Origin of the sequence: Sphingorhabdus sp. (assembly GCF_046154385.1) — a bacterium.
In the GTDB taxonomy this organism is placed as follows: Bacteria; Pseudomonadota; Alphaproteobacteria; order Sphingomonadales; family Sphingomonadaceae; genus Sphingorhabdus_B.
The window spans coordinates 1-81,511 of the sequence record NZ_JBJXFW010000044.1; the positions used below are offsets into that span (position 1 = coordinate 1).

General features: G+C 56.1%; 79 protein-coding genes. 44 read left to right on the forward strand and 35 right to left on the reverse strand.

Annotated features, from left to right (window positions below):
* Positions 1-109 precede the first annotated feature (109 nt).
* From ACKVOS_RS08155 to ACKVOS_RS08165, 3 genes are read right to left on the reverse strand one after another with little or no spacing between them, the layout of a single operon-like run.
* Positions 110-535 carry an ion channel gene (locus ACKVOS_RS08155; RefSeq protein WP_409211516.1) on the reverse strand — a complete coding sequence of 142 codons (426 nt, stop codon included), beginning with the start codon at positions 533-535 and terminating at the stop codon, positions 110-112.
* A gap of 4 nt (positions 536-539) precedes the next feature.
* Positions 540-854, reverse strand: coding sequence for a TraR/DksA family transcriptional regulator (locus ACKVOS_RS08160; RefSeq protein WP_409211517.1), 315 nt, complete (start codon positions 852-854; stop codon positions 540-542).
* Positions 851-1,108, reverse strand: a complete 258-nt coding sequence (locus ACKVOS_RS08165; protein WP_409211518.1) for a YdcH family protein — start codon at positions 1,106-1,108, stop codon at positions 851-853. The genes ACKVOS_RS08160 and ACKVOS_RS08165 overlap by 4 nt, the downstream gene beginning before the upstream one ends.
* Before the next feature lie 155 nt (positions 1,109-1,263).
* On the opposite strand from ACKVOS_RS08165, the gene ACKVOS_RS08170 reads away from it, so the two are divergent.
* Positions 1,264-1,890, forward strand: a complete 627-nt coding sequence (locus ACKVOS_RS08170; protein ID WP_409211519.1) for a DJ-1/PfpI family protein — start codon at positions 1,264-1,266, stop codon at positions 1,888-1,890.
* Between the two features lie 26 nt (positions 1,891-1,916).
* On the opposite strand, the gene ACKVOS_RS08175 is transcribed toward ACKVOS_RS08170, so the two are convergent.
* Positions 1,917-3,917 (reverse strand): 3-hydroxyacyl-CoA dehydrogenase NAD-binding domain-containing protein, encoded by a 2,001-nt coding sequence (locus ACKVOS_RS08175; RefSeq protein WP_409211520.1) that lies wholly within the window; start codon positions 3,915-3,917, stop codon positions 1,917-1,919.
* Between the two features lie 166 nt (positions 3,918-4,083).
* Here ACKVOS_RS08175 and ACKVOS_RS08180 point away from each other — a divergent pair, with 166 nt between their 5' ends.
* Both ACKVOS_RS08180 and ACKVOS_RS08185 read left to right on the forward strand, forming a co-directional pair.
* A complete protein-coding gene (locus ACKVOS_RS08180; protein WP_409211521.1) occupies positions 4,084-4,725 on the forward strand; it encodes a PilZ domain-containing protein in 642 nt (213 codons plus the stop codon).
* Between the two features lie 132 nt (positions 4,726-4,857).
* On the forward strand, positions 4,858-5,508 hold the full coding sequence (locus ACKVOS_RS08185; RefSeq protein ID WP_409211522.1) for a response regulator: 651 nt from the start codon (positions 4,858-4,860) through the stop codon (positions 5,506-5,508).
* A gap of 70 nt (positions 5,509-5,578) precedes the next feature.
* Here the strand turns inward: ACKVOS_RS08185 and ACKVOS_RS08190 are convergent, their stop codons facing one another.
* Positions 5,579-8,092 (reverse strand): TonB-dependent receptor, encoded by a 2,514-nt coding sequence (locus tag ACKVOS_RS08190; RefSeq protein ID WP_409211523.1) that lies wholly within the window; start codon positions 8,090-8,092, stop codon positions 5,579-5,581.
* 88 nt (positions 8,093-8,180) lie between these two features.
* Here ACKVOS_RS08190 and ACKVOS_RS08195 point away from each other — a divergent pair, with 88 nt between their 5' ends.
* Genes ACKVOS_RS08195 through ACKVOS_RS08220 form a run of 6 tightly spaced genes read left to right on the forward strand, consistent with a single transcriptional unit; the run spans position 8,181 to position 15,585 of the window.
* Positions 8,181-8,855, forward strand: a complete 675-nt coding sequence (locus tag ACKVOS_RS08195; protein ID WP_409211524.1) for a GntR family transcriptional regulator — start codon at positions 8,181-8,183, stop codon at positions 8,853-8,855.
* A gap of 43 nt (positions 8,856-8,898) precedes the next feature.
* Positions 8,899-9,810, forward strand: a complete 912-nt coding sequence (locus tag ACKVOS_RS08200; RefSeq protein ID WP_409211525.1) for a hydroxymethylglutaryl-CoA lyase — start codon at positions 8,899-8,901, stop codon at positions 9,808-9,810.
* A gap of 11 nt (positions 9,811-9,821) precedes the next feature.
* A complete protein-coding gene (locus ACKVOS_RS08205) occupies positions 9,822-11,870 on the forward strand; it encodes a hydantoinase/oxoprolinase family protein (RefSeq protein WP_409211526.1) in 2,049 nt (682 codons plus the stop codon).
* A 13-nt stretch (positions 11,871-11,883) separates the two neighbouring features.
* The gene (locus ACKVOS_RS08210) at positions 11,884-13,758 is read left to right on the forward strand and encodes a hydantoinase B/oxoprolinase family protein (protein WP_409211527.1); all 1,875 of its coding nucleotides are present in this window, start codon (positions 11,884-11,886) and stop codon (positions 13,756-13,758) included.
* A 1-nt stretch (position 13,759) separates the two neighbouring features.
* The gene (locus ACKVOS_RS08215; RefSeq protein ID WP_409211528.1) at positions 13,760-14,950 is read left to right on the forward strand and encodes a CaiB/BaiF CoA transferase family protein; all 1,191 of its coding nucleotides are present in this window, start codon (positions 13,760-13,762) and stop codon (positions 14,948-14,950) included.
* Positions 14,950-15,585 carry an isochorismatase family protein gene (locus ACKVOS_RS08220; protein ID WP_409211529.1) on the forward strand — a complete coding sequence of 212 codons (636 nt, stop codon included), beginning with the start codon at positions 14,950-14,952 and terminating at the stop codon, positions 15,583-15,585. Before ACKVOS_RS08215 ends, ACKVOS_RS08220 begins: the two co-directional genes overlap by 1 nt.
* A 324-nt stretch (positions 15,586-15,909) precedes the next feature.
* On the opposite strand, the gene ACKVOS_RS08225 is transcribed toward ACKVOS_RS08220, so the two are convergent.
* Positions 15,910-16,680, reverse strand: coding sequence for an EAL domain-containing protein (locus tag ACKVOS_RS08225; RefSeq protein WP_409211530.1), 771 nt, complete (start codon positions 16,678-16,680; stop codon positions 15,910-15,912).
* Between the two features lie 545 nt (positions 16,681-17,225).
* Here ACKVOS_RS08225 and ACKVOS_RS08230 point away from each other — a divergent pair.
* From ACKVOS_RS08230 to gltB, 5 genes are all read left to right on the forward strand, one after another.
* Positions 17,226-18,152, forward strand: coding sequence for a complex I NDUFA9 subunit family protein (locus ACKVOS_RS08230; RefSeq protein ID WP_409211531.1), 927 nt, complete (start codon positions 17,226-17,228; stop codon positions 18,150-18,152).
* Positions 18,149-18,949: an undecaprenyl-diphosphate phosphatase gene (locus ACKVOS_RS08235; protein ID WP_409211532.1), complete on the forward strand. Its 801-nt coding sequence runs from the start codon at positions 18,149-18,151 to the stop codon at positions 18,947-18,949. Before ACKVOS_RS08230 ends, ACKVOS_RS08235 begins: the two co-directional genes overlap by 4 nt.
* A 160-nt stretch (positions 18,950-19,109) precedes the next feature.
* Positions 19,110-20,552: an NAD(P)-dependent oxidoreductase gene (locus tag ACKVOS_RS08240; RefSeq protein WP_409211533.1), complete on the forward strand. Its 1,443-nt coding sequence runs from the start codon at positions 19,110-19,112 to the stop codon at positions 20,550-20,552.
* A 17-nt stretch (positions 20,553-20,569) separates the two neighbouring features.
* On the forward strand, positions 20,570-21,574 hold the full coding sequence (locus tag ACKVOS_RS08245; protein WP_409211534.1) for a hypothetical protein: 1,005 nt from the start codon (positions 20,570-20,572) through the stop codon (positions 21,572-21,574).
* A 12-nt stretch (positions 21,575-21,586) separates the two neighbouring features.
* Positions 21,587-26,113 (forward strand): glutamate synthase large subunit, encoded by a 4,527-nt coding sequence (gene gltB / locus ACKVOS_RS08250; protein ID WP_409211535.1) that lies wholly within the window; start codon positions 21,587-21,589, stop codon positions 26,111-26,113.
* A 28-nt stretch (positions 26,114-26,141) separates the two neighbouring features.
* Here the strand turns inward: gltB and ACKVOS_RS08255 are convergent, their stop codons facing one another.
* A complete protein-coding gene (locus ACKVOS_RS08255) occupies positions 26,142-26,684 on the reverse strand; it encodes a DUF2306 domain-containing protein (RefSeq protein ID WP_409211536.1) in 543 nt (180 codons plus the stop codon).
* A gap of 39 nt (positions 26,685-26,723) precedes the next feature.
* Between ACKVOS_RS08255 and ACKVOS_RS08260 the strand changes: the two genes are divergently transcribed.
* The gene (locus ACKVOS_RS08260; RefSeq protein WP_409211537.1) at positions 26,724-28,481 is read left to right on the forward strand and encodes a DUF885 domain-containing protein; all 1,758 of its coding nucleotides are present in this window, start codon (positions 26,724-26,726) and stop codon (positions 28,479-28,481) included.
* Between the two features lie 45 nt (positions 28,482-28,526).
* Here the strand turns inward: ACKVOS_RS08260 and ACKVOS_RS08265 are convergent, their stop codons facing one another.
* The 9 genes from ACKVOS_RS08265 to ACKVOS_RS08305 all read right to left on the reverse strand — a co-directional run bounded on the left by ACKVOS_RS08265 (position 28,527) and on the right by ACKVOS_RS08305 (position 35,595).
* The gene (locus tag ACKVOS_RS08265) at positions 28,527-29,186 is read right to left on the reverse strand and encodes a hypothetical protein (RefSeq protein WP_409211538.1); all 660 of its coding nucleotides are present in this window, start codon (positions 29,184-29,186) and stop codon (positions 28,527-28,529) included.
* A complete protein-coding gene (locus ACKVOS_RS08270) occupies positions 29,183-29,731 on the reverse strand; it encodes a demethoxyubiquinone hydroxylase family protein (protein WP_409211539.1) in 549 nt (182 codons plus the stop codon). The genes ACKVOS_RS08265 and ACKVOS_RS08270 overlap by 4 nt, the downstream gene beginning before the upstream one ends.
* A complete protein-coding gene (locus ACKVOS_RS08275) occupies positions 29,710-30,189 on the reverse strand; it encodes a disulfide bond formation protein B (protein ID WP_409211540.1) in 480 nt (159 codons plus the stop codon). The genes ACKVOS_RS08270 and ACKVOS_RS08275 overlap by 22 nt, the downstream gene beginning before the upstream one ends.
* A gap of 3 nt (positions 30,190-30,192) precedes the next feature.
* Positions 30,193-31,569: a S41 family peptidase gene (locus ACKVOS_RS08280; RefSeq protein WP_409211541.1), complete on the reverse strand. Its 1,377-nt coding sequence runs from the start codon at positions 31,567-31,569 to the stop codon at positions 30,193-30,195.
* Between the two features lie 111 nt (positions 31,570-31,680).
* Positions 31,681-32,847, reverse strand: coding sequence for a murein hydrolase activator EnvC family protein (locus ACKVOS_RS08285; protein WP_409211542.1), 1,167 nt, complete (start codon positions 32,845-32,847; stop codon positions 31,681-31,683).
* A 4-nt stretch (positions 32,848-32,851) separates the two neighbouring features.
* A complete protein-coding gene (locus ACKVOS_RS08290; RefSeq protein WP_409211586.1) occupies positions 32,852-33,274 on the reverse strand; it encodes a 23S rRNA (pseudouridine(1915)-N(3))-methyltransferase RlmH in 423 nt (140 codons plus the stop codon).
* Positions 33,275-33,298: 24 nt separating this feature from the next.
* On the reverse strand, positions 33,299-33,643 hold the full coding sequence (gene rsfS / locus ACKVOS_RS08295; RefSeq protein ID WP_409211587.1) for a ribosome silencing factor: 345 nt from the start codon (positions 33,641-33,643) through the stop codon (positions 33,299-33,301).
* A gap of 60 nt (positions 33,644-33,703) precedes the next feature.
* Positions 33,704-34,333, reverse strand: a complete 630-nt coding sequence (locus ACKVOS_RS08300) for a nicotinate-nucleotide adenylyltransferase (RefSeq protein ID WP_409211543.1) — start codon at positions 34,331-34,333, stop codon at positions 33,704-33,706.
* Positions 34,330-35,595, reverse strand: a complete 1,266-nt coding sequence (locus ACKVOS_RS08305; RefSeq protein ID WP_409211544.1) for a glutamate-5-semialdehyde dehydrogenase — start codon at positions 35,593-35,595, stop codon at positions 34,330-34,332. Before ACKVOS_RS08305 ends, ACKVOS_RS08300 begins: the two co-directional genes overlap by 4 nt.
* A gap of 287 nt (positions 35,596-35,882) precedes the next feature.
* Between ACKVOS_RS08305 and ACKVOS_RS08310 the strand changes: the two genes are divergently transcribed.
* Positions 35,883-37,052 carry a peptidoglycan DD-metalloendopeptidase family protein gene (locus ACKVOS_RS08310; RefSeq protein ID WP_409211545.1) on the forward strand — a complete coding sequence of 390 codons (1,170 nt, stop codon included), beginning with the start codon at positions 35,883-35,885 and terminating at the stop codon, positions 37,050-37,052.
* 4 nt (positions 37,053-37,056) lie between these two features.
* The gene (locus ACKVOS_RS08315) at positions 37,057-37,473 is read left to right on the forward strand and encodes a polymer-forming cytoskeletal protein (protein WP_409211546.1); all 417 of its coding nucleotides are present in this window, start codon (positions 37,057-37,059) and stop codon (positions 37,471-37,473) included.
* 169 nt (positions 37,474-37,642) lie between these two features.
* Here ACKVOS_RS08315 and ACKVOS_RS08320 read toward each other — a convergent pair whose 3' ends face one another.
* The 6 genes from ACKVOS_RS08320 to tldD form a co-directional block, all read right to left on the reverse strand.
* A complete protein-coding gene (locus tag ACKVOS_RS08320; protein ID WP_409211547.1) occupies positions 37,643-39,106 on the reverse strand; it encodes an ammonium transporter in 1,464 nt (487 codons plus the stop codon).
* A gap of 31 nt (positions 39,107-39,137) precedes the next feature.
* The gene (locus ACKVOS_RS08325) at positions 39,138-39,476 is read right to left on the reverse strand and encodes a P-II family nitrogen regulator (RefSeq protein WP_143776951.1); all 339 of its coding nucleotides are present in this window, start codon (positions 39,474-39,476) and stop codon (positions 39,138-39,140) included.
* Positions 39,477-39,646: 170 nt separating this feature from the next.
* Positions 39,647-40,351 carry an endonuclease/exonuclease/phosphatase family protein gene (locus ACKVOS_RS08330; RefSeq protein WP_158901964.1) on the reverse strand — a complete coding sequence of 235 codons (705 nt, stop codon included), beginning with the start codon at positions 40,349-40,351 and terminating at the stop codon, positions 39,647-39,649.
* Entirely contained in the window at positions 40,348-40,560 is a 213-nt protein-coding gene (locus tag ACKVOS_RS08335) for a DUF2007 domain-containing protein (RefSeq protein WP_409211548.1), read from the reverse strand. The genes ACKVOS_RS08330 and ACKVOS_RS08335 overlap by 4 nt, the downstream gene beginning before the upstream one ends.
* A gap of 8 nt (positions 40,561-40,568) precedes the next feature.
* Positions 40,569-41,129 carry a pyridoxamine 5'-phosphate oxidase family protein gene (locus tag ACKVOS_RS08340; RefSeq protein WP_409211549.1) on the reverse strand — a complete coding sequence of 187 codons (561 nt, stop codon included), beginning with the start codon at positions 41,127-41,129 and terminating at the stop codon, positions 40,569-40,571.
* A 37-nt stretch (positions 41,130-41,166) separates the two neighbouring features.
* Entirely contained in the window at positions 41,167-42,594 is a 1,428-nt protein-coding gene (tldD, locus tag ACKVOS_RS08345) for a metalloprotease TldD (protein ID WP_409211550.1), read from the reverse strand.
* Positions 42,595-42,709: 115 nt separating this feature from the next.
* On the opposite strand from tldD, the gene tgt reads away from it, so the two are divergent.
* The 14 genes from tgt (at position 42,710) to ACKVOS_RS08415 (ending at position 54,863) form a co-directional block, all read left to right on the forward strand.
* A complete protein-coding gene (gene tgt, locus ACKVOS_RS08350) occupies positions 42,710-43,837 on the forward strand; it encodes a tRNA guanosine(34) transglycosylase Tgt (protein WP_409211551.1) in 1,128 nt (375 codons plus the stop codon).
* Positions 43,834-46,518 (forward strand): bifunctional [glutamine synthetase] adenylyltransferase/[glutamine synthetase]-adenylyl-L-tyrosine phosphorylase, encoded by a 2,685-nt coding sequence (locus tag ACKVOS_RS08355; RefSeq protein ID WP_409211552.1) that lies wholly within the window; start codon positions 43,834-43,836, stop codon positions 46,516-46,518. Before tgt ends, ACKVOS_RS08355 begins: the two co-directional genes overlap by 4 nt.
* Before the next feature lie 12 nt (positions 46,519-46,530).
* Positions 46,531-46,992, forward strand: coding sequence for a peroxiredoxin (locus tag ACKVOS_RS08360; RefSeq protein ID WP_409211553.1), 462 nt, complete (start codon positions 46,531-46,533; stop codon positions 46,990-46,992).
* On the forward strand, positions 46,989-47,789 hold the full coding sequence (locus ACKVOS_RS08365) for a ferritin-like domain-containing protein (RefSeq protein ID WP_409211554.1): 801 nt from the start codon (positions 46,989-46,991) through the stop codon (positions 47,787-47,789). Before ACKVOS_RS08360 ends, ACKVOS_RS08365 begins: the two co-directional genes overlap by 4 nt.
* Before the next feature lie 121 nt (positions 47,790-47,910).
* Positions 47,911-48,630, forward strand: coding sequence for a M23 family metallopeptidase (locus tag ACKVOS_RS08370; RefSeq protein ID WP_409211555.1), 720 nt, complete (start codon positions 47,911-47,913; stop codon positions 48,628-48,630).
* A 100-nt stretch (positions 48,631-48,730) separates the two neighbouring features.
* The gene (locus ACKVOS_RS08375) at positions 48,731-49,075 is read left to right on the forward strand and encodes a HesB/IscA family protein (protein WP_160354011.1); all 345 of its coding nucleotides are present in this window, start codon (positions 48,731-48,733) and stop codon (positions 49,073-49,075) included.
* Positions 49,076-49,165: 90 nt separating this feature from the next.
* Positions 49,166-49,939 carry an exodeoxyribonuclease III gene (xth, locus tag ACKVOS_RS08380; protein WP_409211556.1) on the forward strand — a complete coding sequence of 258 codons (774 nt, stop codon included), beginning with the start codon at positions 49,166-49,168 and terminating at the stop codon, positions 49,937-49,939.
* 89 nt (positions 49,940-50,028) lie between these two features.
* A complete protein-coding gene (locus tag ACKVOS_RS08385) occupies positions 50,029-50,568 on the forward strand; it encodes a GbsR/MarR family transcriptional regulator (protein WP_409211557.1) in 540 nt (179 codons plus the stop codon).
* Between the two features lie 105 nt (positions 50,569-50,673).
* Positions 50,674-51,102 carry a hypothetical protein gene (locus ACKVOS_RS08390; protein ID WP_409211558.1) on the forward strand — a complete coding sequence of 143 codons (429 nt, stop codon included), beginning with the start codon at positions 50,674-50,676 and terminating at the stop codon, positions 51,100-51,102.
* Between the two features lie 42 nt (positions 51,103-51,144).
* The gene (gene guaA / locus ACKVOS_RS08395; protein WP_409211559.1) at positions 51,145-52,740 is read left to right on the forward strand and encodes a glutamine-hydrolyzing GMP synthase; all 1,596 of its coding nucleotides are present in this window, start codon (positions 51,145-51,147) and stop codon (positions 52,738-52,740) included.
* 7 nt (positions 52,741-52,747) lie between these two features.
* Positions 52,748-53,233, forward strand: coding sequence for a GFA family protein (locus ACKVOS_RS08400; RefSeq protein WP_409211560.1), 486 nt, complete (start codon positions 52,748-52,750; stop codon positions 53,231-53,233).
* Positions 53,233-53,448, forward strand: a complete 216-nt coding sequence (locus ACKVOS_RS08405) for a DUF2805 domain-containing protein (RefSeq protein ID WP_409211561.1) — start codon at positions 53,233-53,235, stop codon at positions 53,446-53,448. Before ACKVOS_RS08400 ends, ACKVOS_RS08405 begins: the two co-directional genes overlap by 1 nt.
* A complete protein-coding gene (locus ACKVOS_RS08410; RefSeq protein WP_409211562.1) occupies positions 53,445-53,792 on the forward strand; it encodes an arsenate reductase in 348 nt (115 codons plus the stop codon). The genes ACKVOS_RS08405 and ACKVOS_RS08410 overlap by 4 nt, the downstream gene beginning before the upstream one ends.
* Positions 53,793-53,795: 3 nt before the next feature.
* The gene (locus tag ACKVOS_RS08415; RefSeq protein ID WP_409211563.1) at positions 53,796-54,863 is read left to right on the forward strand and encodes a glycerophosphodiester phosphodiesterase; all 1,068 of its coding nucleotides are present in this window, start codon (positions 53,796-53,798) and stop codon (positions 54,861-54,863) included.
* A gap of 22 nt (positions 54,864-54,885) precedes the next feature.
* On the opposite strand, the gene ACKVOS_RS08420 is transcribed toward ACKVOS_RS08415, so the two are convergent.
* The 3 genes from ACKVOS_RS08420 to ACKVOS_RS08430 all read right to left on the reverse strand — a co-directional run bounded on the left by ACKVOS_RS08420 (position 54,886) and on the right by ACKVOS_RS08430 (position 56,851).
* Entirely contained in the window at positions 54,886-56,100 is a 1,215-nt protein-coding gene (locus tag ACKVOS_RS08420; RefSeq protein ID WP_409211564.1) for a TCR/Tet family MFS transporter, read from the reverse strand.
* Between the two features lie 104 nt (positions 56,101-56,204).
* Complete coding sequence (locus ACKVOS_RS08425; RefSeq protein ID WP_409211565.1) at positions 56,205-56,426, reverse strand: helix-turn-helix transcriptional regulator; 222 nt, start codon at positions 56,424-56,426, stop codon at positions 56,205-56,207.
* Between the two features lie 2 nt (positions 56,427-56,428).
* Positions 56,429-56,851 (reverse strand): hypothetical protein, encoded by a 423-nt coding sequence (locus ACKVOS_RS08430; RefSeq protein WP_409211566.1) that lies wholly within the window; start codon positions 56,849-56,851, stop codon positions 56,429-56,431.
* 125 nt (positions 56,852-56,976) lie between these two features.
* On the opposite strand from ACKVOS_RS08430, the gene panB reads away from it, so the two are divergent.
* The 5 genes from panB to ACKVOS_RS08455 all read left to right on the forward strand — a co-directional run bounded on the left by panB (position 56,977) and on the right by ACKVOS_RS08455 (position 61,974).
* Positions 56,977-57,843 carry a 3-methyl-2-oxobutanoate hydroxymethyltransferase gene (panB, locus tag ACKVOS_RS08435; RefSeq protein WP_409211567.1) on the forward strand — a complete coding sequence of 289 codons (867 nt, stop codon included), beginning with the start codon at positions 56,977-56,979 and terminating at the stop codon, positions 57,841-57,843.
* Between the two features lie 78 nt (positions 57,844-57,921).
* Positions 57,922-58,671: a tetratricopeptide repeat protein gene (locus tag ACKVOS_RS08440; protein ID WP_409211568.1), complete on the forward strand. Its 750-nt coding sequence runs from the start codon at positions 57,922-57,924 to the stop codon at positions 58,669-58,671.
* A gap of 4 nt (positions 58,672-58,675) precedes the next feature.
* Complete coding sequence (locus tag ACKVOS_RS08445) at positions 58,676-60,016, forward strand: PQQ-binding-like beta-propeller repeat protein (protein ID WP_409211569.1); 1,341 nt, start codon at positions 58,676-58,678, stop codon at positions 60,014-60,016.
* Between the two features lie 23 nt (positions 60,017-60,039).
* Positions 60,040-61,443, forward strand: coding sequence for a ribosome biogenesis GTPase Der (gene der, locus ACKVOS_RS08450; protein ID WP_409211570.1), 1,404 nt, complete (start codon positions 60,040-60,042; stop codon positions 61,441-61,443).
* Positions 61,444-61,542: 99 nt separating this feature from the next.
* Positions 61,543-61,974: an Hpt domain-containing protein gene (locus tag ACKVOS_RS08455; protein WP_373476845.1), complete on the forward strand. Its 432-nt coding sequence runs from the start codon at positions 61,543-61,545 to the stop codon at positions 61,972-61,974.
* 40 nt (positions 61,975-62,014) lie between these two features.
* On the opposite strand, the gene bfr is transcribed toward ACKVOS_RS08455, so the two are convergent.
* The 3 genes from bfr to ACKVOS_RS08470 all read right to left on the reverse strand — a co-directional run bounded on the left by bfr (position 62,015) and on the right by ACKVOS_RS08470 (position 64,049).
* Positions 62,015-62,494: a bacterioferritin gene (gene bfr / locus ACKVOS_RS08460; RefSeq protein ID WP_409211571.1), complete on the reverse strand. Its 480-nt coding sequence runs from the start codon at positions 62,492-62,494 to the stop codon at positions 62,015-62,017.
* Positions 62,495-62,594: 100 nt separating this feature from the next.
* Positions 62,595-62,765 (reverse strand): bacterioferritin-associated ferredoxin, encoded by a 171-nt coding sequence (locus tag ACKVOS_RS08465; RefSeq protein WP_143776982.1) that lies wholly within the window; start codon positions 62,763-62,765, stop codon positions 62,595-62,597.
* 54 nt (positions 62,766-62,819) lie between these two features.
* Positions 62,820-64,049, reverse strand: coding sequence for a DUF418 domain-containing protein (locus tag ACKVOS_RS08470; protein WP_409211572.1), 1,230 nt, complete (start codon positions 64,047-64,049; stop codon positions 62,820-62,822).
* A 125-nt stretch (positions 64,050-64,174) separates the two neighbouring features.
* On the opposite strand from ACKVOS_RS08470, the gene ACKVOS_RS08475 reads away from it, so the two are divergent.
* On the forward strand, positions 64,175-64,951 hold the full coding sequence (locus ACKVOS_RS08475; RefSeq protein WP_409211573.1) for a Coq4 family protein: 777 nt from the start codon (positions 64,175-64,177) through the stop codon (positions 64,949-64,951).
* On the opposite strand, the gene ACKVOS_RS08480 is transcribed toward ACKVOS_RS08475, so the two are convergent.
* Positions 64,948-65,622 (reverse strand): nitroreductase family protein, encoded by a 675-nt coding sequence (locus tag ACKVOS_RS08480; protein WP_409211574.1) that lies wholly within the window; start codon positions 65,620-65,622, stop codon positions 64,948-64,950. The two genes, ACKVOS_RS08475 and ACKVOS_RS08480, sit on opposite strands and share 4 nt — an antisense overlap.
* A 168-nt stretch (positions 65,623-65,790) precedes the next feature.
* Between ACKVOS_RS08480 and ACKVOS_RS08485 the strand changes: the two genes are divergently transcribed.
* A complete protein-coding gene (locus ACKVOS_RS08485) occupies positions 65,791-67,362 on the forward strand; it encodes a hypothetical protein (RefSeq protein WP_409211575.1) in 1,572 nt (523 codons plus the stop codon).
* On the opposite strand, the gene ACKVOS_RS08490 is transcribed toward ACKVOS_RS08485, so the two are convergent.
* The 6 genes from ACKVOS_RS08490 to ACKVOS_RS08515 all read right to left on the reverse strand — a co-directional run bounded on the left by ACKVOS_RS08490 (position 67,359) and on the right by ACKVOS_RS08515 (position 74,714).
* Positions 67,359-67,769, reverse strand: coding sequence for a hypothetical protein (locus ACKVOS_RS08490; protein ID WP_409211576.1), 411 nt, complete (start codon positions 67,767-67,769; stop codon positions 67,359-67,361). The genes ACKVOS_RS08485 and ACKVOS_RS08490 overlap by 4 nt on opposite strands.
* A gap of 25 nt (positions 67,770-67,794) precedes the next feature.
* Positions 67,795-70,026, reverse strand: coding sequence for a phosphoribosylformylglycinamidine synthase subunit PurL (purL, locus tag ACKVOS_RS08495; RefSeq protein ID WP_409211577.1), 2,232 nt, complete (start codon positions 70,024-70,026; stop codon positions 67,795-67,797).
* A 52-nt stretch (positions 70,027-70,078) separates the two neighbouring features.
* Positions 70,079-70,717, reverse strand: coding sequence for a hypothetical protein (locus tag ACKVOS_RS08500; protein WP_409211578.1), 639 nt, complete (start codon positions 70,715-70,717; stop codon positions 70,079-70,081).
* Between the two features lie 685 nt (positions 70,718-71,402).
* The gene (locus ACKVOS_RS08505) at positions 71,403-72,197 is read right to left on the reverse strand and encodes an SDR family NAD(P)-dependent oxidoreductase (RefSeq protein ID WP_373476835.1); all 795 of its coding nucleotides are present in this window, start codon (positions 72,195-72,197) and stop codon (positions 71,403-71,405) included.
* Positions 72,198-72,309: 112 nt separating this feature from the next.
* A complete protein-coding gene (locus ACKVOS_RS08510; protein ID WP_409211579.1) occupies positions 72,310-73,446 on the reverse strand; it encodes an acyl-CoA dehydrogenase family protein in 1,137 nt (378 codons plus the stop codon).
* 107 nt (positions 73,447-73,553) lie between these two features.
* On the reverse strand, positions 73,554-74,714 hold the full coding sequence (locus tag ACKVOS_RS08515; protein ID WP_409211588.1) for an acyl-CoA dehydrogenase family protein: 1,161 nt from the start codon (positions 74,712-74,714) through the stop codon (positions 73,554-73,556).
* Between the two features lie 197 nt (positions 74,715-74,911).
* Here ACKVOS_RS08515 and ACKVOS_RS08520 point away from each other — a divergent pair, with 197 nt between their 5' ends.
* From ACKVOS_RS08520 to ACKVOS_RS08545, 6 genes are read left to right on the forward strand one after another with little or no spacing between them, the layout of a single operon-like run.
* Positions 74,912-76,327, forward strand: a complete 1,416-nt coding sequence (locus ACKVOS_RS08520; RefSeq protein WP_409211580.1) for an MFS transporter — start codon at positions 74,912-74,914, stop codon at positions 76,325-76,327.
* A 35-nt stretch (positions 76,328-76,362) separates the two neighbouring features.
* Positions 76,363-77,646, forward strand: a complete 1,284-nt coding sequence (locus tag ACKVOS_RS08525) for an acyl-CoA dehydrogenase family protein (RefSeq protein ID WP_409211581.1) — start codon at positions 76,363-76,365, stop codon at positions 77,644-77,646.
* Positions 77,643-78,731, forward strand: a complete 1,089-nt coding sequence (locus ACKVOS_RS08530) for a Zn-dependent alcohol dehydrogenase (protein WP_409211582.1) — start codon at positions 77,643-77,645, stop codon at positions 78,729-78,731. The genes ACKVOS_RS08525 and ACKVOS_RS08530 overlap by 4 nt, the downstream gene beginning before the upstream one ends.
* The gene (locus ACKVOS_RS08535; RefSeq protein WP_409211583.1) at positions 78,728-79,807 is read left to right on the forward strand and encodes a phosphotransferase family protein; all 1,080 of its coding nucleotides are present in this window, start codon (positions 78,728-78,730) and stop codon (positions 79,805-79,807) included. The genes ACKVOS_RS08530 and ACKVOS_RS08535 overlap by 4 nt, the downstream gene beginning before the upstream one ends.
* 26 nt (positions 79,808-79,833) lie before the next feature.
* Positions 79,834-80,616: an SDR family oxidoreductase gene (locus ACKVOS_RS08540; protein WP_409211584.1), complete on the forward strand. Its 783-nt coding sequence runs from the start codon at positions 79,834-79,836 to the stop codon at positions 80,614-80,616.
* The gene (locus ACKVOS_RS08545; protein WP_409211585.1) at positions 80,616-81,410 is read left to right on the forward strand and encodes an SDR family NAD(P)-dependent oxidoreductase; all 795 of its coding nucleotides are present in this window, start codon (positions 80,616-80,618) and stop codon (positions 81,408-81,410) included. Before ACKVOS_RS08540 ends, ACKVOS_RS08545 begins: the two co-directional genes overlap by 1 nt.
* Positions 81,411-81,511: the final 101 nt, after the last annotated feature.

Sequence of the window (81,511 nt, forward strand, 5' to 3'; positions counted from 1 at the left end):
GAAAATTCCCGATATTTTCCCGTTAAATCGGGAAATTTCACTGATACGGGTCCGCTCAGGACTGCACCGCGCACCAGACAGTCGTTTTGATCCGAAAAGTCTGAGCCGATCAAGTTCGCCCCAGCCGCGCGACAATGGTCACGAAGAATGCAGTGGACCATCCCAGCAACAGCAGTCCGTTGATGCCCTCAATAGCGGCGACCAAACGCCAATCGGGATTTATGTAGCGGTCATCAAAGCCGATGCCGGCATAGCTGATGGTGGAAAAATAGACGGCGGTTTCAATATCGGTAACCGCGCCGATTGCTTCGAAGAGAAAGGCATAGAGCCAGATTTCTATACCATGAAGCGTGAACAGCCCGATGACCAAGGCAAGCGTAAAAAGCATAGCGCGCGCGGACATCGCGGCCAAGTGATGCGCCCGCTCCACCTGAATTTCGTTACGCAAACTTCGTCCCAATAACGCCAGCCCCACACCATGAATGACCACGGTAAGCAGCACACTGAATGTCGAGACAAAAAGTTGAACGAACATCTATCTACATGCAATCGGCGCACAAGGTAGCAGTGGGAATCGATTCCAGCCGCGCCGCCGAAATGGGTTCGCCGCAGGACAGGCATTTGCCATATTGGCCCTGATCCAGACGACCAAGCGCAGCGCGGGTCGCCGCCATTTCCTGCATGATCAGTTCATCTTCTGCAGCAAGCGATTCATCATCTTCCATTTCGATGGCTTGCTCTTCTGAATCAGCGCTCACCGGTTCGGTCAACTGGGCTTCTATTCGCCCTCCACGCAATTCGAGGTCCGCCAGAAGGGCAGCAAGTCTAGAGCGAACTTCCGCATCCTTGGTCATAACGGCACCTCGTTTGTCTTCAGCGCCAGTTGAACGGCGTCCAGCAGCGAAAGCCGTTCTTTTTTCAACTCTTCGGTCCTGTCTTCTGAGGCGGCTTCGACACCGCTGTCGATCCGGTGGATTTCACGGTTGAGCACATGATAGCGCTCAGCCAGCGCGGCAAAGCGCTTGTCCTGCGTCTTTAATGCATGGATTTGTGCTGCGGCATCCGGGAATTCGTCGTGTAGCTCATGTGGCGTATGGGACATCATCATTCTCCTTGGTGAAGGGGCATATGATGAAAATGGCTGAAGGCAGTTTAAGTTGCATTGCGCTAGATCAAGAACCGATGGCCCGTCATGGTGCCGTCGTTATAAACATGATATGACCCGTCCCGGGTGGCGCAGTTTTGCCAATGCGGGGGGCAGGCATGATGCAAAAACGGGTGTTGATATTATTGGCCAGCGGCTTTGAAGTGATGGAGGCCGGATGTTTCACCGAAGTCTTTGGTTGGGCATCACTTTACAGCCCCATATCCTTTGAACAACTCTCCGTCGGCTTATGCAGTCCGGTGAAGACCACATTCGGCTTTGACGTGCTTCCCGAAAAGCTGTTGTCTCACATCACATTAGAAGATTTTGACGCCCTGGTCATTCCGGGTGGATTTGGCGATGCGGGCTTTTATGATGAAGCGCTTTCAGAGCCTTTTTTGGAAGTGGTGCGAAATTTCGACAGACGCGCCGCACCAATCGCCGCAGTGTGCGTCAGCGCCCTCTGCCTTGCCGCGGCTGGCGTGTTGAAGGGACGCAAAGCAACGATTTACCATCAAGCCGGTGGAACCCGAAAGGCGCAACTGGAAAGCTATGATGTCCGGTTTGTTGACGAACCTATAGTGATCGACGGTCACATAATGACATCCACCGGACCCGGGACCGGAATCGAACTCGCGCTCACATTGCTCGAGACTTTAACGACCCCCGAATTTGCAACGGAAATACGACACCGCATGCGGATCCCCCTCCCCGACGCGAAATGGTATCGCGAAGCGCAGGTTTAACGGGGACAGTTACCCCGCCAAACCGGTCATGCCTTGGCTTTCAAACTGGCGGCCACGGGTACGCCGTGGCGCTCCAGGGCTTCGACGATTTTGCCTGCGCCTTCCAGATCGCCCCAGAACATCGGACCGCCGCGATAGATGGGCCAGCCATAGCCGTATATCCACACCACATCGATGTCGGATGCCCGCTGTGCCTTGCCTTCTTCAAGGATATGATATCCTTCATTGACCATCGGATATAAAGTGCGCTCGACAATTTCCTGATCGGATATGTCGCGTTTGGGAAGGTTTGAGGTCGCCCGGAATTCTTCGATAATGGCCAAAGCTTCGGCGCTGGGGGTGCCGACGCGTTTTTCGTCATAATCATAAAAGCCCTTGCCGTTTTTCTGGCCAAAACGTCCGGCGGCACACAGACCGTCGCGGATGCTTTCGATCCGGGCCGGATCGCGGTGCCAGCCAATGTCCAAGCCGGCCAGATCGCTCATCTGGAACGGGCCCATAGGCATACCGAAATCGGTATGCACCTTGTCAATCTGGGCCGGAGTTGCGCCTTCGAGCAAAAGCTGCATTGCCGGTTGCTGCCGTTTGGAGAGCATACGGTTGCCGATAAATCCGTCACACACACCGGCAACGACGGCGACCTTGCCGATTTTCTTGCCAGTCGCCATTGCGGTTGCCAATACATCAGGCGCGGTCTTATCACCGCGCACCACTTCGAGCAGCTTCATCACATTGGCGGGGGAGAAAAAGTGCATCCCCACCACATCTTGCGGACGGCGTGTCGCAGCGGCGATTTCATCGACATTCAGATAGGACGTATTGGACGCCAATATCGCGCCGGACTTGCAAATCTTGTCGAGCTTGCCGAACACCTCTTTCTTGACGTCCATATTTTCATACACCGCCTCAATCACCAGATCGCAATCGGCCAACGCGTCGAGTCTGAGTGACGGGGTCAGCAGCGCCATCATTCCTTCGACCTGTTCTGTCGTAAAACGCCCTTTGGCGGCGCTGGCTTCGTAATTTTTGCGGATGACGGCAACGCCGCGGTCCAGATTTTCCTGCACCATTTCGACGATCGTGACCGGTATGCCCTTGGCGAGAAAGTTCATCGAAATCCCGCCACCCATGGTGCCAGCGCCGATCACGCCGACGGCGTTAACGGGGCGCAGCGGCAAATCCTTGGGCAAGCCGTCAATTTTGGCCGCCTGACGTTCGGCAAAAAACATGTGCCGCTGCGCCGCGGATTGGGACCCGCCCATCAATTTTAGGAATTCGGTCCGTTCGAATTTCAAGCCGTCTTCAAACGGCAATCGTGTGGCAGCTTCGACACAGGCAAGATTTGCATAAGGTGCGTCAAAGCCTTTCCATTTGCGGGCGTTTACGGTTTTCAGATTTTCAATCGCGTCGACATCGCCTTGCACCGGCAAATCACGCGTGGCCCTTGGGCCGACGGCAATCAATTCGCGCGCATAGATGATCGCATCTTCGGCAAGAGTGGCTTCGCCCGCCAGCCGGTCGACAAGTCCCATTGCCAACGCCTTGGTCGCGGCAACCGGCTCACCCAGTGAACACATGGTTGCGGCGGCTTCGATGCCAACGATTCGGGGCAATCTTTGCGTTCCGCCAGCACCGGGCAGCAGACCAAGCTTTACTTCGGGAACGCCCAGCTTGGCAGAAGGTACCGCGATCCGGTAATGACATACCATAGCGGTTTCCAGCCCGCCGCCGAGCGCAGTGCCATGAATGGCGCCGACGACCGGCTTTGCTGCCATTTCGATCATATTCAAAACGGCGTTAAAGTCGGGTCCCTGGGCTGGCTTGCCAAATTCCGTAATGTCCGCGCCTGCAATAAAGGTTGAACCTTCGCACCGCAGGACGATTGCCTTGATAGACGGGTCGGCAAGCCCCTTTTCCATCCCATCCTGTATCCCTTGACGTACATGCCAGGACAACGCGTTAACCGGCGGGTTGTTGACCAGAACGACAAGAATATCGTCGATGACCTGAGTCGAAACAGATGACATGGAAAGCTCCTAAAAAGTGCGGGTCGGTAATGGCCAGACGTTGGTATATTTGCGTCCGGTTGGCAAGGGCGCGCCGCAGGATGATATTGCAACTGCAACTTCATCTGCCGTGTTAACCTTGTTCATCATGCACAACGTTAGATTTTTCAAGCCATAAGGCCCAAATATGGAACCGAAACCGGCCCTGATTTCTGAAACGTCGCCTTATCAGGTAACCGATATCGATGCGGCGAATGATGCTGACCGGCGTGAACACAACCGAAACATCAAAGTAATGCGGGTTGCACGGTTAAAAGACGTCAAATTGCACGCAGAGTGCCTCGGGATGGTCCGTGATGTGTCGTCTGGTGGCATGAAGATTGATGCCGATTTTCCGTTGGAAATCGGGCAGACTATTTCGGTTGCGCTGTTGGACGATCAGGAATTGAATGGCGGTGTCGTTTGGATCGATGGCAAAACAGTCGGTGTCAAGTTTGACCAACCCATTGCTGTCGAACAGATATTGGCCAGGCCATCGATAAAGACAGATGGCCGCCGCGCCCGCTTGCCTCGCTTCAAAGTCAACAAAACGGTGCAGCTTGCGTACAATGACAAGCCGGTCGAAGCCAAATTGATGGACCTGTCGCAACGCGGCGCAAAGCTGTGCAGCGATAGCAAGTTGAAAATGCACAGCAATCTGTTGGTCAGGCTAAGTCCGACCCAGGCCGTGCGCGCCTCGGTAAAATGGCAGACGACCAATATGCTGGGTGTCGAATTTCACCGTCTTTTGTCTGTCGAGGAACTGAGCGTCTGGCTTAAAGAAGGCTGACTATTTTGCCGAGGGCCGACTAAATGCAGCCTGTCCTTGACAGCGCCACTTAGGGTGAAGCATTAAGGCGCAAATTGGGGAGGGATGCGCGGATCGCAATATTGATCGGCCGTCCAGTTTTGAGAGCGGACGATGCAGAATATCTTATTGATCGTCGATCATGGCTTTTATCTGTTGGGGCTCACCCAATTTCTCGGATCGATGAGAGATTTCGAGGTTGAAACCGCATCGACGGCGGACGAGGCGACTGATAAAATCGAAGCTGCAACACCCGGTCTTGTTTTGCTCGATCCCAAAATGGATGGTGATCGCGGTGCGGAATTGTTAAAATTTCTTCGTCTGCATTTCCCTGAAATCCCGGTGATTTTATTCGTCACACAGGTCGACCCCGAACAGTCGATCGAAGCGATGCAGATCGGTGTCAAAGGCATCGTTTTGAAAGACGGCGATCCAGATATCATGGTGAACGCCATGAGTTCTGTTGTGTCAGGCGGTTACTGGTTTGAATCCAACATTACCCAGCCTGCCTTGCAATATTCCTTGGACAGACCCAAAAGGCTGACGCGGTCAGACGAGTTACTTACCAAAAGAGAACATGAAATCGTGGATTTAGTGTGCCTTGGCCTACGTAACCGTCAGATTGCCGACCAATGCAGCCTTACAGAAGGCACCGTCAAAATTCATCTCAACAGCATATTCCGCAAATTGAATGTCGCGTCCCGCGCCGAGTTGATTGTAAACCGCGAAGGAATGCGCGCCAAAAAAGCGACCTTCGCGATCTAAACTTAAACTCTTGTGCTTCGCCAGACTGGATAAGGCGAAGCACAGAAGTGATGTCTAAATGAGATCAGGCCTAGAATTTATAGCCGGCCTCAACCCCAATCAAACGCCGCGCGCCGGGGGATATGAAAGATCCGCCAAATTCAATCGCCGGGATGGCTTCGTTGATATATTTGCGATCCAGCATATTGTCGGCAAAGGCCGTCAGGTTCCAGTTTTCACCTTCAAGGCCGAACCGCAAGTTCAACACGCCGAACGCATTACGCTTTGCGACGCTATAGTTGGCATTTCCGACAAAGCCCGGAAGCGCCAAAGCCGATATCGGTAAAAGCTGACTGAAAATGGTGGCGCGGGTTTGATCCTGCACCGTATGGAACCAGGTCGGCCCTGTAATGCGGTAATCGGCGCGCATCACAAGATCGAGGCTGTCATTCAGCGGCGTATCAATCTGACTTCCCAGATTGATCGTATAGTCAGCGGTATAAGGCGACTTGTTTCCGACGGTGTAAGGACGCGATGCATTGGCTTTGATTTCGCTGTCAGTCACATTGACCGATCCGAACATTTTCCAACCATTTACGATCTTTACAGACGTATTGAATTCCACGCCCTTCACGTCGACTTTATCTATGTTCGAAACGACCCGCAGCAGACCGAAAGATCCTACGAAGAATTCGAAAAACTGCATATCCGTGATACGGGTATAATAGCCTGCAAGATCAAAGGTTACGCGATTGTCGAAAAGCGATCCCTTGATACCGGCTTCAAACGCGCTCGACCGTTCCTTGCGAAACAGGTCGTTAATCGTCACGCCTGCCCCGATTTCCGGGATGTTGAAGTTCGCATTTACCAGTGCCGACGAACCGGTGTTGTTAAAGCCACCCGATTTGAAACCAATGCCCCAGTTGGCATAGATATTGGTCGAATTATTGGGGGTGAAGCTTAACGTCACTTTGGGTTGCAATTGCTTAAAGCTGGCCGACTTGTCAGCAATACCGCCGGTTGCAGGAAGGCCTGGATTGATTTTCGCACCCGTGATCGGATCGAAAACATTGGGCACAAGATTTGAAGTACTGCGGTCCTCGACATCATAACGCAACGCCACACCAGCCTTGAATTGATCCGACACGGCATAGTCGGCCGAACCGAATGCGGCATAAACATCGGTCTTGAATGTGTCCGAAAACAGCTGCGATGTCGGGTTGCTGGTGCCCGGCGCGTTGTAAAGCCTGCGGCTCACGCCTTGGCCGAGATCTGCCCCTAAGCTGACGCCCACTGAACGGTCGATATGCAGACCATATACCCCCAATTGCCAATCGAGCGGTCCATCACCATTGGACGCCAGACGAATTTCACCGCTGAAATCCTTCTGGTTCCGAATTTGTAGCTGCGTACCGTCGCACGTCGTCGGGCTATAAGCACCGAAAGTAGAACCGGTCGCTGGCGCAAAAATGAACGGTACGGGCACTGCACCTATTGCACCAGGTGCATTGATGGGAAATCCGGTAAGTGCGGCCGTGGTGGCAAAACACTGGTTTTGCACTGCCAAATTGGTTGCGTTAGCCGGCGCGCCCAATGCAGGCGAAATATACCGCGCAAAATCAGCCGACGTGCCGTCAGCGGTCAAACTTTGGTCGACATCCGAAAAGAGCGCCCAAGCTGTCAACTTGGTCGATCCAAAATCATGTTCGAGCTTGGCAGAAACATCGATCGTCCGTTGATCGTTGGTCGGGCGGATGTTGCCATAATAGCCCAGTTCATGGTCGTCGACATCTTCAAAGAAGGCACCGCCAAAAGCTTCGATATGGAACACCGAATTGAAGTTGATCGAAGCACCCGACAGTTTTGAATAGCGCGCCTTTACGTCAATGTTCGTCGCATCACCGATATCGGCCACAAAACGTGCATCGATTGAGTAAACTTCCTGATCGTCCACCACTTTACGATCCAGGAACGTATTGCGGTAAAAACCATCGGTCGTCCGGTAGTTACCCGAAAGCACAAGGCCGGCATTATCGCCAATCGGCGCTGATATATAAGCGGAGCCTTCGATGGTTTGTTCATTGGCGTAGCTGAATTTCACCGCACCTTCGAGCGTATCGCCCGGTTTGACCGTCGAGATCACAATGGCACCAGCGGCGGCATTGCGTCCGTAAATAGCGCCTTGCGGACCTTTCAGAATTTCAATCTGGCGCAGCGTTCCCTGCGTCTGGTTCAATTGCGCGGTGTTGGTTTTTAAAATGCCGTCGACAACGAGTGCGACGGAGCTTTCCGCGTCGCGCGCGCCGTTGATACCGCGAATGTTGATCTGCGTATCACCGGCCTCTGCTGTCCCTGTAACAATGGTGACGCCGGGTGTCAGTTGCGCAAAACCCTGTGCGTTGTCTGCACCTGTCTTGGCGAGTGAATCCGCGTCGATAACTGATACAGAGGCCGGGACATCAACGAGCCGCTCATTCTGCCTGCGGGCGGTGACGATGATTTCTTCGGACTCGGCACCGTCTTCAGCATCTTGCGCGAACGCCATGCTGGGCAACATTGCGGCGGCCGCAATGGACGTGAGGAGTGCACTTTTGGTGATACGCATGTAACAAAACTCCCTAGTTTTCGCTTTTATTGCTTTACCGGCAGCTTATTGTATACAAATACCATTCGTCAAGAGGAGCATTGCACCTATGTCCCGGGCCTCGGATCGCGCCTATAATCACATCCGCAACATGATCCTGTCGGGAGAATTGTCGCCGGGCGAGCAGATCCGTGAGGAGGCTTTGGCCGAGCTTTGCGGCGTTTCGCGCACCCCAGTGCGCGACGCCTTGCGGCGGTTGGAGGCCGAGCTTTTCATCCGCCGGAACGAATCGCAGCGCAGCTTTGTCGCCGACTGGTCGCTGGATGACCTCGAAGAAGCATTCCAGTTGCGCGCCATGCTGGAGGCTTATGCCGCACGCCGCGCAGCAAAGCGGATTTCCTGGGATCAACTTGCCCGCCTACAATCCCATAATGATGCGATTCGCCAAGCAATCACGGCGTCCACGCCCGACATACCCAAATTTCTTGACCATAACCGGCAATTCCACGCCATCGTCCTGGAGGCGGCGGGGTCCGAGCGCTTGGTAGGGATGCTGGCGCAAGTGATTGAGCAACCAGTCGTTCTGCGCACCGCGCGGCAATATGACATGGAAAATCTGAAGCGGTCGCATCATGAGCATGACGAACTGCTGATCGCCTTTGACAATCGCGACGGAGAATGGGCGGCCGCCGTCATGACAGGCCATATCCGCCGCGCCTTTCACGCCTATGCCGCCGCGCATTCCGGCGACACGGAAATCCAGCGGACCGACGAAGCTGCATAATCCTGTTTGATTTTGTATACAATTATGGCATCATTTAATTGTGATGAGCATTCCCGATCGTATAGAATTTGTCGAAGTCGGGCCACGCGATGGCCTGCAGAATGAAAAGCTGCTTGTGTCCACACAGGACAAGCTGGCGCTGATCAGCCGTGCACTAGACGCCGGTGCGCGGCGGATCGAAGTGACGAGTTTCGTCAACCCGACCCGCGTCCCGCAAATGGCCGATGCCGAGTCGGTCTGCGCGGGATTGCCGGTGCGGGACGATACGACCTTTATCGGCCTGGTCATGAATATGCGCGGCGCGGAACGTGCGCTGGCCACAGGCCGTATCGACCAGCTGGGGGCCGTCGCCGTGGCAACGGATCGTTTCGCCATGGCCAACCAAGGCCAGACCAGCGACGAATCGGTTCAGGCGGCCAAAAGCATTATCGCCCTTGCAAATGCCGAAGGCCGCACCGCCCAATGCACGATCGCAGCTTCGTTCGGCTGCCCTTTTGAAGGTGAAGTCGCGCAGGACCGTGTTGTTGAAATGGCGGCTGCGCTTGCCGAGGCAGGGCCGGTCGAGATTGCCCTTGCCGATACGATCGGCGTCGGCAACCCCGCCCATGTGGCAGCGTTGATCGCGCGTGTGCGGGACGCCATCGCGCCCCTGCCAGTCCGCGTCCATTTCCACAACACCCGCAACACCGGTCTTGCCAATGTCTGGGCCGCGGTAACTTCAGGCGCGAGCATCATCGACGCCTCGGTCGGGGGGTTGGGCGGATGCCCCTTCGCCCCGGGTGCGGCCGGAAATGTTCCGAGCGAAGACGTCGTCTATATGCTGGAACGTGCGGGCATTGATACCAGCATGGATCTGGATCGTTTGATCGAAACCAGTCGCTGGCTTTCGGACATAATGGGAAGAAAACTGCCCGGAATGGTGGCGCAATCGCCTGCCTTTCCTGTGGCAGCTTAAGGGAGAAGAATATGGGTTATCGTTTGGGAGTTGACGTAGGCGGGACATTTACGGACCTGTTGCTGTTCAATTCCGACACCGGAGCCTTTTGGCGCCACAAGACCCCTTCGACGCCGCACGACAGCAGCGAAGGCATTTTGAATGGCGTTACCGCAATCTGTGGACAGGCCGGGGTAGCGACCGCCGAGATTGACTATTTCCTTCACGGAACAACGGTCGCCACCAATGCGGTGCTGGAAGGCAAAGGCGCGCGCGTCGGCCTGATCGTGACCGAAGGCTATCGCGATATCATGCAAATCGCCCGATCCTATGTCCCCGGCGGCCTCGCCGCGTGGATCATCTGGCCCAAGCCCACACCGCTTGCCGCGCTGGAAGATACGGTGACCGTGGGTGGACGCATGAATGCGCAAGGCGAAGAAGTGCGGCCATTGGACGAGGCAGGTGCCCGCGCTGCGCTGACCCAGTTGAAGGACAAGGGCGTCGAAGCCATCACGGTCAGTTTCATGAATGCCTACACCAATGGTGCGCACGAGGCGCGCGTAGGTGAATTGGCGCGCGAGATTTTTCCCGACGCACCCATATCCTTGAGCCACGAAGTACTACCCGAAATGCAAGAATATGAGCGGACATTGACCACGGTCGCCAATGCTGCCGTCCGGCCGGTGGTCAGCAAATATGTCTCCAACCTGCGCGACAAGCTTGCGGTGTCGGGCTTTTCCGGAAAGCTGTCCTTGCTGCGGTCCGATGGCGGCCTGATGTCTGCGCAAAAGGCGCAGGGGCATCCGGTCAACATATTGATGTCCGGTCCTGCAGGCGGCGTGACCGGCGCGCTGTGGGTTGGCAAAAATGCCGGCATCAAGAATATCCTGACACTCGACGTCGGCGGCACCTCCACCGATGTGGCGTTGATCGAAAATCTGGAACCGCGCCGCGTGCGCACCACCGAAGTCGGCCATCTTGCGGTTCGCGCGTCTTCGCTGGATGTGAAAACCGTCGGCGCGGGTGGCGGGTCGATTGCCTATGTCCCCGAACTGACCGGTGCCCTGCGCGTCGGTCCGCAATCGGCCGGAGCGGTCCCGGGACCTGTCGCCTATGGCAAGGGCGGCGAAGCACCGACGGTAACCGATGCCAATGTCGTGCTGGGCTATCTTCCTGAAAATCTACTCGGTGGCAGCTTCAAGCTTGATCGAGAAGGCGCGAAAAAGGCGGTGCAGACCATCGCCGATGCATTGGGCATTGACCTGATGGCGGCGGCGCGCGGCATCATCGATATCGTGAACGAAAATATGTTCGGCGCACTGCGGATGATTTCGGTGCAGCAGGGCTATGACCCGCGGCATTTTGCGCTGATGGGCTTTGGCGGCGCAGGCCCCCTGCACGTCAATGCCGTGGCCCGCTTGATGGGAAGCTGGCCCGCAGTCTCGCCGGTCTCTCCCGGGGTGCTGTGCGCCTTGGGCGATGCCACGACGCGGATGCGGACCGAGACGGCACGTTCTTTCTCCCGCCTTGCGACGACGACCGATGCGGCGGAGCTGATCGCGATATTGAAGGAAATGTCCGACCAGACACGCGCCGAGTTGCGTTCCGATGGCATATCCGAGGCGGATATCACCAGCGAGTTTGAAATCGACGTGCGCTATTCCGGACAAGCCTTTGAAGTGCCCCTGACGATCACCCCTGAAATATTGGAGCGCGACGGCATCGACGGAATTCTGCGCCGCTTCGACGAGGAGCATCTGCGGCTGTTCACGTTCAACATGGATACCCCGCACGAGATCGTGAACCTGCGGGCGGTTGCCCTTGGTCAAGCGCTCGACCTGCCTGCGGCCGAATTGCCGAAAGGCGATGGCAATCCGGCCGCCGCCAAGATGCGCGACCATGTCCTGTGGATGGACGGCAAGGAACAGGCGGCAATCATCTATGACCGGGCGAAGCTGAAACAGGGGGATGTCATCCCGGGACCAGCCATCGTTATCGAGATGGACTCGACCACACTCATCGAAACCGGCTGCGTCGCGACTGTCGACAAGGTCGGTAACATCTTGATCAATCTGGCTTGAGGAGAATCAGCCCATGCCCGCCACTATCATCCAGACAAACCACACCCCCTTCGAAAAGAAGGTCATTGATCCGGTCACTCTCGACATCATCGAAAACGCGCTGCGCAACGCCCGCATCGAAATGGATGCCACGCTTGTCCGCACCGCCATGTCGCCCGGCATTCGCGAACAGGGCGATGCCTTCCCCCTGATCGCGGACCATACCGGCAAGATGATCGTCGGCCAGTTCGGCAGCTTCATCGGCGGCTTCCTCGACAATTGGGAAGGCACGCTGGAGGATGGGGACATGATCTTCCTGTCCGACCCCTATTCCTGCGCCGGTGCCGTCAGCCATAGCAATGACTGGCTCGTCCTGTTGCCTGTGTTCAAGGACGGACGGCTGATCGCCTACACCTCCATGTTCGGGCACCAGTCGGATATCGGCGGCAAGGTCGTCGGCTCGATGCCCATCAATGCGCGCTCCATTTTCGAAGAAGGCGTCCGTATTCCGCCGGTGAAAATCTGGAAGAAGGGCGAATATAATGAAGACCTGATGAAACTGGTCATGCACCAGACGCGCAAGCCGGATTGGTGTCAGGCTGACCTCAACGCCCTGATCGCCTCCTGCCGCGTGGCCGCACGCCGCGTGATCGAAATGGCAGCGCGCTTTGGTGACGATGTCTATATTTCGGCCACGCAGGAACTGCTTGCCCGCAACCACCGCGCGATGAAATCCCTGATCGCGATGGCCATCGGCGAAGAGCCGGTGAGCTTTGAAGACTATATTTGCGACGATGGCATGGGGTCCGGCCCCTATAAGATCAAATGCACCATGTGGCGCGAGGGCGAAAAGGTCGTTCTCGATTTTGCAGGAACCGACCCGCAAAGCCAGGCGTCAATCAACTTCTATCTGAACGAGAATATGTTCAAGATGTTCTTCGGCATCTACATGATCATGGTCTTCGACCCGCAGATATTGTTCAACGACGGCTTCTATGATCTGATCGATGTGCGCATTCCGGACGGCTCCCTGCTCAAGCCGAAATTCCCGGCAGCACTGTCGGGGCGCACCCATGCGCTGGGCCGTATCTTCGACATATTGGGCGGTCTGTTGGGACAGAAAACACCCGAATTCCTGAACGCCGCAGGCTTTTCATCGTCGCCGCATCTTTTCTATTCGGGCAATGACAAAAAAGGTGACTGGTTCCAGCTGTTCCAGATCGGCTTTGGCGGCATTCCCGGCCGGCCGATGGGCGATGGACCGGATGGCCACTCGCTGTGGCCCGGCTTTACCAATGTGCCGAATGAATTTCTGGAGCGCTATTTCCCGCTTCTTATCGAACGCTACGAAACCGAACCCGACAGCGGCGGCGCAGGCCTTCACCGCGGCGGTAACGGCATCCACATGACCTATCGCTTCCTCGCGAGCGGCACCATCTCGATCCATGATGACCGCTGGTTCGTACCCCCATGGGGCGTGAATGGCGGCGAGCCCGGCAAACGCGCGCGCAAGGTCCTGGAAAAGGCCGACGGCACGGCCAAGATCATCGGCAACAAGGTCGAGGATGTCCATGTCGACGAAGGCGACCAACTGCACTTCATCACCTGGGGTGGTGGCGGCTGGGGCGATCCGCTGGACCGTGACCCGGCACTGGTCGGCAAGGAAATCACGCAAGGACTGGTCACCGTCGAAGGTGCCAAGGCCTATGGTGTGGTCGCCGGACCGGACGGCGCGGTTGACCAAACCGCAACCGAAGCGCTGCGCACAAAATTGCGTGCGGAACGGCCTGCCCTGGAGCTGTTCAACTATGGCCCGGCGGTCGAACAATTGCGCGCCGACTGCGTCGCCGAAACCGGATTGCCTGCCCCCATTCAACCGAAATGGGCAGTTTTGGAGGCAGCGGAGTAACGTGGAAAACACCGGCGCACTCAAGGATATCCGCGTTATCGAATTGGGCCAGCTGATCGCCGGCCCCTTCTGCGGACAATTGCTCGGCGACATGGGGGCGGAGGTCATCAAGGTCGAGCCGCCCGGTCAGGGCGACCCGATGCGCAATTGGGGACGCGGCGACGACAAGCTGTGGTGGGAGGTGGTAGCCCGCAACAAAAAGGCCGTGTCCGCAAATTTGCGCATCGCGCAAGGTCAGGAACTGGTCCGCAAACTGGTCGCGACCGCCGATATCCTGATCGAGAATTTCAAGCCCGGCACCATCGAAAAATGGGGCTTGGGCCCCGATGTCCTGCAGGCGATCAACCCGCGACTGATCATCGTGCGCGTGTCCGGCTATGGCCAGACAGGCCCCTATTCGGCGCGTGCCGGATTTGGCGGAATTGGCGAAGCGATGGGCGGATGGCGCTATATTGTGGGCGATCCCGACCGCGCGCCCAGCCGCATGGGCATTTCGATCGGCGACACGCTGGCCGCGACCTATGGCTGCATGGGCGCGCTTGCCGCGCTGCATGCCCGGGAGACTACCGGCAAAGGGCAGATTGTCGACAGCTCGCTTTATGAATCCGTGCTGCAGGTCATGGAAAGCGTTGTGCCGGAATATCACTGGTCGGGCTATATTCGCGAACGTTCCGGATCATTCCTGCCCGGCATCGCACCGTCCAATGTGTATCAATGCACCGATGGCGAATATCTGATCGGGGCCAATCAGGACGCAGTGTGGGCGCGGCTCGCCGAAGCAATGGGTCAGCCGGAACTTGCGAGCGACCCGCGTTATGTCGACCATGTTTCACGCGGAAAAAACCAGATCGAACTCGACAATCGCATCAACGAATGGACCAAAACGCAGACCGTTGAAAGTCTGGAAGCGTTGATGATCGCTCATTCGATACCCGCGGGCAAGATGTACAGGGGCCCCGAAATGTTGGCTGACCCGCATTTTGCAGCGCGAAATTCAATTATCGATGTCGAAACCGAACGCTGGGGCACATTGAAAATGCAAAATGCATTTCCGAAATTGTCCGCGACGCCAAGCCATGTGCGTAGCCCGGCGCCTTCTGAAGTGGGTCAACATAACATGGAAATTTATCGGGACTTGCTTGCAATGGGGGACGCCGAACTGGCGTCACTGAAAGCTGCGGGCGTTATCTAATGGAAGATGTTGCGGCCAATTACGCGGCAGCTTTCGACGGGCATTTGCCTTTCGGCAACCGCCCAGCCTTGTTGATCGTTGATTTCGTTATGGCATATCTGGATCCGTCCTCGCCCTTATATGCCGGAGTGGAAAGCGCGCTGGTGAGCAATGAACGTCTGCTGAAATTGGCGCATGAGCTCAAGGTTCCGGTGTGGTTTACCAATGTGGTTTATGATGCCTGCGGATCAAATGGCGGTTTGTTTTACAAAAAGATCCCGGCGCTCAAGGTTTTTAATGAAGGTTCGCCCATGGGTGAATTTCCGCCTTCGCTGCAACCGGCGGCGACCGATATGGTGATCAGCAAACAATATGCGTCAGCCTTTTTTGGAACCGGCCTTGCAGATATGTTGAAAGAAAGATCTATCGACACAGTTGTAATCACCGGCCTGTCAACGTCCGGCTGCGTTCGTGCAACCGCCCTTGATGCCTTGCAGCACGGCTTTGCGCCATTTGTCGTAAGGGAAGCCACCGGCGACCGCCACGATGCTCCTCATGAGGCGAGTCTGTTTGATTTACAGGCCAAATATGCCGAGGTGGTCAGCGAAGAAATGGCCGTAGAGTTGTTTAAATCTGCCATGCGTAATCGCACGTAAACCTTGGTTTTGCACCACCAACCGGAGTGAATTGTCAAGTTTTCAACCCAATATTTGGCGGCAAAAAAATGGAGGAATGACGCCAAAGTGGCGAACATTCCTCCTTAAAAGGCGATACCATTTTCGGGAAGGATGCGTACCACCCGAAAGCTTTTTGCCGAAAGAAATCCTGACGGCAAATTATCCGGCCCCGCTGTCATGACAAAGGAAGGCATTGCCAATTTAGGGGAGACAGAACTCTCAATCCAATTTCGCAAATTGCTCTGCTTCAAATTCCGGCCTGAAAAACGGAATGCAGCATCCGGCGCTCCAAAACCCACTTACCTAACTCACCAGTCGCAGCTCCGGGCGGCGTGCCTGTTTTTGCCAGTGCTCTAACGGGGCGGGTTCACCGTAAAAATAGCCTTGGTAAAAATCCACGAGCGACTTGGGGAAAGCCAGAATATCTTCGGCCGTTTCCACGCCTTCGACCACGAGTGCAGCGCCATAAGTGCGCGCAAGTACGGCCTTGTCGATCAGATCTGCGTCCGGAATTTTTCCACTGGTCATGCGGAGTTTGACAACCGCAGGGATCAGGACCGACAAATAGAGCGCGGTTGAATTCCCCTCCCCAAAATCGTCCACCACCATCTGAACACCCATTCCATCCAAGGCGGCGGCAAATTCCGCCGCAAAGAGCATATTGGAGATCGAATGTGTTTCTGTAACTTCGACATAGAGTCGCGGGCATATCTGCGGAGCGCCCATCAACATTTGGACAATTTTGTCGCATGCTTCTTTATTGCTGAGCGTTGCGCCAGAAATATTTACGCCGATGTTGAAATTTTCGCACGCCGCAAGTGCCGCAATAGCAGCTTCGAAACTGCGAATATCCAGAGCGAGGATTTCCCCCGTAACCTCAAACCATGCGATAATAGTCTGCGTGTTACGTAACCTGCCCATGGTGTTACGGAATCGGGATAGCTGCTCGTGATACAAAATTTCTTTTGTACGTTTGCAAATGACGGGCTGGTAAACAAAGTCGACATTTTCGATTTTAACGTCGCTTGCAACAGGGGGACTCTTTCGTCCACTTATTCCACTATAGTAAGACATAGAGGCCCATTCCTAGATATGTGTCAGCACAATAATGTATTCATCTTTTAGGCTGCGTTCAGAATCCTGGATCTCGACCATCGATGGAGGGGGAAAGCTAACAAGCTAAAGCTTTCCCCCTCGTCGGGTGACAATGGATCAATGGCGCCGGCTCAGTTGCGACCCGAGCTTGAGCTAGCGCCTCCATCATCTATGCCGACAGCTGGAGACCCTAAAGAGGGACCTGCCGACATATTCGATCTCATATTCTATTTCTGTAACGGTCAATTTTCAAAATGAACGTCACAACCTGAATGCGGGTATAGATAGCATCACTATGATTGTCAATATTGTTCTTCGAAGGTGAACTGAATTATAATATGGCCCTGTTATTCCTTCCTTAAATAACAATGACAGTGAGCACCCTGTCACTCGATATCGAGCGAGCTACCGGCAAAAAATATAGTTTTGATTTTCGACAGCGCTGATTCGCATATGATCCTTGAAAGCGCTGGACCGCTGGTGCAAAGCGCTGTCATCGGATCGCGCTTCGTCACGGAGTATCTATGAAAGACAAATTGGTTACCATTTTCGGGGGCAGCGGTTTTCTGGGCCGTTATGTCGCACAAGAAGTGCTCGCACGCGGCGCTCGAATCCGTGTGGCGTGTCGCACCCCTTCCCATGCAATTTATATCAAGCCACTCGGCAATCTGGGGCAGGTCCAACTGATCTCGGCTGACATAAGGAAGCCCGCGAGCGTGAACCGCGCCCTTGAAGGCGCAGACGCCGTAATCAATCTGGTCGGAAGCTTCGCAGACATGGACGCAGTCCAAAATGTTGGCGCAGGTACAATCGCGCGGGCCGCTGCCGGACATGGCATCAAAACGCTCGTCCACATATCGGCTATTGGCGCAGATCCGGCGAGTGCGGCACAATATGGGCAAAGCAAGGCCGCTGGGGAGATCGCGGTTCACGCCGCCTTGCCGTCCGCTGTCATTTTACGGCCATCGATTATTTTCGGACGTGAAGATCAGTTTATCAACCGGTTCGCCGGGCTGATCCGGATGCTACCGGTCGTTCCGGTCATTGGGGCATCCACAAAATTTCAGCCGGTTTATGTAGGTGACGTCGCCAAAGCCATTGCCGCAGCTTTGTCCAATCAGAATGGCGAATTGTACGAATTGGGCGGGTCGCAAATTTTCTCCATGCTGGAATTGAACACATGGATTGCACACGCAATAGGCCGTGACCCATTGTTTTTGGAGATACCCGATTTTGCCGCAGAAGCCCTCGCACGAGGGACGGGCTGGTTGCCGGGCGCCCCTATTACGATGGATCAATTTCGAATGCTGGGCACCGATAATATCGTCACCGGCTTGGATGGCCTAGCCGCTTATGGCATTGTTCCCACACCCATGGATATCGTGGCACATGACTGGTTGAGCATCTATCGCAAGCATGGCCGGTTCGGAAAGTCGGACGCGACGGCATGACAGACTGGTTGGTTGCGATCATCCTCGGCATCGTCGAGGGTTTGACCGAGTTCCTGCCCGTGTCATCGACCGGCCATCTTATTCTGGCGACTGAACTGCTGGGTTACGACGCAGGACGCTGGGCAATTTTCAACATCGCCATCCAACCCGGAGCTATCCTGGCCATTGTCGTATTGTACTGGCGCACATTTATGGATGTCCTGAAAGGGTTGTTCACGCTGGAATCAGGCGCGGTGGCGTTTGTCCGGAACCTGCTTCTTGCTTTTTTTCCAGCCGTTGTTCTGGGGCTGGCCTTCGGCGATATTATCGAGGTGATGCTGGAAAATGCGGTGATAGTTGCATGGGCGCTCATCATTGGCGGCTTTGCCATTCTGATCGTTGAAAAATACGCAAAGCCCCAGGAGAGCGGCGGCGTTGCCGCGCTATCGGTAAAGCAATCCGCGATGATCGGGCTGGTTCAATGCCTTGCCATGATCCCCGGGGTCAGCCGTTCCGGTGCGACCATATTAGGCGCTATGTCCTTGGGAATCGACCGCAAAACAGCTGCGGAATTTAGCTTTTTTCTCGCGCTACCTACATTGAGCGGAGCAACCCTTTTGCAATTGTTCAAACATCGCGATCAAGTGAGCATGGACGATATGGGGCTTATCGGCATCGGTTTCTTTGTTTCCTTCATTGTTGCCTGGGTTGTGATCAAGGCATTTTTGGCTGTTGTAACCAGATATGGTTTTGGACCGTTTGCATGGTACCGAATCGTGGCCGGAACGGCAGCCTTGATATGGCTGGCACAGAGATAGGGCCGAAACGGAGTTATTTTATTGTAATATAATTGCTAGGACTTGAAACTAGCAAAAAGAAACGGAAGTTTAAGTCAGTCTTACTGTCCTATTTAGGTGGTTTTGGCGTGACATGTGCCATTTGCCAGTCTATGCGCAACGCTATGTAAAGGAGCGCGTCGTGGCAAAAGATCCCATGCTGAAATTCGTATCGATGGCACAGGCTTACCCTGAAAAACGCGCGCCGGAAATGCGCGCCGAGGATTTTGCCGAGATTGCGAAGCGCTATGCGCCTGATGACGCCGCAGATCAGGCATCGCGCTGTTCGCAATGTGGCGTGCCTTATTGCTCGGTCCATTGCCCGTTGCACAACCACATCCCCGACTGGCTCCGCCTGACCGCCGAAGGGCGTTTGCGCGAGGCTTATGAACTGTCCAACCTGACCAGCACGATGCCCGAAATCTGCGGCCGCATCTGCCCGCAGGACCGGCTGTGCGAAGGCAATTGCGTCATCGAATTTTCGGGCCATGATGCCGTCACCATCGGCTCGGTCGAAAAATATATCACCGATACCGCATGGGAACAGGGTTGGGTCGAACCCATTGAAGTCGGCGCGCCACGCGGACAATCGGTCGGCATCATCGGCGGTGGTCCCGGCGGGCTGACGTCGGCGGAATATCTGCGGGTCGCGGGCTACGATGTTCATGTCTATGACCGGTATGACCGTATGGGTGGATTGCTGACCTATGGCATCCCCGGCTTCAAGCTGGAAAAGGATGTCGTAATGCGCCGCATCAAGCGACTGGAAGACAGCGGCATCATCTTCCATGCCAATTTCGAAGTGGGGCGTGATGCCTCACTTGATGATCTGCGGGCGAAGCACGATGCCGTCCTGATCGCAACCGGCGTCTACAAGGCACGCGACATCAAAGCACCGGGTATCGGCCTTGACGGCATTGTCCCTGCCCTTGACTATCTAACCGCCTCCAACCGCAAAGGTTTTGGCGACATCGTCGAAGCGTTTGACAGCGGCGCGCTGAATGCCGAGGGCAAAGATGTTGTTGTCATCGGCGGCGGTGACACCGCCATGGACTGCGTGCGTACTGCCGTCCGGCAGGGCGCAAAGTCGGTCAAATGCCTCTATCGCCGCGACCGCGAAAATATGCCGGGGTCGCAGCGCGAAGTCGCGAACGCCGAAGAGGAGGGCGTCGAATTTGTCTGGCTGTCGGGGCCCAAGGGCTTTGACGGCACCGACAAGGTCGAGCGGGTCCATGTCTCCAAGATGCGGCTGGGCGCACCTGACGCATCGGGCCGCCGCGCGCCGGAAAATGATCCGGCCGGCGACTTCACGGTGAATGCCGATCTGGTCATCACCGCCCTCGGTTTTGAAGCCGAAGACCTGCCCGTCCTGTTCGGCGCGCAGGATCTGAACGTCACTCGCTGGGGCACCATCCGTGTCGATCACACGACCCAGATGACCAATCTGGACGGCGTCTTCGCCATTGGCGATATCGTCCGGGGCGCAAGCCTCGTCGTATGGGCCATCCGCGACGGACGCGACGTTACGCAGCATATCCACAACTGGTTGCAGGCCAAGGCAAAAGCGGCAAAAGTCGCGGCCTGACCTTTGGGAGAACTACTATGCTGAAATCCGCATTACTGGCCCTTTCGCTGACCGCATCCTCTTTTGCGCTGACTGTTTCCGCCTCTGCCGAAACGCCTGCCGCAACGACCGCGCCTGCACCGGTGGACCCGGTGCGCCTGAAACTGGCGGAGCAAACGGTAGCTAAGCTGATCCCGCCCGGCACCTACCAGAAGATCATGAAGGACATGATGGACACAATGGCGGGCGGCATCGTCGACCAGATGATGGGGATGGATGCAGCCACCATGGCGGGGATGGCTGGCGAAGATGTAGGCAGCGAAGCGGCGGCCGCGGTCAAGGGCAAGACAATGGCCGAAATCCTCGCCGAGGCAGATCCGAATTTCAAGGAGCGCATGGACATCACGATGAAGGTGATGTTCACCGAGATGGGCGACCTTATGAGCGCCATTGAACCAACCGTCCGCGAGGCCTTGGCCAAAATCTATGCGCGCAAATATAGCGCCAAGGAATTGGCCGACATGAACAGCTTTTTCGCAACGCCCAGCGGCGCGGCCTTTGCGGGCAATTTCATGGCGACCTTTACCGACAAGGAAATGATGGATGCCTCGTTCGGCATGATGCCAAAGATCATGGAAGCCATGCCCGCGATCATGAAAAAGGTGCAAGCGGCAACCGCGCATCTTCCGCCGCCGCCCAAGCCGGAAGATGAATTGTTGGACGAAGCAGCAGCAGACGCAGCAACGGAGATCGAGGCGTCAAAACCTTTTGCCGCCGAGACTGGAGAAGAGCCGTGGTATATCGAAGATAACTGGACGTCTGCGAACAGGATAAAAGTAAGAAAGCTCTCTGATACTTACATCAAAGCGAGCGAAAAGTCTGAAGCCGTTGCTGTAAAATATGATGAAGCTCAGAGCGTGGCTATCGACGAGGCACGCCAGCGCTTCCTCGCGCAGGGGTGGAAGCCTGAACCGGCACCCGAGCCCATAGCCGCCGAAGACATCCCCGACAACGCCGTCCCGCCACCCGCAGCGCCCAAATAACGGACCCCACGCATGACACACCATTTCCCCACCCCCGAACATGAGCGCCTCGCACGCGAGGGCATGTATCATCCCGAATCCGAAGGTGATGCCTGCGGCGTCGGCTTGGTCGCGGCGACTGATGGCAAGCCGTCGCGGCGCGTCGTTGCGGCGGGGATCGAGGCGCTGAAGGCGGTGTGGCATCGCGGTGCGGTAGACGCGGATGGGAAGACGGGCGACGGCGCGGGTCTGCATATCGACCTTCCGGTGCGTTTTTTCGATGACGCGATTTCGGACAGCGGCCACCGGCCGATGCCCAACCGCTTGGCCGTCGGCATGGTCTTCCTGCCACGTACCGATTTGAGTGCGCAGGAAAATTGCCGCACCATTGTCGAGGCGGAAATCATCGATGCCGGTTACACCATCTACGGCTGGCGGCAGGTACCTGTCGACGTGTCGGTCATCGGCACCAAAGCACAGGCGACGCGTCCGGAAATCGAGCAGATCATGATCGCTGGACCAATGCCCGACGAATTGGACGCGACCGAGTTCGAGAAAAATCTCTACCTCATCCGCCGCCGGATCGAGAAGAAGATCATCGCCGCGCAGATCCGCGATTTCTACATCTGCTCGCTGTCGTGCCGGTCGATTGTCTACAAGGGTCTGTTCCTTGCCGAAAGCCTGTCGGTCTTTTACCCCGACCTTCAGGACGACCGCTTTGAAAGCCGGGTCGCGATTTTCCACCAGCGTTATTCGACCAACACCTTCCCCCAATGGTGGCTGGCACAGCCGTTCCGTGGCCTTGCGCATAATGGCGAAATCAACACCATTCGCGGCAACCAGAACTGGATGAAGAGCCACGAGATCAAGATGGCCTCCATCGCTTTTGGCGCGCAGTCCGACGATATCAAGCCGGTGATCCCCGCAGGCTCATCGGACACCGCTGCGCTGGATGCCGTGTTCGAAACGCTCGTCCGCTCGGGCAAGGAAGCGCCGACCGCCAAGCTGATGCTGATCCCCGAAGCGTGGCAGTCCAATCCCAATATCCCCGCCACCCACCGCGCGATGTATGAATATATGGCCTCCGTTATGGAGCCATGGGATGGCCCTGCTGCTCTTGCCATGACCGACGGGCATTGGGCCGTCGCCGGCGTCGACCGCAATGCCCTGCGTCCGCTGCGCTATAGCCGGACGTCAGACAATTTGCTCGTCATCGGTTCGGAAACCGGAATGGTCGTGCTGCCGGAATCGACCATATTGGAAAAGGGCCGCCTCGGTCCGGGCCAAATGATTGCCGTCAATCTGGACGAGGGCAAACTCTACCGCGACGGGGAGCTCAAGGACCGGATCTCTGCCGAGCAGGATTATGGCGCGCTCGTCAAAGGGTTCCGCCGGATCGCCGATTTGCCCGAAGCGTCGGGCGACGCGCTGCCCACATGGAGCCGCGCCGAATTGACCAAGCGCCAGATTGCCGCAGGCATGACGCTTGAGGATGTGGAAATGATCCTCGCGCCGATGATCGAGGATGGCAAGGAAGCCATCGGGTCGATGGGCGACGACACCCCGCTCGCCGTGATCAGCGACAAGCCGCGCCTGATCAGTCAATTCTTCCGCCAGAATTTCAGCCAGGTCACCAACCCGCCGATCGACTCCTTGCGCGAACGGCATGTGATGAGCCTGAAGACACGCTTTTCAAACCTTGCCAATATTTTGGACGAAAAGAGCCAGAATGCCGACGTTCTGGTGCTGGAAAGCCCCGTGCTGACCGCGGCCGAATGGCACCGGTTGAAGGCCGCCTTTGGCCCCGTCGCCGCCGAGATTGACTGCACCTATGATATCGCCGCCGGACAGGAAGGTTTGCGCGCGGCCATTTCCCGCATTCGCGAAGAGGCCGTCGAAGCCGTCCGCATGGGCAAGTCGGAGCTGTTCCTGACTGATGAGAATATCGGCCCCGACCGCGTCGCCATTGCCATGATTCTGGCGGCGGCTGCCGTCCACACGCATCTCGTCCGCAATGGCCTGCGCAGCTATTCGTCGATCAATGTCCGTTCCGCCGAATGTCTGGATACGCATTATTTCGCCGTGCTCGTTGGCGTCGGCGCCACCACGGTCAATGCCTATCTGTCCGAAGCTGCCATTGCGGACCGACATGCCCGCGGGCTTCTGGGCGATATCAGCTTGGAAACAGCGGTGGGTAACTACCGCACGGCGGTCAATGAAGGCTTGCTCAAGATCATGTCCAAAATGGGCATCGCGGTGATCTCCAGCTATCGTGGCGGCTATAACTTCGAAGCGGTTGGTCTCAGCCGCGCACTCGTCAACGACTTCTTCCCCGGCATGCCAAACAAGATTTCGGGCGAAGGCTACCACTCGCTCTACGTCAACGCACGCGACCGTCATGCCGATGCCTTCGACAGCGCGGTTGCGCGACTTCCGGTCGGTGGCTTCTACAAGCAACGCAATGGTGGCGAAGAACATGCCTATTCGGCGGGCCTGATGCATTTGTTGCAAAGCGCCGTCGCCAACGACAGCTATTCGACCTACACCCAATTTGCGCAGGGCGTGAAGGAATTGCCGCCCATTTACTTGCGCGACTTGCTCGAATTCAACTTCGCCAAAGAGCCTGTGGCGATTGACGAGGTCGAAGCGATCACGGAGATCCGCAAGCGTTTTGTGACGCCGGGCATGTCCTTGGGCGCCCTTTCGCCCGAAGCGCATGAGACGCTGGCCATCGCCATGAACCGGATCGGCGCAAAAGCGGTATCCGGCGAAGGTGGCGAGGACAGCAAACGCTTCAAGCCTTATGAAAATGGCGACAATGCCAACAGCGTCATCAAGCAGATCGCGTCGGGCCGCTTTGGCGTTACCGCCGAATATCTTGGCGCATGCGAAGAAATCGAAATCAAGGTCGCCCAGGGTGCAAAGCCCGGCGAAGGCGGGCAGTTGCCCGGTTTCAAGGTGACCGAGATGATCGCACGGCTGCGGCACTCGACCCCCGGCGTCATGCTGATCTCGCCGCCGCCGCATCATGACATCTACTCGATCGAAGATCTGGCCCAGCTGATCTACGACCTGAAGCAGATCAATCCGCGTGCACGCGTCTGCGTCAAGCTGGTGAGTGCGGCGGGCATCGGCACGATTGCGGCGGGCGTCGCCAAGGCACATGCCGATGTCATTCTGGTTTCCGGCAATGTCGGCGGCACAGGTGCATCGCCACAGACCAGCATCAAATATGCCGGCACGCCATGGGAAATGGGCCTGTCCGAAGCCAATCAGGTGCTGACCCTCAACGGTCTGCGCCACCGCATCAAGTTGCGTACCGACGGCGGCCTCAAGACCGGCCGCGACATTGTGATCGCCGCCATATTGGGCGCCGAAGAATTTGGCATCGGAACGCTCAGTCTCGTTGCCATGGGCTGCATCATGGTGCGGCAATGCCATTCGAACACCTGCCCTGTCGGTGTCTGCGTGCAGGATGAAGAGCTGCGCAAGAAATTCACCGGCACACCGGAAAAGGTCATCAACCTGATGACCTTCATTGCCGAGGAAGTGCGCGAAATCCTCGCCAAGCTCGGCTTCCGCAGCCTTGACGAAGTGATCGGTCGCACCGAATTGCTGCGGCAGGTAAGCCGGGGTGCAGAGCATCTCGACGATCTCGACCTCAACCCGATTCTGGCGAAGGTCGACGCGCCTGACAGTGCACGCCGTTTCTCCATTCCGACATTCCGCAATGAAGTGCCGGACAGCCTTGATGCCCAGATGATCCGGGATGCAAAGCCCGTATTTGAACGGCGGGAAAAGATGCAGCTGACCTATAATGTCCGCAACACGCATCGTGCCGTCGGAACGCGTTTCTCGTCCGAAATTACGCGCCTCTATGGCATGAAGGATCTGGCCGAGGACCATGTCCATGTCCGCCTGCGCGGTTCGGCAGGACAATCACTCGGTGCATTTCTGTGCCAGGGCATCACGCTCGAAGTTTTCGGCGATGCCAATGACTATGTCGGCAAGGGCCTTTCCGGCGGGACGATCATCGTGCGTCCGACGGTCAGCAGTCCTCTCGACAGCCAGCATAACAGCATTATCGGCAACACCGTCCTCTACGGCGCGACCTCGGGCAAATTATTTGCCGCAGGACAGGCGGGCGAACGTTTCGCCGTCCGCAATTCCGGCGCCCATGTCGTGGTGGAAGGCTGCGGCTCAAACGGGCTGGAATATATGACGGGAGGTATTGCCGTCATATTGGGTGCAGTCGGCAGCAATTTCGGGGCCGGGATGACGGGCGGCATGGCTTTTGTTCTGGACTTGGATGACACGTTTAAGAGCAGCGCCAACTCCGACAGCATCGTCTGGCAAAGGGTAGAGAGCGCATATTGGGAAGACCAGCTCAAATCACTCATCTTGGCACATGCTCGGACAACCGACAGCGCGTGGTCGCATTCCATTATCGAAGATTGGGACCGTAGGCGGGGCGAATTTTGGCAGATATGTCCGAAGGAAATGCTCTCACGCTTGGCGCATCCGCTATCGGATAATGAAGCATTGGAAGCCGCCGAGTGAGAGTAAAGCGACGGACTGAACCCCGGTTCTAGTTGAACAGCCAACTGCCAAGCAAACGATTGAACGGAAACGTAAAGAATCCCGCCACCAAAAGCGCGCCTACCACAAAACCACGCGCCTGCCCACGATGGCGTCGAACATCGCGCCGGCGGGCCGACAATATGAGAACCGGTACTCCGATAAGTGTGACCACCGACAGAATATGGATAAGACTCAATCCACCCTTGTTAATGAGCCGCACGTCAAAGCTAATCAGCGCCGTGGTGAACATACAGATAGCCCAAATCCATCCAAGCAGCCGGTGTTTGCTATCTCCGCGTTTTCGTAGAAGGATGAATGGCGTGATCGCCAACGCTATGGCCAAAGTGCCAAGATGAACCCATAGTTGCAAAGATAAAATGGCCCATTGCGCCCGCCCTTTGAACACCGCGATAGTTGCCGCACATAGCAAAATGAAGGCAAGTACAGCCGCAACTTTTTCGAGCGTATCAGGAGCCAGGGATTTGTCATAACGTGTCCCACGCTTGCCGAAATAATCCTGAAACGCGTTGGCCAAATTCAATCCCTTCATTATGTCTTGACTCGATAATATGTGAAAGGGGAGTGGAAGATGCGCAAGCTATTTTTGGTCGTGCCTGCAGCCGCGTTTGCATGGGCCGGACCCGCATCCGCGGATGCAAATCTCGATCTCAAAAATCTTGTCGATGCCTATTGGTCGGATGTTTTGAAAGAAGCACCGATTTTTGCAAGCTCACTGGGCGTTGATAGCCACGCAACGGAAGTTGGTGACTATAGTTTGGCGGCACTGGACAGGAGGGCGGCGGCGGCAGCCGCTTTTCTGGAAAAACTGAAGTCTATTCCGATGGAAAAGCTCGACGCACCGGGCAAGGTCGAGGCTGGTATTTTGGCCCGCAGTTTGAACAGCACGATCGAAGGAAATCGCTTTGGTCAGCGCGTTATAAATTTCACCACATATTCCAGCTGGCACCAGAATTTCGCCGGCATGGCGAACAACCTGCCCTTCCGCACCAAGGCCGACTATGAAAGCTACAATGCGCGGCTGGCGCAATATGCGGCGTTGAACGACCAGAATATCGACGTCGCCAATGTCGCAATTCGCGGGAAATATACGCAGCCCTGCGAAACGTTGGAGGGTTTTGAGGCGACGGTGACCGGCCTGATCGTAGCCGACCCGAAAAAGGCACGCCACTTTGGTCCCTATACCCGCGCCAAGCCCGAAAGCCTGACGACCGCCGAGTTCGATGCGTTGGCGGTAGAAGCGGCGAAAACAATCGAGACTGTCGTCTACCCCGCCTTGCGCAAGCAGCTCGACTGGTATGTGAAAAGCTACAAACCAGCCTGCGCGAAAGCCCCCGGCGTGTCGGCCCAGCCGGGCGGTGCGGCCTATTATAATTTCCGGATCCGCGAGGAAACGACCACCAATCTGACTGCCGATCAGATCCACGATATCGGCCTTTCGGAGGTGAGCCGCATCAAGAGAGAGATGGTCGAGGTTGCGAAAAAGGCGGGCTATGAAAGCCGCGAGACCTTTATCCAGCATCTGCGGACCGACCCGCAATATTATGCCAAGACGCCCGAAGAGTTGATGGAAAAGACCGCGCGGGTCGCCAAGTTTATTGACGGAAAAATGCCTACCCTTTTCGGCAAGCTCCCGCGGCTGCCCTATGGCCTGCGCGAAATTCCGAAGGAAACGGCAGAGGGAACAACGACCGCCTATTATAACCCGGGATCGCCCGAAGTCGGCATTTCGGGCACCTATTATGTCAACACATCCAAACTGAACCAGCGGCCCTTTTGGGAAATACCGGCGCTCAGCATGCATGAGGCAGTTCCCGGCCACCATCACCAGATCGCGCTGCAACAGGAACTCCCGCTTTCAGACTTCCGCAAAAATGGCGCCTTCTTCACCGCCTTTGTCGAAGGATGGGGGCTTTATTCGGAGCGTCTTGGACTTGAGATCGGCCTCTACGACACGCCTGCCAAGGATATGGGCCGCCTGTCCTACGAAATGTGGCGCGCCTGCCGGCTTGTTGTCGACACCGGCATTCATGCCAAGGGGTGGACGAAGCGGCAGGCGATTGATTTCATGACCGAGGCTAGTGCGCTTTCGGCGGCAAATATCGAGGCCGAGGTCAACCGCTATATCAGCTGGCCGGGTCAGGCTTTGGCCTATAAGCTGGGTGAGCTAAAAATTCGCGAGCTGCGGACGATGGCGACCCGGGAGCTTGGGCCCAAATTCGACTTATCGGCTTTCCATGATCATGTGCTTAACCAGGGAGCCGTTCCGCTGGACATATTGGAAGCGCAGATCAAAGATTGGATCGAAGCTGAAAAGTCGAAAAATTGATGACGAAGTGCTTAGGGTCAGGACCCTAGGGTCCCGACCCCAGCCTTATTTAGGTTCCGGTAGAGATTGCGTTTCGGAACCGTTGCGCTCGGCGGCTTCCTTTGCGTCCATTTCCGCCTGTAATCGTGCTTCGCGTTCGGCACGACCTTTTTCAAATTCTTTGACTCGCTCTTCAACGGCGGCAGCCTCTGCATCGATGCCTGCCATCCGCTTGGTCCGCTCGGCAGCAATCAGACGCCCGAATGTAATGCCGGGATCTTGTGCCTTTTCCGCATAAGCACGGTCGATTTCTTTCAGGCCGCAGCCGGTAAATCCGCCGGCACCCGATGGGGAACAACTTAACGTCCCGCTGGCCCCGACATATTCATATGCTTGCACCCTATTCAACCATGCCTGATTTTGGGGGCTATTCGGATCGCTCCGCAACGATGGCGGAATCCGATAGCGATCCGCCTCATTCATACGCGCGCATACGACGATTTCATCCCCCGTGCTTTGCGGGCATTCGTCATCGCCATAGACAATCAACTGGTTGATTTTTTCATCGCTCGGCTGGGTCGCGCCGGTTTCCTGGGCGATCGATGCAGACGACATCAATATTGCGGTCGTCATCAAAAAAGTCTTGGCCATAAGGTTCACGATGAAATCTCCGGAAAATCTGGTCACGGTTTGGGACACCACCGCTGAACGGGCGATTAAGATCATAGCCGCTTCGAAACCGCGATTGCCGTCCTGCAACCCAAACGAATGATTGCGCTCATCACCGGATAGGCGGGGGCCCGTTCTGCGCCCTGCGCCAAAGCCGTTGCTTTATGTTCCAGTTCATCCGCCTGAAAATCCAGCACCATCTCCGACAATTCCGGGTCGCTATCACCCAGCTCTTCCAGTTGCTCGGCATAATGACGGTCGATTTCGGTTTCCACCGCAACTGTGCACGCCATGGCCGCTTCTGGCCCGATTGCCGCCGTAACCGCGCCCAAAGCAAAACCTGCGATATCCCATATCGGGTGAAGAACCGTGGGCCTGACGCCGCGCTCCGCCATCATCGCGTCAAAGGCGGACAAATGCCGTTCTTCTTGCTCCGCCATGTGGGCGATGCTGCGCGCGGCGGGTGTTCTATCTCCCATGACTGCAAGCTGTCCGGCATAAATCCGTTTGGCACCATATTCGCCCGCCTGATTTACGCGAATCATGCTGGCGATTGCCCGGGAATGCTGTTCTGCGGTCTTTAAGATGCTTTGCTGCGCCATATGGATATCAAGATGGCGATTGCACTGCCTGTCGACAAGAGGAAATTATATCCGGCAAGCGAAACGCCGAATAAAGTCCATGGCGCGGTGTCGCAACGGATCAAAGGCGCATTCATAATCGACTTTAACAATTCATCGCCACTTCCGGATATGGTCGCGGTGCAAGCCGTCAATCCTTCCCACCAGCCATATTCAACACCGGCGTGGAAGCCGCCGATCACGCCGCTCGACAAAATACCCAGCGCGGCCAGTGCAACCAGAGCCTTGCGGTACCCGGGGTTACTGACAAAAAAAGCGATCGCCGCCAACGCTGCGGCCTCAAAATGGGGGTAACGTTGCCACCAGCACATTTCACACGGGTATAAACCGCCAACATATTGCGACCAGTAAGCTCCCGACAGCAAAGCGGCCGGTAACAGAAATGCTAACCAATGCGCGAACCCGAATTTTCCGGTCATGGCTTAGTTCTGCGCCTTGCCCTTAATGGGTTTTTCGGCCAGTTTCATCGTTTTTGCACCCAATCGGTTGAGTGTTTCCATTGCGTAATGCAGTTGGAAATCAGCGATGCCCTTTGCTTTCAACTGTTCGGCAGTCATCGCGAACCGGGGGTCATCGCCGATGTCTTCTTCCAGCTCTTTTGCATCATCTTGCATTTCATTGATAAGATGGCGGCGCAAATCGGACTCGCGAATGGCTACACGTTTTTTGTAATCGGGGTCTGACAGCTGGGGCACTTGAATATCTGGCTTTATCCCGCCCTCCTGCACAGACCGGCCCGATGGCAAATGATACCGCGCAACGGTCAGGCGCAAACCTGTCTCACGGGTCAGGGGAAGGACATTTTGGACCGAACCTTTGCCAAAGCTGCGTTCACCCATCACCAGGCCACGATGATGATCCTGAAGCGCGCCGGCAACAATTTCCGACGCAGACGCAGAACCTGCATCAACCAACACGATTATGGGTGCACCACCTGTAACATCGCCTGGGACAGCGCGCTCAGCCCACCAGCGCTCAATATCCCGCTTGTCGCGTCCACGCTCAGATACAATTTCGCCGCTTGCCAAAAACGCATCGGAAACGGCAACCGCTTCGTCCAATATGCCGCCGGGATTGGATCTGAGATCGACAATATATCCCAATGGCTTGCCGCCCAGTGACTTTTTGATGCTGGAAACAGCCGCAACAACGTCGGCGCCAGTTTCTTCGGAAAAACCCGTTATTGTGATAAGGCCGATGCGGTCTTTCACTTCCCAACGGACCGGTTTCAGATCGATTATCGCTCTCGTTATGGTCACATCAAATGGGGCATCGCGGCCGGGGCGAACGATAGTCAGACGTATTGACGTGCCGGGTTCGCCGCGCATCGCTTCAACCGCTTCGTCGAGTGTTCCTCCGAAAATCAGCCTCCCGTCCAGATGCGTGATATAGTCACCTGATTTGATACCAGCCTTGTCGGCGGGGGTGTCTTTGGTGGGGGCAATCACTTTTACCGCTTCGTCTTCAAGTGTTACCGAGAGACCAAGGCCACCATATTCGCCATCAATCTGTGTCTGCAAATTGCTGAAATCCGACTTGTTGAGGAAACCGCTATGGGGGTCGAGGCTTGCCAACATTCCCTGAATGGCGCCTTCCATCAACTGCTTGTCATCGATCTTGTCAACATAGCTCGATTTGACCTTTTTGTAGACGGCCAAAAATTGTTCGAGCTCCCGGATTTGATCGGCCTGAATTTGAGCGGTGGATTTTTGCTCCGCGTTTTGCGCCAATAAGACCGAAGCCGGCACGGCGAAGGCCAATGCGAGTGCAAGTGAAGAGGGCAACAAGCGAATTTTCATCGGATAATCCAGTTCTTAAATCAGGATGATTCGTATATCGTGCATGAACCTATGGTGAAAGCGCGTTTACCACGAAAGGGGAATTAGACCCGACAAGCGTCGGACGACAAGTCAGCGCAGCATCGCTGCGATATCCATGACCCGGCCATTTTTCCGCAATTCAACCCCGATTTCGCCCGTTTCCTTGCTCGCAACACCCAGAACAGTACCTTGCCGAACCGACTGTCCTTTGGCCAATTGCAACGCGTCCATGTGCGTAATCAAGCTCGTCCACCCGTTGCCATGTTCGATAATCACGATCTTGCCGTAGCTGCGATATTGTCCGGCAAATGTAATATTACCGTCGGCAGGTGCGACTATTGGAGCAGAGTCAGCCACACGGATCCGCAAACCACGTTCTCGATAGCCCGTGGCGTTGAGTTCCATGAAACCCGACACCACGTTTCCGTTAGCCGGTATAATATAGGCAGTTTTGCGGGCCGGAACCATCTGCTTCGCGCCATTTCGCAAAAGTGGTCCGGCCAATGCAGCAAGTTCCTGTGCCCGGGCGCTGCCAATTCTTTGGATATCTATGCGGCCGACAATATCACGGGCGCGTTCGCCCTGCGCGATGGAACGTTCAAATTCGATAGCGGCATCGGCGGACAGATCAGACGCTTTACCCCGCGCATTACCCTCAAGCCGAGCCAGCGCCGTTCGGCGACTTTTGAGACGAATGCGGGCATCGTCAAGCGTTTTCAATGCCAAAAGCTCCTGTGAACGCAGTTCATTTTGTGCCGCAATTTGCCGCCGGAGCGCGTTCGTTTTTTGTACAATTTGGGGTTGCACCGTCGCCATAACGGCGCGCAAATGTACATAGTCTTCGCGATGGCCGGGCTGCGCCATCATCAATGCGGTGGGTCGACCGGTCATTTGCTGCAACGCTGCGTTCAAGCGCAATATTGGTTCGCTTTCCTGCCCCAATCGTGATCTTTGCGTCCGCTGCCGACGACTTATTATGTTTATGCGGGCATTAGCCGCTTCAATCTGAGCTTCCGCGCTGGCGATTTCAGCAGACAAAACAGCCCTTTGCACCACAAGCCGGTCAGCAGCGTTTTCGGAGTTATTGGCCTCTTGCCGCAATAGCTCGCTCCTTCTTTCGGCAAGCATCGCACGCTGTTTCGCAACTTTAAGCGCAGCTATTTGCGATGCCGCGTTCTGCGACGTCTGGGCCAAGAGCGTTGCTGTAAAGCCCAAAGGCGCGATAGCCAAAATCGCCAATGATAACCAGAAACGCAATCGACTACCCTTCCCGATGATAGGGGTGATTGGCAATAATCGACGTGGCACGGAACAATTGTTCAGCAAGCATGGCACGCGCCATCAAATGCGGCCATGTTGCTTTACCAAAAGCTATCAACCGATCCGCCGATGCACGTTCGGCATCACCGAAGCCATCCGCAGCACCAATCAAAAAGCGGGTCTCTCGTATGCCGTCGTCCTGCCATTTTTCCAGAAGGCGGGCCAGTTCGACCGAACCAAGCTGGTCGCCTTTTTCGTCAAGCAGGATAGTTTTGTACGGCGTATCAGGGGACGGAATTTCACCACCTCGATCAGGAAGTTCGCTATGCTTTACCGGCCAGCTGATCCGTTTAAGATACCGCTCTAATATTTCAAATTCTGGCGTCCGTCCAATCTTGCCACGGGCAATAATATGCAAACGCATTGCCATATTGGGGTGACGCCGGGGTCAGGCCGATGCAGTTTCAGGCGCGTCTCCGAATGCCCACATACGCTCCAGATTATAAAAGCTGCGGACTTCGGGCCGAAACAGGTGTACGATCACATCTTCAGCATCAATCAAAACCCAATCTGCCGACGGCAAGCCTTCGATCCGGGCGTGACGACCGGCCTGCTTGATCCGCTCGGTCAGCTTTTGCGCCATCGATGCAACTTGCCGCGAAGAACGGCCGGAAGCCACGACCATATGGTCGGCGATGTTGCTTTTACCTTCGAGTGGAATCGTCACAACGTCCTGCGCTTGATCGTCATCGAGCGATTTTAGAATGAGTTCATGGAGCTTTTCAGGGCTCAATACGGGTCCTTTGGCCTTTACGGCGGATGGGACGGAAGCGGAATTTATCAAGTGTGCTCCTTACAGAACAATTTTATGGGTAACGCCATCGCGGGCGCCAGTTCCTGAAAATCGTTGATACCAATGGGGGTCGGCACGGCGAATTGCGGTTGCCGAACGAGGATCTGGACGAAAGCGCAAAAAGACAAGCGCTGGCGTACTCCATCTTGTCCAGTGATGATGCTGGGACGGACGCCGGACAAACCGTCTGAACCAAGCCATCGCGGGACCCGCAACAGCGTTCGCATCATAGCCGGGTCTGGCGATAACTGCAATCGGCATCAATCGCGCGATTGCTCTCCATTGGCGCCAGTGATGAAATTGCAACAGATTATCCGCGCCCATGATCCAAATAAACCGTATTTTGGGGTAGCGCGCGACCATTTTACGCAAAGTATCAATTGTGTATATTGTGCCTAAATCCCGCTCAATCGCTGTCACCTTTATCCGGCTGCGGCGGGACATCTGCTTTGCAGATGCCATTCGGGCGGATAGCGGTGCCATATCCTTTTTGGACTTTAGCGGATTACCCGGCGAAACCAGCCAATAGCAAGCGTCGAGATGGAGTGTCCTGGTTGCAAGCAGACTGATCGCCCGATGCCCACCATGTGCCGGGTTGAACGACCCCCCCATCAGACCGACGGTTTTCAAGGGCGGGTTTGCCCCTGGCCAAGCACGAGCCATTTATAGGTCGTCAAACCTTCAAGCGCCACAGGACCACGGGCGTGCAGTCGGCCGGTGGCGATACCAATTTCCGCGCCCAACCCGAATTCACCACCGTCGGCATATTGGGTAGATGCGTTGTGCATGACGATAGCGCTGTCGACTTCTGCCAGAAAACGTTCGGCAATTTTTTCATCACCAGTGATAATAGCATCGGTATGGTGTGAACCGTGCCGCGCAATATGGCCCATGGCATCCTCAAGCCCGGCAACCATCCGCACCGAAATGACCGAATCGAGATATTCGGTATCCCAATCTTCTTCTTGAGCGGAAACGGTTCGGGAATCGAGTTCCATGACCATATCATCCGCGCGCACTTCGCACCCCGCGTCGATCAAGGCGGCGACCAGCTTGGCTGGTGCTGCGTAGTCCTGATCAATCAGCAAGGTCTCGGTCGCCCCACAAATGCCAGTTCGCCGCATCTTGGCATTGACGATAATTTCTTGGGCCATTTCGGGATCGGCTTGGCTATGGACATATGTGTGACACAGCCCATCCAAATGGGCCAGCACGGGAACCCGAGCCTCATCCTGGACCCGTGCGACCAAAGATTTCCCACCGCGCGGTATGATCATATCGATGGCACCTTGCGCGCGCAGCATAGCGCCGACAGCCATCCGGTCCTGCGTGGGAACCAATTGCACTGATTCTGAGGGCAGGCCAGCTTGAGTTACGCCGGTTACCATTGCGTGATGAATGGCCCGATTGCTGTGCACCGCTTCACTGCCGCCTCGCAAAATAACAGCATTGCCGGAACGCAGAGCGAGCGCTGCGGCATCGGCGGTGACATTGGGGCGACTTTCATAAATTATACCGATCACGCCGACCGGAATACGCACGCGACGCATCGTCAAACCGTTAGGTTGCGTCCGCGTATCAATAATTTGCCCGACCGGATCTTCAAGAATTGCGACCTGGTCCATCGCCTCGGCCATCGCCGCGATGCGTTTTTCATCCAATTTCAGGCGATCAAGCAGCGCATCGGAAAGATGCGATGCGACACCGGCCGCCATGTCCAAAGCGTTGGCCGCCAAAATTTTCGGCGTATCGATTCGCACGGCTGATGCAGCATATTTAAGCGCGGCCGATTTATGATCGTCGGTAGCACGCGCCAAAATATGTGCCGCTGAACGGGCCTTGGTCGTCATATCCGCGATCAAATTTTCGCAATCCACGTCAGTTTCAGTCATAGTAAAAGGCTCGTAAAGAAACCGCGGAAAAAGGGGAAGTACCCAGCTGAAATATGCGTGATTCCGCTAAAGCGAATCACAATACGATTAACGCACTGATTTTAATGACTATAAAAATTGGCACCAAATTTCTCCGATTTTTTTCGCATTTCTTTTTGGTGTCTTGATAACGATTTACACGGTTCACCTTGAGACTCGCCCGATTCGTCACGACTCCTACTTCTCCGATTCGCTTGCATCAGGCCTAGCTGCTAGCGGCAATGCACAAATAAAAAATGGGGTGGGTCGTGTCACTACAGACCAGAATAACTGGCTGGAAAAGCCAGATTGCTGGATGGTTTATTGACCGCGAGTTTTTCATGCGGGCCAATGGCCAAGTCCGGTTCTTAAAGATCAGCGCAGAGCTGCAACGACGGGTTGCGGGTTCGGTGGCTTTGGTGGTGGGCGTCTGGCTAATCATCACATTGGGTATGGCGGTCAATCAGATCAGCGTTTCAATTGATCGATTGGCGCTTGACCGAAAAGAAGCCAAAATAGAATCTGCCGAAGAACGTGTCGCCAACTATCGCGGTTCCATTGACGAAGTCACCCAAGATCTTGAACGGCGCCAGAAAATGCTCGAAAGCTTGAGCGACCAGTATCTCGAAGATTTGCCGGAAACATCGCGGCCCGCACCCCAAAACAGAACAGAAGACCAAACAGTCAAAAAGATTAGCGCTCTTGTGCCGGAAGCCGCAGGTCTGGCGCGTATCGAAGCACGACAAATACAATTTGCCGAAATGATGACAAAAGTGGCGCAGGCACGCACTCAAAAAGCTGAAGCCGCCATTCGCAAATTTGGCCTGAACCCAAATGTTTTGGCCCGTGAAGCGAGCGCATCACAAGGTGGCCCTTTCGAAGCATTTTTTGGCGATGCGACGCAAGAGGTGCGCGACCCGAGATTTACAAGACTTGCAGCTTCGCTTGGGCGCATGGATGCAATGGAACGCGCATTGGCCGCTATTCCAACCTCTATGCCTGCCGCTGTCATGCTGATGTCCAGTGGTTTTGGTTATCGCAGCGACCCCTTTACAGGTGCGGGCGCAATGCACAGCGGGCTTGATTTCAAAGGCCCGGTTGGCACACCGATTTTGGCCGCTGCAGATGGCAAAGTAACTTTTTCGGGATGGCAGGGCGGCTATGGTAATTGCATAGAAATCACCCATGCTAATGGTTTGGTAACGCGTTATGCCCACTTATCGCGCGTGAATGTTTCACTGGGCCAGAAAGTTGAGCGCGGCTTTCAAATCGCACGGATGGGCAGCACCGGTCGTTCAACCGGAAGCCATCTGCATTTTGAAGTCCGGCTGAATAATCAGGCCATAAATCCACGGAAGTTTTTGGAGGCAAATCCCGATGTTCTCGAAGTCCAAACCGTCGCCGGAAGCCGCACTTCCGCAAGCTCAAAGGCACAATGAGAGCGTGCGTAATAGCTCAAGCCACACATTTTCAATTATCGCGTCCGACGTCGAAATTGTCGGGAACTTAAATGCACGCGTGGACTTGCATATTGATGGCAAGATTCAAGGCGATGTCACGTGCGGCAATTTGGTCCAGGGCGAAAGCAGTTTAATCGCCGGGAAAATTGTGGCCGAGTCCGCTCGTTTATCGGGACATGTCGAAGGCTCGATTGAAGCAACCGACCTGGTAATTGAGGCAAAAGCCAGAATAACTGGTGACGTAGTCTATACTAACCTGACCATTGCACCGGGTGGCCAGATCGAAGGCAAGTTCAAGCACAAATCGTCGGGTGGCGCTCCGAGTATCAGCCGGACAACAGTAGATATCGGTAAAGCTGCCGACCCGCTTATTCTTGGAAGTGCTTCCAAGGTAGCTTGAGTCCACGCTGGCCGCCGAGCCGTCTTTTCAATTCACGTTTAAGAATAACAAAAATGGCCCGAACCAAGCCTTGGTTCGGGCCTTTAGTTGGATGTTCGCGGGAGGAACATCTTGAGGAGGCGGAGCGTAAAAGGAGAGGAGAGAACGCCCCGCCGCCAAGCTTTGAAACTCAATAATTGTAGGCGCGTTCTCCATGGCTGGAGAGGTCGAGACCTTCGCGTTCCGCTTCTTCGGTCGGACGCAGGCCCAGCGTAAACTTGAGGCCGTAGAAGAGAACCGCCGAGACGAGGCCGGTCCACAGAACCGTAGTGCCAACAGCCCACAGTTGCGAGATCAGCTGGTCAACCATCACATATTCGCCGGGAACGGCCGGGAAGACGGTATAGTCAATCCAGCCCTGACCACCGAGTGCCGGATCGGCAACGATAGCGGTCCCGATGGCACCCACGATACCGCCAATGCCGTGCACGCCGAAGACGTCGAGCGTGTCGTCATATTTCAGCTTGTTCTTCACGACTGCCACGAAGAGGTAACAGACAGCCGATGCGACGAAGCCGAGAAGGATCGACGTCATAGGTGCTGCAAATCCGCTTGCCGGAGTAATCGCGACCAGACCTGCAACCGCACCTGTCACCGCGCCGAGCAGCGAAGGCTTGCCGTGGTGCAGTTGTTCAATGATGCACCAGGCGACAGCCGCTGCGGCGGTGGCGACAAAGGTGTTCATGAAGGCGAGGGCTGCGATACCGTTCGATTCAAGGTTCGAACCGGCGTTGAAACCGAACCAGCCCACCCAGAGAAGCGAAGCGCCGATCATGGTCATGGTCAGGCTGTGCGGAGGCGTAGCTTCTTTGCCAAAGCCCACGCGCTTGCCGATGATGAGGCAGCCGACCAGGCCAGCGATACCGGCGTTGATGTGGACAACGGTGCCGCCTGCGAAATCGAGCGCAGCTTTACCCCAGAGGAAACCTACATCCGTCGGTGCATCGACGAGGAAGTCGGGTCCAGCCCAGTACCACACCATGTGCGCGATCGGAAAATAGGCGAAGGTCAGCCACAACACCGTGAAGATCATCAGCGGTGTGAACTTGATGCGTTCGGCGAAGGCACCGACGATCAGCGCGGGCGTGATGCAGGCAAAGGTCATCTGGAAAATGACGAAGGCATATTCCGGAATATACACATTGTTGCTGAACGTCGCCGCGTAGGTCGTCGTGCTGACGCCTGCGAGAAACGCCTTGGAGAGGCCGCCGATGAACGGACCGCCGCTGGTGAAGGCAAGGCTATAGCCATAAGTTACCCAGACAAGCGCCGCGACCGAAACGATCATGAACACCTGCATCAGCAGGCTGAGCATATTCTTGGTGCGGACAAGGCCGCCGTAGAAGAGTGCAAGTGCTGGAATCGACATCAGCAGGACCAGCGCGGAGCTGATCAGCATCCATGTGGTGTCGCCCTTGTCGACCATCGTCGCCATCTGCTCGACTGTAGGAGCCTTGATGGGACCTTCGGCAACTGCGGCAGTCGCTGCCGCGGCACCATCGGCTACTGCTTCGGCAGCCTCCTGTGCAAAGGCGGGCAGAGCAGCGAACAATGTCGCCCCCGCCGCGCCTATGAATTTGAGTGTTTTGGACATTTTATGGTTCCCCTAGCTTGATAGTGTCGCGTCAGAGCGCGGTTTCGTTAGTGTCGCCGGTCCGGATGCGTAACGCACCGGCAAGCTCGAATTCGAAAATCTTGCCATCGCCAATTGCGCCGGTTTCGGCGGCATGCTGGATGGCTTCGATCACCGCAGGTGCCTGATCGGTTGCACAGGCAATCTCGATCTTCACCTTGGGTACCATGTTGGTTTCATATTCCGCGCCGCGGTAGATTTCGGTCTGGCCCTTTTGACGGCCAAAGCCTTTGACCTCGGTCACTGTCATGCCCGACACACCAAGCGCGGTCAGCGCTTCGCGGACCGGGTCAAGCTTGTGCGGCTTTATCACTGCTATAATATATTTCATGCACACCCCCGTTGGTTGTGCAGTGCAATATGCAAACGCCGTGCCAGAATCGCGGAGTCGCGGAATCGGTTGGTTTTGCGTCCCGACTCGCCCTGAATCAAATCGGGAACATGTTAACACTTGCTTAAATATTGAGCAGCAGCATTTGACTGCCTAAATATTGAGCAGTTCTATCCTATGTGCAGTGCCGCCCAAACGGGCAGATGGTCCGATGCCTGTTTGGAGAGCGGCGAGACATGGCAGTCCGCCTCTGTCACCTGAATATCGTGGCTCACCACGATCCGGTCCAGCCGCGCCACGGGGCGGGCCGTGTGGAAGCTTTTGGGGGTTTGAACCAGACGATGGTGATGAAAGGCCAGCTCGCTCAAGGCGCCGCTGTCCGACCATTGGTTGAAATCGCCCATCATGACCGTGGGCATCAGCCGGGGACAGGCATCAATCGCGGCCAGCAGTGCCCGTACCTGCTTGCGCCGCCAAAGCCCCGAAAGGTCGAGATGGACGCCAATGACGCGCAAGGAATGACCTGCAACCGACAGCTCCGCCATCACCGCTCCGCGAGGTTCGAGGGTCGGCATTTCGATGGGCTCCGCGCGACGCACTTCGATCCCCTTGCGGACCAATATGGCGTTGCCGTGCCAGCCGATGGCAGCCGGACGAAAGTGCAGGGGCACCGGCATCCACGATGTTTCCGCCTCCAGCATGGCCAAGGGAAGCGCGCTGACCCGCGCACCGAAACGGCGGTCCACCTCCTGCAAAGTAATGATGTCCGCGTCGATCTCGTTCAAAACGCTGATGATGCGCGCCGGATTGCGGCGTTGGTCCAACCCAACCGCCTTGCGTATATTATAGGTCGCCACCTTGATCGCATGGCTCATGCGCTGTCCGCCTCGCGCAGAATCATTTCGGCCTCGTCCCGTTCATCCTCGTGCACCATCAGGCGGACAGGAATGGCGAATGCGGCGCTGTCGGCAATATTCATTCCGGCATCGAACGTGACCGCGAGCAGCCCGTGGGATTCGAGAAGCGTGCGGGCGATTTCCGCCTCTATGCCGTTTGGATAACGGGCGATTTCGACAAGTGACATGCCTCGGGCTAGTTCGTTGGCCCAAAATAACGGTCTGTCGGTCGGGTCGGCAGTCCGTCAATACTCTTTGTGCGTCCTTTTGTCTTGGTAAGCCAAGCTTCTGGATCGGCTTGTGCATGATATTTGGTTAGCGTTTCGCGTTCACGATCCAGCGTCATGATCGGCACGCCCCATCCACAACTGCCTTGCACGCTTTCAACGTCGATCACAAAAATCTGCCGTGTTCCCGGGAGGAGTTCAAAATGCGCCGCCAGTGCATCCCATCCGTCATCTTGCGGAAGAACAGGTCGGCCCTGACCATAAATCCGCAAAATAAGGGCCGGGCGGTCGAAATCGCAAAACATAATCGTAATTCGCCCGTCGGCCTGTAAATGGGCATGAGTTTCATTTCCTGACCCGGCAAGATCAAGATACGCAACGCGTGTCGGCGACAGCACGCGGAATGCATCATAGCCCTTTGGCGACAGATTGATGCGGCCATTTGCTGCGGCTGTAGCGGTAAAAAAGATCGGTTGCCTGCCAATCATTTCGATCTGCTTGTCTGTCAGTGAGTCGGTAAAATCAGCCATGCCGTAATCCTTTTTGAGGTGCGTTAAAACAGATCCTTTACCCCGCGGTGCCTCCGACCGTCAGCGCGCTGACCAGGGTCGTCGGTTGCCCGACGCCCGCAGGGACGCTTTGACCCGCCTTGCCGCAAATGCCGACGCCTTCGTCCAGTGCCATATCATTACCGATGCCGGTCACATTGTTGAGCGCGGTGAAGCCATCACCAATCAGCGTTGCCCCCTTGATCGGATCGCCCAGCTTTCCGTCCTTGACCAGATAAGCCTCGGTGCAGCTGAACACGAACTTGCCCGACACGATATCGACCTGCCCGCCGCCAAAGCTTTTGGCGAAGATGCCGTTTTTGACGCGGCTCAGAAGTTCGGCAGGATCATCATTTCCACCCCGCATAAAGGTATTGGTCATACGCGGCATTGGCGCATGGGCGTAGCTTTCGCGGCGGCCATTGCCGGTCGGCTCCACACCCATCAGGCGCGCGTTCATGCGGTCCTGCATATAGGCGCGCAAAATGCCGTCTTCGATCAGGACATTTTCCTGCGTCGGCGTGCCTTCGTCATCAATCGACAGCGACCCGCGCCGGTTCCGCATCGTGCCGTCGTCGACGACCGTGACGCCCGGCGCAGCGACGCGCTGGCCGATCTTGCCCGAAAAGACCGACGAGCCTTTGCGGTTGAAATCGCCTTCCAGACCATGGCCCACTGCCTCATGCAGAAGGACGCCGGGCCAGCCCGGTCCGAGCAACACGGTCATCTCGCCCGCCGGTGCCGCAACCGACCGCAAATTGGTGAGCGCCTGCGCCAACGCCTCGTCAATGGCATGTTCCCATTCATGGTCCTCGAACAGCTTGTCGTAGAGATAGCGTCCGCCAAAACCATAATTGCCGCTTTCGCGCCGGTCGCCATCCTGCGCAACGATCGAGACGTTCAGCCGCACAAGGGGGCGCACATCGGTGGCGATGAAGCCATCGGCGCGCACGATCTCGACCACGGTCCAGCTACCCGACAGGCTGACGCTAACTTGGGCGACGCGCGGATCGCGGGCGCGGGCGGCGGCATCGATTTTCTGGCAGAGCGCGACCTTCTGCGCAAAGGGCACCAGTTCCAGCGGATTGCCGTCGGTATAAAGGTGCCGGTTATTCTTGCGCGGCGGGGCGGCAGGTTGATCCTTGGCGGGGTCAAGCAGCTTCAATGTTTCGCCCGCACGCCGGATGGCGGCCTCGCTCATATCATTGGCGTGGCTGAACCCCGTCATCTCGCCCGAAACACCGCGCAGGCCGAAACCCGATCCGGTGGAATAATCCGCCATCTTTAGACGGCCATCGTCAAAACCGAAACTTTCGGTCGCGCTATATTGTAGATAGAGCTCGCCATCATCGCAGGCCTTGAGCGCCTTGCGCGTCAAACGCTGGGCCGCGTCGGGGTCAAGCAGGCCGGGTTGATACAGATAGGAACGGGGATCGGTATAAGTCATGCCCCCTATATGGAGAAGCAATGCAGGCGCGAAAAGGTCTAATATAAAACATTGCGATGGGGCGGTGGATCCGCACGCCCTTCCCTCTGCAATCAACCCTGCTAAAGCGACGGCGATGAAAAGCCGATTCCAGTTTTCGATTTCCGCCACCAGCGGCAAAGCCCGCTCCGGGACCATCCAGATGATACGCGGCGAAATCCGCACGCCTGCCTTCATGCCCGTGGGCACCGCCGCGACCGTCAAGGCCATGCGCCCCGCCGAAGTCCGCGCGACGGGGGCGGACATCATCCTGGGCAACACCTATCATCTGATGCTGCGCCCGGGGGCCGAACGGGTGGCGCGGCTGGGCGGGCTGCACAAATTTTCCGGTTGGGACCGGCCGATCCTGACCGACAGCGGCGGCTATCAGGTGATGAGCCTGTCAGCTTTACGCAAAATCACCGAAGAGGGCGTTTCCTTTTCCAGCCATCTGGACGGGTCGAAGCATATGCTGTCGCCCGAACGGTCGATGGAAATCCAGCGCTTGCTTGGGTCGGACATTGTCATGGCCTTTGACGAATGCCCCGCCAACGGGGTCAGCCGCGACGAGGCGATCAAGTCCATGGAATTGTCGATGCGCTGGGCAAAGCGGTCGCGCGATGCCTTTGATGCGGGCGGCGCCCATGCCGAACAGGCCGCCTTATTCGGCATACAGCAAGGCTCGCTCGAAGAAGAATTGCGCAAGCGGTCTGCCGATGCGCTGATCGATATCGGCTTTGACGGCTATGCCGTGGGCGGCCTTGCGGTCGGTGAAGGGCAGGAGGCGATGTTTGGTTGCCTCGACTATGCCCCCGACCAATTGCCCGCCGACCGGCCACGCTATTTGATGGGGGTGGGAAAGCCCGACGATCTGGTCGGCGCGGTCGAACGCGGGATCGATATGTTTGATTGCGTCCTGCCCACCCGCAGCGGACGCAATGGTCAGGCCTTCACCCATTCCGGCCCCATCAACATCCGCAACGCCAAATTTGCAGAGGATCAAGGCCCGATTGATGACCGCTGCACCTGCCCTGTCTGCGCGACATGGACGCGGGCCTATGTGCACCATCTGATACGGTCGGGCGAGATATTGGGCGCGATGCTGATGACACAGCATAATCTGCATTATTACCAGATGCTGATGGCCGATATGCGTGCCGCCATTGCCGACGACCGCTTTGCCGCCTTTGCCTCCGATTTCCGGCGAGGTTATCTGAAGACATGAACGCCATCCGCAACGCCATCACCTGCGCCTCCGCCAACAGCCCGTTCCTCTCTGGCTTGATGGAGCGCAATCCCGATCTGATGGCATTGATCGAAGCAGGCGACCTTGACGCCGCGCTGGACAGCGCCTTGGCGCGCCAGTCGGATACGGTCGGTTCGGCCCTCCGGCGGCAGCGGCAGGGCGTGGCACTGGTGACGGCGCTTGCCGACCTTGCCGGACTATGGGACCTGACCCGCGTCACCCGCATCCTTTCGGATTTCGCCGACCACGCGCTCGACCAAGCCATCGCCGCCGCCATAGAGGAACGCGTGCCCGGGGCACCTAATCAGGGTTTTGCCGTCATCGCGCTGGGCAAGCATGGCGGGCGGGAGCTGAACTATTCGTCCGACATCGATCCGATTTTCCTGTTCGACCCGCAGACGCTGCCCCACCGCGAACGCGATGATGTGGCCGAGGCTGCGGTCCGCTACGGACGGCGCGTGATCGAATTGCTGTCGGCGCTGGATGCCGATGGCTATGTCTTTCGCGTCGACATGCGCCTGCGCCCCTCGCCCGAAGTCAGCCCCATCGTCCTGCCGGTCGAGGCCGCGATCAGCTATTATGAATCGAGCGCGCTGGCGTGGGAGCAGGCCGCCTTCATCCGCTCGCGCGTCTGTGCGGGCGACCGGCCGCTCGGCGATTATTTCCTCAATGCCATCCAGCCGTTCATCTGGCGCAAGTCGCTCGATTTCGGGCAGCTCAAGAACATCACCGCGATGACCGCGCAGATCCGCGACCATTATGCCAAGGGGCAGAAAATCGGTCTCGGCTATGATCTGAAGCGTGGCCATGGCGGCATCAGGGAATGCGAATTTTTCGCGCAGGCGCACCAGTTGATCCATGGCGGCCGCGACGTCGCCCTGCGCAATCCCGATACCCGCGAAGCCTTGGCCGCGCTTGCAAGTGCCGGCTGGATCAAGCCGGAGGAATCGGACACGTTAAGCGCGGCCTATGAACAGTTGCGGACCGCTGAACATCGCCTGCAAATGCACAGCGACCGGCAAACGCACAGCATCCCCGACAATCGCGACACCGCCGATGCCGTCGCGCGGCTGCACGGGCTGGCCGATGCCGACGCCCTGATCGAGATCATCCGGCCCATCTCGACATCGGTGGCCGCGATCTACGACCGGATGGTGGACGCCAGCGGCAGCGCGGGGCCGCGCATGGCCGAAGACGGCCTGCCGCTGGAGGAGCAACTCGCCGATCTAGGCTATGCCGACCCGGCGGCGGTGATGCAGCGTATGACCCGCTGGCGCAGCGGCAATATCCGCGCGATCCGCAGCCCGTCGGCGCGCGACGCGTTCGAGGCTGTGCTCCCCGCCTTGCTGAAGGCAATTGCCGACGCCCCCGATTCCGACCGCGCGATTGCCCGCTTCGACAATATGATCGAGGCGATGCCGAGCGCGATCAACGTGTTCCGCCTGCTGGAGGCGCGGCCCGGACTGCTGCAACTGGTGGCCGATATCTTGAGCTACGCCCCCACGCTTGCCGACGACCTTGGACGGCAAAGCCGCTATCTCGACGCGCTGATCGATAACAGCGCCATGGATTTGCCGGGCGATGTAACCCGGCTTCTCGTCGCAATGAAGCGCCGGATCGGGACCGCCGATTATCAATCCACCCTCGACATCGTCCGCGACTATGTGGGCGAGAAACGCTTTGCTCTGGGCGTCCAGTTGATCGAAGGGCGGAACGACGCGCTCGATATCGCGCGCAGCTACGCCCATTTGGCAGAGGCGGCGTTGCAAACCCTGACCGCCGCCACCGTGGCCGAGTTTGAAAAGACCCATGGCAAGGTTCCGGACAGCGAGCTTGTCATTCTCGCGCTCGGGCGGCTTGGCGGCGAGGCGTTGACCCATGCGTCGGACCTTGACCTCATCCTGCTCTTCACCGGCGACCATCTCGCCGAATCCGACGGCGCGCGGCCCTTGGGTGCCACCCAATATTATAACCGTCTGGCCCAGCGCGTGATCGCATCGCTGAGCGTGCCGACCGCATCCGGTGCGCTGTATGAAGTCGACACCCGCCTGCGGCCCTCGGGCGCCGACGGTTTGCTCTGCGCTTCGGTGAAAAGCTTCGGCCAGTATCAGCGGGAAAATGCATGGACGTGGGAGCACATGGCGCTGACCCGTGCCCGGCTGCTCTTCGGTTCGGATGCCGCGTGCGGCGATGTACGCGGCATCATCGTCGATGTCCTGAACGCCGGGCGCAATGTCGACAAGACCCGGACCGAAATCGCCGACATGCGCAAGGACATGGCCGCCCATAAGTCGCCCAAAGGCGAGCTGGATGTAAAGTTGCTGCCCGGCGGGCTCGTCGATATGGAGTTCATCATCCATATGCTGCAACTCACCCGACATGAAGGTTTGATGCCGCAACTGGGCCCTGCCATCGATATGCTGGTGCGCGCCGGACATTTGCCCGCCGACTTTGCGCAAGCCTATGCGCTTTTGGGACGCTTGCTGGTGATGGTCCGGCTGGTAGCGCCTGACTGCGCCGTCCCGCCCGCTGCAGCGCAAAGCTTGATTGCACAGGGTCTGGGCTATGCCGACTGGAATGCCCTAAAAGCAGCGATTAGGGATTATCGCGGGGTTGTCACGGTGGAATGGGAGCGCCTATTTGGCCCACGTGATTTTTAAAGGATGCCGAAAATGACCGATGTGAACGATATGCTTCCCGATGTAACGGTGCTCGACAGCGCAGGAACTGCCGTCAACCTTGCGGCGCTCAAGGGGCCTTTGGTGCTCTATTTCTATCCCAAGGCCGACACGCCGGGATGCACCAACGAGGCGAAGGACTTTACCGCGCTGGCCTCCGAATTCGGAGCGCTAGGGTGTCCAGTATATGGCATGTCAAAAGACAAGCCTGCAAAGCTCGCCAAATTCGCCGCCAAATATGACCTGAATGTCACGCTGCTTTCGGACGAAGCCAGCGACGCCACCGAAAAGATGGGGGCATGGGTCGAAAAGTCGATGTACGGCAAAAGCTATATGGGCATTGACCGGTCGACCTATCTGGTCGGCAAGGACGGCAAGGTGAAGCAGGTCTGGCGCAAGGTGAAGGTGAAGGATCACGCCGCCGAAGTCCTCGCCGCGGCAAAGGCGCTTGGGTGAACGCACCGATCGCCAACCCGGTTACCCTCGGCCAAGCGTGCCAATCCGTCCTCCTCACCGCTGATCCCCATGCCAAGGTGATGGCGGCGCGGGCTGCGGCGCGTCACTGGCGGTTGGGGCGGCTGGGGCACCGCTTCGACGTGCCGATGCCCGATGCCCCTGCGCGTCCCGAACATCCGCAGCTTTTGGCACCCGGCATGATGCCCAAAAGACGCAAGGGCGGGACCGAGGCCAACCGCATCGCCCTGTTGCACGCCCTGGCCCATATCGAATTTGTGGCCATTGATCTGGCCTTCGATCTGGTCGGCCGATTCGGCGGCCAATTCCCTGCAGCCTTTGCCGATGACTGGATGAAGGTCGGTGCGGATGAGGCCATGCACTTTGTTTTGCTCGACCGGCGGCTGCGGCAATTGGGCAGTTTCTATGGCGCACATCCGGCGCATGATGGCCTTTGGGAATCGGCCCATGAGACACGCCATGATGCTCTTGCACGGCTTGCCGTTGTGCCGATGGTATTGGAAGCGCGCGGCCTCGATGTGACGCCTGCGACCATCACGCGATTCGAATCGGCGGGTGATTCGGTCTCCGCAATAATCCTGAATCGCATCTATAATGACGAGATTTCCCACGTTTTTGCCGGAACAAAATGGTTTGAGGCAGGCTGTTCCGAGCGCAGAATCTTACCAAAAGATTACTGGAAACTGCTGGTAAACCGTCACTTTCGCGGGTCCGTTAAGCCCCCATTCAACGACTCAGCGCGTTTGAGCGCCGGTTTGTCCCGCGATTATTACGCATAGGTTGCAATGCCTGAAAGTCTGCGTCACCACATCGTCACATAAGGGGTGGGCAGAATAACTGCCTTTGTAAAACTTCGGGGCTGCGCTTGGCGCGGGTCGCAACAAAAGGTAAGTAAACATTATGGTACGCAGCGCTTTGGCCGATGGCCAATCACTGATAATCAAGTTTGTTTCTGCGCTTGCCTTGATGGTTGCCGCTGTTTCAGTAAATCCCGCATACGCCAATTCCGCTGCTGCTTCTGACAGTTTTCGTGTCAAACCAGAAGATTTGAGAGCCAATCAAACGGCTTTGGGCACATCCGATCCAGAATTTCGCGCTCTCAATGACAGCTGGGGCCGCATCGTCGGTACCGCTTCCAAGGTTCAGGTCGCTGTGCCATCGATCAATCCGGTCGAGGTTATGAAATTTTCGAGCGGCTTCGGGTATCGCAACGCGCCAACACGTGGTGCCAGCCGCAATCACAAGGGGATCGATATCCCCGGTCCTGTTGGCACACCTATCTACGCAACCGCCGATGGCGTTATTGGCCGCGCGCAATGGTTGGGTGGCTACGGCAAATATGTTGAAATCAACCACGGTAACGCGGTGCAAACACGTTACGGACACCTGTCGGCGATGAACGTGGTTTCTGGACAGACTGTCCGTAAGGGTGATATTTTAGGATATATGGGCTCCACGGGTCGCTCCACCGGTAGTCATTTGCATTATGAAGTCCGCATCGCGGGCGAAGCAATCAATCCAACTGCTTTTCTGTCGCCTTTGACTTCTGAATCAAATATCTTGATTGCTAGCAAAACTGCTGATAGCAAATCGATAGGCGGTCCTGCTGAAGACGAGTAAGCTTACCGGCTAAACGCATCACCTTTGGGAGAGGGTGTAAATTTGGGGGCTGGCAAAGGAAACTCTGCCGCCCCTTTTCTTTATCTGCTGCACAGCCTACATGGGATGTATGTCTGAAACTCCCGCCATATCCATGACCGATAACGCCGCCCGCCGGGTTGCGGAAATTGCCGTCAAGCTGGGCAAACCGCCAATCTTGCGCTTGTCTGTCGAGGGCGGCGGCTGTTCGGGCTTCCAATATCGCTTCGGCCTGGCCGAAAGCGTCGAGGCCGACGACATCCGGGCCGACGGAACCGGCGCTTCTCTGGTGGTAGATCCCATTAGCCTCGATCTGGTGCGTGGCTCGGCAATCGACTTTGTCGAATCGCTTGGTGGCAAGTCCTTTCAGGTCACCAACCCGCAGGCCCAGGCCGGGTGCGGCTGCGGTTCCAGCTTTTCGGTTTAGAAATTCCGCTGCGGTGCAGAACCGCACGCAAAATTTCAATTCACCCCAGATGTGCTCTGGCGTCTCGAACCAACTGCGCTAAAACGGGCTATGCGTATCGCGACTTATAATATCAATGGTGTCAAAGCCCGGCTGCCGCGTTTGCTGGAGTGGCTGGACGAAACCAAACCCGACATTGCCTGCCTGCAAGAGGTGAAGTCGCAAGATGACGGCTTTCCGGTCGGCGAATTTGAACGCGCGGGCTATGGCGCGATCTGGCACGGGCAGAAATCCTTTAACGGCGTTGCCATTCTCGCCCGCAATGCGCAGCCTGTCGAGGCGCAGCGGACCTTGCCCGGGGACCCGGAAGACGAACATGCCCGCTATCTGGAGGCTGATGTTTTTGGGGTGCGCGTCGCGAGCATCTATTTGCCCAACGGCAATCCGCAGCCGGGACCGAAGTTCGACTATAAGCTGAAATGGATGCAGCGTCTGCGGGCGCGCGCAGCCGGGTTGATGACGGCGGAGATACCGGCGGTGCTGGCGGGCGACTATAATGTCATTCCGACGCCGAAGGATATATGGTCGGCCTCTGCGATGCTCGACGATGCCCTGCGCCAGCCCGAGAGCATTGCGGCCTACCGGACCTTGCTGGCCGAAGGTTGGACCGACGCGCTGGCAACGCATTATCCGCAAGGCGGGGTGTGGACCTATTGGGATTTTCAGGCCGGCGCATGGCAGCGCGACCATGGCTTCCGCATCGACCATCTGTTGCTCAGCCCATTGTTGGCCGACCGGCTGGTTGCCTGCGGCGTCGATAAAGACCATCGTGGCCGCGAAAAGGCCAGCGACCACGCGCCAACATGGATCGAACTGGCGGCATAAATCTTCATAAGATCAGTATCTTGGGCATCTTGACTTGACGTTTATCCTAATTTCTGTAAATACAGAAATAACGAAAAGGACGAGTCGCCATGGGCGTTGAGAAATATCCCGAAGCACTTGAGTTCATCCTGCACTGGGGTGAAATGGGCACTCATTGGGGTGCTAACCGCTCGGTCGCGCAGGTGCACGCGCTGCTCTATCTGAGCGACCAGTCACTGGATGCCGAGGCGATTTGCGAGGCGCTCGATCTGGCTCGCTCCAATGTGTCGACGGCGCTCAAGGAATTGCAGGGCTATGGCATTGTCCGCCGGACCCATATTCCCGGCGATCGGCGCGACCATTTTACCGCGGAAACTGAGCTTTGGGACCTGTTCATGGCGATTACCGCCGAGCGTAAAAGGCGGGAGATCGATCCGACGATCACCAAGCTTGCGGAACTGAAGGACCGCATGGCGGCGAACAAGGATCTCCCCGCCCATGTGCGTGAGCGGATCGGACGGATGCACGAATTTATCGCGACCCTGACCGGATGGTATGAACAGGTGCGCGGCCTCAAGAAATCCACGTTGATTTCGCTCATGAAGCTGGGTGCAAAGGTCGCCCGCTTCGTCCCCGGATCAAAGGACTAACCCCAGCTGGAGAAGACCCATGCCACCTGAACATTCGCATATCTAATCATTTCGATTTTTACAGAAATTAAAGAAAGTTATTTTCTAACGTGAAAGGACAAAGTCATGACCTTATTAGCTTATGGCCTCTACCTCATCCTCGCGATCGGCATGACGATCTGGGTCGCGTGGACGCTCAGCACCAACGGCAAAATCTATCTGATTCGCTGTTTCGGGCATGATGCGGAGTTGGCGACGTCCGTGAACCATTTGTTGGTGGTCGGCTTCTACCTCGTCAATCTGGGCTTCATCGCTCTCGCCTTGAGCGGAGCGGGGACGGTCAAGGATGCGCCCGAACTTATGCGCTTTCTGGGCTGGTATGTCGGATTGGCGGTGCTCGTTCTCGGCGGTATGCACTTCTTCAACATGGGCGCGGTCACGCGGCATGGGAAGAAAGTCGCCGATTGGGTGCATCAGCAAGCCCCTGCCCCCACGCCCGATCCAGCCCCCGAGCGCATTGTTGCCAGAACGCGGGGCGATAGCTTGCTCGACTAGAGCCGATACGCACAAATAGTTTGCCGCCGCCGCTGCGCCGATATGGACAGCGGCGGCGGTTATGCCTATCGGCTGGTCATGTCGATTCAGCCATCAGATTCCATCCTCATCATCGATTTCGGGTCGCAAGTGACCCAGCTCATAGCCCGCCGCGTGCGCGAGGCCGGGGTCTATAGCGAAATCGCCCCCTTCAACGCGGCGCAGGCGGCTTTTGAGCGCATGCAGCCCAAGGGCATCATCCTGTCGGGCGGCCCTGCCTCCACCACAGAGGCCGGCTCCCCCCGCGCACCGCAATGCGTCTTTGACAGCGGCCTTCCCATCTTGGGCATCTGCTACGGCCAGCAGACCATGATGATGCAGCTCGGTGGCCATGTGACGGGCGGCGAAGGCGGCGAATTCGGCCGCGCTTTTATCGAGGTTGAAAAGCCCTGCACCCTGTTCGACGGCGTCTGGGGCGAGGGGGAAAAGCATCAGGTGTGGATGAGCCATGGCGACAAGGTCACAAGCCTTGCCCCCGGCTTCGAAGTCGTCGCCACCAGCGATGGCGCACCCTATGCCTTCATCGCCGACGAGGCACGGCGCTATTACGGCATCCAGTTCCACCCCGAGGTGGTGCACACACCCGATGGCGCAAAGCTGATTTCCAACTTCGTGCATAAGGTCTGCGGCCTTGCCGGCGACTGGACCATGGCCGAATTCCGCGCCACCAAAATTGCCGAGATCCGCGCGCAGGTCGGCTCCGGCCGCGTCATTTGCGGCCTTTCGGGGGGCGTTGATTCCTCCGTCGCCGCGATCCTGATTCACGAAGCGATCGGCGCGCAGCTGACTTGCGTCTTCGTCGATCACGGCCTGCTGCGGATGAACGAGCGCGAGCAGGTCGAAACGCTGTTCCGCGACCATTATAATATCCCGCTCGTCGTCGTCGATGCCGAGGCGCGCTTCATGGCTGGCCTTGCGGGCGTCACTGATCCGGAAAAGAAGCGCAAGTTCATCGGCGCGGAATTCATCAACGTGTTTGAAGAAGAAGCGAAGAAAATTGGCGGCGCGGACTTCCTCGCCCAGGGCACGCTCTACCCCGATGTGATCGAGAGCGTCAGCTTCACCGGCGGACCTTCGGTGACGATCAAGAGCCACCACAATGTCGGCGGCCTGCCCGCGCGCATGAACATGCAACTGGTCGAACCGTTGCGCGAACTGTTCAAGGATGAAGTCCGCGCATTGGGCCGCGAACTCGGGCTCAACGACCAGTTTGTCGGCCGCCACCCCTTCCCCGGCCCCGGCCTTGCGATCCGCATTCCGGGCGAAGTGACCAAGGAACGCTGCGACATCCTGCGCAAGGCCGACGCCGTCTATCTCGAAGAAATCCGCAACGCCGGCCTGTACGATGCGATCTGGCAGGCTTTCGCCGTATTGCTGCCCGTCCGCACGGTCGGCGTGATGGGCGACGGGCGGACCTATGACAATGTCTGCGCCTTGCGCGCCGTCACCAGCACAGACGGCATGACCGCCGACATCTACCCCTTCGACAGCGCATTCTTAAGCCGCGTGTCCACGCGCATCATCAACGAGGTCAAGGGCATCAACCGCGTCGTCTACGACTATACGTCAAAGCCCCCGGGTACAATCGAATGGGAATGATGGCGACATGAAGCGCATCGATGGCGCGATTTCCGGCGGATGCCAATGCGGTGCGGTGCGCTATCATGCGACCGCCGTGCTCGACACATCGCACATCTGCCATTGCCGGATGTGCCAGAAGGCGGTGGGCAATTTCTTCGCCGCCCTGATCGGCATCCCGCGCGATGCCTTTGCATGGACACGGGGGACACCCGCCCTTTTCCAAAGTTCCGATCTCGTCACCCGCGGCTTTTGCGCCGAATGCGGCACGCCGCTGCTCTATGACTATGCGACGAGCGCGCATCTGAACGTCACCACCGGATCGCTCGACAATCCGGCCGCCTTCCCGCCTCAGGTACAATTCGGGGCGGAGGGACGGATGCCCTGGTATGGCGACCTGTGCGCTCTGGCTGACGAAGGCAGCACCGAAGATACCATGGCCGAATATGTCGGCGAAATCCGCGCCAGCAATCACCAGCATCCCGACCATGACACCGACCATTGGCCAAGCTGATGCCGCGCACGCCCGATCTTTCCGCCAGCCAGTTGAGCGAAGTTATCGAGATGGCGCTGTCCGATCATGTCGGCTTTTCGCTGATCGAACAGCAGCACGGCCTTTCGCCGGACGAGGTAAAAAACCTTATGCGAACACACCTAAAACCCGCTAGCTACAAGATTTGGCGAAAACGGGTGCGTGACTTTGGTGAGCGGCGGGAGCATTATAAATGACCATCACATTTTATGGCATACCCAATTGCGATTCGGTCAAAAAGGCGCGGAAATATCTCGACGAACGCGGGGTCGAATATCTTTTTCACGATTACAAAAAAAGCGGAATAGAAATCGCTGCTCTTGAACGGTGGGTGGCGCTCGTCGGTTGGGAAAAGCTGCTGAACAAGGCGGGGACGACTTTCAAAAAGCTGTCCGATACAGATAAAGTCGATATCGACACAAAAAAGGCCATCGCGCTGATGCAAGCCTACCCGTCCATGATCAAGCGCCCCGTCGTCGAAGGTGGCTCCAATTTGCTGGTCGGGTTCAATCCCGATGTCTATGATCAGGCAAAATTCTGAGCCATGAAAATCCTGCTTCTCTTTTTTACCGCCGCGTTTTTGTCCGCCTGCTCTATTTCGGAAAGCCACGCCATGCAAAAACCACTTGATGGCCAAGTCATTGTTATCGCGCATCGCGGGGCCAGCGGTGAACGACCAGAACATAGCATAGCGAGCTATGCGCTTGCGATTGAACAAGGCGCCGATTTTATCGAGCCGGATCTGGTGCTGACAAAAGATGGCATTTTGGTCGCCCGGCATGAAAACGAGATATCGGAAACCACCGATGTTGCGTCAAAAGCAGAATTTGCGGATCGCAAAACGACCAAGACAATCGACGGCCAGACCATGACGGGCTGGTTCACCGAGGACTTCACCCTCGCCGAGCTCAAAACCCTGCGCGCAAAAGAGCGGCTGCCGCAGCTACGCCAGGCCAATATGGCCTATGATGGGCAATTCGAGATCCCGACATTTGACGAGATATTGGAACTTGCCAAAACCAAAAGCATAAGCACCGGGCGTACCATCGGTGTCTACCCCGAAACCAAACATCCCAGCTATTTCGCGGCCATTGGCCTGCCGCACGAAGCTCCTCTGTTGTCGCTTTTGCAGGCATATGGCCACATCGAAAAGTCTGCACCGATATTCATCCAATCGTTTGAAGTTGAAAATCTAAAGGCGCTCCGGAGGAAAACCAAATTGCGGTTGATCCAGTTGATGGATGAAAAAGGGAGCCCTGCGGACCGGCCCGACCTAAGCTATCCGGGCATGGCAACGCCGGAGGGATTGAAGGCGATTGCAGAATATGCCGATGGCATAGGCCCCAACAAAGCGCTCGTCATACCGCGCAATATGCTTGGTAATCTGACCGAGCCCACTCCACTCGTTCGCGACGCGCATGAAGCTGGATTGGCGGTGCATCCCTGGACATTTCGCCGCGAAAACTACTTCCTGCCATTGAGCGCAAAATCGGGCATTGATCCGCGAGACGCAGGCGACATTGTACAGGAAATCCGAGCTTTCATTGCCGCGGGCGTGGATGGAATTTTTAGTGACAACCCAGCGCAGGCAGTCGCGGCCATCGGCGAATGATGCGAGGCCGTGATGTTATGGCTTACACCACGTGAAGCTTTAACGTTCGCCATAATATAAGCACAGCAGCCATCATCAAAGTGGCGGCCAACATATAGGGTGCGCCCGGGAAAAAAATTCCCTCTTTATCGGCATAGGCTCCGAAAACCGCCGTCATGACCGGCGGTCCAAATATCGCCGTTAGACTAACGATGCTTCCGATGGCTCCTTGCAACTCGCCCTGGGCATCTTCCGATATTTTCACCGTCATCAGGCTTTGCATAGCCGGGAAGGTCAAGCCAGTGATCGATCCCACGATCAGCCCCAAAATTGCGATGCTGGTCGACCCCGCAAAGCCGATGATAAGATAGCTGGGTATACCAAAAACCAAGCTCCACACCGCTGTTCGCACGGCACCGAAACGGTCTATCGCCTTTCCGACAAGCAATCCTTGGATGACCGCCAGCAACATTCCAAAAAGGGCAACCGTTGCCCCGATGGTCAATGGCGACCAATTGAATTTCAACGCGCCGTAATAACTCCATACGGCAAAATTTGACTGGGCCGCCAACTGCATGAAGAAAATGCAGATGAGGCAACCTAATACCAATGGCGTCTTGGCCATTTGCAGCATCGTCCCGAACGGATTGGCGCGAGCAAAGTCGAAACGTCGCCGCTTTTCAGTCGGCAATGTTTCCTTGAGCGCATAGACGCCATAAGCCACGCCGATGACGCACAAAACGCTTGCCGCCATAAACGGCACACGATCACCAAATAAGCCCAATGCGCCACCCAGTGCGGGGCCAAGCACAAAACCGGCCGCCCCTGCGCCACCCAATATGCCATATACCGAACCCCGCTTTGCCGGTTCAACAACATCTGCAACACAGCTATTGGCGGCAGCCCAGGTGGCGCCCATGACACCGGAAATCATCCGGCCGATGAAAAGCCAGAACAATGACGGTGCCCATGCCATCAGCGCGTAATCAATACCAAGCGCGGCGAGCGTTATAAGCAAAACGGGGCGACGGCCAAAATGGTCGGAAAGGCCCCCGATGATGGGCGAAAACACGAATTGCATGATGGCATAGGCAAAGAGCAGCCATCCACCAATTTCGGCGGCCCTGTCGACCCCTTCCCCGCTTAAGTCCATAACCAGCGTTGGCATCACCGGAACAATCAAGCCGATGCCCGCCATGTCGATAAAAACGATAAAGGCGATAAGGCCGAGCGTTGGATTTTTCTGAACTTTTCCCACATCGCCTCCGCAGATCGGGATAATGCGGCATAGGACAAAGGTCAAGTTGAAGGCCTGAACCTGGCCGGGGAGCGGGTGTTCAGGCCTTCGATGCTGCGCGGCATTCAGGGAATGTCATTTTGCCATCTGAATATTTCTTCAAGCGGTTTTCCAAACACATGGGCAATGCGGAATGCGACTTCGAGCGAGGGCGAATATTTGCCTTGTTCGATCGCGGCGATGGTTTGGCGGGTGACGCCGACTTTTTCTCCTAAATCGCCTTGCGTCATTTCACCGTTGAGAAATCGCAGAGTCTTTATGTCGTTGCCAAAGGGAATTTGCGGCATGATCAATAACCCCGGCGATAATAATATAATTGGGACCCGACACGGACCAATTCGGCAATCACGGCTGTGGCAATCAGCAAGTTGAGATACACGCCCGGACTAAACCGATAGAATATCGCGATCATATTTCCCCAGACTCCAAGGATTAGCGGATAATAGGCCAGATGGGTGCCACGGATATGGATGCTGCGTTCACGTTCGTCCTCTTTCAACTGGGCTTCTTGTGGTTTCCGGAGCGCAAAAAAAGCGGCTGTAAAAGCAATCACCACAACAATAATGATCGTGACCGGCACCAGCATTCCCGCAACAGCGACGACACCGACAGGTATTGAAATCATTGACCAGGGATAAGACAGAAAATACCAGCCGAACGCTATCGTCAAAGCAATGAACGCAGCCCAGTGGGTTTGTTCGCGAAAAGACATAATTGCTACTCCTATGTGATTTGATTCGAACTTAATGTTCGATATATTTAACATTGAGTCAAGTTAAAATAACATTTCACCCGTTCTTGCTTTTGCTATGCCGCATTTGTCGCTAAGCCCCCGGCATGTCTACACGACCCCAAACGCTCACCTTCGACACGTCAACCAGCCGTGCCAACCCGACACCTTCGCCGATGAAGCGGCTGACGGTGCCCCGTATCCGGCAACGCAAGGGTGGAGAGCCGCTCGTCATGTTGACGGCCTATACTGTCCGCATGGCCCAGCTTCTTGACCCGCATTGCGATATGCTGCTGGTGGGCGATTCGTTAGGGCAAGTCATTTATGGCTTACCGCACACCGTGGCAGTTACGATGGAAATGATGGCGGCGCATGGCGCTGCGGTTGTTCGCGGCAGTTATCATGCTGCGGTCATTGTCGATATGCCTTTTGGATCATACGAAGCCTCGCCCGAACAAGCCTTTGTCAATGCGTCGCGCTTGTTGAAAGAAACAGGTGCGGCGGCGGTCAAGATCGAAGGTGGACGGGTTCTGGCGCCCACGGTCGAATTTCTGACATCACGCGGCATCCCTGTTATGGCCCATGTCGGCCTGACTCCTCAGGCGGTGAACATACTGGGCGGCTACGGCGTGCGTGGCAAAAGCCCGGAAGAAGCCAAATCCATTGTCGAAGACGCCGTGGCAATGTCCGACGCAGGCGCGTTTTCGATGGTGATCGAAGGGGTTTTGGAACCCATTGCCATTGAAATTACCAATAAAATCGACTGCCCCACAATCGGCATCGGCGCATCGGCACAGTGCGATGGGCAAGTCTTGGTTACCGAAGACATGCTGGGCCTGTTCGACCGGGTGCCCAAATTTGTTAAAAAATTCGGGAATATGGGCTTGTCCGTCGAAGAAGCAGTGCGCGAATATGCAAGTGGGGTGCGTGACCGCAGTTTTCCCGGCCCGGACCAACTTTACGAGCCTGTTTGAAGCAGGGCTAGCCTAGCGGAGTGAGTCCCGCTAAGGACGGCGCAACAATATGGTTATCATGCAATTTCGGAGGCCCTTTTGGCTTTAACACCGACTGAAAAACGCGCCGGAAGCGATGAAGCGTTTCTGCGCGAAGTAGACGACGCAGTCCGCGCCAGCGATCTTACACATATCTGGACCCGTTACGGCCGGTGGCTGCTGGCAGCTGTTGTTGCCGGGCTTTTGGCTTTTGGTGGATGGATCGTCTATCACAACGTCCAACAGGCCGCTGCCGACAAGCAAAGCGAGCAATTTGTCGACGCAATGGATAAATTGCGTGCCGGACAAGCCAAAGAAGGTCGCGTCAAGCTGGCCAAATTCTTTACGGCGGAACAACCGGGCTATCGTGCGATGGCATTCATGGTTGAAGCGAATCTGCTCGGCGAAGATGGCAAAACCAAAGATGCAATCGCAATGTATGCTAAGGTAGCCAAAGACAGCAGCCTGCCCCAAACATTCCGGGATATGGCGCTGATCCGTCAGACAAGCGCGGAATTCGACACGCTTGCCCCGCAAGCCGTTGTCGATCGGCTAAAACCTCTGGCAACGCCAGGGCACCCTTGGTTCGGGAGCGCCGGAGAATTGACGGCTTTGGCCTATATGAAGATGGGAAAAGACAATATCGCTGGCCCCATTTTTGCCAAAATTGCCAAGCAGGAAGGTATGCCGCCAAGCCTTCAGAGCCGGTCTCAGCAAATGGCGGGGGCACTCGGCATCGATACCGTTCAGGTTGACGAAAAGCCGAATGCCACAAAAGCGACAGATACTGCCGCGACCCAGGGAGAGTGAATAGGTGAAAATCAACGCAAAATTGCTTTTGGCTCTGGCCGCTTCTGCGACGCTGGGCGGCTGTGCCGTCCTTGATAGCGTGCGCGGTGATGCCGGGAAAAAGAATAATACACCCACAATTGGTAATCGCGTCGATATTCTGGGAACAGAACGTGACATGGAAGTCGATCCGGCGCTCAGCAGTGTTGCGGTTATTCTGCCACCACCGCTTGTAAATGACGCCTGGGCACAGCCGGGTGGAAATGCGTCGAAATCCCCTGGCCATGTGGAACTGGGCCGGACCGTTACCCGCATCTGGAGCGCCAATGTGACAGGCTCTAACCCGAGGGCGCGCCTTGCCGCGAGCCCCGTCGTTAGCGACGCACGGGTGTATGTTGTGGACACGACAGCACGGATATCCGCGTTCGACGCAAATAGCGGTGCACCCTTGTGGTCAAACGCCTTGGAAATCGACGACGACGGCAAGCCCTCACGCTTTGGCGGCGGCGTTAGTGCGACTAGCACAAATATATTTGCAACAAACGGTGTCGGCGACGTTACCGCTCTGGCTGCCGATACAGGCGCTGTTGTTTGGAAGAAACGTCCGGCGGGGCCCCTGCGCGGGGCTCCTACTCTGTCCAACGGCAATGTGTATGTCATGACCCAGGACAATCAAATCTACGCTCTACGCCAAACCGATGGCGAGCCCCAATGGAATGAGGCTGGACCTGTTGCGGCCTCCGGAATTTTCGGCGTTGGTGCCCCTGCGGCTGCGCAAGGAACGGTCATCGCCGGATATTCGAGCGGTGAGCTTGCCGCCTATCGATACGAAAATGGTCGCAGCTTGTGGACCGATACACTGTCGCGGACGGCAATGTCGACGTCGGTTTCAACACTGACTGATATCGATGCGGATCCCGTAATCGATCGGGGGCGTGTATTTGCCCTCGGCAAAGGCGGACGGATGGCATCCTACGAGCTAGTGACCGGCCAACGTATTTGGGAAATCAACATTGCCGGTATTTCGACACCTGTTTCCGCCGGGGAGTGGGTGTTTGTCATGACAGACGAAGCTAGGCTTCTTTGCGTTGCGCGGTCCAGTGGCAAGATCCGCTGGATTTCGAAATTGCAACGCTATGACAATGAAGAAAAAAAGAAGGGTCCAATCAGCTGGTATGGACCGATATTGGCGGGTGGGCGGCTGATCGTAGCAAGTTCGCGCGGGAACATCTGGTCTGTATCGCCTGAAGAGGGCGTCGCAAATGAAGTATTTGATCTGAAGGCCTCTGTCTCGCTGGCTCCTGTCGTTGCAAATAGTACATTGTATATTCTAGACGATTCAGGCCGGATTTCAGCCTTCCGCTGATAACATAAAGGAGTAATGCCGGCATGTTGCCGACCGTAGCCATTATTGGTCGCCCAAATGTCGGCAAGTCCACCTTGTTTAACCGCCTGGTTGGCAAGAAACTTGCGCTCGTCGACGATACCCCCGGTGTGACGCGCGACCGACGTGAAGGTCAGGGCCGTCTTTTCGACCTTGAATTCACGATCGTCGACACTGCCGGTTATGAAGATGAGGACCCGGACACCCTGCCGGGCCGGATGCGAATGCAGACCGAGGCAGCCATAGCCGGCGCGCAAGTCGCGCTGTTCCTAATCGACGGCCGTGCAGGCGTTACGCCATTGGATGAAGAAATCGCCCGCTGGCTGCGAAGCAGTGCGACCCCGGTCGTACTTGCGGTCAACAAGGCGGAGGGCAAGCAAGGCGATGACGGCATATTGGAGAGCTATGCCTTAGGCTTTGGCGACCCGATAGCGATCAGCGGTGAACATGGCGAAGGCATGGCGGACCTGTTTCAGGTGCTGTTGCCACATATCGATGGTGGAGCATTCGAGGAGCAGGATCCGGAAGCACCCGATGCCATTTTGAAACTGGCGATTGTCGGCCGACCAAATGCTGGGAAATCAACGCTTATCAACAAATTGCTCGGCGAAAACAGGCTGATTACCGGCCCGGAAGCGGGAATTACCCGCGACAGTATATCGATCGACTGGATTTGGACCGACCCCAATCCGAAACAGGGCGAGCCCGACGAAGAGGGCAATGTTCCGCCGATGCTTACCGAGCGCCGCGTGCGGTTGATTGACACGGCTGGCATGCGAAAACGCGCCAAGGTTCAGGATAAGCTGGAAAAACTATCGGTCGCCGACGCCCGGCACGCCATCGATTTTGCCGAAGTGGTGGTGTTGCTGCTCGATGCGACCAAGGGACTGGAAGTGCAGGACCTCAAGATCGCCGATCATGTGATTCAAGAGGGCCGAGCCCTTATTATTGCGATTAACAAATGGGATATCGCTGAAAATGGCAGCAGCCTGTTCAATGGCATCCGCGGCGCATTGGAAGAAGGCCTGTCCCAGTTGAAAGGCGTGCCGTTGATTGCTGTTTCCGCGACAACCGGCAAAGGTCTGGATATTATGATCTCTGCCGCTTTTGACGCGCGCGAAGCATGGAACAAGCGGGTACCAACCGGTATTCTCAATCGCTGGTTTGAAGCAGCTATCGCCGCCAATCCGCCCCCTGCACCCGGCGGCAAACGAATTAAGTTGCGGTATATGACGCAGGCGCGAAACCGGCCGCCCACCTTTGTGATCTTCGGTAACCGGACGGATGAGCTTCCGGCCAGCTATGCGCGTTACTTGCTGAACGGCATTCGCCGCGATCTTGATTTTGGGGCAGTTCCCGTTCGGATCAATTTCAGATCATCAAAGAATCCCTTTGCTGACAACGGATGAACCGCGTGTTTGCCGAACAGATTATGTCAACGCTCTGTTTACTTCTCCAGGTGTAAAGGAAACCGACAGGACCATTTTCGTTGTCCATGGAGCAGCGCGTTGACCGATAAGCCGGATGATCTGATTGACTGGAAGACTTTTACCGAAACCCGCAACCTGTTGGGCGCAGGTTTTGTGCGGATTTTGGGCTATTTCCGAGAGGATGGCACGAAATCTGTCGCAGCTATCGAGGAAGCTTTGCGATTAAAGGATTCGGCCAAACTGGTCATTCCTGCCCATACATTGAAAGGCGAGTCGTGGCAATTTGGCGCTGACAAGCTTGCGCTTCTGGCCGAAGAAATCGAAATGTCAGCCCGGCATTATGTCGAAATACAGATCGATCCATCGGAATTGGTCGAAAAAATTGTTCGCCTCCGCCCGGTATTCGAGGCCACATTGTCGGCACTTGAGTCAGAAGCCAGCCCGCTGGTCGAACGTCGCCCCGTAAGCTTTGGCCAACGCAATGCGCTTGGCGGAATGAGCTACGGTTAAATTATCACCCTGATTCAAGACCCGGACTTTGCGTCGGCACCTAATCTTCAGCGGGTCGTGATTGCAACTGCACGTAATTTTCGATTCCCATCCGCGCAATCATATCGAAGTGTTTTTCCAGCATATCGACATGATCCTCTTCACTTTCGAGGATGTCCGCAAACAAATCGCGGCTCACAAAATCGCGAACACTTTCCGAATAGGCAATGGCATCCTTTAAAAGGGGCAGCGCTTCATATTCAAGCTCAAGGTCTGCCTTCAATATTTCTTCGACCGTCTCGCCAATTCGCAAACGGCCGAGAAGCTGGAAATTCGGTAAACCTTCCAAAAAGAGAATGCGTTCCGACAAACGGTCCGCATGTTTCATTTCATCGATGGATTCATGCCGTTCAAAATGGGCGAGTTTCGCGACACCCCAATTGTCGAGCATACGATAATGAAGCCAATATTGATTGACCGCGGTCAATTCGTTTCTGAGGGCTTCGTTCAAAAACTCGATGACTTTCGCATCACCCTTCATGGCATGGCTCCTTATCGCTGCTGCGGTCTGAATAGCGGCCAAAGGTCCGCAAGTGAAGGCAAAAGTCCGCAGAATTGCGGGAATTTATTCCGCGCTAATGCTAAGCGGTTGCAGGACCTGCGCTGATAATGTTTCGCGCAAACGATAGGCACTGACCACATTTAGGCTTGCGCCCCAGCCGGGCATATACATCGTTCGGGCGATCAGAACCCGAACGCACAGCTGCGCGCAAATCCTTTTCCCGGATAGCATTGCATACACACACGACCATAGATTCGCTCCTGATGGCCTGTGTTACCGTTAATGCGAATTGATTGCAATAGCTTTAGCGTGCCAATCGCTGCAACTTCCCGCGCGCAAGGCTACGCCATAGCCATTCAAGCGGACCATAGCGAAAACGCGCCAACCAAGGTTTTGACCAAAGCAACATCACACCCCATGCGCCCAACACGAACGGCCACAGCTCAAAACGGCTCATATGGCCATAAAGCCCCAGGCCATATCCGTAAAACAGGCTGGTCATGACAATGCTGGTACCGAGATAGTTGGTAAATGCCGCCTGGCCTGCAGCTTCGATCCGGCCTATTATCGAGCTGCCATCAAGCCTCTCGATCAGAAGAACCAGCAAAGCAACATAACCGATGGTCATCATCAGCCGCGGTATTGCGCTCCAAACAAGAAAGACGGCCAGGGACGTAATCATATCATGGTCAACCGCAATGAGCCCGGCGGCCAGAATAACACTTAGCAATATGCCGGCTGGCAGAAGCTTTTTTACCCAATCGATATAGTCGGATCGGGACCATTTGCCGGTTATGAAGCCATTTTTCTTCATGGCCATTCCGATCATCATCAACGGCAAGGTTTCCGTGATGGACTGCAATATCATTGTAAGTGGCCCGTACCATTCTGACAATTTATCAGCAACGATTGGCCAATACCCTCCTCTATGGAGGGCAAGTTCTTTGGCTATATTCATGTCGAAATCGGGGCTGCTCATGAGCGCCTTATACTGGTCCACCAGTTCGGCATCGGCACCGGGCAAATTCGCAAAATATTGCAAAAGTTGCAGCGCGGAAAATTGCGCGCCCCATAGCAAAAGGCCGAGACCGAAAATAATCAAAGCCCATTTTATCAGCCGGCGCGGCTCCCAATTCCTGAACAAAAACGCGATGCACCCAACGCTGGCATATAAAAACAAGATATCGCCGAACCAGATTAGAAAATAATGCGCCAGTCCAAATGCGGCCAACCAGAACATGCGCGCAAAATGGATTTTCCCGGGGCTTTCCCCCTTTGCCGCTGCGCCTTCGATTACCAGCATCATGCTGGCGCCGAACATCAAGGAAAACAGTCCGCGCATTTTGCCATCGATCAGGACAAATGAAACGAACCATGAAATCTCGTTTTCCAACGAAACCCCGCCATAGGCCTTGGGCGTGACATAGGCCCATTCGGGCATTGCAAACGCGATGATATTCATCGCCAATATGCCCATCACAGCAAAACCCCGCATGGCGTCCAGCGATAAATAACGTTCAGTCTCCGGTTGCATGATGTCCTCCTGTATTGTTGTATCAATACAGCAACATCGCGATGCGTCCAGCCCATTAAGATTTTCTTATTGACATAGGTGTAGGTAGTGCATATCTTTTTAGTCATTCTTACCGGAGTCTTTTCATGTCCGCTGTGCCGTTTCATCACCCTGACCGCCCTGCAGGCGAGTTTCGTCCGATAAAAGCTTGGCATCATTTCCGCAAATTGATTGCCGACAAGGAAGACACCGAACAGGTGTTCCATATCATTGCGGCGCTCCGTGGACGCAAGTTTCGAACGATCGCCAGTAAATTTTGGCACAGTGAAAAGGGTCAGCGCATACTGGCTTCGAATCAACGCCTGATTGATGTGCTGGACGATCATGACACGATCAAAAAGCTGCCCGCCGGAACCGTTGGCCGGGCTTATGTCGACTTTATGGAACGCGAAGGTCTAAGCGCCGCAGGGCTCGAAGCCGAATATGCGAAGTTTACAGATGCCGGCGTCCGGTTCGAAGACGGCATCGACCGCTATGGCGACCGTTTGCGTGATACCCATGATATGCTCCATGTTTTGACCGGCTATAGTCGCGATGCACTGGGCGAACAATGTGTTCTGGCTTTCACATACGCACAAAACCGTAATCTTGGCGTTGGCTTTATTGCTTATGCCGGTGGATTCGAATTGAAACGCCGCGTCGCGCCATCGGCCCCGATTATGGCCGCAATTCGCGAAGGCCACCGCATTGGTAATGCTGCCCAAAATATCGTGCACGAAGATATCGCGGAATTGCTAAAAGAGCCTTTGGCCGATGCACGCAAACGCCTCGGCATCGGCACGCCGGTTATTTATCGCAAAGCCCATGAAGTGATGCGTTCGGGCGGGGTTGATCCCTATAATCTGCTGGCTGTTCCGGCTTAGAGCCAACTTGAAATCTGTTCCAGCGGCTTTTTGATGGTCGCGTGAACTGGCACAGTTGCATCCGGCGAGGGGTGGCCAACCACGAGAACCATGACCGGTTTTTCGTTCGCCGGTCGCTCGCAAATTTCGTTAAGGAATTTCATCGGATTGGGTGTGTGCGTCAAAGTCGCCAAGCCGGCATCATGCAAGGCCGCAATCAGAAATCCGGTCGCTATCCCGACGCTTTCATTAACATAATAATTCTGTTTGTCTTCGCCGGGGTAAAGCCCGCCACGTCTTTGCCCGAAAATGACAATCAAATAGGGCGCAGTTTCGAGATAGGGCTTCGCTTCATCCGTGCCCAGCGGAGCCAAGGCATCGATCCATTCTTGGCTTGCTTTGCCAGCGTAAAATTCCTTCTCCTCTGCCTCTGCTGCTATACGCAGTGCTTTTTTCTTCTCGGGCGAAGAAATGACCGCAAAGTGCCAAGGTTGATGATTGGCACCGCTGGGTGCCGTGCCCGCTGCAAGCAGCGCGGCCTCGATCACGTCTTGCGCGATTGGGGTGTCAATAAAGTAACGGCACGTCCGACGGGTCTTTAACGCTTTGTAAAACGCGTCCGCACGCCGGGTTCGCTCCGTATCGGAATAGGCGGGCAATGCGTCATAGGCGATGGTATCATGTGGTTTCATAACTCCACGCTAAACAATGCACATGCCTTATTCCAGTCCTGGTTAAGTTAACCCACTTTTTCATTGCGACCGTAACCAAAGCCTGAAATCATAAGCGCAAGGTCGATCCAAATATTCGGTATGCGAGTTCAAAAGAGCCGCAGCTACGAAAGACAGAGGATACGAGTCATGCCCGACACTTTCATCGATGTCCGCAACGCGACAAACTGGCAAAACCATCACGAAAATATCAACGTACCGGTTGCCAAAATACTCACCGTCCGAAACGATATAACGGTCCCCCCTTCATTAAACGGTATGAAAGCAACCGCATTGCGCGTGCAATCCGTTATCCGCGATGCACTTGCCGCAGGGCAGAGGATTCGGGCCGTGGGATCACACTGGTCATTTTCGGATATCCCGACGGTTGCCAATGGCTGGATTGTCGAAACCGGTAAACTCGACTGGCGTTTCACATTTGGTGCAGGCGATATGCATCCTCATGCAGAACTTACCCACGACGAATTGTTGCTCTGCCAATGTGGCACATTGATCGCCCGAGTCAACGAAACGCTGGAATCGCCAAATTCTGTTTTGCCGGACAGCCGCCGCCGCCGCGCACTTCGCACTTCGGGCGCGAGCAACGGGCAAACCATCGCGGGCGCGCTTGGCACTGGCGTGCACGGATCGGCCATCGACGTCGCGGGTATGGAAAGCCAGGTTGTCGGTATCCAGCTTTTAAGTGCCAACCGTAACCTTTGGATCGAACGGGCCAGCGCGCCTGCGATGGTGGACACTTTTGCCGCAAGGCTGGGGGCGACCCTCGTGCGCGATGACAATCAGTTTGAAGCCGCGATTGTAAGCCTCGGTTCCCTAGGGATTGTCCATTCTGTGATGATCCGTTCGACCGGACGCTATCTGCTCAATTCGTCGGTGCGGCGTATCCGGTATGGCCGCATCAAAACCGCCCTTAATTCGTTGAATTTCCAAGGGTCTGGCATAGCAGATGAATCACGGAGACCCTATTTCTTTCAGGCCATCGTCGACCCCGATGATCTGTGGGAAGAAGGCGACCGCGCACGTGTATTCTGCACCGTGCGCTACAAGGAATTTTGCCCACCCAACCAAGTCCCCCAATATGATCTGAAAAAGGAAAATACTGACGGAACTGACTTGCCCAAGCTTGTTGGCGACATCATCAAACTTAGCCCCGACTTCCGCGATCTTGCGACATGGGTGCTGATGGAAATCATGCTGAAAGAAGAAAATCAGGCACACAAGCCCGAAAAATGGAAAACACCTGGACAAGCTTATACATTCACCGATGCGCGCCGGGGTGTGGCCAGCAGCGGCTTTGGCGTGCCGTTATCGCAAACCAGCCGGGCGCTTGAAATGATGGCCACCGCCTTCCGTTCGCACAAGACAGCGGGAGTCGTATTGACATGCCGGTACGTCCAGAAATCGCCGGGTATCCTGTCCTTTACCCGCTATGACCCGACCTGTGTGATCGACATTGACGGCATAGATTCCAAAGCGACCCAAGCGCTCATTAAACTGGTGGCGCGCCGCTTTTCGGAGGCAGGGATGCCATATACGATGCATTGGGGCAAAACCAACCATCTGACGCGGGCACGCGTGCGTGCGGCCTATGGCGGCAATGTCGACCGTTGGAACGCGGCGCGATCATTGCTCTTGCCCGATCACGCCGAGCGCAACGCATTTTCAAATGATTTTATGAATTCGGTGGGGCTGAACGCTTAGCGACGGTCTTTGCGGATCATCAATTTTAGCCCCGACCACACGGCATCGACCGCGCAGACCTTTACATCCACCAGATCGCTGCTGGGTAATATGACCGCGCGGATCGTATCTTCGGTGATGTCGGTGGCGACCTTGGCAGCCTTTTTGGGCCAGCTAACCCAGATGAAACCTGCAGGATCAATAACCTTGCGGAGCGCCTCCAGCTTTTCGGCCAATGCTATCTTGTCGGTGACAAACAAATGCGCCGCAAAAACGCCTGCTGTCGGGACAGTCTCTTCGAACAGAGTCAGCTTCGCCTCGGCAATTTCCGCGCGGACGCTATCGGGCATGGAATCGAACCACACACGCATACCGTCTTTGTACCCCAGTTTTTGAACCAGTGGTTTGCCGGAATATCCTGTAATCATAACAAGGTACAACCGATGGAGGGGTTTATTGTTCCATCCACTCTTTGAAGAAGCTGTCGTGCGCGGCGCGCAGGTCGGTGAGCTCTATGTTTTTTTCTGCGCCGATGACCATAATTTCTGGCATGTCACAGCCTAATACGGTGCCAATATATGTGGCTTTCACGCCTTCCGACATAACACGGTCAATAAATGCACCGGCGTCACCTGCTATCGTGACCAGATAGCAACCTTGATGCTCTGCAAATAAGAACTCAGTCTGGTTGCCTTCCCCGCATATTGAGCATCCCATATTTGAGGCGAGAGCCATCTCTGCGGCGGCAACGAGCAAGCCGCCATCGGACACGTCATGAACTGCGCTGACTTCGCCATTTGCGACGAGTTGCCGGATTATTTCACCAATGCGCCGCTCCATATCCAAATCGACATTGGGAGGAGAGCCTGCCTCCAAACCATGAATTTCCCGAAGCCAAATCGATTGACCCAAGGTGGCGCGCGGTTCACCGATAAGGAATATCTCGTCACCCTCCGCCTTAAACCCGATGGTCGCCATCTTGCTCACATCTTCGAGCACTCCCACGCCCCCGATGGCCGGCGTCGGCAGGATCGCGCTACCACCGCCCGTCGCCTTACTTTCGTTGTAGAGCGACACATTGCCCGACACGATCGGGTAATTGAGCGCGCGGCAGGCGTCTCCCATGCCTTCGAGGCAGCCCACAATCTGCGCCATGATTTCGGGCCGCTGCGGGTTGGCGAAGTTGAGGCAATTGGTAATAGCCAGCGGCTTTGCGCCAACCGCGCAGATGTTGCGATAGGTTTCGGCCACTGCCTGCTTGCCGCCCTCATAAGGGTCGGCGTAGCAATATCTAGGCGTGCAATCAGTGCTCATCGCCAGCGCGCGGTTGGTGCCGTGAATGCGGACCACTGCCGCATCGCCACCAGACAACTGCGCGGTGTCGCCGCCGACCTGTGAGTCATATTGCTGCCAGATCCATGCGCGTGAAGCCAGGTCAGGACAAGCCATCAGCTTGAGCAGGTCCGCACCGATGTCGGTGCTTTCCGGAATATCGCCCAGCGGCTTGACCTTGGCCCATATCTTATACTCTTCCTTCGACGCAGCGGGCCGGTCGTAGAGCGGTGCGTCCTCGGCCAATGGGCCAAGCGGAATGTCGCACACGACCTCACCCTTGAAAGTCAGCACCATATGGCCGGTGTCCGTAACTTCACCGATGACGGCAAAATCGAGTTCCCATTTGTCAAAGATCGCCTTGGCAAATTCCTCGCGGCCCGGTTTCAACACCATCAGCATGCGTTCCTGGGATTCGGACAGCATCATTTCATAGGTTGTCATGCCTTCCTCTCGGCAGGGCACCATGTCCATGTTGAGGATGATGCCCGCCTTGCCATTGGTTGCCATTTCGACGCTGGAACTGGTCAGCCCTGCCGCGCCCATATCCTGAATGGCAACAATGGCATCCGACGCCATCAGTTCCAGGCACGCCTCAATCAACAGCTTTTCTGTAAAGGGATCACCAACTTGCACCGTGGGCCGCTTTTCTTCGGTATCTTCGCCAAAGTCGGCTGATGCCATCGTGGCGCCATGGATGCCGTCACGACCAGTCTTGCTGCCAACATAGACGATGGGGTTACCCACCCCCGTTGCGGCGGAATAGAATATCTTGTCCTGATCCGCGATGCCCACGGTCATCGCATTGACGAGGATATTGCCGTCATAAGCAGGGTGAAAATTGGTCTCGCCACCCACTGTGGGTACGCCGACGCAATTGCCATAGCCGCCAATGCCCGCGACAACGCCTTGCACCAGATGCTTCATTTTCGGATGGTCGGGCCGTCCGAACCGCAAGGCATTGAGGTTCGCGACCGGCCTTGCGCCCATAGTGAACACATCGCGCAAAATTCCGCCAACGCCTGTGGCCGCACCCTGATAGGGTTCGATATAACTGGGGTGGTTGTGCGATTCCATTTTGAAGATGGCGGCTAGCTTAGTGCCATTTGGCCCTTCCCCGATATCGATGACACCCGCATTCTCGCCGGGGCCGCAAATCACCCATGGCGCAGTCGTGGGCAGTTTCTTTAGATGAATTCGCGACGATTTGTAGGAGCAATGCTCCGACCACATCACCGAGAATATGCCCAATTCCACCAAATTGGGTTCGCGCCCCATCGCAGAGAGGATCCGCGCATATTCTTCTTCATTCAGACCATGGTCGGCGACGATTTGGGGTGTGATCTCGGACATGGATGGGCCTTAGCGATGGCGCAGGATTTTGGCCAGTGGCTTTGAACCGGTTTCAGGCAGATACGCTGCGCGCTGTCCACCAGGATGCCAAGGTCAAAAGTCCGAACGCCACAAAGGCCAAAAGGCTGGTTCCCAAAGTGACTTCGGGCTCAACCGGACCGAACCAATTCACCGCCTGAAAGGCGAGCAGTAACGCCGCCAGAACAAGCAGAGGCAACCGCTTGGGCTTTGCCTTGATCGCAAAGAACAACACAGCGCCAAATGTGAGCGCGAGTTCCAATGGCATTTCGATGGCCGGATGGTTCCAAAGCCCGAAGCCTAGCTTTGGTTCGCTTCCCGCCAATGTCAGATCAGGAACATGAACCAGCAGATCCAGAAACCAGTGCGATAGAACCACCAATCCGGCAATGAAAGCCGCTGATGGGTTGCGACTGAAGGCATAGACAAGCGCGCCAAAGCCAGTGGCCCAGATTAAAGACCCCAACAGGCTATGCGTAAAGGGCATGTGATAAAGATCCATGGGGTTCATCACCGATATGCCGGGTGTCACCCGCATCGCCTCTACCCCGAAAATCAGCAGCAGGAAAAAGGCCCAGTCAACCAACTGCGCCGCAACGAAAAGGATCGGCAGGCCCGGTGCATTCTTGGAAGTTGCCGCAACCAAGGCAGGGGCCCAGTGACCGATGAACATACAATCCCCTCCTGACCTGCAAAAAATAAATGGGCGCTGGTATTGCTACCAGCGCCCACTGCGTCTGATGTTGGAAGTCCTTGGCCACTAGGGCCATTCTTTCCGCTTTCTGACGTCCGGTTCCCCAATTTGACCCGAAAGCCTTGTTGGTTCGCCATGGCACTTTGGGTATCCCACCCGGCGATGCGCCACTTGCGTGTTGCCGCACTTGATGTTCGTTTTCTTCGTGCCCACCGCTTCAACTGCATTTCCGTGGCCTTGCGACCAAGCTGACTGCCGAATTGGTGATCCTGCATTCCCTCTGTTCCGCTCCGCTTTCCCGTTTCCGGTCCGACTTTGCATCGTAGTGGTCTTGCCTGATGACCTGAAGGTGTCATGACAATTCGAGTCGCACAAAGGGGAAAAAGACGACTTATCCACAGACAGGCCGATTCATGGTGGACAAAATGGAGAACAAGTCAAACGCCCCAACGAATACGGCCTCCACGCAGTGCATGGAGGCCGTTCGTTTCAACCGGGGGCGAGGGAGAGAGGAGGAGAGTGCCCGCCGGCCAAAGTGCGTTTCGGCAATTTCTTGCCGTCGAAGGATGAATTAACCGGCAGTTGCTTTTGCTGCAATTGCGAAAAGAAAAGAGCTAGTTGCATATTTTGCAACTAGCTCCAATGCCGTAGCGGAAGGTTGCAATCAGGGAGCGATGCCGTTGCCCGGCAGGCTGGAATAAGCAATGCCGCCATCGCAGGCGAGCGTGTCACCAACGATATAATCGCCGGAACGCGCCGCCAGAAAGATCGCGAGTCCGGCCATATCTTCGGGCGTACCGATTCGTGGAAACGGAATGTTTTTGGCAACCGCATCACCATGATCGCGTGCTGCCTTGTTCATTTCCGACTGGAAAGCACCGGGCGCAATACCACTGACCAATATGTTATCCTTGACCAACTCCGCGGCCAAGCGGCGCGTGAGATGGATCACGGCCGCTTTCGATGCTTGATAGGCATAGGTCTGCCACGGGTTGATTTTGATACCATCAATAGAGGCAATATTAATAACTTTGCCGGGCCGTTCAAAAGTTGCGGCCTTTTTCATCAACGGATGAAGCGCCTGCGTCAGGAAAAACAGACCTTTGACGTTCAAATCCATCACCCGGTCCCATTGTGCGTCGGTGACAGTTCCGAAATCCGCACCCCATGCTGCGCCAGCATTATTCACGAGGATATCAACCTTTTCTTCGCGCTCGGCAATTTGCGCCGCCAATGCGTTGCAACCTTCGACAGTCGACAGATCGCTGGGCAGGCCAATGACCCTGTCGCCATATTCAGCGACCGTTGCTTCGATCTGGTCGACTTTACGCGCGCTAATGTAAATGCGGGCGCATCCGGCGTTCAAATATCCCTCGACAATCATCTTGCCGATCCCCCGCGAACCGCCGGTGACGACCGCGACACGATCATTCAGGTTGAATAGGGTCTGTAAATCCATGTAATTTCTCCTTCAAATCCCCCTCCCGTTTACGGGAAGGGTTAGGGGAGGGTGCGTCAGCGAGATCATAAACGCTCCCCCGGCCCCTCCTGTAAACGGGAGGGGAGTTAACTCAATATCCGTTCATCGTCGCCACGCGGTCGGCATGATAATAAGCGTCGCCGAAAAACTCGTTCAGGCTGCGGTCGCGCTTCATATAGAGGCCGATGTCATATTCATCGGTCATGCCGATGCCGCCATGCATCTGCACCCCTTCGCGCACGGCCAGATTGCAGGCGAGGCCCGCCTTTGCCTTAGCAGCAGCAACATAAAGCTCCGCCTTGGCATGGCCTTCGTCCATCAACGACTGCGCCTTCAGCACGATAGAACGGGCGCCCTCCATCTCACCAAAAAGATGCGCGGCGCGGTGTTGCAGGGCCTGAAACTCGCCGATCACGCGATCAAATTGCTTGCGGGTTTTCAGATATTCAAAAGTCATGTCCATCGCACCAGTTCCGACGCCAACCATTTCGGCGGCGGCCCCCACACGACCCGCGTCGAGCACTTTGCCCAAAACAGACCATCCGCCATCAACGTCACCAATAACGGCATCGGCATCGACCTGTACGCCATCCAGTGTCACATGCGCGGCCATGGCCGAGTCGACCAGCCGGGCGGCCTCCATCGACAATCCGGCCGCGTTCTTCTCGACCGCGAACAGGGTCAGCCCGTCCATCTCACCCACCGCACCCGCTGTGCGGGCCGCAACGATCAGCATGTCGGACGATGTGCCTTGCACGACGAATTGCTTATGGCCCGACAGTTTGAAGCCATTGCCGCTGCGTTCCGCTTTGCAGGCTGTTTTTTCAGGCCGGTGTTTAACACCTTCATCAATGGCGAGGCCAATGACCGTTTTCCCTGCCAAGATACCTGGAAACCAGCGTTCGCGCATCGCCTTATCGGCGAGCTTCAGCGCTTCCACTGCAGCTACAGAGGTGGACAGGAACGGCGAAGGGGACAGATTGCGGCCGATTTCTTCAAGCACGATACCCGCTTCGATATGACCCATGCCCATGCCGCCGTCGGCTTCGGGGATCAGAATTCCGGTAAAGCCCATTTCGGCAAATTGCTTCCACAAATCGTGGCTGAAACCGTCCTTGCACCCCATGTCGCGAAACTTGCGAAAATGGGTGACGGGTGCTTCGCTGGCCATGAAGTCACGCGCGCTGTCGCGGAGCATATTCTGGTCGTCGTTCAATGTCATCGCCATATTATTCAATCCTTCAATTCCCCTCCCGCCTGCGGGAGGGGTTAGGGGAGGGTGTGATTGCGTCGGTCGTGGCCCTCCCCCGGCCCCTCCCGCAGGCGGGAGGGGAGCTAAGCTCCCGGCATTTCAAGTATGCGTTTGGAAACAACGTTCAGCATAACCTCGCTGGTGCCGCCTTCGATCGAGTTCGCTTTGGTGCGAAGCCAGTTGCGTGCCTTCGACCCGCCATTGGAGCGTTCGCTTTCCCATTCCAGCGCCTGCGAACCGCCTATCGACATCACCAACTCGTTCCGCTTTTTATTCAATTCAGTGCCGACATATTTCATCAGGTTGGAATAAGCAGGATGCGCCTTGCCGGTTTTCCATTCGTCCATGAAACGTTCGCCATGGGCACGGAAGGTCAGATTGTCGACATCGAACAGCGCCATTTGCGCGCGCAGCACAGGCTCTTCAGCCAGCACCGCCTTCATCGCGGCACCGATAGAAGTCACTCCGCCATCACCGCCCATGCCGGAAATCATCTCACGCTCATGCCCGAGCAGATATTTCGCAACGTCCCAGCCACGGTTGAGTTCACCGACAATCTGGTGCTTGGGCACGACGACATTGTCAAAGAAGGTTTCGCAAAAGGGCGAGTTGCCCGAAATCAGCTTGATCGGCTTTGTCGAAACGCCCGGCGTTTCCATATCGAACAGCAGGAAACTGATGCCCTGATATTTATTTGTCTTGTCGGTGCGGACGAGGCAGAAAATCCAGTCGGCCTGATCGGCATAGGATGTCCATATTTTCTGCCCATTAACGACCCAATGGTCGCCCTTGTCCTCGCCATAGGTTTGCATGGAAACAAGGTCACTGCCTGAGCCCGGTTCGGAATATCCCTGGCACCAACGGATTTCACCGCGTGCGATCTGGTTCAGATAATGCACCTTCTGCTCTTCAGTGCCGAATTTCAGCAGCGCCGGTCCGAGCATCCAGATGCCGAAGCTGTTCAGCGGGCTGCGACAGCCCAGTTTCGCCATTTCCTGACGCAGAACCTTCGTTTCCTGAGGACTAAGACCGGCGCCACCATAGGCTTTGGACCAATCGGGAACGGTGTAACCCTTGGCCGCGCAACGTTCCATCCAGAGTTTCTGGGCTTCACTCTGGAACCTGAAATTGCGACCACCCCAGCAGACGTCTTCATCCCCTTTGACCGGGGTCTGCATTTCAGGGGGGCAGTTTTCTTCGAGCCAGGCGCGCGCTTCGGCACGGAATGTTTCAAGGTCGGACATCATGCTCTCCTATTTAATTGCTTGGCTAAAATTTGGCGCTTCGTCGCGTGAAACGCAAGCGCTTATCGGTGATCGTTGTATGCCGTAACGTCATTTGCGCGCTGATTGACAGGCATTTTGGCGGCCCTAGCATAGGCTTGGAATGAGGAGCCCGCCCAGATGCGATTCGCCGCAGTTTCGAAGTTTACAGCGTCAGTATGACATCCGCTTCTCGCCTTCCAGCATCATTGAAAATTTTTCATGGCCTCGGCGCGGTTGCTTATGGAATCAAAGATAACGGATTTTCCGTCTTTCTCCTAATTTTTTACAATCAGGTTATGGGGCTGGACGCCGGACTTGTCGGCACCGTCATCATGGCCGCGCTGATTTTTGATGCGTTGGCCGATCCGGTGATTGGCGAGCTGAGTGACCGGACGCAAAGCCGTTGGGGGCGAAGATTACCCTGGCTTTATTCTGCGGCCATTCCGGTCGGCGTTGCATGGATGTTATTATGGCATCCCCCTGCTTTGGGTGAAACTGGTTTGCTGTTATGGTTGTTTGCGACCGCCATTCTTGCGCGATTTCTGATTGCGATGTGCGAAATTCCATCCATCGCACTGGTTCCTGAAATCACCTCTGACTATGACGAACGAACGGTGCTGATGCGATATCGTTTGCTGTGTGCATGGGGCGGAGGTTTGCTAATTCTGATACTCGCGTACGGTTTGTTTTTTACTGATGAAAAGGGTGTGGGCGATCCTGAAGGCTATGATGCGTTTTCATTATGCGGTGCATTGATCATGACCGGATCAGTCCTTTTTTCGGCATTGGCGCAGCATCCTTATGTCGCCCGGCAATCGCCCGCCGCTCGCCCCGCGCACAGTTTGCGACAGGCATTGTTTGAAATGCGCGAAACATTGTCCAACCGCGCTTTTGTCATTTTGGCCTGCGCAGCATTATTTGGCCTGATCAACCAAGGAATGACGTTCGCACTCAGCAATTATTTGCTGAGTTATATTTGGCAGTTGGAGCGTATGGAATTTCTCTATTATGGCCTTGTGCTGTTTGCCGGTGTCGTCCTTGCGTTTTTTGTGGTTCCTTCGGTTTCGCTAAAAATGGGGAAGAAAAATGGTGCGATTATGCTCGCCATGCTCACCTTGTCGATCAACACAGCGCTGTATTGCTGCTGGCTGTTTGACATTGTGCCGGGCGGTACAGCCAATCCAAATCCTGTATTCATGTTTGGCTTTACGATTTGCGCCAACAGTGCTGCCATTGGCATGATGATTCTCACCAATTCCATGTTCGCCGATGTAGTCGAGGCATCTGAAGCAGAAACCGGCCGGCGCTCGGAAGGCCTGTTTTTCGCTGGCTATTTCTTCACCCAAAAATGCGCGGTCGGGATCGGAACTTTTTTCGCCGGGATGATTTTGACATTTTCCGCCTTTCCCGAAAAGGCCGTTGCAGGACAGATTGACATCGCGATACTCAACAACTTTGCGTTATTCTATATGCTCTCGCTTTTGACTATCGGAATTATCGGCATATCCATCTTGCGTCACTTCCCAATTTCGCGCGAAAGTCACAATGAACGCTTGCGCGCCTTGAACACAACGGCAGAGTCTGCCAGTTAAACGGTCAATTAAAATTTAGCAGAGGATGATACATTATGGATTTCGATCTCACCGAAAAGCAAACCTATTGGCGGGACCGTATCCGCGAACATAATGAACGCTTCATCCGCCCACGCGTCGCCGATTATTACGCCGAACAAGCAACCGGAAGCCGCTGGAAAGTCCTGCAGGTTGTGGAAGAAGAAAAAGCACGCGCCAAGGCGGCAGGTCTCTGGAACCTGTTCATGCCCCCCGGTTCAGGCCGTCCGCATGTCGACGATACGGTCCATTTTGAAGGCCCCGGTCTGACAAATATGGAATATGCCTTGTGCGCCGAAGAAATGGGCCGGATTGGCATGGCGTCAGAAGTTTACAACTGCTCTGCGCCGGACACCGGAAACATGGAAGTGTTCCTGCGTTATGGCACTGCCGAGCAAAAGCAGAAGTGGATGATCCCGTTGATGAACGGCGAAATCCGCTCGGCCTTTTTAATGACCGAGCCGGCCGTTGCTTCGTCGGATGCTACCAACATCGAAACCTCGATCCGCCGCGAGGGTGACGAATATGTGCTGAACGGCGTGAAATGGTGGTCCTCGGGCGCTGGCGATCCGCGCTGCAAAATTGCCATCGTGATGGGCAAGACCGATTTCGAGGCCAAACGGCACGCGCAACAGTCGATGGTGTTGATGGAACTGGACGCCCCCGGCGTGAATATCCTGCGACATCTGCCAGTGTTCGGATATGACGATGCACCGCATGGGCATATGGAAATCGAACTGAAGGATGTCCGTATTCCTGCTTCCAATATGCTGCTTGGCGAAGGCCGTGGTTTCGAGATCGCGCAGGGTCGCCTTGGGCCGGGCCGTATCCACCACTGCATGCGCACTATCGGCACCGCCGAAGAAGCGCTCGAAAAAATGTGCAAGCGCCTGCAAAGCCGCGTCGCGTTCGGCAAGACTATAGCCGAACATAGCCTGTGGGAAGAACGTATCGCCCGTGCGCGCATCGACATCGAAATGACCCGTCTGCTCTGCCTGAAGGCGGCAGATATGATGGACAAGGTCGGCAACAAAGCGGCCGCGGCCGAAATTGCGATGATAAAGGTTCAAGCGCCCAATATGGCGTTGAAAATCATCGACGATGCCATTCAGGCGCATGGCGGTGGTGGCGTATCCAACGACTATGGCCTTGCTTATGCTTATGCCGGACAACGCACCTTGCGGCTGGCCGACGGTCCGGACGAAGTGCATGCGCGAGCGATTGCACGTATGGAACTGGGCAAGCATGGCTCACGTGGCAAAGATGGCATGTCCAGCGGCGACATCGGTGTTTCCCGGTGAAAGCAGCCGTCCTGATCGAAGCGGGCAAACCGCTCCAAATTGAGCAGGTCAATATATCGAACCCCGGGCCGCATGAGGTGCTGATCCGCACCGCGGCCTGCGGGCTTTGCCACAGCGACCTGCACTTTATCGAAGGCACTTATCCGCACCCCTTGCCCGCCATTCCCGGACATGAAGCAGCCGGCATTGTCGAGGCGGTGGGCAGCGAAGTCCGCACGGTAAAAGTCGGCGACGCCGTCGTCACCTGCCTTTCCGCCTTTTGCGGCCATTGCGAATATTGTGTAACAGGGCGGATGTCATTGTGCCTTGGCGGTGACACCCGTCGTAAAGCAGGCGATGCCCCCCGCCTCACACGGTCCGATGGCAGCATCATGAACCAGATGCTCAATCTGTCGGCCTATGCCGAAATGATGTTGGTGCACGAACATGCCTGTGTTTCAATCAACCCGGAAATGCCACTCGACAAGGCATCGGTCATTGGCTGTGCAGTGACCACCGGTGCCGGAACAATTTTCAACGCCTGCAAGGTAACGCCCGGCGAAACTGTCGCCGTTATCGGGTGCGGCGGTGTTGGTCTTGCCACCATCAATGCGGCAAAAATCGCGGGGGCTGGACGCATCATCGCGGCTGATCCAGTGCCTGAAAAACGGGCTCTTGCGATAAAGCTTGGCGCGACCGATGTCGTCGATGCGTTGGCTGACAATGCTGCGGCACTGATTCAGGAACTGACCAAAGGCGGCGTCGATCACGCTATTGAGGCGGTAGGTAGACCTGCGTCGGGCGAACTGGCGGTCAAGTCCCTCAAACGCGGCGGAACGGCCACGATTTTGGGTATGATGCCTTTGTCGCATCAGGTCGGCCTGTCGGCGATGGATCTGCTGTCCGGCAAAAAGCTGCAGGGAGCCATTATGGGTGGCAACCGCTTCCCAGTCGATATACCGCGGCTTGTCGATTTCTATATGCGCGGATTGCTCGATCTCGACAGCATCGTTTCCGAAACAATTCCACTGGAACGTATAAATGAAGGCTTTGACCAGATGAAACGCGGTGACGCAGCGCGTTCGGTCATCGTATTTGACCAATGACGGACCTTACCCCGATAGATGCACAAGCTGCATTTTCCGGCACCGTAGCCCCTACTGGCGCGGACAGGTTGGACGAAGTTAAACTTGCCGAATGGATGTCGGCCAATGTTGCCGGTTTTGAAGGACCGGTCGAGGCGTTGAAATTTGCCGGTGGCCAATCCAATCCGACCTATCGGTTGAATGCCAAAAGCGGATCTTATGTTCTGCGGCGCAAACCTTTGGGTGTTTTGCTGCCCAGCGCCCATGCGGTGGACCGTGAATTCAAGGTCATTGCCGGGTTGCATCCAACCGGATTTCCGGTGGCAAAACCTTATGGCTTATGCACCGATGAAAGCGTTATCGGCACGATGTTCTACATCATGGATATGGTCGAAGGCCGCACCATATGGGACGGCGCGATGCCCGGTTCGCACCCCGCCGAACGCACGGCCACCTATGGGGCGATGATCGACACATTGGCGGCGCTGCACAATGTCGACGTTGAGAACGCAGGGCTGTCCGATTTCGGCAAGCCCGGTAATTATTTCGGTCGACAGGTCGAACGCTGGACCAAACAATATCGCCTCGCCGAAACCGAAGTTATGCCCGAGATGGAGCGACTGATCGAATGGCTGCCCAAGACCCTGCCCGAGCAAACTCGTACAAGTGTCGTCCATGGCGATTACCGCATAGACAATATGATTTTCGATGCCAAGGAACCTGTGGTGCGGGCTGTGCTGGATTGGGAGCTGTCGACTTTGGGCGACCCGCTTGCCGACTTTACCTATGTCGCCATGGCGTGGGTTTCGCAGAATGAGGGCCGCTCAGGCGTGATGGATCTGGATCGTGCCTCGCTCGGCATTCCGGAACTTGATGATATGGTCGAACGCTATTGTGCCGCCACCGCCCGCGACGGTGTGCCCGATATGAACTGGTATTTCGCCTATAATTTCTTCCGCCTTGCCGGGATTATACAGGGTATCAAGAAACGGGTGATCGACGGCACCGCCAGTTCGGCGCATGCACAGTCGATGGCGGAACGGGTTTTCCCGCTGGCCGAATCCGCCTGGAAATTTGCGGAAAAAGCAGGGGCCTAAGCCCTTCGTTAAATAGGGAGAGACAAATGTCGCTATTCGACATGACCGGCCAAGTCGCCGTAATCACCGGATCATCACGCGGGATCGGAAAAGCGATTGCGTGGGAAATGGCCGAACAGGGTGCCAAGGTTGTAATTTCAAGCCGAAAGCTCGATATCTGCGAAGAAGTTGCAGCCGACATTAACGGCAAATATGGCGAACGTACCGCCATCGCGATCGCCGCCAATATTTCTTCGAAGGAAAGCCTCCAAAATCTGGTCGATGAAACGCGCAAAGCGTTTGGCAAAATCACGGCACTTGTCTGTAATGCGGCATCCAATCCTTATTATGGCCCGATGGCCGATATTTCGGATGACGCATTTCATAAGATTCTGACCAACAATATCGTCGCCAACAATTGGCTGATTTCCATGGTCGTACCGGAAATGGTGGAGCGCGGCGATGGTTCGATAACAATCATTTCGTCTATCGGCGGCCTGAAAGGCTCCTCTGTGATCGGTGCCTATTGCATTTCCAAGGCGGCCGATATGCAGCTCGCCCGAAATCTGGCAGACGAATATGGTCCCAAGGGTGTGCGCGTGAACTGCATTGCTCCGGGATTAGTAAAGACCGATTTTGCAAAGGCGTTGTGGGATGATCCGGCAACGCTGAAACGGTCCACGGCGACCGCGTCGCTCAAGCGAATTGGGGAGCCGCACGAGATTGCGGGCGCTGCAGTTTTTCTGGCATCGCCAGCAGGTGCGTTTATGACGGGTCAGACAATGGTGATCGATGGTGGCGTCACCAGTAGTGGTGGAGGAGTAGGTTAATGGGTGCTTTGGACGGCAAAATTGCCATCATAACAGGCGCAGGATCAGGCATTGGTCGCGCATCGGCTCTTCGTTTTGCTGCTGAAGGTGCCAAAGTCGTTTTGGGCGACATGGCCGCATCAGTGCATGAGACTGCTGAAATGATCGGCGCTGCGGCGACCGCTGTGCAAATGGACGCAGGCGATGAAGCCGATGTCTCCGCCCTTGTCGCCAAAGCAATCGAATTGCATGGACATCTCGATATCGCCTTTGCCAATGCCGGAATCTCCGGCGGTATGGAGGGTATCTTCGACAACACGGTCGAGAATTTCACCAGTGTTTTGCGGGTGAACCTCATTGGTCCGTGGCTGATGGTCAAACATGCAGGCAAGGCAATGGTTGATGCTGGGCATGGCGGGTCGATCATCTTGACTGCCAGCGTCGCCGGTATCCGTTCCGGTGCAGGTGGCCCCCCTTATTCCGCATCGAAGGCTGGCGTCATCAATTTGGCCAAGGTTTCGGCGCAGCAATTGTCGGGCACCAATGTTCGTTGCAACGCAATCTGCCCTGGCCTGACCGAAACCGGTATGACCAAGCCGACATTTGATTATGCCAAAGAAAAAGGCGTCACCGAAAAAATCGGCCGGCTGAACCCGCTACGCCGCGGTGCGCAGCCGGAAGAGTTAGCCAATGTGGCGCTGTTCCTTGCCAGCGATCAGGCCAGCTATGTCAACGGGCAAGCAATTGCGGTTGACGGCGGTCTTTCCAGCTCCCATCCGGTGACCCGGCAATTGACAGGACAAACAGCAGTATGAGCGCGGATGAACTTGGATTCCTGCCGGACCGGCTCGCCCGGATACCCGAATTTGTGCAAGCAAATTATCTCGACAACGGGAAGCTTCCTTTTGCGTCGTTA

Bases quoted from the DNA above. Each gene is read 5' to 3' on its own strand.
- ACKVOS_RS08255 (WP_409211536.1), bottom strand. From the start codon at position 26,684: ATGAAGGGATTGAATTTGGCCAACGCGTTTCAGGATTATTTCGGCAAG.
- ACKVOS_RS08500 (WP_409211578.1), bottom strand. From the start codon at position 70,717: ATGTTCATCGGTCACTGGGCCCCTGCCTTGGTTGCGGCAACTTCCAAG.
- der (WP_409211570.1), top strand. From the start codon at position 60,040: ATGTTGCCGACCGTAGCCATTATTGGTCGCCCAAATGTCGGCAAGTCC.
- ACKVOS_RS08465 (WP_143776982.1), bottom strand. From the start codon at position 62,765: ATGGTCGTGTGTGTATGCAATGCTATCCGGGAAAAGGATTTGCGCGCA.
- panB (WP_409211567.1), top strand. From the start codon at position 56,977: ATGTCTACACGACCCCAAACGCTCACCTTCGACACGTCAACCAGCCGT.
- ACKVOS_RS08515 (WP_409211588.1), bottom strand. From the start codon at position 74,714: ATGTCCGACCTTGAAACATTCCGTGCCGAAGCGCGCGCCTGGCTCGAA.
- ACKVOS_RS08415 (WP_409211563.1), top strand. From the start codon at position 53,796: ATGAAAATCCTGCTTCTCTTTTTTACCGCCGCGTTTTTGTCCGCCTGC.
- ACKVOS_RS08425 (WP_409211565.1), bottom strand. From the start codon at position 56,426: ATGCCGCAAATTCCCTTTGGCAACGACATAAAGACTCTGCGATTTCTC.
- ACKVOS_RS08510 (WP_409211579.1), bottom strand. From the start codon at position 73,446: ATGGCGATGACATTGAACGACGACCAGAATATGCTCCGCGACAGCGCG.
- ACKVOS_RS08360 (WP_409211553.1), top strand. From the start codon at position 46,531: ATGACCGATGTGAACGATATGCTTCCCGATGTAACGGTGCTCGACAGC.
- ACKVOS_RS08270 (WP_409211539.1), bottom strand. From the start codon at position 29,731: ATGGCGCAGCAAAGCATCTTAAAGACCGCAGAACAGCATTCCCGGGCA.
- ACKVOS_RS08320 (WP_409211547.1), bottom strand. From the start codon at position 39,106: ATGTCCAAAACACTCAAATTCATAGGCGCGGCGGGGGCGACATTGTTC.
- gltB (WP_409211535.1), top strand. From the start codon at position 21,587: ATGACACACCATTTCCCCACCCCCGAACATGAGCGCCTCGCACGCGAG.
- ACKVOS_RS08335 (WP_409211548.1), bottom strand. From the start codon at position 40,560: ATGTCACTTGTCGAAATCGCCCGTTATCCAAACGGCATAGAGGCGGAA.
- ACKVOS_RS08480 (WP_409211574.1), bottom strand. From the start codon at position 65,622: ATGAAACCACATGATACCATCGCCTATGACGCATTGCCCGCCTATTCC.
- xth (WP_409211556.1), top strand. From the start codon at position 49,166: ATGCGTATCGCGACTTATAATATCAATGGTGTCAAAGCCCGGCTGCCG.
- ACKVOS_RS08165 (WP_409211518.1), bottom strand. From the start codon at position 1,108: ATGATGATGTCCCATACGCCACATGAGCTACACGACGAATTCCCGGAT.
- ACKVOS_RS08290 (WP_409211586.1), bottom strand. From the start codon at position 33,274: ATGCGTTTGCATATTATTGCCCGTGGCAAGATTGGACGGACGCCAGAA.
- ACKVOS_RS08160 (WP_409211517.1), bottom strand. From the start codon at position 854: ATGACCAAGGATGCGGAAGTTCGCTCTAGACTTGCTGCCCTTCTGGCG.
- ACKVOS_RS08405 (WP_409211561.1), top strand. From the start codon at position 53,233: ATGCCGCGCACGCCCGATCTTTCCGCCAGCCAGTTGAGCGAAGTTATC.
- ACKVOS_RS08245 (WP_409211534.1), top strand. From the start codon at position 20,570: ATGCTGAAATCCGCATTACTGGCCCTTTCGCTGACCGCATCCTCTTTT.
- bfr (WP_409211571.1), bottom strand. From the start codon at position 62,494: ATGAAGGGTGATGCGAAAGTCATCGAGTTTTTGAACGAAGCCCTCAGA.
- ACKVOS_RS08535 (WP_409211583.1), top strand. From the start codon at position 78,728: ATGACGGACCTTACCCCGATAGATGCACAAGCTGCATTTTCCGGCACC.
- ACKVOS_RS08265 (WP_409211538.1), bottom strand. From the start codon at position 29,186: ATGATCTTAATCGCCCGTTCAGCGGTGGTGTCCCAAACCGTGACCAGA.
- ACKVOS_RS08430 (WP_409211566.1), bottom strand. From the start codon at position 56,851: ATGTCTTTTCGCGAACAAACCCACTGGGCTGCGTTCATTGCTTTGACG.
- ACKVOS_RS08385 (WP_409211557.1), top strand. From the start codon at position 50,029: ATGGGCGTTGAGAAATATCCCGAAGCACTTGAGTTCATCCTGCACTGG.
- ACKVOS_RS08330 (WP_158901964.1), bottom strand. From the start codon at position 40,351: ATGAGCCATGCGATCAAGGTGGCGACCTATAATATACGCAAGGCGGTT.
- ACKVOS_RS08280 (WP_409211541.1), bottom strand. From the start codon at position 31,569: ATGAAAATTCGCTTGTTGCCCTCTTCACTTGCACTCGCATTGGCCTTC.
- ACKVOS_RS08195 (WP_409211524.1), top strand. From the start codon at position 8,181: ATGTCCCGGGCCTCGGATCGCGCCTATAATCACATCCGCAACATGATC.
- ACKVOS_RS08275 (WP_409211540.1), bottom strand. From the start codon at position 30,189: ATGACCGGAAAATTCGGGTTCGCGCATTGGTTAGCATTTCTGTTACCG.
- ACKVOS_RS08355 (WP_409211552.1), top strand. From the start codon at position 43,834: ATGAACGCCATCCGCAACGCCATCACCTGCGCCTCCGCCAACAGCCCG.
- ACKVOS_RS08175 (WP_409211520.1), bottom strand. From the start codon at position 3,917: ATGTCATCTGTTTCGACTCAGGTCATCGACGATATTCTTGTCGTTCTG.
- ACKVOS_RS08325 (WP_143776951.1), bottom strand. From the start codon at position 39,476: ATGAAATATATTATAGCAGTGATAAAGCCGCACAAGCTTGACCCGGTC.
- guaA (WP_409211559.1), top strand. From the start codon at position 51,145: ATGGACAGCGGCGGCGGTTATGCCTATCGGCTGGTCATGTCGATTCAG.
- ACKVOS_RS08170 (WP_409211519.1), top strand. From the start codon at position 1,264: ATGATGCAAAAACGGGTGTTGATATTATTGGCCAGCGGCTTTGAAGTG.
- ACKVOS_RS08545 (WP_409211585.1), top strand. From the start codon at position 80,616: ATGGGTGCTTTGGACGGCAAAATTGCCATCATAACAGGCGCAGGATCA.
- ACKVOS_RS08305 (WP_409211544.1), bottom strand. From the start codon at position 35,595: ATGACTGAAACTGACGTGGATTGCGAAAATTTGATCGCGGATATGACG.
- ACKVOS_RS08375 (WP_160354011.1), top strand. From the start codon at position 48,731: ATGGGATGTATGTCTGAAACTCCCGCCATATCCATGACCGATAACGCC.
- ACKVOS_RS08235 (WP_409211532.1), top strand. From the start codon at position 18,149: ATGACAGACTGGTTGGTTGCGATCATCCTCGGCATCGTCGAGGGTTTG.
- ACKVOS_RS08475 (WP_409211573.1), top strand. From the start codon at position 64,175: ATGTCCGCTGTGCCGTTTCATCACCCTGACCGCCCTGCAGGCGAGTTT.
- tgt (WP_409211551.1), top strand. From the start codon at position 42,710: ATGAAAAGCCGATTCCAGTTTTCGATTTCCGCCACCAGCGGCAAAGCC.
- ACKVOS_RS08525 (WP_409211581.1), top strand. From the start codon at position 76,363: ATGGATTTCGATCTCACCGAAAAGCAAACCTATTGGCGGGACCGTATC.
- ACKVOS_RS08540 (WP_409211584.1), top strand. From the start codon at position 79,834: ATGTCGCTATTCGACATGACCGGCCAAGTCGCCGTAATCACCGGATCA.
- purL (WP_409211577.1), bottom strand. From the start codon at position 70,026: ATGTCCGAGATCACACCCCAAATCGTCGCCGACCATGGTCTGAATGAA.
- ACKVOS_RS08485 (WP_409211575.1), top strand. From the start codon at position 65,791: ATGCCCGACACTTTCATCGATGTCCGCAACGCGACAAACTGGCAAAAC.
- ACKVOS_RS08370 (WP_409211555.1), top strand. From the start codon at position 47,911: ATGGTACGCAGCGCTTTGGCCGATGGCCAATCACTGATAATCAAGTTT.
- ACKVOS_RS08205 (WP_409211526.1), top strand. From the start codon at position 9,822: ATGGGTTATCGTTTGGGAGTTGACGTAGGCGGGACATTTACGGACCTG.
- ACKVOS_RS08200 (WP_409211525.1), top strand. From the start codon at position 8,899: ATGAGCATTCCCGATCGTATAGAATTTGTCGAAGTCGGGCCACGCGAT.
- ACKVOS_RS08185 (WP_409211522.1), top strand. From the start codon at position 4,858: ATGCAGAATATCTTATTGATCGTCGATCATGGCTTTTATCTGTTGGGG.
- ACKVOS_RS08400 (WP_409211560.1), top strand. From the start codon at position 52,748: ATGAAGCGCATCGATGGCGCGATTTCCGGCGGATGCCAATGCGGTGCG.
- tldD (WP_409211550.1), bottom strand. From the start codon at position 42,594: ATGACTTATACCGATCCCCGTTCCTATCTGTATCAACCCGGCCTGCTT.
- ACKVOS_RS08470 (WP_409211572.1), bottom strand. From the start codon at position 64,049: ATGCAACCGGAGACTGAACGTTATTTATCGCTGGACGCCATGCGGGGT.
- ACKVOS_RS08210 (WP_409211527.1), top strand. From the start codon at position 11,884: ATGCCCGCCACTATCATCCAGACAAACCACACCCCCTTCGAAAAGAAG.
- ACKVOS_RS08190 (WP_409211523.1), bottom strand. From the start codon at position 8,092: ATGCGTATCACCAAAAGTGCACTCCTCACGTCCATTGCGGCCGCCGCA.
- ACKVOS_RS08180 (WP_409211521.1), top strand. From the start codon at position 4,084: ATGGAACCGAAACCGGCCCTGATTTCTGAAACGTCGCCTTATCAGGTA.
- ACKVOS_RS08220 (WP_409211529.1), top strand. From the start codon at position 14,950: ATGGAAGATGTTGCGGCCAATTACGCGGCAGCTTTCGACGGGCATTTG.
- ACKVOS_RS08225 (WP_409211530.1), bottom strand. From the start codon at position 16,680: ATGTCTTACTATAGTGGAATAAGTGGACGAAAGAGTCCCCCTGTTGCA.
- ACKVOS_RS08260 (WP_409211537.1), top strand. From the start codon at position 26,724: ATGCGCAAGCTATTTTTGGTCGTGCCTGCAGCCGCGTTTGCATGGGCC.
- ACKVOS_RS08410 (WP_409211562.1), top strand. From the start codon at position 53,445: ATGACCATCACATTTTATGGCATACCCAATTGCGATTCGGTCAAAAAG.
- ACKVOS_RS08230 (WP_409211531.1), top strand. From the start codon at position 17,226: ATGAAAGACAAATTGGTTACCATTTTCGGGGGCAGCGGTTTTCTGGGC.
- ACKVOS_RS08155 (WP_409211516.1), bottom strand. From the start codon at position 535: ATGTTCGTTCAACTTTTTGTCTCGACATTCAGTGTGCTGCTTACCGTG.
- ACKVOS_RS08340 (WP_409211549.1), bottom strand. From the start codon at position 41,129: ATGGCTGATTTTACCGACTCACTGACAGACAAGCAGATCGAAATGATT.
- ACKVOS_RS08490 (WP_409211576.1), bottom strand. From the start codon at position 67,769: ATGATTACAGGATATTCCGGCAAACCACTGGTTCAAAAACTGGGGTAC.
- ACKVOS_RS08505 (WP_373476835.1), bottom strand. From the start codon at position 72,197: ATGGATTTACAGACCCTATTCAACCTGAATGATCGTGTCGCGGTCGTC.
- ACKVOS_RS08520 (WP_409211580.1), top strand. From the start codon at position 74,912: ATGACATCCGCTTCTCGCCTTCCAGCATCATTGAAAATTTTTCATGGC.
- ACKVOS_RS08390 (WP_409211558.1), top strand. From the start codon at position 50,674: ATGACCTTATTAGCTTATGGCCTCTACCTCATCCTCGCGATCGGCATG.